At 71.7% G+C, this 112210-nt stretch carries 108 protein-coding genes (3 of these 108 running past the window's edge); 40 read left to right on the forward strand and 68 right to left on the reverse strand.

Annotation, left to right across the window (positions count from 1 at the left end; translation table 11 throughout):
* Together ACQP17_RS16590 and ACQP17_RS16595 are read right to left on the reverse strand one after the other, a co-directional pair.
* Window positions 1–20 carry the beginning of a hypothetical protein gene (locus tag ACQP17_RS16590; RefSeq protein WP_433856983.1) on the reverse strand. The gene continues 1435 nt to the left of window position 1, outside the view, so the window shows 20 of its 1455 coding nt (coding positions 1–20); it begins with the start codon at window positions 18–20; the stop codon falls past the left edge of the window.
* 97 nt (window positions 21–117) lie between these two features.
* Window positions 118–1464, reverse strand: coding sequence for an EsaB/YukD family protein (locus tag ACQP17_RS16595; protein WP_433856984.1), 1347 nt, complete (start codon window positions 1462–1464; stop codon window positions 118–120).
* A gap of 235 nt (window positions 1465–1699) precedes the next feature.
* On the opposite strand from ACQP17_RS16595, the gene ACQP17_RS16600 reads away from it, so the two are divergent.
* The 6 genes from ACQP17_RS16600 (at window position 1700) to rarD (ending at window position 9871) form a co-directional block, all read left to right on the forward strand.
* On the forward strand, window positions 1700–2950 hold the full coding sequence (locus ACQP17_RS16600; RefSeq protein WP_433856985.1) for a sensor histidine kinase: 1251 nt from the start codon (window positions 1700–1702) through the stop codon (window positions 2948–2950).
* 179 nt (window positions 2951–3129) lie between these two features.
* On the forward strand, window positions 3130–4443 hold the full coding sequence (locus tag ACQP17_RS16605; RefSeq protein ID WP_433856986.1) for a sensor histidine kinase: 1314 nt from the start codon (window positions 3130–3132) through the stop codon (window positions 4441–4443).
* A 169-nt stretch (window positions 4444–4612) separates the two neighbouring features.
* Window positions 4613–5272 (forward strand): response regulator transcription factor, encoded by a 660-nt coding sequence (locus tag ACQP17_RS16610; RefSeq protein ID WP_433859918.1) that lies wholly within the window; start codon window positions 4613–4615, stop codon window positions 5270–5272.
* Between the two features lie 295 nt (window positions 5273–5567).
* The gene (locus ACQP17_RS16615; RefSeq protein WP_433856987.1) at window positions 5568–7520 is read left to right on the forward strand and encodes a 2-oxoacid:acceptor oxidoreductase subunit alpha; all 1953 of its coding nucleotides are present in this window, start codon (window positions 5568–5570) and stop codon (window positions 7518–7520) included.
* Window positions 7513–8607: a 2-oxoacid:ferredoxin oxidoreductase subunit beta gene (locus ACQP17_RS16620; RefSeq protein WP_433856988.1), complete on the forward strand. Its 1095-nt coding sequence runs from the start codon at window positions 7513–7515 to the stop codon at window positions 8605–8607. Before ACQP17_RS16615 ends, ACQP17_RS16620 begins: the two co-directional genes overlap by 8 nt.
* Window positions 8608–8833: 226 nt before the next feature.
* Window positions 8834–9871 carry an EamA family transporter RarD gene (gene rarD, locus ACQP17_RS16625; protein ID WP_433856989.1) on the forward strand — a complete coding sequence of 346 codons (1038 nt, stop codon included), beginning with the start codon at window positions 8834–8836 and terminating at the stop codon, window positions 9869–9871.
* Here rarD and ACQP17_RS16630 read toward each other — a convergent pair.
* The 6 genes from ACQP17_RS16630 to ACQP17_RS16655 form a co-directional block, all read right to left on the reverse strand.
* Entirely contained in the window at window positions 9861–10736 is an 876-nt protein-coding gene (locus ACQP17_RS16630) for an ABC transporter permease (RefSeq protein WP_433856990.1), read from the reverse strand. The two genes, rarD and ACQP17_RS16630, sit on opposite strands and share 11 nt — an antisense overlap.
* Window positions 10723–11808 carry an ABC transporter ATP-binding protein gene (locus ACQP17_RS16635; RefSeq protein ID WP_433856991.1) on the reverse strand — a complete coding sequence of 362 codons (1086 nt, stop codon included), beginning with the start codon at window positions 11806–11808 and terminating at the stop codon, window positions 10723–10725. The genes ACQP17_RS16630 and ACQP17_RS16635 overlap by 14 nt, the downstream gene beginning before the upstream one ends.
* Before the next feature lie 97 nt (window positions 11809–11905).
* Window positions 11906–13165 carry a LolA family protein gene (locus tag ACQP17_RS16640; protein WP_433856992.1) on the reverse strand — a complete coding sequence of 420 codons (1260 nt, stop codon included), beginning with the start codon at window positions 13163–13165 and terminating at the stop codon, window positions 11906–11908.
* 260 nt (window positions 13166–13425) lie between these two features.
* A complete protein-coding gene (locus tag ACQP17_RS16645; RefSeq protein WP_364880281.1) occupies window positions 13426–14439 on the reverse strand; it encodes a polyprenyl synthetase family protein in 1014 nt (337 codons plus the stop codon).
* Window positions 14440–14788: 349 nt separating this feature from the next.
* Entirely contained in the window at window positions 14789–15991 is a 1203-nt protein-coding gene (locus ACQP17_RS16650) for an FAD-dependent oxidoreductase (RefSeq protein ID WP_433856993.1), read from the reverse strand.
* Entirely contained in the window at window positions 15988–17268 is a 1281-nt protein-coding gene (locus tag ACQP17_RS16655) for an ATP-grasp domain-containing protein (RefSeq protein ID WP_433856994.1), read from the reverse strand. The genes ACQP17_RS16650 and ACQP17_RS16655 overlap by 4 nt, the downstream gene beginning before the upstream one ends.
* 273 nt (window positions 17269–17541) lie before the next feature.
* Between ACQP17_RS16655 and fahA the strand changes: the two genes are divergently transcribed.
* The 3 genes from fahA (at window position 17542) to ACQP17_RS16670 (ending at window position 20055) form a co-directional block, all read left to right on the forward strand.
* The gene (gene fahA / locus ACQP17_RS16660; RefSeq protein WP_433856995.1) at window positions 17542–18744 is read left to right on the forward strand and encodes a fumarylacetoacetase; all 1203 of its coding nucleotides are present in this window, start codon (window positions 17542–17544) and stop codon (window positions 18742–18744) included.
* Complete coding sequence (locus ACQP17_RS16665; protein ID WP_433856996.1) at window positions 18741–19385, forward strand: GOLPH3/VPS74 family protein; 645 nt, start codon at window positions 18741–18743, stop codon at window positions 19383–19385. The genes fahA and ACQP17_RS16665 overlap by 4 nt, the downstream gene beginning before the upstream one ends.
* A 184-nt stretch (window positions 19386–19569) precedes the next feature.
* Complete coding sequence (locus ACQP17_RS16670) at window positions 19570–20055, forward strand: hypothetical protein (RefSeq protein WP_433856997.1); 486 nt, start codon at window positions 19570–19572, stop codon at window positions 20053–20055.
* Between the two features lie 87 nt (window positions 20056–20142).
* Here the strand turns inward: ACQP17_RS16670 and nuoN are convergent, their stop codons facing one another.
* Genes nuoN through ACQP17_RS16740 form a run of 14 tightly spaced genes read right to left on the reverse strand, consistent with a single transcriptional unit; the run spans window position 20143 to window position 36449 of the window.
* Complete coding sequence (gene nuoN / locus ACQP17_RS16675) at window positions 20143–21831, reverse strand: NADH-quinone oxidoreductase subunit NuoN (RefSeq protein WP_433856998.1); 1689 nt, start codon at window positions 21829–21831, stop codon at window positions 20143–20145.
* The gene (locus ACQP17_RS16680) at window positions 21828–23525 is read right to left on the reverse strand and encodes an NADH-quinone oxidoreductase subunit M (protein WP_433856999.1); all 1698 of its coding nucleotides are present in this window, start codon (window positions 23523–23525) and stop codon (window positions 21828–21830) included. The genes nuoN and ACQP17_RS16680 overlap by 4 nt, the downstream gene beginning before the upstream one ends.
* 3 nt (window positions 23526–23528) lie before the next feature.
* Window positions 23529–25412: an NADH-quinone oxidoreductase subunit L gene (nuoL, locus tag ACQP17_RS16685; protein ID WP_433857000.1), complete on the reverse strand. Its 1884-nt coding sequence runs from the start codon at window positions 25410–25412 to the stop codon at window positions 23529–23531.
* A gap of 13 nt (window positions 25413–25425) precedes the next feature.
* On the reverse strand, window positions 25426–25725 hold the full coding sequence (gene nuoK / locus ACQP17_RS16690; protein WP_018090964.1) for an NADH-quinone oxidoreductase subunit NuoK: 300 nt from the start codon (window positions 25723–25725) through the stop codon (window positions 25426–25428).
* The gene (locus ACQP17_RS16695; RefSeq protein WP_433857001.1) at window positions 25722–26594 is read right to left on the reverse strand and encodes an NADH-quinone oxidoreductase subunit J; all 873 of its coding nucleotides are present in this window, start codon (window positions 26592–26594) and stop codon (window positions 25722–25724) included. The genes nuoK and ACQP17_RS16695 overlap by 4 nt, the downstream gene beginning before the upstream one ends.
* Window positions 26591–27181, reverse strand: a complete 591-nt coding sequence (nuoI, locus tag ACQP17_RS16700; RefSeq protein ID WP_433857002.1) for an NADH-quinone oxidoreductase subunit NuoI — start codon at window positions 27179–27181, stop codon at window positions 26591–26593. The genes ACQP17_RS16695 and nuoI overlap by 4 nt, the downstream gene beginning before the upstream one ends.
* Window positions 27174–28559: an NADH-quinone oxidoreductase subunit NuoH gene (nuoH, locus tag ACQP17_RS16705; protein ID WP_433859919.1), complete on the reverse strand. Its 1386-nt coding sequence runs from the start codon at window positions 28557–28559 to the stop codon at window positions 27174–27176. The genes nuoI and nuoH overlap by 8 nt, the downstream gene beginning before the upstream one ends.
* Complete coding sequence (locus ACQP17_RS16710) at window positions 28559–31105, reverse strand: NADH-quinone oxidoreductase subunit G (protein ID WP_433857003.1); 2547 nt, start codon at window positions 31103–31105, stop codon at window positions 28559–28561. The genes nuoH and ACQP17_RS16710 overlap by 1 nt, the downstream gene beginning before the upstream one ends.
* Window positions 31102–32484, reverse strand: coding sequence for an NADH-quinone oxidoreductase subunit NuoF (nuoF, locus tag ACQP17_RS16715; RefSeq protein ID WP_433857004.1), 1383 nt, complete (start codon window positions 32482–32484; stop codon window positions 31102–31104). Before nuoF ends, ACQP17_RS16710 begins: the two co-directional genes overlap by 4 nt.
* Window positions 32484–33335 (reverse strand): NADH-quinone oxidoreductase subunit NuoE, encoded by an 852-nt coding sequence (gene nuoE / locus ACQP17_RS16720; RefSeq protein WP_433859920.1) that lies wholly within the window; start codon window positions 33333–33335, stop codon window positions 32484–32486. The genes nuoF and nuoE overlap by 1 nt, the downstream gene beginning before the upstream one ends.
* A gap of 35 nt (window positions 33336–33370) precedes the next feature.
* The gene (locus tag ACQP17_RS16725; protein WP_433857005.1) at window positions 33371–34747 is read right to left on the reverse strand and encodes an NADH-quinone oxidoreductase subunit D; all 1377 of its coding nucleotides are present in this window, start codon (window positions 34745–34747) and stop codon (window positions 33371–33373) included.
* The gene (locus tag ACQP17_RS16730; protein WP_433857006.1) at window positions 34747–35529 is read right to left on the reverse strand and encodes an NADH-quinone oxidoreductase subunit C; all 783 of its coding nucleotides are present in this window, start codon (window positions 35527–35529) and stop codon (window positions 34747–34749) included. Before ACQP17_RS16730 ends, ACQP17_RS16725 begins: the two co-directional genes overlap by 1 nt.
* Window positions 35526–36080, reverse strand: a complete 555-nt coding sequence (locus ACQP17_RS16735; protein WP_189102374.1) for a NuoB/complex I 20 kDa subunit family protein — start codon at window positions 36078–36080, stop codon at window positions 35526–35528. The genes ACQP17_RS16730 and ACQP17_RS16735 overlap by 4 nt, the downstream gene beginning before the upstream one ends.
* A gap of 9 nt (window positions 36081–36089) precedes the next feature.
* Window positions 36090–36449: an NADH-quinone oxidoreductase subunit A gene (locus tag ACQP17_RS16740; protein ID WP_018538824.1), complete on the reverse strand. Its 360-nt coding sequence runs from the start codon at window positions 36447–36449 to the stop codon at window positions 36090–36092.
* A gap of 724 nt (window positions 36450–37173) precedes the next feature.
* Between ACQP17_RS16740 and ACQP17_RS16745 the strand changes: the two genes are divergently transcribed.
* Entirely contained in the window at window positions 37174–37968 is a 795-nt protein-coding gene (locus ACQP17_RS16745) for a C40 family peptidase (RefSeq protein WP_433857007.1), read from the forward strand.
* A gap of 326 nt (window positions 37969–38294) precedes the next feature.
* Window positions 38295–39152, forward strand: a complete 858-nt coding sequence (locus ACQP17_RS16750) for an ATP nucleotide 3'-pyrophosphokinase (RefSeq protein WP_433857008.1) — start codon at window positions 38295–38297, stop codon at window positions 39150–39152.
* A gap of 137 nt (window positions 39153–39289) precedes the next feature.
* Here ACQP17_RS16750 and ACQP17_RS16755 read toward each other — a convergent pair whose 3' ends face one another.
* The 6 genes from ACQP17_RS16755 to ACQP17_RS16780 all read right to left on the reverse strand — a co-directional run bounded on the left by ACQP17_RS16755 (window position 39290) and on the right by ACQP17_RS16780 (window position 45079).
* Window positions 39290–39745 carry a carboxymuconolactone decarboxylase family protein gene (locus ACQP17_RS16755; RefSeq protein ID WP_433857009.1) on the reverse strand — a complete coding sequence of 152 codons (456 nt, stop codon included), beginning with the start codon at window positions 39743–39745 and terminating at the stop codon, window positions 39290–39292.
* Window positions 39746–39892: 147 nt separating this feature from the next.
* Complete coding sequence (locus ACQP17_RS16760) at window positions 39893–41257, reverse strand: geranylgeranyl reductase family protein (RefSeq protein ID WP_433857010.1); 1365 nt, start codon at window positions 41255–41257, stop codon at window positions 39893–39895.
* Window positions 41258–41410: 153 nt separating this feature from the next.
* On the reverse strand, window positions 41411–42112 hold the full coding sequence (locus ACQP17_RS16765) for a demethylmenaquinone methyltransferase (protein WP_433857011.1): 702 nt from the start codon (window positions 42110–42112) through the stop codon (window positions 41411–41413).
* 119 nt (window positions 42113–42231) lie between these two features.
* Window positions 42232–42783 (reverse strand): imidazolonepropionase-like domain-containing protein, encoded by a 552-nt coding sequence (locus ACQP17_RS16770; protein ID WP_433857012.1) that lies wholly within the window; start codon window positions 42781–42783, stop codon window positions 42232–42234.
* 7 nt (window positions 42784–42790) lie between these two features.
* Window positions 42791–43990 carry a cyclic dehypoxanthinyl futalosine synthase gene (gene mqnC, locus ACQP17_RS16775; protein ID WP_433857013.1) on the reverse strand — a complete coding sequence of 400 codons (1200 nt, stop codon included), beginning with the start codon at window positions 43988–43990 and terminating at the stop codon, window positions 42791–42793.
* A gap of 189 nt (window positions 43991–44179) precedes the next feature.
* Window positions 44180–45079 carry a menaquinone biosynthetic enzyme MqnA/MqnD family protein gene (locus ACQP17_RS16780; protein ID WP_433857014.1) on the reverse strand — a complete coding sequence of 300 codons (900 nt, stop codon included), beginning with the start codon at window positions 45077–45079 and terminating at the stop codon, window positions 44180–44182.
* A gap of 249 nt (window positions 45080–45328) precedes the next feature.
* On the opposite strand from ACQP17_RS16780, the gene ACQP17_RS16785 reads away from it, so the two are divergent.
* From ACQP17_RS16785 to ACQP17_RS16795, 3 genes are all read left to right on the forward strand, one after another.
* Entirely contained in the window at window positions 45329–45532 is a 204-nt protein-coding gene (locus ACQP17_RS16785) for a cold-shock protein (RefSeq protein WP_003984261.1), read from the forward strand.
* Between the two features lie 1212 nt (window positions 45533–46744).
* On the forward strand, window positions 46745–46882 hold the full coding sequence (locus ACQP17_RS16790) for a hypothetical protein (RefSeq protein ID WP_189102357.1): 138 nt from the start codon (window positions 46745–46747) through the stop codon (window positions 46880–46882).
* 16 nt (window positions 46883–46898) lie between these two features.
* The gene (locus ACQP17_RS16795) at window positions 46899–47210 is read left to right on the forward strand and encodes a hypothetical protein (RefSeq protein ID WP_364880320.1); all 312 of its coding nucleotides are present in this window, start codon (window positions 46899–46901) and stop codon (window positions 47208–47210) included.
* A gap of 128 nt (window positions 47211–47338) precedes the next feature.
* Here the strand turns inward: ACQP17_RS16795 and ACQP17_RS16800 are convergent, their stop codons facing one another.
* Both ACQP17_RS16800 and ACQP17_RS16805 read right to left on the reverse strand, forming a co-directional pair.
* Complete coding sequence (locus ACQP17_RS16800; protein WP_433857015.1) at window positions 47339–49288, reverse strand: AMP-dependent synthetase/ligase; 1950 nt, start codon at window positions 49286–49288, stop codon at window positions 47339–47341.
* A gap of 602 nt (window positions 49289–49890) precedes the next feature.
* A complete protein-coding gene (locus ACQP17_RS16805; protein WP_433857016.1) occupies window positions 49891–50595 on the reverse strand; it encodes a TetR/AcrR family transcriptional regulator in 705 nt (234 codons plus the stop codon).
* 148 nt (window positions 50596–50743) lie between these two features.
* Here ACQP17_RS16805 and ACQP17_RS16810 point away from each other — a divergent pair, with 148 nt between their 5' ends.
* Entirely contained in the window at window positions 50744–51622 is an 879-nt protein-coding gene (locus ACQP17_RS16810; protein WP_433857017.1) for an alpha/beta fold hydrolase, read from the forward strand.
* A gap of 127 nt (window positions 51623–51749) precedes the next feature.
* Here ACQP17_RS16810 and ACQP17_RS16815 read toward each other — a convergent pair whose 3' ends face one another.
* From ACQP17_RS16815 to ACQP17_RS16835, 5 genes are all read right to left on the reverse strand, one after another.
* On the reverse strand, window positions 51750–53111 hold the full coding sequence (locus ACQP17_RS16815; RefSeq protein ID WP_433857018.1) for a dicarboxylate/amino acid:cation symporter: 1362 nt from the start codon (window positions 53109–53111) through the stop codon (window positions 51750–51752).
* Between the two features lie 433 nt (window positions 53112–53544).
* Window positions 53545–53832 carry a DUF4229 domain-containing protein gene (locus tag ACQP17_RS16820; protein WP_433857019.1) on the reverse strand — a complete coding sequence of 96 codons (288 nt, stop codon included), beginning with the start codon at window positions 53830–53832 and terminating at the stop codon, window positions 53545–53547.
* A 96-nt stretch (window positions 53833–53928) separates the two neighbouring features.
* Window positions 53929–54453, reverse strand: a complete 525-nt coding sequence (locus tag ACQP17_RS16825) for an N-acetyltransferase family protein (protein ID WP_433857020.1) — start codon at window positions 54451–54453, stop codon at window positions 53929–53931.
* A 44-nt stretch (window positions 54454–54497) separates the two neighbouring features.
* The gene (mqnE, locus tag ACQP17_RS16830; RefSeq protein ID WP_433859921.1) at window positions 54498–55661 is read right to left on the reverse strand and encodes an aminofutalosine synthase MqnE; all 1164 of its coding nucleotides are present in this window, start codon (window positions 55659–55661) and stop codon (window positions 54498–54500) included.
* A 156-nt stretch (window positions 55662–55817) separates the two neighbouring features.
* Window positions 55818–56276: an Lrp/AsnC family transcriptional regulator gene (locus ACQP17_RS16835; RefSeq protein WP_364884458.1), complete on the reverse strand. Its 459-nt coding sequence runs from the start codon at window positions 56274–56276 to the stop codon at window positions 55818–55820.
* A 115-nt stretch (window positions 56277–56391) separates the two neighbouring features.
* Here ACQP17_RS16835 and ACQP17_RS16840 point away from each other — a divergent pair, with 115 nt between their 5' ends.
* On the forward strand, window positions 56392–56526 hold the full coding sequence (locus tag ACQP17_RS16840) for a hypothetical protein (RefSeq protein WP_268240334.1): 135 nt from the start codon (window positions 56392–56394) through the stop codon (window positions 56524–56526).
* Here ACQP17_RS16840 and ACQP17_RS16845 read toward each other — a convergent pair.
* The gene (locus ACQP17_RS16845) at window positions 56523–57248 is read right to left on the reverse strand and encodes a UbiX family flavin prenyltransferase (RefSeq protein WP_433857021.1); all 726 of its coding nucleotides are present in this window, start codon (window positions 57246–57248) and stop codon (window positions 56523–56525) included. The two genes, ACQP17_RS16840 and ACQP17_RS16845, sit on opposite strands and share 4 nt — an antisense overlap.
* Window positions 57249–57365: 117 nt before the next feature.
* Between ACQP17_RS16845 and ACQP17_RS16850 the strand changes: the two genes are divergently transcribed.
* Both ACQP17_RS16850 and ACQP17_RS16855 read left to right on the forward strand, forming a co-directional pair.
* Complete coding sequence (locus ACQP17_RS16850) at window positions 57366–57959, forward strand: rhomboid family intramembrane serine protease (RefSeq protein WP_433857022.1); 594 nt, start codon at window positions 57366–57368, stop codon at window positions 57957–57959.
* A 92-nt stretch (window positions 57960–58051) separates the two neighbouring features.
* Window positions 58052–58645, forward strand: coding sequence for a DUF4870 domain-containing protein (locus tag ACQP17_RS16855; RefSeq protein WP_433857023.1), 594 nt, complete (start codon window positions 58052–58054; stop codon window positions 58643–58645).
* A 152-nt stretch (window positions 58646–58797) separates the two neighbouring features.
* Here ACQP17_RS16855 and mqnP read toward each other — a convergent pair whose 3' ends face one another.
* Window positions 58798–59700, reverse strand: a complete 903-nt coding sequence (gene mqnP / locus ACQP17_RS16860; RefSeq protein ID WP_433857024.1) for a menaquinone biosynthesis prenyltransferase MqnP — start codon at window positions 59698–59700, stop codon at window positions 58798–58800.
* The gene (locus ACQP17_RS16865) at window positions 59697–61157 is read right to left on the reverse strand and encodes a menaquinone biosynthesis decarboxylase (protein ID WP_189102335.1); all 1461 of its coding nucleotides are present in this window, start codon (window positions 61155–61157) and stop codon (window positions 59697–59699) included. The genes mqnP and ACQP17_RS16865 overlap by 4 nt, the downstream gene beginning before the upstream one ends.
* An 89-nt stretch (window positions 61158–61246) precedes the next feature.
* Here ACQP17_RS16865 and ACQP17_RS16870 point away from each other — a divergent pair, with 89 nt between their 5' ends.
* The 5 genes from ACQP17_RS16870 (at window position 61247) to ACQP17_RS16890 (ending at window position 65719) form a co-directional block, all read left to right on the forward strand.
* Entirely contained in the window at window positions 61247–61669 is a 423-nt protein-coding gene (locus ACQP17_RS16870) for a PLD nuclease N-terminal domain-containing protein (protein ID WP_433857025.1), read from the forward strand.
* Window positions 61670–61697: 28 nt separating this feature from the next.
* Entirely contained in the window at window positions 61698–62198 is a 501-nt protein-coding gene (locus ACQP17_RS16875) for a nucleoside deaminase (RefSeq protein ID WP_433857026.1), read from the forward strand.
* 328 nt (window positions 62199–62526) lie between these two features.
* Window positions 62527–63690 (forward strand): DNA sulfur modification protein DndB, encoded by a 1164-nt coding sequence (locus ACQP17_RS16880; protein ID WP_433857027.1) that lies wholly within the window; start codon window positions 62527–62529, stop codon window positions 63688–63690.
* A 72-nt stretch (window positions 63691–63762) separates the two neighbouring features.
* Window positions 63763–63969 carry a hypothetical protein gene (locus tag ACQP17_RS16885; RefSeq protein ID WP_433857028.1) on the forward strand — a complete coding sequence of 69 codons (207 nt, stop codon included), beginning with the start codon at window positions 63763–63765 and terminating at the stop codon, window positions 63967–63969.
* Window positions 63970–64291: 322 nt separating this feature from the next.
* Window positions 64292–65719 carry an alkaline phosphatase family protein gene (locus ACQP17_RS16890; protein ID WP_433857029.1) on the forward strand — a complete coding sequence of 476 codons (1428 nt, stop codon included), beginning with the start codon at window positions 64292–64294 and terminating at the stop codon, window positions 65717–65719.
* 136 nt (window positions 65720–65855) lie between these two features.
* Here the strand turns inward: ACQP17_RS16890 and ccsB are convergent, their stop codons facing one another.
* The 7 genes from ccsB to hemL all read right to left on the reverse strand — a co-directional run bounded on the left by ccsB (window position 65856) and on the right by hemL (window position 73603).
* Window positions 65856–66947, reverse strand: a complete 1092-nt coding sequence (gene ccsB, locus ACQP17_RS16895; protein ID WP_433857030.1) for a c-type cytochrome biogenesis protein CcsB — start codon at window positions 66945–66947, stop codon at window positions 65856–65858.
* The gene (gene resB / locus ACQP17_RS16900) at window positions 66944–68728 is read right to left on the reverse strand and encodes a cytochrome c biogenesis protein ResB (protein ID WP_433857031.1); all 1785 of its coding nucleotides are present in this window, start codon (window positions 68726–68728) and stop codon (window positions 66944–66946) included. The genes ccsB and resB overlap by 4 nt, the downstream gene beginning before the upstream one ends.
* Before the next feature lie 3 nt (window positions 68729–68731).
* On the reverse strand, window positions 68732–69493 hold the full coding sequence (locus tag ACQP17_RS16905) for a cytochrome c biogenesis CcdA family protein (protein WP_433857032.1): 762 nt from the start codon (window positions 69491–69493) through the stop codon (window positions 68732–68734).
* Window positions 69494–69497: 4 nt separating this feature from the next.
* Entirely contained in the window at window positions 69498–70112 is a 615-nt protein-coding gene (locus ACQP17_RS16910; protein WP_364884428.1) for a TlpA family protein disulfide reductase, read from the reverse strand.
* Window positions 70113–70189: 77 nt separating this feature from the next.
* Entirely contained in the window at window positions 70190–71419 is a 1230-nt protein-coding gene (locus tag ACQP17_RS16915; protein ID WP_433857033.1) for a hypothetical protein, read from the reverse strand.
* Between the two features lie 144 nt (window positions 71420–71563).
* The gene (locus ACQP17_RS16920; protein ID WP_189102309.1) at window positions 71564–72244 is read right to left on the reverse strand and encodes a histidine phosphatase family protein; all 681 of its coding nucleotides are present in this window, start codon (window positions 72242–72244) and stop codon (window positions 71564–71566) included.
* A 51-nt stretch (window positions 72245–72295) separates the two neighbouring features.
* The gene (hemL, locus tag ACQP17_RS16925) at window positions 72296–73603 is read right to left on the reverse strand and encodes a glutamate-1-semialdehyde 2,1-aminomutase (protein WP_433857034.1); all 1308 of its coding nucleotides are present in this window, start codon (window positions 73601–73603) and stop codon (window positions 72296–72298) included.
* A 323-nt stretch (window positions 73604–73926) separates the two neighbouring features.
* Here hemL and ACQP17_RS16930 point away from each other — a divergent pair, with 323 nt between their 5' ends.
* Window positions 73927–74478 carry a hypothetical protein gene (locus ACQP17_RS16930; RefSeq protein ID WP_129249696.1) on the forward strand — a complete coding sequence of 184 codons (552 nt, stop codon included), beginning with the start codon at window positions 73927–73929 and terminating at the stop codon, window positions 74476–74478.
* Window positions 74479–74572: 94 nt separating this feature from the next.
* Here the strand turns inward: ACQP17_RS16930 and ACQP17_RS16935 are convergent, their stop codons facing one another.
* Both ACQP17_RS16935 and ACQP17_RS16940 read right to left on the reverse strand, forming a co-directional pair.
* The gene (locus ACQP17_RS16935) at window positions 74573–75397 is read right to left on the reverse strand and encodes an SDR family NAD(P)-dependent oxidoreductase (protein ID WP_433857035.1); all 825 of its coding nucleotides are present in this window, start codon (window positions 75395–75397) and stop codon (window positions 74573–74575) included.
* Complete coding sequence (locus ACQP17_RS16940) at window positions 75394–75900, reverse strand: cupin domain-containing protein (protein ID WP_433859922.1); 507 nt, start codon at window positions 75898–75900, stop codon at window positions 75394–75396. The genes ACQP17_RS16935 and ACQP17_RS16940 overlap by 4 nt, the downstream gene beginning before the upstream one ends.
* Before the next feature lie 82 nt (window positions 75901–75982).
* Between ACQP17_RS16940 and ACQP17_RS16945 the strand changes: the two genes are divergently transcribed.
* Window positions 75983–76420, forward strand: a complete 438-nt coding sequence (locus tag ACQP17_RS16945) for a MazG-like family protein (RefSeq protein WP_433857036.1) — start codon at window positions 75983–75985, stop codon at window positions 76418–76420.
* Window positions 76421–76425: 5 nt separating this feature from the next.
* Here ACQP17_RS16945 and ACQP17_RS16950 read toward each other — a convergent pair whose 3' ends face one another.
* Window positions 76426–77043: a TIGR03086 family metal-binding protein gene (locus ACQP17_RS16950; protein ID WP_433857037.1), complete on the reverse strand. Its 618-nt coding sequence runs from the start codon at window positions 77041–77043 to the stop codon at window positions 76426–76428.
* Between the two features lie 91 nt (window positions 77044–77134).
* On the opposite strand from ACQP17_RS16950, the gene ACQP17_RS16955 reads away from it, so the two are divergent.
* The gene (locus ACQP17_RS16955; RefSeq protein WP_433857038.1) at window positions 77135–77950 is read left to right on the forward strand and encodes an AraC family transcriptional regulator; all 816 of its coding nucleotides are present in this window, start codon (window positions 77135–77137) and stop codon (window positions 77948–77950) included.
* An 18-nt stretch (window positions 77951–77968) separates the two neighbouring features.
* On the opposite strand, the gene ACQP17_RS16960 is transcribed toward ACQP17_RS16955, so the two are convergent.
* Window positions 77969–78688, reverse strand: coding sequence for a TetR family transcriptional regulator (locus ACQP17_RS16960; protein ID WP_433857039.1), 720 nt, complete (start codon window positions 78686–78688; stop codon window positions 77969–77971).
* A 180-nt stretch (window positions 78689–78868) separates the two neighbouring features.
* Between ACQP17_RS16960 and ACQP17_RS16965 the strand changes: the two genes are divergently transcribed.
* The 3 genes from ACQP17_RS16965 (at window position 78869) to ACQP17_RS16975 (ending at window position 81888) form a co-directional block, all read left to right on the forward strand.
* Window positions 78869–80539, forward strand: coding sequence for an FAD-dependent monooxygenase (locus tag ACQP17_RS16965; protein WP_433859923.1), 1671 nt, complete (start codon window positions 78869–78871; stop codon window positions 80537–80539).
* A 175-nt stretch (window positions 80540–80714) separates the two neighbouring features.
* On the forward strand, window positions 80715–81050 hold the full coding sequence (locus ACQP17_RS16970) for a YnfA family protein (protein ID WP_433857040.1): 336 nt from the start codon (window positions 80715–80717) through the stop codon (window positions 81048–81050).
* A 79-nt stretch (window positions 81051–81129) separates the two neighbouring features.
* Complete coding sequence (locus ACQP17_RS16975; RefSeq protein WP_433857041.1) at window positions 81130–81888, forward strand: SDR family oxidoreductase; 759 nt, start codon at window positions 81130–81132, stop codon at window positions 81886–81888.
* Window positions 81889–82092: 204 nt separating this feature from the next.
* On the opposite strand, the gene ACQP17_RS16980 is transcribed toward ACQP17_RS16975, so the two are convergent.
* From ACQP17_RS16980 to ACQP17_RS16990, 3 genes are all read right to left on the reverse strand, one after another.
* A complete protein-coding gene (locus ACQP17_RS16980) occupies window positions 82093–82623 on the reverse strand; it encodes an RtcB family protein (RefSeq protein WP_433859924.1) in 531 nt (176 codons plus the stop codon).
* Window positions 82587–83666: a PQQ-binding-like beta-propeller repeat protein gene (locus tag ACQP17_RS16985; protein ID WP_433857042.1), complete on the reverse strand. Its 1080-nt coding sequence runs from the start codon at window positions 83664–83666 to the stop codon at window positions 82587–82589. Before ACQP17_RS16985 ends, ACQP17_RS16980 begins: the two co-directional genes overlap by 37 nt.
* Window positions 83667–83748: 82 nt before the next feature.
* A complete protein-coding gene (locus tag ACQP17_RS16990; RefSeq protein WP_433857043.1) occupies window positions 83749–85005 on the reverse strand; it encodes an RtcB family protein in 1257 nt (418 codons plus the stop codon).
* A gap of 161 nt (window positions 85006–85166) precedes the next feature.
* On the opposite strand from ACQP17_RS16990, the gene ACQP17_RS16995 reads away from it, so the two are divergent.
* The 3 genes from ACQP17_RS16995 to ACQP17_RS17005 all read left to right on the forward strand — a co-directional run bounded on the left by ACQP17_RS16995 (window position 85167) and on the right by ACQP17_RS17005 (window position 88608).
* The gene (locus tag ACQP17_RS16995) at window positions 85167–86057 is read left to right on the forward strand and encodes a hypothetical protein (protein ID WP_433857044.1); all 891 of its coding nucleotides are present in this window, start codon (window positions 85167–85169) and stop codon (window positions 86055–86057) included.
* 192 nt (window positions 86058–86249) lie between these two features.
* The gene (locus ACQP17_RS17000) at window positions 86250–86963 is read left to right on the forward strand and encodes a DUF3558 family protein (RefSeq protein WP_433857045.1); all 714 of its coding nucleotides are present in this window, start codon (window positions 86250–86252) and stop codon (window positions 86961–86963) included.
* A gap of 217 nt (window positions 86964–87180) precedes the next feature.
* Window positions 87181–88608, forward strand: coding sequence for a DUF2637 domain-containing protein (locus ACQP17_RS17005; protein WP_433857046.1), 1428 nt, complete (start codon window positions 87181–87183; stop codon window positions 88606–88608).
* 146 nt (window positions 88609–88754) lie between these two features.
* Here the strand turns inward: ACQP17_RS17005 and lysS are convergent, their stop codons facing one another.
* Window positions 88755–90536 carry a lysine--tRNA ligase gene (lysS, locus tag ACQP17_RS17010; protein WP_433857047.1) on the reverse strand — a complete coding sequence of 594 codons (1782 nt, stop codon included), beginning with the start codon at window positions 90534–90536 and terminating at the stop codon, window positions 88755–88757.
* A gap of 143 nt (window positions 90537–90679) precedes the next feature.
* On the opposite strand from lysS, the gene argS reads away from it, so the two are divergent.
* On the forward strand, window positions 90680–92443 hold the full coding sequence (argS, locus tag ACQP17_RS17015; protein ID WP_433857048.1) for an arginine--tRNA ligase: 1764 nt from the start codon (window positions 90680–90682) through the stop codon (window positions 92441–92443).
* Between the two features lie 98 nt (window positions 92444–92541).
* Window positions 92542–93504 (forward strand): class A beta-lactamase, encoded by a 963-nt coding sequence (gene bla, locus ACQP17_RS17020; RefSeq protein ID WP_433857049.1) that lies wholly within the window; start codon window positions 92542–92544, stop codon window positions 93502–93504.
* A 49-nt stretch (window positions 93505–93553) separates the two neighbouring features.
* On the opposite strand, the gene ACQP17_RS17025 is transcribed toward bla, so the two are convergent.
* The 4 genes from ACQP17_RS17025 to ACQP17_RS17040 all read right to left on the reverse strand — a co-directional run bounded on the left by ACQP17_RS17025 (window position 93554) and on the right by ACQP17_RS17040 (window position 96623).
* Window positions 93554–93736, reverse strand: coding sequence for a CsbD family protein (locus ACQP17_RS17025; RefSeq protein ID WP_433857050.1), 183 nt, complete (start codon window positions 93734–93736; stop codon window positions 93554–93556).
* Window positions 93737–93880: 144 nt separating this feature from the next.
* Window positions 93881–94870, reverse strand: a complete 990-nt coding sequence (hemB, locus tag ACQP17_RS17030) for a porphobilinogen synthase (RefSeq protein ID WP_433857051.1) — start codon at window positions 94868–94870, stop codon at window positions 93881–93883.
* A 99-nt stretch (window positions 94871–94969) separates the two neighbouring features.
* Window positions 94970–95887, reverse strand: a complete 918-nt coding sequence (locus ACQP17_RS17035; protein ID WP_433857052.1) for a helix-turn-helix domain-containing protein — start codon at window positions 95885–95887, stop codon at window positions 94970–94972.
* A gap of 268 nt (window positions 95888–96155) precedes the next feature.
* Window positions 96156–96623 carry an ATP-binding protein gene (locus tag ACQP17_RS17040; protein ID WP_433857053.1) on the reverse strand — a complete coding sequence of 156 codons (468 nt, stop codon included), beginning with the start codon at window positions 96621–96623 and terminating at the stop codon, window positions 96156–96158.
* Window positions 96624–96779: 156 nt separating this feature from the next.
* On the opposite strand from ACQP17_RS17040, the gene ACQP17_RS17045 reads away from it, so the two are divergent.
* Window positions 96780–97613 (forward strand): helix-turn-helix domain-containing protein, encoded by an 834-nt coding sequence (locus ACQP17_RS17045; RefSeq protein ID WP_433857054.1) that lies wholly within the window; start codon window positions 96780–96782, stop codon window positions 97611–97613.
* Window positions 97610–97816: a DUF397 domain-containing protein gene (locus ACQP17_RS17050; protein WP_433857055.1), complete on the forward strand. Its 207-nt coding sequence runs from the start codon at window positions 97610–97612 to the stop codon at window positions 97814–97816. Before ACQP17_RS17045 ends, ACQP17_RS17050 begins: the two co-directional genes overlap by 4 nt.
* A gap of 85 nt (window positions 97817–97901) precedes the next feature.
* Here the strand turns inward: ACQP17_RS17050 and ACQP17_RS17055 are convergent, their stop codons facing one another.
* The 4 genes from ACQP17_RS17055 to ACQP17_RS17070 are packed head-to-tail and all read right to left on the reverse strand — an operon-like array spanning window position 97902 to window position 102695.
* The gene (locus ACQP17_RS17055; RefSeq protein WP_433857056.1) at window positions 97902–99551 is read right to left on the reverse strand and encodes a uroporphyrinogen-III synthase; all 1650 of its coding nucleotides are present in this window, start codon (window positions 99549–99551) and stop codon (window positions 97902–97904) included.
* Window positions 99548–100564, reverse strand: coding sequence for a hydroxymethylbilane synthase (gene hemC, locus ACQP17_RS17060; RefSeq protein WP_433857057.1), 1017 nt, complete (start codon window positions 100562–100564; stop codon window positions 99548–99550). The genes ACQP17_RS17055 and hemC overlap by 4 nt, the downstream gene beginning before the upstream one ends.
* The gene (locus ACQP17_RS17065) at window positions 100561–101916 is read right to left on the reverse strand and encodes a glutamyl-tRNA reductase (protein ID WP_433857058.1); all 1356 of its coding nucleotides are present in this window, start codon (window positions 101914–101916) and stop codon (window positions 100561–100563) included. The genes hemC and ACQP17_RS17065 overlap by 4 nt, the downstream gene beginning before the upstream one ends.
* Entirely contained in the window at window positions 101913–102695 is a 783-nt protein-coding gene (locus ACQP17_RS17070) for a redox-sensing transcriptional repressor Rex (RefSeq protein ID WP_433857059.1), read from the reverse strand. The genes ACQP17_RS17065 and ACQP17_RS17070 overlap by 4 nt, the downstream gene beginning before the upstream one ends.
* 432 nt (window positions 102696–103127) lie before the next feature.
* Between ACQP17_RS17070 and ACQP17_RS17075 the strand changes: the two genes are divergently transcribed.
* The 4 genes from ACQP17_RS17075 to ACQP17_RS17090 all read left to right on the forward strand — a co-directional run bounded on the left by ACQP17_RS17075 (window position 103128) and on the right by ACQP17_RS17090 (window position 107199).
* A complete protein-coding gene (locus ACQP17_RS17075) occupies window positions 103128–103415 on the forward strand; it encodes a glutaredoxin family protein (RefSeq protein ID WP_189104315.1) in 288 nt (95 codons plus the stop codon).
* Between the two features lie 259 nt (window positions 103416–103674).
* The gene (locus ACQP17_RS17080) at window positions 103675–104601 is read left to right on the forward strand and encodes an HAD family hydrolase (RefSeq protein WP_189104326.1); all 927 of its coding nucleotides are present in this window, start codon (window positions 103675–103677) and stop codon (window positions 104599–104601) included.
* Window positions 104602–104931: 330 nt separating this feature from the next.
* Entirely contained in the window at window positions 104932–105717 is a 786-nt protein-coding gene (locus ACQP17_RS17085) for an ECF subfamily RNA polymerase sigma factor, BldN family (protein ID WP_189104316.1), read from the forward strand.
* A gap of 276 nt (window positions 105718–105993) precedes the next feature.
* A complete protein-coding gene (locus tag ACQP17_RS17090) occupies window positions 105994–107199 on the forward strand; it encodes a DUF5667 domain-containing protein (protein ID WP_364884357.1) in 1206 nt (401 codons plus the stop codon).
* 44 nt (window positions 107200–107243) lie between these two features.
* Here the strand turns inward: ACQP17_RS17090 and ACQP17_RS17095 are convergent, their stop codons facing one another.
* Window positions 107244–108236, reverse strand: a complete 993-nt coding sequence (locus ACQP17_RS17095; protein ID WP_433857060.1) for a lysophospholipid acyltransferase family protein — start codon at window positions 108234–108236, stop codon at window positions 107244–107246.
* A gap of 14 nt (window positions 108237–108250) precedes the next feature.
* On the reverse strand, window positions 108251–109300 hold the full coding sequence (locus ACQP17_RS17100; protein WP_189104319.1) for an NAD-dependent epimerase/dehydratase family protein: 1050 nt from the start codon (window positions 109298–109300) through the stop codon (window positions 108251–108253).
* Window positions 109301–109500: 200 nt separating this feature from the next.
* Window positions 109501–109599 (reverse strand): 30S ribosomal protein bS22, encoded by a 99-nt coding sequence (locus tag ACQP17_RS17105; protein ID WP_003948845.1) that lies wholly within the window; start codon window positions 109597–109599, stop codon window positions 109501–109503.
* A 119-nt stretch (window positions 109600–109718) separates the two neighbouring features.
* Window positions 109719–109928 carry a helix-turn-helix domain-containing protein gene (locus tag ACQP17_RS17110; protein ID WP_154073984.1) on the reverse strand — a complete coding sequence of 70 codons (210 nt, stop codon included), beginning with the start codon at window positions 109926–109928 and terminating at the stop codon, window positions 109719–109721.
* Window positions 109929–110057: 129 nt separating this feature from the next.
* Complete coding sequence (locus ACQP17_RS17115; protein WP_433857061.1) at window positions 110058–110873, reverse strand: phosphatase; 816 nt, start codon at window positions 110871–110873, stop codon at window positions 110058–110060.
* Between the two features lie 181 nt (window positions 110874–111054).
* On the reverse strand, window positions 111055–112210 hold the 3' portion of the coding sequence (locus ACQP17_RS17120; RefSeq protein ID WP_433857062.1) for an acetoin utilization protein AcuC. It continues 20 nt past the right edge of the window; only the last 1156 of its 1176 coding nucleotides appear in the window; the start codon falls outside the window, past its right edge; its stop codon occupies window positions 111055–111057.
* A protein-coding gene (locus tag ACQP17_RS17125; RefSeq protein WP_433857063.1) for an MFS transporter crosses the window boundary here: on the reverse strand, window positions 112199–112210 show its 3' end. 1230 nt of this gene lie beyond the right edge of the window; only the last 12 of its 1242 coding nucleotides appear in the window; its start codon lies beyond the right edge, outside the window — the gene reads right to left on this strand; its stop codon occupies window positions 112199–112201. Before ACQP17_RS17125 ends, ACQP17_RS17120 begins: the two co-directional genes overlap by 32 nt.

Genomic DNA, 112210 nt, shown 5'->3' on the forward strand with positions numbered 1-112210 from the left:
TCGTACTGCGCGTCGCTCATTGCCGGACCGTCCGCCGGTCCGTCCGCCGGTCCGCCCGCCGCCGGCCCGTCCGCCGCCACTGGTCCCTCCGCTGCCATGTCCGTCTCCGCCTCCGGCTCAGAACGCGTGCAGCAGCCCGCTGTAGACCCCGAACGCCCCGAGGGCCACCGGGATCAGCGCCACCACACCGACCGACTCGACGACGTCCATCAGCCGGCGCAGCCGGGCCCGGACGTGCTCCGGCGGCCGCGGCGCGAGCGCCGCGAGCGGCAGCACCGCCAGCACGCCCAACACGGCCAGCGCACCCGCCGGATCACCCGAAGCGGCCCCCCACCGCAGCACCAGGCACACCGCGACCGCGGTGCCGGCCCCCAGCAGCGCGAGGACCTCGACCGCCAGCGGATAGGCCCGCGCACGCGCCAGCGTGACCAGGCACAACAGGGCAGCGGCGGCGGCCGACCAGCCGTCCCCGGCCACCGCGGCGAGCACGCCCGCCGCGCCCGCGGAGACCGCCACGGCGACGGTGGCCGGCGCGAGACCGCGATGGGTCGCGCCCAGGGCGGTCGCCACCTGGTGCCGGCTCACCGGCGCACCGCCGGAGCGCAGGTCGTCGAGCCGGGTCAGCCCGGCCGCCCGCAGCGCCAGCCGGGGCAGATACCCCAGCACGAGCACCGAGAGCGCGCCCAGCACAACTCCCGTACGTGCCGCGCCGGTCAGCGCCAGCCCGGCCTCCCAGGCGCCCACCGCGCCGGCCACCGCCGCCGCGCCGACGAGCCCGCCGCGCCCCGGCCCCGTACGGACCCCGAGCAGCGCGAGCACGGCCGCGACGGTCAGTCCGACGGCCGCCAGCCGTTCCGCGCCGGGCGAGGAGGCCTGCCACGCGGCGAGCACGCCGAGCGCCCCGCCGAGCAGCAGGAGCGTGGTGTGCAGCGGGCGCCGGCCGGTGCCCGCGCGCAGCGCGCCGAGCGCCGCGGCCGACACCCCGGCGATCCCGAGCGGGAGCGCCGCGGCACCGGGCCCGTACCAACACGCCGCCGCCGTACCGGCGATGACGGCCAGCAGCACGCTCGCCGCGCCGGCCGTCCACGTCCGGCTCCGGGCGCCCCAGCGCCGGCCGTGCACCCGCAGTTCGCCGGCGGCCTCGTCCGTCGTGCCGGGCGCGGCCGCCGCGGGTGTCCCGGATTCCGGTACGAGCCGCAGCTCGGCGCCCTCGGAAAGCCTCGCCGAGGCGAGCGAGTCGTCCGGCGAGAGCACCGTCCCGTCCGCGGCCATCAGCCGCCGCGCCAGGGGTTCTTGGCCCGGCCGGTCGCCGAGCAGCCGCAGGATCTCGGGCAGCAGCACCCCGAGGGACTCCCGCGCGGGGAGCACGAGCTCGACCCGACGCCGCTCGCCCACCAGGGTCACCCGGCTGAGGGAGGTACCCGACACGGCCCCCGAACCCCTCCCCGTACTCACACTCACCATGCCGACGCGGTCCCTGTGTTGCTGTCAGTGGGGCTCACTCGGGGCGCACGCGCACCGCCCGTCATCCTGCCACGATACGGCCCGGCCGCCACCGCCCGTCCGGCCCGGAATGCGGCCGGCCGGCCCGCCCCGCGCGAGGGGCCGGCGACGAACCGGGACAGGGTGCGGAAAACCCCACCACCGACCACCCCTGTGCCCATGGCACCGGGCGACGCGGCCGGGCAGGCTGGGGCCCATGACGGAAAGATCCCGGTCCCGTACCGCCGCCGACGCCCCGCCACCGCCGCCCCGGGCACGGTTCGGTGGCCCGATGTGGCGGGAGGTCGCCTACCTCCTGGCCAACTTCCCGCTGGGGCTGGCGGCGTGGGTGGTGGTGCTGGTGTGGCTCACGCTGGGCATCGGGCTGTCCGTCACCGTGATCGGGCTGCCGCTGCTCGCGACGGGGCTGCTGGCGTGCCGGCGGTACGGGCGGCTGGAGCGCGCCCGGGCGGCGGCGCTGCTGGGGCTGCGGGTCGCGGAGCCGAGCCGGCTGCGGCCGCGGGAGCCGGGCTTCTTCCCGTGGCTGTGGACCTGTCTGAAGGATCCGGTCGCCTGGCGGCACGCGCTGTTCGCCTTCGTCCGGCTGCCGTGGGTCCTGCTCACCTTCACGGCCGTCCTCGTCCTGCTGGTCGTGGGGTGGCCGGTGCTGCCGTGGGCGGCACGCCGGCTGTCCGACGTGGACCGGGCGATGGTGCGCGGGCTGCTCTCGCCCTCCGGCGAGCTGGAGCGGCGGATCGCCGAGCTGGAGTCGGACCGGGTGACGGTCACCGACACCGCGGCCGCCGATCTGCGCCGCATCGAACGGGACCTGCACGACGGCGCGCAGGCCCGCCTGGTGGCCCTCGCGATGGGGCTCGGGCTGGCCAAGGAGAAGCTGGTGGAGGATCCGCGCGCGGCGGCTGCGATGGTGGACGAGGCGCACGGCGAGGTGAAGCTCGCCCTCCAGGAGCTGCGGGACCTGGCCCGCGGCATCCACCCGGCGATCCTCACCGACCGCGGCCTCGGGCCCGCGCTGACCTCGCTGGCCGCGCGCTGCACGGTGCCGGTGACCACCTCGGTGGACCTGACCGAGCGGCCCGCGCCCGCCATCGAGGGCATCGTCTACTTCACCGTCTCGGAGCTGCTGCAGAACGTCTCCAAGCACAGTGCGGCGCGGCGGGCGTCGGTCGAGGTGTGGCGGGTCGAGGGGGGCGGGCCCGCAGGGCTCCCGGACCGGGGCGGTGGCGGGCGGGGGGCGGGCGACCGGCTCTTGATCCTGGTGTCGGACGACGGGCGGGGCGGGGCCCGGCTGGACGGCGGCAGCGGGATGGCCGGGCTCGCCGGGCGGCTGGGGTCGGTGGACGGGCTGTTCGTGCTGGACTCGCCGGTGGGCGGACCCACCCGGGTGACGGCCGAGCTGCCGTGGCGGGCGCGGACGGATTCCGGTCCGGCGTCGACGGGCCGCTGAGGGCGCACGCCTCCCGGGGGTGGTGGGGAAAACCCCCGGCCAAGACTGCGAGGGCCCTCATGGTGCGGCGGGCGCCGGGCGCGGACCCTGGGTGGGACGCAATGAGCGGGCAGCGGCCACGAGCGGCGCCGCGACCGGCAGAACCGGCCGAACGAACGGCAGAAATGGACGACGCGACGATGGATTCCGCAGACGCACCGCAGCACCGCGGCTCCCGTGTGCCCGTGGGGCTGCGCGCCCCGTTCTCCGGGCGCACCTGGCGGGAGACCCTGTACCTCTTCCTCAACCTCCCGATGGCCATGGTGATGTTCACCTACACGGTGACGGTGGTCTCCCTGGGCGCCGGCCTGCTGGTGACGTTCGTCGGGATCCCGGTGCTGGCCGCCGGTCTCGCCGGCGCCCGCGGCCTCGGCGCCGTGGAGCGGGCCCGGGCCCGGGCCCTGCTGGGGATGGAGGTCGCCGATCCGGGTCCCGTCCGGGCCGCGAAGCCGGGGCTGATGGGGTGGGTCGGGGCGGTGCTGAGGAGCGGGGCGTCCTGGCGGCACGTCGTCTACGGACTGCTGCACTTCCCGTGGGGGATCTTCTCCTTCGTCTGCGCGCTGACCTTCTGGACCGTCGGGTGGGCGCTGCTGGCCTACCCGCTGCTGCGGTGGGTCTTCCCCGCGTACGTCGACCAGCCGGGCCTGCGGCTGTTCGACGACGGCCGCGGCCACGAATTCGTCGTGGACGGCCCGGTGGAGGTCGCCCTCACCGGCGGGATCGGGCTGCTGATGGTGCTGGCCGGGCCGTGGGTGATCCGCGGGCTGACCCAGGTGGACCGGGTCATGGTCCAAGGCCTGCTGGGGCCCTCCTCCCTCGCCACCCGGGTCGAGGAGCTGGAGTCGGACCGCGGGGTGGTGGTGGACACCGCGGCGGCCGACCTGCGCCGCATCGAGCGCGATCTGCACGACGGCGCCCAGGCCCGGCTGGTCGCGCTCGCCATGGACCTGGGCCTGGCCAGGGAGAAGCTCGACGAGGACCCGCAGGCCGCCGCGAAGATGGTGGACGAGGCCCACGGCGAGGTGAAGCTCGCCCTCCAGGAGCTGCGGGACCTGGCCCGCGGCATCCACCCGGCGATCCTCACCGACCGCGGGCTCGGGCCCGCGCTGTCGGCGCTGGCCGCGCGGTGCACGGTGCCGGTCACGGTGGGCGTCGAGGCCATGCGCCGCCCGGCCGCCGCGATCGAGGGCATCGCCTACTTCACCGCCTCCGAGCTGCTGCAGAACGTCTCCAAGCACTCCCGGGCGGGCAGCGCGACGCTGGACGTGTGGCGCACCGAGGACCGGCTGATGGTGCTGGTCGCGGACGACGGGCGGGGCGGCGCGCACACCGGCGCCGGCACCGGTCTGGCGGGCCTGGCCGAGCGCCTGGCCGCCGTCGACGGCCTGCTGATCGTGGACTCCCCGGACGGCGGCCCGACCCGCATCACCGCCGAACTGCCCTGGCGCGGCTGACCCCCGGCCGGCAGCGGGCTCCCGGGCCGGTACCCGGGGCCCGCCGCCGCTGCGCCCCCTTCCCGCTCTCCCGCCTTCCCCGCCGCGTCCCCGTCCGGATGCTGGGATGCTGGAGGCGGCAGAGCGGGATGCGCTGAGGGCAGGGGGAATCTGAACCGTGGAGGACACAGTGCGGGTGGTCATCGCCGAGGATTCGGTGCTGCTGCGGGAGGGCCTGACCCGGCTGCTCACCGACCGGGGGCACGAGGTCGTGGCGGGCGTGGCGGACGCCGAGGCGCTGATCGAGGTGATCGCCGAGCTGGCGGACGGGGGCGCGCTGCCGGACGTGGTGGTGGCGGACGTACGGATGCCGCCGACGCACACCGACGAGGGGGTGCGGGCCGCGATCCGGCTGCGCCGGGACCACCCCGGCCTGGGGGTGCTGGTGCTCTCGCAGTACGTCGAGGAGCAGTACGCCACCGAGCTGCTGGCCGGCTCCAGCCGGGGCATCGGCTACCTCCTCAAGGATCGGGTGGCCGAGGTGCGGGAGTTCGTCGACGCGGTGGTCCGGGTCGCCGGGGGCGGGACCGCGCTGGACCCGGAGGTGGTGGCGCAGCTGCTGGGCCGCAGCCGCAAGCAGGACGTGCTGGCGCATCTGACGCCGCGGGAGCGGGAGGTCCTGGGCCTGATGGCCGAGGGGCGGACGAACTCCGCGGTGGCCCGGGAGCTGGTGGTCAGCGCGGGCGCGGTCGAGAAGCACGTCAGCAACATCTTCCTGAAGCTGGGGCTGGCGCAGAGTGACGGGGATCACCGTCGGGTGCTCGCGGTACTCACCTACCTCAATTCCTGACGGTCTGACACCCTGTCAGAGAGGTGGCCCGAGGCGTTTTCCACCGGGATCCAGGACTTTGGTAGTAGAACCAATGGCGGAGTCCGGAGCGTCAAGGGCGGGGCGGTCACGGGTGCGGTGATTTCATGACAAAACACACCAGATCGGTGTCTCACATCGACGTCCAGCATGCGACCGCCCCAGGGAAGGCCACCCTTACCCACGTACGATGGCGAGGGGACAACCGGTCGGTACGACACGTCCCGAGCCCTGCCTCCGGCGGGGACGCCGCACCCCTCGAGGGAGGTCCGAAGCAGTGACCAGCCAGGTCAGTAGCCCAGCCGAGCAGACCGATGCAGCGCTTGTCGGGGAACAGCGCGCATCCGGCGCCGGCGGGGAAGGCAAGGAAGTCCGGCGTCTGGACCGGGTGATCATCCGGTTCGCGGGTGACTCCGGTGACGGTATGCAGCTCACCGGCGACCGGTTCACCTCCGAGACGGCGTCGTTCGGGAACGACCTCTCGACGCTGCCGAATTTCCCCGCCGAGATCCGGGCCCCCGCCGGGACCCTGCCGGGCGTCTCCAGCTTCCAGCTGCACTTCGCCGACCATGACATCCTCACGCCCGGTGACGCGCCGAACGTCCTGGTCGCGATGAATCCGGCGGCGCTGAAGGCGAATATCGGCGATGTGCCGCGGGGTGCGGACATCATCGTGAACACCGATGAATTCACCAAGCGCCCGATGGCGAAGGTCGGCTATGCGACCAGCCCGCTGGAAGACGGTTCGCTGGAGGCCTACAACGTCCATCCGGTACCGCTGACCACGCTGACCATCGAGGCGCTCAAGGAGTTCGGACTCTCCCGCAAGGAGGCCGAGCGCAGCAAGAACATGTTCGCGCTGGGGCTGCTGTCGTGGATGTATCACCGGCCGACCGAGGGGACCGAGAAGTTCCTGCGGGCGAAGTTCGCGAAGAAGCCGGATATCGCGGAGGCGAATGTCACCGCGTTCCGGGCCGGCTGGAATTTCGGTGAGACGACGGAGGATTTCGCCGTCTCCTACGAGGTCGCACCGGCGACCAAGGCCTTTCCCACCGGCACCTACCGCAATATCTCCGGCAATCTCGCACTGTCCTACGGGCTGATCGCGGCGGGCCGGCAGGCGGATCTGCCGCTGTATCTGGGCTCGTACCCCATCACCCCGGCCTCGGACATCCTGCACGAGCTGTCCAAGCACAAGAACTTCGGTGTGCGCACGTTCCAGGCGGAGGACGAGATCGCCGGGATCGGCGCGGCGCTGGGCGCGGCGTTCGGCGGTGCGCTGGCGGTGACGACCACCTCCGGCCCCGGTGTGGCGCTGAAGTCGGAGACGATCGGCCTGGCGGTCAGCCTGGAGCTGCCGCTGCTGGTCGTGGACATCCAGCGCGGCGGACCCTCGACGGGACTGCCCACCAAGACCGAGCAGGCCGATCTGCTGCAGGCGATGTACGGCCGCAACGGCGAGGCACCGGTGCCGATCGTGGCGCCCAGGACTCCCGCCGACTGCTTCGACGCGGCGCTGGACGCGGCCCGCATCGCGCTGACCTACCGCACGCCCGTCTTCCTGCTCTCCGACGGCTATCTGGCCAACGGCTCCGAGCCGTGGCGGATCCCCGACGTCGACGAACTCCCCGACCTGCGCGTGCAGTTCGCGTCCGGCCCCAACCACCAGCTGGCGGACGGCACCGAGGTCTTCTGGCCGTTCAAGCGCGACGAGCAGACGCTGGCCCGCCCCTGGGCGGTGCCGGGCACGCCGGGCCTGGAGCACCGCATCGGCGGCATCGAGAAGCAGGACGGCACCGGCAACATCTCCTACGACCCGGCCAACCACGACTTCATGGTGCGCACCCGCCAGGCGAAGGTCGACGGCGTCGAGGTCCCGGACCTGGCGGTCGACGACCCGGCCGACGAGGGCGGCAGCGGCGCGCGGACCCTGGTCCTGGGCTGGGGTTCGACCTACGGTCCGATCACCGCGGCGGTCCGCCGGGTCCGGGGCGCCGGGGAGCGCATCGCGCAGGCCCATCTGCGCCACCTCAACCCCTTCCCGCGGAATCTGGGCGAGGTCCTGGCACGTTACGACAAGGTGATCGTGCCGGAGATGAACCTCGGACAGCTCGCCACGCTGCTGCGCGCCCGATACCTCGTGGACGCGCACTCGCACACCCAGGTCAGCGGAATGCCGTTCAAGGCCGAGCAGCTTGCGGAGGTCTTTAAGGAGGCCATCAATGACTGAGGCGATCTCGGAGCGGCCCTCGCAGATCGAGGCGCTGTCCCTGGTGCCCAAGGCCGAGGCCAAGCAGTCCATGAAGGACTTCAAGTCCGATCAGGAAGTGCGCTGGTGCCCCGGCTGCGGTGACTACGCCGTCCTCGCCGCCGTGCAGGGCTTCATGCCCGAACTCGGCCTGGCGAAGGAGAACATCGTCTTCGTCTCCGGCATCGGCTGCTCCTCCCGCTTCCCGTACTACATGAACACCTACGGGATGCACTCCATCCACGGCCGCGCCCCGGCCATCGCCACCGGCCTGGCCTCCTCCCGGCGCGACCTGTCCGTCTGGGTCGTCACGGGCGACGGCGACGCGCTGTCCATCGGCGGCAACCACCTCATCCACGCCCTGCGGCGCAACGTCAACCTCAAGATCCTGCTGTTCAACAACCGGATCTACGGGCTGACCAAGGGTCAGTACAGCCCCACCTCCGAGGTCGGCAAGATCACCAAGTCGACGCCGATGGGCTCGCTGGACGCCCCGTTCAACCCCGTCTCGCTGGCCCTGGGCGCCGAGGCGTCCTTCGTGGCCCGCACCGTCGACTCCGACCGCAAGCACCTCACCTCGGTGCTGCGCGAGGCCGCCGCCCACCCGGGCACGGCGCTGGTGGAGATCTACCAGAACTGCAACATCTTCAACGACGGCGCCTTCGAGGTCCTCAAGGACAAGGAGCAGGCCCAGGAGGCCGTCATCCGCCTGGAGCACGGCCAGCCCATCCGCTTCGGCGCGCTGGCCCCCGACGGTTTCGGCTCCAAGGGCGTGGTCCGCGACCCCGCCACCGGCGACCTCAAGGTCATCGACGTCCGGGAGGAAGGCCTGGGCGGGGTGCTGGTGCACGACGCGCACAACCCCTCCCCCACCACGGCCTTCGCGCTCTCCCGGCTCGCCGACGCCGACACCCTCCACCACACCCCCATCGGTGTGCTGCGCAGCGTCGAGCGCCCGGTCTACGACACCCTGATGTCCGACCAGCTCGACGCCGCCATCGAGCAGCAGGGCAAGGGCGACCTGGGCGCCCTGCTGACCGGCAACGACACCTGGACGGTCGTCGGCTGACGGCCGGTCCACCAGGGGTTCCCGGGCCGAAGCGCCCGCCGGAACCGGCGACGGCACCCGCGGGGTGCCCGCACGGAACGTCTTCGGACGGTCCCCGCGGGCACCCCGTCGCCGTTCAGTTACCGCACTCCAGGGCCTGTCATGACCGTATATCGGAACACACATGACAGACGGGGCGGGCGGCGTTACCTTCGCAGAGTCGACGACGCGCCACCAGGAGGGTCCCTTGCCGACTCGGAGCGATCAGCGTGCCGGACTCGCCTACGGCGTCGCCGCCTACACCATGTGGGGCCTGCTGCCCCTCTACTGGCATCTCCTGGACGCCGCCGCGCCCTCCGAGATCCTGGCCCACCGCATGGCGTGGTCGCTGCCCGTCGCCCTCGTCATCCTGGCGGTGCTCCGCCGCTGGTCGTGGATCGGTCCGCTGCTGCGCCGGCCCCGGAAACTCGCGCTGATCCTGCTCAGCGCCGTGGTCATCTCGGCCAACTGGTTCCTCTACATCTGGTCGGTCAACTCCGGGCACGTCCTGGAGGCGTCGCTGGGCTACTTCATCAACCCGCTGGTCAGCATCGCTTTCGGGGTGCTCTTCCTGCGCGAGCGGCTGCGGCCGCTGCAGTGGACGGCGGTGGGCATCGGCACCGCGTCGGTGGTCGTGATGACCGTCGCCTACGGCAAGGTGCCCTGGATCGCGCTCGGGCTGGCCTTCTCGTTCGCGACGTACGGGCTGGTCAAGAAGGGCGTCAAGCTCGACGGCATCGAGGGCTTCAGCGCCGAGACGGCCATGCAGCTGCTGCCCGCCCTGGGCTTCCTGGTCTACCTGGGCCTGCACGGCCGGGCCGGTTTCCTCACCGGCGGGGTGGGCCAGGCGCTGCTGCTCGCGGGCTGCGGCATCGCCACCGCCGTGCCGCTGATCTGCTTCGGCGCCTCGGCCGTGCGGCTGCCGCTGACCATGATCGGGATGCTGCAGTACCTGGCCCCGACCTTTCAGTTCCTGCTGGGGCTCACCGTCTTCCACGAGGCGATGCCGCCGGAGCGCTGGGCCGGCTTCGCGCTGGTGTGGGTGGCCCTGACCGTGCTGACCTGGGACGCGCTGCGGACCGCACGGCGGGGGCGGGCGGCGCTGGCCGACGCCGCGGCCCGCTCGGGCGAGGCGGCCGCGGTCGGCGCGCTCCGGGCGGCGGACGCGGCCCGGGCGGCGTCCGCGGCGGAGACGGCCGCGGACCGCACCGCGGCGCCGGAGTCCTCCGACGGCCTCACGCGGTGATGTCCCGGCCGGCGAACCGCGCCCAGGCCGCCGAGCCGAACACCAGGGAGTACAGCGCCTGCAGACCGAGGTTCTTCTGTACGTCGTCCCAGTAGACGGGGTCGCGGAGCAGGTCCGCGAAGGACAGCCAGTAGTGGGGGAAGAGGTAGGGCTGGACGGCCTGCAACTGCGGGATGGTGTCCAGGATCTGCACGGTGATCAGCAGGCCGACCGTGGTCGCCATGGCCGCGATCCCGCTGCCGGTGAGCGTCGAGACGAACAGGCCGATGGCGGCCACCCCGACGAGCGACAGCGCCACCGCCCCGGCGACGGCCAGCGCCCGCAGCAGCCCCTCGCCGAAGGAGACGGACGTGCCCGACAGCAGGGTGACCTCCCCCAGCGGGAAGAGCAGCGCACCGGCCGCCAGCGCGGAGAGCGCCACGACCACGGTGGCCACCAGGCAGAACGTCAGGATCGTGGCGAACTTGACCAGCAGCAGGCGGGTGCGGCCGGCGGGCGCGACCAGGAGGTAGCGCAGCGTCCCGCCGTGTGCCTCGCCCGCGATCGCGTCGCCCGCGAGCACGCCGACGGCCATCGGCAGGAAGAACGGCAGGGTCACCGCCAGCGAGGTGAGCACCAGGAAGAGGCCGTTGTGGGTGACCTGGGAGAGGAAAGCCGGGCCGGCGTCGCCGCCCCCGCCGTCCCCCGCTTTGCCTCCGCCGGAGTCGAGCCGTACGGCGACGCCGACCAGGACCGGAACGCACGCGAGCACCGCCAGCAGCGCCAGGGTGCGCCAGCGACGGAAGGTCACGGCGATCTCGTTGCGCAGCAGGCCCGGCGACCACAGCGGCCGGGGCGTGCGCGGCGCCGCCTCAGCCCGCGACATCGAAGCCCTCCCCGGTCAGCTGGACGAAGATGTCCTCCAGGCAGGCGCGTTCGGTGCCGAAGCCGCGGACCCGCACCCCGGCACGCACCAGTGCGGCGTTGAGATCCGCAAGCTCCGGCGCCGCCCCGCCACCGCCCGCTTCCCGCGGCGGGTGCGGGGGCGGCAGTTCGCCCGTCACCCGGTCGCCGTCGGCGCGCAGGGCGGTCAGGCCGTGTGCGGTCAGCACCCGGATCGCGTCCGCCGGATCGGGGGTGGTCACCGTCAGCCGCCCCGGGCCCGCGTCGAGGACCGTGGCGGTGAGCTCGGCGACCGTGCCCTGGGTGAGCAGCCGGCCGCGGGTCATCACCGCGGCGTGGGTGCAGATCTGCTCGATCTCGTCGAGCAGATGGGAGGAGAGGAAGACGGTGGTGCCGTCCGCCGCCAGCTCACGGACCAGGGTGCGGATCTCCCGCATGCCCTGCGGGTCCAGGCCGTTGGTCGGCTCGTCGAGCACCAGCAGGTCCCGGGGTCGGAGCAGGGCGGCGGCCAGGCCGAGGCGCTGTTTCATGCCGAGGGAGTAGGCGCGGGCCTTCTTGCCGGCCGCGGCGGCCAGCCCCACCCGCTCCAGCGCCCGGCCGACCCGCTCGCCACGGGTGGCGGGGTCGGCGGCCGGATCGGCGGCGTCGAACCGCCGGAGGTTGTCCCGCCCGCTGAGGAAGCCGTAGAGCGCCGGCCCCTCGATGAGGGCGCCGACCCGGGGCAGCACCCGGCGGCCGGCCGACGGCATCGGTGCGCCCAGCACCCGCGCGCTGCCGGCCGTCGCCCCGATCAGGCCCATCAGCATGCGGATGGTGGTGGTCTTGCCGCAGCCGTTGGGGCCGAGGAAGCCGAAGACGCTGCCGCGCGGCACGACCAGATCGAGGCCGTCGACGGCGAGCCGGCCGCCGCGATAGGCCTTGGTCAGCCCCCGCGTCTCGATCGCCGGGTCCCCGGCCGGCGCACGCCCCGGACCGGTCCCTTCGGCCCGCGGACCGTCCGGCCGCGGACCATCCGGCCGTGGGGCGGGCGTCCGTGGGGCGGGTGGCGGTTGCATCGGCTGGCTCCCCCACCTCGTACGAATGGGTCCGCGGGCCACGCCGCGACGCCCCGGGAGGGACGGCGCGGCGGGCCCGCGAGGGCTGCGGGGCCCGTTACTTGGCGGCGTTGGCCGCGTCGATCAGGGCTTGCTTGTCGACGGCACCGACGTAGAGCGTGCCCTTGTCCGTGACCAGGGCGTTGACCAGGCGGGTGCTGAAGACCTTGCCGGAGCCGAACGAGCCGTGCACCGTGTCGCCGATGCTGTCCAGGAACGCCGCGGGACCGCCGGCTGCCTTGGACTTGTCCTTGTCCTTGCCGGAGGCCGGACCGGAGCCCTCACCCTTGACCGTGGCGATCGACGTCCAGCCCTTGCCGAGGACGTTCATCCCGCCCATCTCCTCGGTGACGGCCTTCATGTCCTTGGGAGCCACCCCGTCCTTGCCGTGCGGGCGGTGCGCCTTGGCGTCCGCCGCGCCGCCGTCGACGACCTTGGCACCCTTGGGCGGGGTGAAGGAGAACGTGCTCGCGGCGGGCTTGGCGAAGTCGACGCTGGTGAAACCGACGTCGACGGCGGCCGCGCCACCGCTCTTGGGGGTCAGGGTGAACTTCAGCGGCACACCCTTGTCGGCGTCCACCGCGACCCGGATCGAGCCGACCGTGGAGGCCGACTGCTTGGGCTTGATGAGCAGCTGGTAGGCGTCCCGCCCGGCGACCTTCGCGGTGCCGTCGACGGTGACCGAGGTCGTGTCGCCGGCCGCTTGGAGGGCCTGCTTCGCGAGGTCCTGCGGGGTGGCGTTCTTCAGACCCGGGGGAACTTCTTCGGGGGCGTGCCGCTTGCCGTGCGCGCCGGTCGCGGGCGCGGTGTGGTGGAAGGCGGTGTTGCTGTTGCTGTCGTACCCCCACACCTCGTCGCCGTTGTGGACGAGGCTGTACTCGGCGGCCTTGTCGATGATCGACACCCGCTGCTTCTCGGGGCCGTCGGAGGCCACGCGGAGGGTGTGCGTCCCGGACGCCAGCTCCATCAGCTTGCTCTGCGGCTCGGCGGATCCGCCGTCGCCGCCCTTCTGTCCGCCGAAGGCACCCGCTCCGCCCGCGCCGCCCGGCAGGGACGGCAGGCCGAGGTCGGTGCTGACCTTGACCGTGCCGGAGAGCTGCTGGACGTCCGACTTGGCCATTTTGGCTATCAGGTCCTGCGCCGAGATCTTCGGCAGGTCCGGGGAGCCCGAGCCGGCGAACGCCGGGACCAGCCCGATCGTGGCCGCCGCCACCGCCCCCACCGCGACCGGCACGGCATACCGCGCCGCCTTACGACGCCTGGCGGAGCCCTCCCCGTCCCAGCCGTCGGTGCCCTCTGTCGGTTCGTTGCGTGGCATCTGCCCTACCTCCGTCGTATGCGGCGGTTGTTGCGCTGTCCACTCGTCCACCCCTGGGCTCATTGTGGCCCGTCCGCCGCGCTCTGGTGGTTTCCATCTCACCAAATCGTCCGGCGCCACACGTCAGCCCGCGGGAGCAACTTGTCGTACTGCTGAGGTATGACACCGGGTCACCTCACGCGGGAACTCCGTACGCCGGGAGTCTGATCGCTCCCTAGGGGATGGCACAACGGGCCTCGGGGGCGGCCCCGGGAACGGGCTCAGCCCGCCCGGTGCACGACCGCGTCGCAGAGGCCTTCGAGGGCCGCCTTGGCCGTGCAGGCCGGCAGCGGCGCCAGCGAGGCGCGCGCCTCCTCGGCGTGGCGGACGGTGTCCCTCCGGGCCTCTTCGAGCGCCGGGTGGGCGCGCAGCCCGGCCAGCGCCTCGGCGTGCCGGGCGTCGTCGGTGAGGTCGCCGGCCAGCAGCTCGGCCAGCGCGCGGTCCTCGGCCGTGCCGGAGGCGCTCTCGGCCCGTGCCCGCAGGCGCAGTACGGGCAGCGTCGGGATGCCCTCGCGCAGGTCCGTGCCGGGCGTCTTGCCCGACTCGTGCGAGTCGCTGGCGATGTCCAGGACGTCGTCGGCCAACTGGAAGGCGGTGCCCAGCCGCTCGCCGTACTGGGTGAGGATGTTGACGGTCGACTCGTCGGCGCCCGACATCATCGCGCCGAACCGCCCCGCGACCGCGACCAGCGAGCCGGTCTTGCCCGCGAGGACGTCCAGGTAGTGGTCGATGGGGTCGCGGCCGTCGCGCGGTCCGGCGGTCTCCAGGATCTGGCCGGTCACCAGACGCTCGAACGCCTCGGCCTGGATGCGGACCGCGTCCGGTCCGAGGTCGGCGAGGATGTGCGAGGCGCGGGCGAACAGGAAGTCGCCGGTCAGCACCGCGACGGAGTTGCCCCAGCGGGCGTTGGCGCTGGCCACGCCGCGGCGCACGTCCGCCTCGTCCATCACGTCGTCGTGGTAGAGCGTCGCCAGGTGCGTGAGCTCCACCACCACCGCGGAGGGCACCACGCCGGGGCTGTAGGGGTCACCGAATTGCGCGGCCAGCATCACCAGCAGCGGCCGGAACCGCTTGCCGCCCGCGCGCACGAGATGCTGCGCGGATCCGGTGATGAACGGCACGTCGCTCTTGGTGGCCTCCAGCAGGCCCTCCTCGACAGCCGCCAACCCGGCCTGGACATCGGCCTCAAGAGCCTGGTCCCGCACGCTCAGCCCGAAGGGCCCGACGACGGTCACGAGGGGTACTCCTGTCTGCTGACGATCAAACTGAATGTCGATCTGTCGCTGTCTCCACCGTTGGCCAGCGTATCCGGTCGCAGTTCGATCACCGTGAGCGCCCGCCCCCCGAACCGCCCGGGAAGCACCGCACCCCCCTCGCAGGTGCGTGGGGCCCCGCCTGTTGACGTGCGCGCGGGGCGGGAGCGCGGGGGTCGGCGGGGCCCGCGCGCGGTCCCCGCCCGCCGCCGTCACCGCCGTGACGGGAGAGCCGAATACCGGCGGGCGGCCTGCCGTTTTCGGCCATCCCGGGACCGCTCCCGCCCCGTCGCCGTCGCGGGCCCCGGGCCGTCCGCCCGGGGCCCCCGGCTCACCCGTACGCCCGTGCCAGGGCCCGTGCCAGCCGCGGCGAGGCGAAGTCGGTGCCGCACACGAAGCGCATCACCGGCCCGAACGAGGCGGCCGCCGGCAGCCCCGTGAAATACAGCCCCGGCACCGACGAGCGGAAGCCGGCGTCCAGCAGCGGCCCGCCGGCCCGCGTCACGATCTCGGTGCGCAGCCCCTGGCCCAGGAAGTCCAGCGCCGCCAGGTCCATCCGGTAGCCGGTCGCGGCCAGCACATGATCGGCGGCCAGCTCCCCGCCCTGCCCGTCGGCGCCGCGCAGCGCCAGCACCGGACGGCCCTCGCGCACCGTGGCCCGCACGATCCGCCGCCCCTGCGTGACCTGCACCCGGCCGCTGAAGCGGTCCCGCAGCCACCACGCCCCCAGCGGGCCGAGCACCCGGCGCACCAGATAGCGCCGGGCGGGCACCGGCAGCCGGCGGAAGGCGCCCGCGTGGTACGACAGCGCGTGCAGCGACCAGGCGTTGCCGAACGGCGAGGACGGCCGCAGGCGGGGCTGCCGGTCCGGCGGCACCCCGAAGCCCACCGCGGCCGGGCCGCGCGCCACCACGCGCACCGACTCCGCCCCCGCCTCGGCCAGCAGCACCGCGCTCTCCAGCGCCGACTGCCCGGCGCCGATCACGGCCACCGACCGGCCGGCCAGCGCGGACAGGTCGTGGTGTTGCGAGCTGTGCGAGACCGGTCCGGTGGCGGACGGGCCGTCGGGGATCGCGGCGGCCAGCTCCGGCGGCAGGTGCGCCAGCCCGCTCAGCCCCGTGGCGACGACCACCGCCCGCGCCCCGACCTGCTCCCCGCTGTCCAGTTTCAGCTCGAAGCCGTCGGCCCGCCGGTCGGCCGAGACCACCCGGACCTGCTCCAGGTCGGGGACCAGCCGCCGCTGCACCCACTGCCCGTACCGCACGAAGGCCTCGACGGGGACCAGGTCCCAGTCCGAAGCGAACGGCCCCTCCCCCGTCGCCGCGCAGAAGTCCGCGAGGCCGTGGCCGGGCTGCGGGGCGTCGATGCCGGACGCCGCGGGCGTCGACTTGAGCAGCATGCCCGCGGGCATCTGCTCCCGCCAGCTCACCATCGGCTGCCCGAAGACCCGCACCGGCAGGCCGCGCGCCCGTAAGTGCGCGGCCGTCGACAGGCCGTACGGCCCGGCCCCGATCACCGCTACCGGAGTGCTCAATTCGGTCCCTCCCCTTGCTCGATCGGTGCCTGGGCACCCGCCCGGCGGCCCGCCCGCCGCAGCTGCATCAGATGTCTGGCGCCCGGCCCGGCGGAGCGCGCGAGCATCGTCAGGAACGGCAGCGGGTCATCGCCGGCGAACCACGCGAGCTCGGTACCGGCGGCCGGCGCCGGGGCGTGCGGGGGGCGGCGGCCGCCGCGCCGGTACGCCCAGCGCGCGGGCAGATCGACGTTCTCGACGACGAAGCGGTGCCCGGGGCGCTGGGCGCCCTCGGGGACGGGGCGCCCGGTGAGCGCCAGATGCTGGGCGCGGACCACGTCCACCCCCGCCGTGTTCTCGAAGAGCCGGAACTGCGCGCCCATCCGCGGGTTGAAGTCCAGCAGCTTGTACCGGCCGTCGCGGCGGTCCAGGCGCCAGTCCAGGTCGGCGATGCCGGCGAAGCCGATACGGCGGATGAACCGGGCGCTCATCCGGGCGAGTTCGGGGTTGTCGGCGACATGGGCGCAGGCCGTCATGCCGGCATGCGGCGGCCAGGAGCGCACCTTGACGCCGGTGAACAGCGCCAGCGGCGCGCCGTCGGCGGCGAAGCAGCCGTGCACGACCCAGTCCTCGGCGTGCTCTTGCGGCAGGTACTCCTGGAGGATCACTCCGGGGCGCGGGCCCCAGTCCCGCGCCAGGTCCAGCAGCTGCCGCGGCCCGGCGATCCGGGTCGTGCCCGTGACGGCGGGCCGCGCGCGGCGGACGAACGCCTCGCGGTTCTTGGCCACCACCGGGAAGCGCGCCCGCCCCGCGTACGCCTCGATGTCCGCGTACGAGCCGGGGAAGACGGCGGCCGGCGAGGGCACCCCGTGGGTGGTGCACAGCTCGTGCAGCCCCTGCTTGCTGGCCAGCCGCCGCGGCAGCCCGGGGGCCGGGCGGGCGAAGAGGAACGACCCGGCGAGCGCCTCGGCGTGTTCGGCCGTCAGCACCGCCGCCTCTTCGTCGGTGGGTATCAGCAGCGCCGGCCGGCCGATCCGCCGCCCGATCCGCAGCAGCCCCGCCACCAGGCGCTCCGGCTCCTCGCGCCCGGTGGTGGGCCACACGAAGCGGCCGCGGAGGTAGCGGGAGGCGGCTGCGGGCGTCCAGCGGTCCTCCGTGACGGCGTACATGGGCACCCCGAGCCGCCCCAGCGTGCGGATCGCCCCCACACCGCCGTGGTGCAGGGGGTAGGAGCCGATCTTCACGATCAGCCCCGGAACGCTCCGGTCGACCGCGAGCCGTGCGCCACTGCGAACCACGTGTCCCCCCAACGGCACGGTCCCTCCCCGGCCCGCGCCAGGAAAGGAAGCTAGGCCCGAATTGCGCAGTGCAGCAAGGCTTTTCCGGACATTGCCGAGGCGCGGGGCGCGACGAACGGCGCGATGAGCCCCGCTCTTCCTACGCATCTGCGCCGTCGCGCCCCAACCGCCCCGGCGGCGGGTGCCCGGCCGTACTCTGATCAACGGGCCCCACGGCCCGCGGGCCACCGGGCCCGGCCGCCCACCGGCGACGACGCACGCGAGGAGCTGTCCATGCCCGAGCAGAGCCCGTTCGACCTGGCGGAAGGCGATCCCTTCGGCCCGCACAACCTCCCCTACGGCGTCTTCAGCACCGCCGACGCCCCCGACCGGCGCCGGATCGGCGTCCGCTACGGCGACCGGGTGCTGGACCTGAGCGCGCTGCCGAGCGCCCTGCCCGCCGCCATCCGCCCGCACGCCGAACTCCTCGCGGCGCCGACCCTCAACCCGCTGCTCGCGGCAGGCCGGCCCGTCTGGCAGCAGATCCGCGCGGCCGTCCGCAGTGCGGTGACCGACCCCGCGCACCGCGGCGAAGTGGCGCCGCTGTTCCACCCGTTGGACGAGGTCACCCTGCACCTCCCCTTCGAGGTCGCCGACTACGTCGACTTCTACTCCAGCGAGCACCACGCCACCAACGTCGGCCGGATCTTCCGCCCTGACAGCGCGGCGCTGCCCCCCAACTGGAAGCATCTGCCGATCGGCTACCACGGCCGGGCGGGCACCGTCGTCGCCACCGGCACCCCGGTCGTCCGGCCGCAGGGCCAGCGCAAGGCCCCCGAGGACGAGCTGCCGTCCTTCGGCCCGTCCCTCCGGCTCGACATCGAGGCCGAGGTCGGCTTCGTCGTCGGCACGCCCTCCACGCTCCACGAGCCCGTGGGCCTCGGCTCCTTCCGGGAGCACGTCTTCGGCGTCTGCCTGGTCAACGACTGGTCCGCCCGCGACATCCAGGCCTGGGAGTACGTGCCGCTCGGCCCGTTCCTCGGCAAGTCCTTCGCCACCTCCGTCTCCGCCTGGATCACCCCGCTCGACGCCCTGGACGAGGCCCGTACGCCGCCGCCCGCCCGGGACTTCCCGCTGCTGCCCTACCTCGACGACACGGCGGCCGAGCCGGGCGGCCTCGACCTGCGGATCGAGGTGCGGATCAACGGCGAGACCGTCTCCCGGCCGCCCTTCTCGGCCATGTACTGGACGGCGGCCCAGCAGCTCGCCCACATGACGGTCAACGGCGCCTCGCTGCGCACCGGCGACCTGTTCGCCTCCGGCACGGTCTCCGGGCCCGACCCCGACCAGCTCGGCTGCCTGCTCGAACTCACCCGCGGCAAGGGCCCCTGGCTCCAGGACGGCGACGAGGTCACCCTCACCGCCTGGGCGCCCGGCCCCGACGGGTCCCGGATCGGGCTGGGCGAGGTCACCGGCCGCATCCTGCCCGCGGGATGACCGCGGCGCCGCTCACCGTCGCCGAGGAGCTGCTGCTGCTCGCCCACGACCCGGCGCGCGGCCGGCCCCTGGCCAACGCCCGGTATCTGCGGTGGGGGCCGGCCGGCGCGGCGCTGGCCGAGCTGGCGGAGGCGGGGCGGATCGCCGGGGAACGCGGCAACCGGATCACGGTGGTCAATCCGCTGCCGCCGGGCGATCCGGTGCCGGACGGCGCGCCGGCGGCCCTGCCGGTGCCCGCCAAGCAGCGCCGGGGCGTGGCGGCAGAGCGCTGGGTGCAGCGCTCCGGCCGGCCGGTCCAGGAGCTGTGCCTGCGGCGGCTGGTGGAGCGCGGCGCACTGCGCAGGGAGCCCCGGCGGGCGCCGGGGCTCTTCCGGTACGAGCGGTTCCCGGCCGGGGCGGTCGACCTCCTCGGCCCGGCCCGGGAACGCTTCGTGGCCGCGGCGGCCGCGGGGTTCCCGGACCGCCGCGGCCGGCTGCTCGGCGCGCTGGTCTCGGCGGCCGGCCTGGACCGCACGGTCCTGCCCGGCCGCGACCACCGCACCGCACGCCGGGCGATGAAGCACTTCGCGCAGGAGATCTGGACGGCGCAGGCGGTCGGGCGCGCGGTCCGGGCGGACAAGTCGGCAGCGGACGGGAGCTGACGTCCCGGGGCCGCCCTCTTCCGGGTGCCGCCCCCTCTCCCGTTTCTCCCCTTCCGTCCACCTCCACGTCACAGCCCCACACCAACTCCGTACCGGCGCCGCCGCAATCGTGCGCACGGCTCGAAGGGCCGCCGGGGCCGCTGTTAGCCTCACGTCACCCTGACCCACGACCTAGGAGACGTACGTGCGCAAGGCAGCGCAGATCGCCGGGGCGGCCGCCATCGCCGCGATGCTGCTCAGCGGCTGCGGAAGCAGCGGCGACACCGGCAGCGACAGCAAGCCGAGCAAGGCGCCGCAGGATGCGCCGTCGACTCCGGGAAGCGGCGGCAAGTCCGCGGGCGCCGGCGCGGTCGAGGGGGCCTGGAAGTCCGGTTCGGCCGCCAAGCCGCTGGTCCTCGTGATCAGCCAGGGCACCGTCGCCTTCAGCAACGGGCACCAGGCCGCCTGCCTGGGCAAGGTCCAGGAGATGGGCGGGATGGCCATGGCCGCCCTCAAGTGCACCGACGGGGACACCACCCGCACCATGGGCACCCTCAAGCCCGGCACGGACGGCAAGACCCTGACCGTCGACTGGAAGAACGGCCCCACCGAGAAGTACACCAAGTCCGGCGACGGCAGCGTGAAGATCCCGGACATGCCGCAGCTGCCGAGCCAGATGCCCAAGAGCTGACCTGCGCGCCGCACGGCGACGGCCGCCGCCCGGAGCCCCCCGAGGGTTCCGGACGGCGGCCGTCGCCGTGCCGCCGGGCCACTGTGCTCAGCGCACGAAGACCGAGGCCTGGCCGGCCAGATCGAGGAAATACTGCGGCGCCAGGCCGAGCACCAGGGTGGCGGTCACCCCGATGGCGATCGCGGTGGTCGTCAGCGGGCTGGGCACCGCGACGGTCGGGCCGTCCGCCTTCGGCTCGTTGAAGAACATCAGCACGATGACGCGGATGTAGAAGAACGCGGCGATGGCGGAGGAGAGCACACCGACCACCACCAGCCAGCCCGCGCCACTCTGCGCCGCCGCCTTGAAGACCGCGAACTTCCCGGCGAACCCGGAGGTCAGCGGGATGCCGGCGAAGGCCAGCAGGAACACCGCGAAGACCGCGGCCACCAGCGGCGAACGCCGCCCGAGCCCGGCCCACTTGGACAGCGCGGTGGCCTCGCCGCCGGCGTCCCGCACCAGCGTGACCACGGCGAAGGCGCCGAGCGTCACGAAGGAGTAGGCGCCGAGGTAGAAGAGCACCGAGGAGACGCCGTCCTCGCTGGTGGCGACGACACCGGCGAGGAGGAAGCCGGCATGCGCGATGGAGGAGTACGCCAGCAGCCGCTTGATGTCGGTCTGGGTGATGGCGACGATCGCCCCGCCCAGCATCGTGAGGATCGCGACGCCCCACATCACCGGCCGCCAGTCCCAGCGCAGGCCCGGCAGGACGACGTACAGCAGGCGCAGCAGCGCGCCGAAGGCGGCGACCTTGGTGGCGGCCGCCATGAACCCGGTGACCGGGGTCGGGGAGCCCTGGTAGACGTCCGGGGTCCACATGTGGAACGGGACCGCGCCGACCTTGAACAGCAGCCCCATCAGCACCAGTGCCGCGCCGATCAGCAGCAGGGCGTCATTGCCCATCGTGCCGGCCAGCGCCGGATCGATCTGCTTGGCGCCGTCCGAGACCACCTCGGCGATCCCGGCGTAGGTCACCGTGCCCGCGTAGCCGTAGAGCAGGGCCACGCCGAACAGCAGGAAGGCCGAGGAGAAGGCGCCGAGGAGGAAGTACTTCACCGCGGCCTCCTGGGACAGCAGCCGCTGGCGGCGGGCCAGCGCACACAGGAGGTACAGCGGGAGGGAGAAGACCTCCAGCGCGATGAACAGCGTCAGCAGGTCGTTGGCCGCCGGGAAGATCAGCATGCCGCCGACCGCGAAGAGCAGGATCGGGAAGACCTCGGTGGTGGTGAACCCGGCCTTGACCGCGGCCTGTTCGGCCGCGCTCCCGGGGACGGCCGCGGGCTCGGCGGCGAAGGAGTCCACCCGCCCCCGGGCCCCCGCCTTCGTCCGGGCGGCTGCGCCCTCGCCGTGCGCCGCGGGTTCGAGCCGGCGCTCGGCGAAGGTGAAGACGGCGATCAGGGACACCAGCAGGATCGTGCCCTGGAGGAACAGCGCGGGACCGTCGACGGCGACGGCGCCCATCGCGGCGATGTGCGCCTTGGACGAGCCGAAGCCGCCGGCCGCCAGGCCGATCACCGCGGCGAACGCGGCGGCCAGCGCCACCAGCGACAGCAGCAGCTGGGAGTAGTAGCGGTTGCGGCGCGGGACCAGCGCCTCGATCAGGATGCCGATCACCGCCGCGCCGAGGACGATCAGCGTCGGCGACAGCTCGGTGTACTCGATGTGCGGTGCCGGGATCTTGCCCGGCGCGCCGGCCGCCACCGTCCACAGGCTGTGGACACTTGCCACGGAACTCACTTCGCGGCCTCCACGTCTTGATCACGCACGGCGTGGCCGTGCCGGCCTCCGCCGGGCACGGCGTCCACCTGCACAGTGGGCTTGGGATCCTTCTTGTCCACGACGGACAGGGTGTGGTCGACCGCCGGATTGACCAGGTCGGTCAGCGGCTTGGGGTACACCCCGAGGAAGAGCAGCAGCGCGATCAGCGGCGCCACCACGACCAGCTCCCGCACCCGGAGGTCGGGCAGGCCGCTCACCTGGGGCTTCACCGGCCCGGTCATCGTCCGCTGGTAGAGGACGAGGACGTACAGCGCGGCGAGCACGATGCCGAGGGTGGCGATGATGCCGATCACCGGATAGCGGCTGAACGTGCCGACCAGGACCAGGAATTCGCTGACGAACGGTGCCAGGCCGGGCAGCGAGAGGGTGGCCAGACCGCCGATGAGGAAGGTGCCGGCGAGGATCGGGGCGACCTTCTGGACGCCGCCGTAGTCCGCGATGAGCCGGGAGCCGCGGCGGCTGATCAGGAAGCCGGCCACCAGCATCAGCGCGGCGGTCGAGATGCCGTGGTTGACCATGTAGAGCGTCGCGCCGCCCTGGCCCTGGGAGGTCATTGCGAAGATGCCCAGGATGATGAAGCCGAAGTGCGAGATCGAGGCGTAGGCGATCAGACGCTTGATGTCCCGCTGGGCGACCGCCAGCAGCGCGCCGTAGAGCACGCTGATCAGCGCGAGCACCAGGATCACGGGCGTCGCCCAGCTGCTGGCCTCGGGGAAGAGCTGGAGGCAGAAGCGGAGCATCGCGAAGGTGCCGACCTTGTCGACCACCGCGGTGATGAGCACCGCGACCGGCGAGGTGGACTCGCCCATGGCGCCGGGCAGCCAGGTGTGCAGCGGCCACAGCGGCGCCTTCACCGCGAAGGCGAAGAAGAAGCCGAGGAAGAGCAGCCGCTCGGTGCCGGTGCCGATGTGCAGCCGGCCGGCCGCCCGGGCCTCGACGATCTGCTGGAGCGAGAAGGTGCCGCTGCCGAGCTGGTCGGCGGTGACGGCGTAGAGCCCGATCACCGCGGCCAGCATGATCAGCCCGCCGGCGAGGTTGTAGAGGAGGAACTTCACCGCGGCGTACGAGCGCCGGCGCGCGGCCCCGTCCTCGTCGTCGCCGCCGGCCCGGTCCCCGAAGCCGCCGATGAGGAAGTACATCGGGATCAGCATGGCTTCGAAGAAGAGGTAGAAGACGAAGACGTCGGTGGCCTCGAAGGAGATCACCACCATCGCCTCGACGGCCAGGATCAGCGCGAAGAAGCCCTGGGTGGGCCTCCAGTGATAGTTGGGCGTGGCCTCTTCATTGGGGCCTCCCCTGCTCGAACGGAGCTGAGAGCTTGGGGAAGGGTCGGCGTCATGCCAGCCGGCCAGGATGATGAAGGGGATCAGCAGGGTGGTCAGGGCGATCAGGGCGACCGCGATGCCGTCCACGCCGAGTGCGTAGCGGACGCCGAAGTCGCTGATCCAGGCGTGCGATTCGGTGAACTGATAGGGGCTCTTGGAGCCGGGGTCGAAGCGGAACGCGACCACCAGCGCCAGCGCGAAGGTGACCACCGAGACCAGCAGCGCGAGCCACTTGGCCGCGGTGCGCCTGGCGGCGGGCAGCGCGGCGGTGGCGAGCGCACCGGCCGCCGGCACCGCGGCCACCACCGTCAGCAGGGGAAACGACATGGCTCAGACACCCCTCATCAGCAGGGTCGCGGCGACGAGAACGGCGGCGCCGCCCAGCATCTGGACCGCGTAGGAACGCACGAACCCGGTCTGCAACTGCCGCAGCAGCCCGGAGAGCCCGCCCATCGCGGCCGCCGTGCCGTTGACCGCGCCGTCCACCACGGAGCGGTCGAGCCGGACGAGGGTGCCGGTGAGTTCCTCGCCACCGCGGACGAACACGACGTGGTTGAAGTCGTCCTGGAGCAGATCGCGGCGGGCGGCCCGGGTGAGCAGCGAACCGCGCGGGGCGAGCGCCGGGACGGGCTTGCGGCCGTACATCCCCCAGGCGATGCCGACCCCGATGACCAGCACCACCATGGTGGCGGCGGTGACGGTGGTGGCGCTGACCGGGGAGTGGCCGTGGGCGAACGAGGTGACCGGCTCCAGCCACTTCACGAACGCCTCGTTGATGCTGAACAGCCCGCCGGCGAAGACCGAGCCGAAGGCGAGCACGATCATCGGGAGCGTCATGACCTTGGGCGACTCGTGCGGATGCACCTCGGCCGGGTCCCAGCGCTTCTCCCCGAAGAAGGTCATCAGCATCACCCGGGTCATGTAGAAGGCGGTGATCGCGGCGCCGAGGAGGGCCGCGCCGCCGAGGATCCAGCCCTCGGTGCCGCCCCGGGCGAACGCCGCCTCGATGATCTTGTCCTTGGAGAAGAAGCCGGACAGCCCGGGGAAGCCGATGATCGCCAGATAGCCGAGGCCGAAGGTGACGAAGGTGACCGGCATGTATTTCCGCAGACCGCCGTAACGGCGCATGTCCACCTCGTCGTTCATCCCGTGCATCACGGAACCGGCGCCGAGGAAGAGGCCCGCCTTGAAGAAGCCGTGGGTGACCAGATGCATGATCGCGAAGGCGTAGCCGATCGGGCCGAGCCCGGCGGCCAGGATCATGTACCCGATCTGCGACATCGTCGAGCCGGCCAGCGCCTTCTTGATGTCGTCCTTGGCACAACCGACGATCGCACCGAAGAGGAGGGTGACCGCGCCCACCACGACGACCGCCAGCTGGGCGGTCGGCGCGGCGTTGAAGATCGCCCCGGAGCGGGTGATCAGATACACGCCGGCGGTGACCATCGTGGCGGCGTGGATCAGGGCCGAGACCGGGGTCGGGCCCTCCATCGCGTCACCGAGCCAGGACTGCAGCGGCACCTGTGCCGACTTGCCGCAGGCCGCCAGCAGCAACAGCAGCCCCAGGGCGGTCAGCGTGCCCTGGCCGGTGCGGCCGGTGGCGGCGAACACCGGGCCGAAGGCGAAGGTCCCGAACGTCGTGAACATCAGCATGATCGCGATGGACAGGCCCATGTCGCCGACGCGGTTGACCAGGAACGCCTTCTTGGCGGCGGTGGCCGCGCTGGGCTTGTGCTGCCAGAAGCCGATGAGGAGGTACGAGGCGAGGCCGACGCCCTCCCAGCCGGCGTACAGCAGGAGGTAGTTGTCGGCGAGGACGAGCAGCAGCATCGCCGCGAGGAAGAGATTGAGGTAGCCGAAGAAGCGGCGGCGCCGCTCGTCGTGCTCCATGTAGCCGATCGAGTAGATGTGGATCAGCGATCCGACACCCGTGATCAGCAGGACGAAGGTCATCGACAGCTGGTCGAGCTGGAAGGCGATGTCGGCGCGGAAGCCGCCGACCGGGATCCAGCTGAACAGCTGCTGATGCAGGGCACGGTCCCCGGCCCCCTTGCCGAGCATGTCGGCGAAGAGCACCACCCCGAGGGCGAACGACGCCACCGAGAACAGCGTGCCGATCAGATGGCCGGCGCGGTCGAGTCGTGTGCCGCCGCACAGCAGCAGGGCCGCACCGACCAGCGGTGCCGCGACAAGCAGCGCGATCAAGTTCTCCACTTTGTGCGACCCCTTACAGCTTCATCAGGCTGGCGTCGTCGACCGAGGCCGTATGACGGGTGCGGAAGATCGACACGATGATGGCCAGGCCGACCACGACCTCGGCCGCCGCGACGACCATGGTGAAGAAGGCGATGATCTGGCCGTCCAGATTCCCGTGCATCCGCGAGAAGGTGACGAAGGCGAGGTTGCAGGCGTTGAGCATCAGCTCGATGCACATGAACACCACGATGGCGTTCCGCCTGATCAGCACCCCGGCCGCGCCGATGGTGAACAACAGGGCGGCGAGATAGAGGTAGTAGACCGGATTCATTTCTTGGCCCCCTCCTTGTGCTCCCTCGGCGCCGGCCCGCCGGGCGGCGGCTCCGCGGCCTCGTTCCCGGGGCTCCGGCCCAGCCAGTCCTCGGAGCGCCGCTCCAGCGCCCTCAGCTCGGCGAGCGATTCACCGGAGACGTCGCGGACCTGGCCCCGCTCGCGCAGCGTCGGGCTGACACTCAGCTCGGAGGTGGTGCCGTCCGGCAGCAGGCCCGGGATGTCCACGGCGTTGTGCCGGGCGTAGACACCGGGGGCGGGCAGCGGCGGCACCTGCTTGCCCTCGCGCACCCGCGCCTCGGACTGCTCGCGCTGGGTCCTGGCGCGCTCCGTGCGCTCCCGGTGGGTGAGCACCATCGCGCCGACGGCCGCCGTGATCAGCAGTGCGCCGGTGATTTCGAAGGCGAAGACGTACTTGGTGAAGATGAGCGCCGCCAGGCCCTGCACATTGCCGCCGGCGTTGGCCTCGCCCAGGCCGTTGAACTCCTTGAGCGAGGCATTGCCGATGCCGGCGATCAGCAGGATGCCGAAGCCGATGCCCAGGCCGGCGGCGAGCCACCGCTGGCCCTTGAGCGTCTCCTTGAGGGAGTCCGCGGCCGTGACACCGACGAGCATGACGACGAACAGGAACAGCATCATGATCGCGCCGGTGTAGACGACGATCTGCACGACACCGAGGAAGTACGCGCCGTTGGCGAGGTAGAAGACCGCCAGGACGATCATGGTCCCGGCGAGCGAGAGGGCGCTGTGCACCGCCCGCCTCATCAGGATCGTGCACAGCGCGCCGGCGACGGCGACGGTGCCCAGGATCCAGAACTGCACGGCCTCGCCCGTGGAGGTCACGGAGGCCGCGGCGGCCAGTGCGGTCATGCCGTCGCCCCCTTACCGTCGGACTCCGGCTCCGGCTTCTCGCCCTTGGAGTGCGCGACCTGACGGACCGCGCCCGGGGCGGCCTCGGTCACCAGGCCCTTGTAGTAGTCCTTCTCCGTCATGCCGGGGAAGATCGCATGCGGGGTGTCGACCATCGTGTCCTCCAGGCCCGCGAGCAGCTCCTCCTTGGTGTAGATGAGGGAGGCGCGGGACCGGTCGGCGAGTTCGTACTCGTTGGTCATGGTCAGGGCGCGGGTCGGGCAGGCCTCGACGCACAGGCCGCACAGGATGCAGCGCAGATAGTTGATCTGGTAGACGCGGCCGTAGCGCTCGCCCGGGGAGTAGCGCTCCTCGTCGGTGTTGTCCGCGCCCTCGACATAGATCGCGTCCGCCGGGCAGGCCCAGGCGCACAGCTCGCAGCCGATGCACTTCTCCAGCCCGTCCGGATGGCGGTTGAGCTGGTGGCGGCCGTGGAAGCGCGGCGCCGTCGGCTTCTTCTCCTCCGGGTACTGCTCGGTCAGCCGCTTCTTGAACATGGCCTTAAAGGTCACGCCGAAGCCGGCCACGGGGTTCTGGAACTCAGGCACCGTCGCCCCCCTTTCCGTCGTGTGCATTTCCGTCACTGACAGTGTCCACCCCGCCACTGACAATCAACTCCCGCTCGCCGCGCGGCCGTCGGCGGGGCACCGGTGGCAGCTCCTGGCCCGGCAGTGGCGGCACCGGGAACCCGCCGGCCATCGGGTCGAAGGCCTCGTCGCCGTCGGCCTCCTCCGCCGCCTCACCGCGCCGGAAGAAGTCGACGAGCAGGGAGATCAGCAGCAGTGCGACGGCGCCGCCGGCGACGTACAGCACGATCTGCGAGAAGTTGTAGCCCTCGTTCTTCAGCGCCCGGACCGTGGCGACCAGCATCAGCCAGACCAGCGAGACCGGGATGAGGACCTTCCAGCCCAGCTTCATGAACTGGTCGTAGCGCACCCGGGGAAGGGTGCCGCGCAGCCAGATGAAGAAGAACAGCAGCAGCTGCACCTTGAGGGTGAACCAGAGCAGCGGCCACCAGCCGTGGTTGGCGCCCTCCCAGAAGGTGGAGACGGGCCAGGGCGCCCGCCAGCCGCCTAGGAAGAGGGTGATCGCGACCGCCGAGACGGTGACCATGTTGACGTACTCGGCGAGCATGAACATCGCGAACTTGATCGACGAGTACTCGGTGTTGAAGCCGCCGACGAGGTCGCCCTCGGACTCCGGCATGTCGAACGGCGCGCGGTTGGTCTCGCCCACCATCGCGACGATGTAGATGATGAAGGACACCGGCAGCAGCAGGACGTACCAGCGGTTGTGCTGGGACTCCACGATGGTCGACGTCGACATCGACCCGGAATAGAGGAACACCGCCGCGAACGACATCCCCATCGCGATCTCGTACGAGATCATCTGCGCGCACGAGCGCAGCCCGCCCAGCAGCGGATAGGTCGAGCCGGAGGACCAGCCGGCCAGCACGATGCCGTAGATGCCGACCGAGGCCGTGGCCAGGATGTAGAGGATGCCGATCGGCAGGTCGGTCAGCTGCATCGGGGTGCGGACCCCGAAGATCGAGATCTCGTTGCCCGCCGGGCCGAAGGGGATCACCGCGATCGCCATGAAGGCCGGGATGGCCGCCACGACCGGCGCGAGGACGTAGACCACCTTGTCGGCCCGCTTGACGACCAGGTCCTCCTTCAGCATCAGCTTGATGCCGTCGGCGAGGGACTGGAGCATGCCCCAGGGGCCGTGCCGGTTGGGGCCGATGCGCAGCTGCATCCAGGCGACGACCTTGCGCTCCCACACGATCGAGAACAGCACCGTCAGCATCAGGAAGGCGAAGCAGAAGACCGCCTTGATGACGACGAGCCACCACGGATCGTGGCCGAACATCGACAGGTCCTCGCGGGCCAGCGCGCTGCCGGCGGCGAGTTGATCGAGCTGCTGCATCATGCGTCCACCTCCTCGGCCGGCACCGGCAGACCCGGGGCGGCGGAGATCTTCACCAGGTCACCGGGGAGCGCCCCGATATCGGCGGCGACGCCACCGCCCGTGGAATTCAGCGGCAGCCACACCACCCGGTCGGGCATCGGCGTGACCTGGAGCGGCAAGTGCACCGCACCGGCCGGCCCGGTCACCGCCAGCAGGTCGCCGTCCTTGACCCCGGTCTCCTGCGCGGTGGTCGGCGACAGCCGGGCGAGCGCGGCATGGCGGGTACCGGCCAGCGCCTCGTCGCCCTCCTGGAGCACGCCCCGGTCCAGCAGGAGCCGGTGGCCGGCGAGAACGGCCTCGCCGCCGTCCGGCCGGGGCAGCGCCCGCGCGCTCTGCGCCGGCTCCCCGGCGTACGGGCCGTCCCAGCCGCCCAGGCGGTCCAGTTCGCGCCGCACGGAGCGCAGGTCCGGCAGCCCCAGATGGACGTCCATGGCGTCGGCGAGCATGTCCAGCACCCGGGCGTCGGGCTGCGACTGCCGCCGGGTCATCTGGTCCGGCTTGAGCGCCGCCTCGAACAGCCGCGCCCGGCCCTCCCAGTTGAGGAAGGTGCCGGCCTTCTCCACGACGGCCGCCACCGGCAGGACCACATCCGCCCGGTCGGTGACCTGCGAGGGCCGCAGCTCCAGGCTGACCAGGAAGCCGACCTCGTCCAGGGCGGTCAGCGCACGCGCCGGGTCCGGCAGGTCGGCGACCTCGACGCCGCCGACCAGCAGCGCGCCCAACTCCCCGGTCGCCGCGGCCTCGATGATCTGTGCGGTGTCCCGGCCGTGCCGGTGCGGCAGCGCGGCCACGCCCCAGGCGGCGGCGACCTCGTCACGGGCCCGCGGGTCGGTGGCCGGCCGGCCGCCGGGCAGCAGACCGGGCAGCGCACCGGCCTCGACGGCGCCGCGTTCACCGGCCCGCCGCGGGATCCACACCAGGTGGGCGCCGGTGGCGGTGGCGGCGCCGACGGCCGCGGTCAGCGCGCCGGGCACCGAGGCCAGCCGCTCGCCGACGACGATCACCGCGCCGTCCGCGCGCAGCGCCTCGGCCGCGGCCCGCCCCTCGCCCTCCAGTCCGGCCCCGCCCGTAAGTCCCTCCCGGGAGAGCGCGGTCAGCCATTCGGTCTCGGTGCCGGGCGCGGCCGGCAACAGCGTGCCGCCGGCCTTGATCAGGCCGCGGGAGGCATAGCTCGCCAGCCCGAAGGTGCGCTGTCCGCTCCTGCGGTGGGCCTTGCGCAGCCGCAGGAAGACACCGGGGGCCTCCTCCTCGGCCTCGATGCCGGCCAGCAGGACGGCCGGCGCCTGCTCCAGCGTGGTGTAGGTGACGCCCGGCCCGCCGCCCGGCCCACGGCGCCCGTCGTCCAGGTCGCGGCCGCGTCCGGCGACCCGGGAGGCCAGGAAGTCCGCCTCCTCGGCGCTGTGCGCCCGGGCCCGGAAGTCGACGTCGTGGGTGTCCAGCGCGACCCGGGCGAACTTGGCGTAGGCGTAGGCGTCCTCGACGGTCAGCCGGCCGCCGGTCAGCACGCCGGTGCGGCCCCGGGCCGCCGACAGCCCGCGGGCCGCCGCCGCCAGGGCGGCCGGCCAGCTCGCCGGCTCCAGTTCACCGGACTCCCGGTTGCGCACCAGGGGGTGCTCCAGCCGGTCGCGCTGCTGGGCGTAGCGGAAGGCGAACCGCCCCTTGTCGCAGATCCACTCCTCGTTGACCTCGGGGTCGTTGGCCGCCAGCCGCCGCAGGACCTTGCCGCGCCGGTGGTCCGTGCGTGTCGCGCAACCGCCCGCGCAGTGTTCGCACACCGACGGCGAGGAGACCAGGTCGAAGGGGCGGGAACGGAAGCGGTACGCGGCGGAGGTGAGCGCGCCCACCGGGCAGATCTGGATGGTGTTGCCGGAGAAGTACGACTGGAAGGGGTCGCCCTCCCCCGTACCGACCTGCTGGAGCGCGCCGCGCTCGACCAGCTCGATCATCGGGTCGCCGGCGATCTGGTTGCTGAAGCGGGTGCAGCGCGCGCACAGCACGCACCGCTCACGGTCCAGCAGCACCTGCGTGGAGATCGGCACCGGCTTGGCGAAGGTGCGCTTCTTGCCCTCGAAGCGCGACTCCGGGTCGCCGACCTGCATCGCCTGGTTCTGCAGCGGGCACTCGCCGCCCTTGTCGCAGACCGGGCAGTCCAGCGGGTGGTTGATCAGCAGCAGCTCCATCACGCCGCGCTGGGCCTTCTCCGCCACCGGCGAGGTCAGCTGCGAGCGGACGACCATGCCGTCGGTGCAGGTGATGGTGCAGGAGGCCATCGGCTTGCGCTGGCCCTCGACCTCGACGATGCACTGCCGGCAGGCGCCCGCCGGGTCCAGCAGCGGGTGATCGCAAAAGCGCGGGATCTCGATGCCGAGGAGTTCGGCGGCGCGGATGACCAGCGTCCCCTTGGGGACGGAGATCTGGATGCCGTCGATCGTCAGGGTGACGAGGTCCTCCGGCGGGATCGCCGCCTCGCCGCCCCCCGAGGGAGCACTTGTGGTGACGGTCATGCATTCACCCCCAGGTGAGCGTCGTTGTCGCCCCAGAGGGTCGACTTGGCGGGGTCGAAGGGGCAGCCCCGGCCGGTGATGTGCTGCTCGTACTCCTCGCGGAAGTACTTCAGCGAGGAGAAGATCGGCGAGGCGGCGCCGTCGCCGAGCGCGCAGAAGGACTTGCCGTTGATGTTGTCGGCGATGTCGTCGATCTTGTCGAGGTCGCCCATCGCGCCCTTGCCGGCCTCGATGTCGCGGAGCAACTGCACCAGCCAGTAGGTGCCTTCGCGGCAGGGCGTGCACTTGCCGCAGGACTCGTGCGCGTAGAACTCGGTCCAGCGGGTGACCGCGCGGACCACGCAGGTGGTCTCGTCGAAGCACTGGAGCGCCTTGGTGCCGAGCATCGAGCCGGCCGCGCCGACGCCCTCGTAGTCGAGCGGGACGTCGAGGTGCTCCTCGGTGAACATCGGGGTCGAGGAGCCGCCCGGTGTCCAGAACTTCAGCCGGTGGCCGCGGCGCATCCCGCCGCTCATGTCCAGCAGCTGGCGCAGCGTGATGCCCAGCGGGGCCTCGTACTGGCCGGGGCGGGCGACGTGGCCGCTGAGCGAGTAGAGCGTGAAGCCCGGGGACTTCTCGGTGCCCATCGAGCGGAACCAGTCCTTGCCCCGCAGCAGGATCGCGGGAACCGAGGCGATGGACTCGACGTTGTTCACGACAGTGGGGCAGGCGTAGAGGCCCGCCACCGCCGGGAAGGGAGGACGCAGCCGGGGCTGTCCGCGACGGCCCTCCAGGGAGTCCAGCAGCGCGGTTTCCTCACCGCAGATGTACGCGCCGGCGCCCGCGTGCACGATCACGTCCAGGTCGAGTCCCGAGCCGAGGATGTTCTTCCCGAGGAAGCCCGCCGCATAGGCCTCGCGCACGGCCTCGTGCAGCCGGCGCAGCACGGGCACGACCTCACCGCGCAGATAGATGAAGGCATGGTTCGAGCGGATCGCGTGGCAGGCGATCACGATGCCCTCGATCAGGGAGTGCGGGTTGGCGAAGAGGAGCGGGATGTCCTTGCAGGTCCCGGGCTCCGACTCGTCGGCGTTGACCACGAGGTAGTGCGGTTTGCCGTCGCCCTGCGGGATGAACTGCCACTTCATCCCGGTGGGGAAGCCGGCGCCGCCGCGGCCGCGCAGCCCGGAGTCCTTGACGTAGGCGATCACGTCGTCCGGGGCCATCGCGAGGGCCCTGCGCAGGCCGTCGTAGCCCTGGTGGCGGCGGTAGGTCTCCAGCGTCCAGGATTCGGGCTGGTCCCAGAAGGCGGACAGGACCGGGGCCAGGAGCTTTTCGGGGCTTGCCTCACCGCCGGCCTCGGGCCGGGAGGCGCCCCCGTGCTCGGCTGCCACTGTCATCACTCCCCCTCCTCTGCTGCGGGCCCCGCCGGATGGTGTTCGTCGGAGGCCGAGGTCTCGTGCGGTGCGTCGTGCGAACTGGGGTGGCCCGGGGGTGCCTGGCCGTCGCCGTGGCCCGCGGCGGGCGCCTCGTCGGCGCCGGTCCGCGCGGTGCGGGGCGCGATGACGGTGTCGCCGCCGTGGCCCGGGGCGACCTCGCCCTTGGCCAGGCGCAGCCCGATCAGGGAGGCGGGCCCGGCGCCGCCGGTGGCCCGGACGGCTCCGGGCCGCTCGTCGGGGAATCCCGCGAGCATCCGGGAGGTCTGCCGGAAGGTGCACAGCGGGGCGCCGCGGGTGGGCTCGACGCTCCGGCCGGCCCGCAGGTCGTCGACGAGCCGCCGGGCGGACTGCGGCGTCTGGTTGTCGAAGAACTCCCAGTTGACCATCACGACCGGGGCGAAGTCGCAGGCCGCGTTGCACTCGATGTGTTCGAGGGTGACCGTGCCGTCCTCGGTGGTCTCGCCGTTGCCGACGCCGAGATGCTCCTTGAGGTCCTCGAAGATGGCGTCGCCGCCCATCACCGCGCACAGGGTGTTGGTGCAGACCCCGACCTGGTAATCGCCGCTCGCCCTGCGGCGGTACATGGAGTAGAAGGTCGAGACCGCGGTGACCTCGGCGGTGGTGAGGTCGAGCAGCTCGGCGCAGAAGCGGATGCCGGTGCGGGTGACGTGCCCCTCCTCGGCCTGGACGAGGTGCAGCAGCGGCAGCAGCGCCGAGCGCGCGCCGGGGTAGCGGGCGATCACCTCCTTGGCGTCCGCCTCCAGCCGGGCCCGGACGTCCGCCGGGTAGTCGGGAGCGGGAAGCGCGGGCATTCCCAGCTGCACGTCGTGGTTCGCCTCGGTGGGGTTCACCGGTCGACGCCTCCCATCACGGGGTCGATGGACGCGACGGCGACGATGACGTCGGCGACCTGGCCGCCCTCGCACATCGCCGCCATGGCCTGGAGATTGGTGAAGGACGGGTCGCGGAAGTGCACCCGGTAGGGGCGGGTGCCGCCGTCGCTGACCGCGTGCACGCCCAGCTCGCCCTTGGGCGATTCGACGGCCGCGTAGGTCTGCCCCGGCGGGACCCGGAAGCCCTCGGTCACCAGCTTGAAGTGGTGGATCAGGGCCTCCATCGAGGTGCCCATGATCTTCTTGATGTGGTCGAGGGAGTTGCCCAGGCCGTCCGGGCCGAGGGCCAGCTGGGCGGGCCAGGCGATCTTCTTGTCCGCGACCATCACCGGGCCGGGCGCCAGCCGGTCCAGGCACTGCTCGACGATCCGCAGCGACTGGCGCATCTCCTCCAGCCGGATCAGGAACCGGCCGTAGGAGTCGCAGGTGTCGGCGGTCGGCACCTCGAAGTCGTAGTCCTCGTAGCCGCAGTACGGCTGCGTCTTGCGCAGGTCGTGCGGCAGTCCGGCCGAACGGACGATGGGCCCGGTGGCGCCGGTGGCCATGCAGCCGGCCAGGTCGAGATAGCCGATGCCCTCCATCCGGCCCTTGAAGACGGGATTGCCGGTGGCGAGCTTGTCGTACTCGCCGATGTTCTTCCGCATCTTCTTGACGAACTCGCGTACCTGGTCGACCGCCCCGGGCGGCAGGTCCTGGGCGAGGCCACCGGGCCGGATGTACGCGTGGTTCATCCGCAGGCCGGTGATCAGCTCGTAGATGTCGAGGATGAGCTCACGGTCGCGGAACCCGTAGATCATGATCGTGGTGGCGCCCAGCTCCATCCCGCCGGTGGCGATCGCCACGAGGTGGGAGGACATCCGGTTGAGCTCCATCAGCATGACGCGGATGACCGTGGCCCGGTCGGGGATGTCGGCGGTGATGCCGAGCAGCTTCTCCACGGCCAGGCAGTAGGCCGTCTCGTTGAAGAAGGGGGTGAGGTAATCCATCCTCGTGACGAAGGTGGTGCCCTGCGTCCAGGTCCGGAATTCGAGGTTCTTCTCGATGCCGGTGTGCAGATAGCCGATGCCGCAGCGGGCCTCGGTGACGGTCTCGCCGTCGATCTCCAGGATCAGCCGGAGCACGCCGTGGGTGGAGGGGTGCTGCGGCCCCATGTTGACGATGATCCGCTCGTCGTCGGACTTCACGGCGGCGGCCGCGATCTCGTCCCAGTCCCCACCGGAGACGTTGTAGACGGTCCCCTCGGTGGTCTCCCGGGCGGGCGACGGCTCGGTGTCGAAGTCGCTCGCCGTGCGGTGGCCGTTCGAGGAGTGCGAGTGGGGTGCAGTAGTCATCAGCTGTACGACCTCCGCTGGTCGGGAGCCGGGATCTGGGCGCCCTTGTACTCGACGGGAATGCCGCCGAGCGGGTAGTCCTTGCGCTGCGGAAAGCCCTGCCAGTCGTCCGGCATCATGATCCGGGTCAGCGCCGGGTGGCCGTCGAAGACGATGCCGAAGAAGTCGTAGGTCTCGCGCTCGTGCCAGTCGTTGGTCGGATAGACGTCCACCAGCGAGGGCACGTGCGGGTCAGCGTCCGGCACACCGACCTCCAGCCGGATCAGCCGGTTGTGGGTGATCGAGCGCAGGTGGTAGACGGCGTGCAGCTCGCGGCCCCGGTCGCCGGGGAAGTGCACCCCGCTCACGCCCGTGCACAGCTCGAAGCGCAGCGCCGGGTCGTCGCGCAGGATCCGGGCGACCGCCGGCAGCGCGCCGCGCTCGATGTGGAAGGTCAGCTCCGCGCGGTCGACGACGGTCTTCTCGATGACGTTCCCGGGGACCAGGCCCTGCTCGTCGAGGGCGCCCTCCAGTTCGTCGGCGATCTCGTCGAACTCCCCGAAACCTTCGGTGCCCGCCGGACCGCCGTAGGGCCGGCTGCTCTCGCCGGGCAGCCGCACGGTCCGTACGAGCCCGCCGTAGCCGGAGGTGTCGCCGCCGTTGTCGGCGCCGAACATGCCGCGGCGGGTGCCGATCACCTCGCCGGTGTCCTCGCGCTGCGCGGGCACGGCTTCTTCCTGGCCGTCCCGGCCGTTCTCGCCGTCCGGCGCGCCGGAACCCCCGGGGTTCTTCTGCTCACTCACCGCAGCAGCCCCTTCATCTCGATCAGCGGGAGCGCCTTGAGCGCGGCTTCCTCCGCCTCCCGGGCGGCCTGCTCCTGGTTGACCCCGAGCTTGGTGTTCTGGATCTTCTGGTGCAGCTTGAGAATGGCGTCCATCAGCATCTCGGGACGCGGCGGGCAGCCCGGCAGATAGATGTCGACGGGCACGATGTGGTCGACGCCCTGGACGATCGCGTAGTTGTTGAACATGCCGCCCGAAGAGGCACAAACCCCCATGGAGATCACCCACTTCGGGTCCGGCATCTGGTCGTAGACCTGCCGCAGCACGGGCGCCATCTTCTGGCTCACCCGGCCGGCCACGATCATCAGGTCCGCCTGCCGCGGCGAGCCGCGGAAGACCTCCATGCCGAAGCGGGCCAGGTCATAGCGCCCGGCGCCGGTCGTCATCATCTCGATGGCGCAGCAGGCCAGCCCGAAGGTCGCGGGGAAGACCGAGGATTTGCGCACCCAGCCCGCGGCCTGCTCGACAGTGGTCAGCAAAAAGCCGCTGGGCAGCTTCTCTTCCAGTCCCATGTGTGCCCCCTAGTCCCATTCCAGGCCGCCACGACGCCAGACGTAGGCGTAGGCGACGAAGACGGTGAGCGCGAAGAGGAGCATCTCGACGAGCCCGAAAAGCCCCAGGGCGTCGAAGCTGACGGCCCAGGGATAGAGGAAGACGATCTCGATGTCGAAGACGATGAAGAGCATCGCCGTCAGGTAGTACTTGATCGGGAAGCGGCCACCACCGGACGGATGTGGCGTCGGCTCGATTCCGCATTCGTACGCCTCGAGCTTGGCCCGGTTGTAACGCCTGGGCCCGACGAGGGTGGCCATCACGACGGAGAAGATCGCAAAGCCTGCCCCGAGGGCTCCCAGTACGAGGATGGGCGCGTAAGCGTTCACCGTCCTCGCTCCCTTCAGTCGACGATGACTGGATGGCGGTCCGCTCGGGCCCTTGATCGCCCCGTGGAGATCGTGCACATGTGAGGCAGTTCACAAGCCCGAGCCGCCTGCATCTTATGCCCGTCGGTCTGTGATCTGCGACACGGGGATGACCAACGCCTTTGTGATCTCCACCACCCGGCGAAGGATCATGAAGTCGGATGAGCGGTGATCTTCATACGTGAAGCGCGCGAGTGATCACGAGAGGTGACATTCACCCGGGTTACCGCTGGTCAGTGCGGGGTTGCCAATATCAAGTGAAGCGCGCTAGGGGCAAATTGGCGCTGGGCGCGGTCAACTGCTAGTGGAGTCCGGCCCGTAGACGTGACCCGCTCGTGACCCCGCCGTGATCGCCTCCGCGTGCTTTCGTTCACGAGCGGCGGCCGGCGTCAGATCACGGGAACATAACGGACACTCAAGAGTGACCTATCCCACGCTATTTCACGCACTAAGTCCTTGACGTCCGGGAAGCCTTGGCGTGGCGGATGGGGAAGTGATAGGCGCCCCCCGCACCCGCATCGAGCAGCAAATGCCATGCGTAGGAACATGATCGCGAAATTCGGACATCCCGTCGCGGGTGTGACGGGCAGGCAAAACGTCCCTTTTGTTCGCCGCGTACACGACAAGTGTGCCGCACTGCACCTTTGTTGGCAGCAACCTGCGGCTCCTGATACCCGTTATTGCCATGTCCCCGAACGCACTCATACCCAGCCACCGGAAGCCCCGTCGCCCTTCCGCGTCCTCGCGGGCGCTGCGTGCCGGAGTGACCGGTGGCTTCCTCACCCTCGCGGTGACCGGCGCCACGGTGCCGGCCAACGCCGCGGAGAAGCCCGTCTCCGAAACCCAGGAGATGCCGACGATCACGACGGCGCTGGCCACCAGCGCCGCGAAGAGCGCCGACACCGCCCAGCAGGTCGCGTTCAACTACGAGCGTCAGGCACTCCAGGACAGCGCCCTCTCCAAGGCCGCCAAGTCCGCGGAGCAGGCAAAGGCCGAGGCCGTGAAGAAGGCCAAGGCCGCGGCCAAGAAGAAGGCCGAGGAGGCCCGCAAGGCCAAGGAGGCCACGCAGGTCCGTGCGTCGCGCTCCTCGGAGCGGACCACCCTGTCCGCCCCGACCAACGCCACCGGCTCGTCCGCCACGCTCGTCGCCTTCCTCAAGGCGCAGCTCGGCAAGGCGTACGTGCTGGGCTCCAGCGGCCCGTCCTCGTACGACTGCTCCGGCCTGACCCAGGCCGCGTTCAGCCAGATCGGCGTCGACCTGCCGCGGGTCTCGCAGGACCAGTCCACCGCCGGCACCCAGGTCGGCCTGGACAACCTCCAGGTCGGCGACATCCTGTACTGGGGCAGCGCGGGCAGCGCCTACCACGTCGGCGTCTACGTCGGTGGCGGCAAGTTCATCGGCGCCCAGAACCCGAGCACCGGCATCGTCGAGCGCCCGCTCGACTACGACCAGCCGACCGGCGCGGTGCGCGTCCTGTAGGACCGCCGCGCCCCTGGTGCCGCACAAGGGCCGTCTCTCCTGCCGCTCGGGAGGGACGGTCCTTCGGCATGCCGTCCGCCGCCCCGTGCGGCGCTCCATGCGCCGTCCCCGGCCTTTCTCCGGCCTTCCCGGACTCGCCGGCCCTCCGCGCCCGCCGGACGGCCGTTTCACGCCGTACGGCGCCGTGAACCGGCCGGGTACCCCCCAACGGCCGTGCGAAGAGCGACCGATGGGCGGTGTGAAACGTTGCACCTCTCGCCATATGCCGCAGATGTCCTCCTCGGGACGTCGTGCGGGATCCCCAGCGAGAGGACACGCGCGCTCCGATGAACATCCCCCGCACCGCCCGCCGGACCGTCTCCCGGGCCGCGACGGCGGCCGCCCTGGCCACCGCCCTCGGCCTGGGCGCCGTCCCCGCCGCGACCGCGGCCGCCCCGGCCGCCGCCCCGCACGCCGCAGGAGCCCCGGCCACCGGCCCGCACGGCGGCTGGCACCAGGACGGACTGCGGCTGAAGGCCGCCGACAACCGGAAGGTGGACGCCTTCGTGGCCCGCGCCCGGCGGGCCGAGCGCTCCATCAGCCCCCAGGTCCGCGCCGTCGCCCGGATCAGCCACGCCGAACTCGTCGGCTTCGACCAGCGGCTGAAGTCGCCGGACTCGCTCAAGCGCAAGGTCGCCACCTGGATGCGCGAGACGCCGGGGCAGTCGGTCGACACCTCGCTCGCGCTGATCAACGACGCGGTCCGCTACACCCTCCAGTGGCCGGCCGGCCACTACAGCCAGGGCGTGAACACCGCGGCCGCCCTGCTCTCGGCCTGGGGCAACGACTCCACCCGCTGGGCCAACACCTGGCACCGGGCCGCCGGCTACAAGGCGATCAACTCCGCCTGGCGCGCACCCCGCTCCGGTCAGCTCTTCGAGGTCCAGTTCCACACGCCCGAGAGCAAGGCGGCCCAGTTGCAGACGCACAAGCTGTACGAGGAGGAGCGGCTGCCGGGCACCCCGCCCGCGCGGGTGCGGGAGCTCCAGGAGCAGCAGAACGCGATCTTCGCGGCGGTGCCGGTGCCGGCGGGTGCCGAGCGGCTGACCGCCCCGGCCCACCGGGTGGCCGACCCGTCCCGCCACCGGCCGGCCCCGGACCCGGCCCGCCGCCTCCCGGCGCCGGCGCACCTCCCCGTCGGCTGACCGGACCGGTCTGCTCCGCTCCGGCGTCACCGGTGTCCGCCCCCGGTGACGCCGGAACGCCGATGACGCCGGGACGCGGATTGCCGATGACGCCGGGGCCGGCCGGGGCACCGGTCGCCGCGGCCGGCCCCGGCGGGTCACCAGCCCGCGCCCGCCGGCTGCCTGATGCTCGCGTTGAGCCGGTTGAAGAGGTTGGTGACCCCGATCGTCAGGAGGTTCGCCGCCAGCTGCCGCTCGTCGTGGTGGTCGGCTGCGGCGTCCCAGACGGTGTCCGGCACCGGGTCGGCGCTGTCGGCGAGCCGGGTGGCCGCCTCGGTGAGCGCCAGGGCGGCGCGCTCGGCGGCCGAGAAGTACGGCGCCTCCCGCCAGGCCGCCACCGCGAACAGGCGCTCGTCGCTCGCCCCGTTCTTCCGGGCGCTCTTGACGCCCCCGTCGACGCAGAAGCTGCAGCCGTTGATCTGGCTGGCGCGCAGGTGCACCAGCTCCAGCGTCGTCTCCGGCACCCCGCCCTGACGCGTCGCCTTCGCCACGTCGAGCAGCGGCTGCGCGGCCTCGGGGAGGACCGTCGCGGGGTTCTTCATCCGTGCGTTCATCAGGGGTCTCCTTCGGGATGTCCGTCGTTGCCGCACTGACGGATCCCGGCCGGAGAAGGCGACGGCGGCGGCCCGGAAGAGTCTTCCGGGCCGCCGCCGCTGGTCAGGGGGCCGCCGCCGGGTCTTCGCCCGCGGCCGGCCCGGGGGTCACGCCTTCGGTGCGACCTTGCTCAGACCGTTGATGATGCGGTCCATCGCGTCACCGCCCGTGGGGTCGGTGAGGTTGGCGAGCATCTTGAGGGTGAAGCGCATCAGCAGCGGGTGGGTCAGACCGCGCTGGGTCGCGACCTTCATGACCTTGGGGTTGCCGATGAGCTTCACGAAGGCGCGGCCCAGGGAGTAGTAGCCGCCGTAGGTGTCCTTGAGGATCTTCGGGTAGCGCTGCAGGGCCAGCTCGCGCTGCGCGTACGTGGCGCGGGCGTGCGCCTGCGTGATCACCTCGGCGGCGATCGCGCCGGACTCCATGGCGTAGGCGATGCCCTCGCCGTTGAACGGGTTGACCAGCCCGCCGGCGTCACCGACCAGCAGCAGGCCCTTGGTGTAGTGCGGCTGGCGGTTGAAGGCCATCGGGAGCGCGGCGCCGCGGATCGGGCCGGTCATGTTCTCCGGCGTGTAGCCCCAGTCGGCGGGCATCGAGGCGCACCACGCCTTGAGGATCTCGCGCCAGTCCAGCTCCTTGAAGGCGGAGCTGGAGTTGAGGATGCCGAGGCCGACGTTGCTGGTCCCGTCGCCCATGCCGAAGATCCAGCCGTAGCCGGGCAGCAGCCGGTCCTGGGCGCCGCGGCGGTCCCACAGCTCCAGCCAGGACTCCAGGTAGTCGTCGTCGTGCCGGGGCGAGGTGAAGTACGTCCGCACGGCCACGCCCATGGGGCGGTCCTCGCGCCGGTGCAGCCCCATGGCCAGCGAGAGCCGGGTGGAGTTGCCGTCGGCGGCGACGACCAGCGGGGCGTGGAAGGTGACCGGGGTCTTCTCCTCGCCGAGCTTGGCGTGCACGCCGGTGAGGTGGCCGGTCAGCTCGTGGACGATCGGCGCCCCCACGTTGCAGCGCTCGTACAGCCGCGCACCGGCCTTCTGCGCCTGCCGGGCCAGCTGCTCGTCGAAGTCGTCGCGCTTGCGGACCAGTCCGTAGTCCGGGTACGAGGCCAGCTCCGGCCAGTCGAGCTGGAGGCGGGAGCCGCCGCCGATGATCCGCAGGCCCTTGTTGCGCAGCCAGCCCGCTTCCTCGGAGATGTCGATCCCCATCGCGACCAGCTGCTTGGTGGCGCGCGGGGTCAGCCCGTCGCCGCAGACCTTCTCGCGCGGGAACGCGGTCTTCTCCAGCAGGAGCACATCCAGACCGGATTTGGCGAGGTGATAGGCGGTGGCCGAGCCGGCGGGCCCGGCACCGACGACGATCACGTCCGCGCTGTGCTCCGAGCGGGCCTGGGTCACGGAATCGGTCACGGACGCGGACTCGGTCACGGTGCTGTCTCCCGGAAGTCGATATCTGGATTTCTGGGTGCCGCCCGGCACCGGCAGGTGCAGTCTATGGGGGCACCGGTAGGCGGAGCCTGAAGGGTTGGGCGGCGGCCGCCGGGCACGCTCCGCCCGTGCGCCGCCGGCATCCCGGCCGCTCCGGGGGCCGACGGGCAACCGCCGCCGGCGGCCCCGCCGTTCACCCCTCGGTCAGTCCGTGGCGGGCTTTGCCGCCCGGTGCAGTGCCACCACACCGCCGGTCAGATTGCGCCAGGCCACCCCGGTCCAGCCCACGCCCTGGAGGCGGGCGGCGAGTTCGGGCTGGTTCGGCCAGGTACGGATGGACTCGGCGAGGTAGACGTAGGCGTCCGGGTTGCTGCTGACCGCGCGGGCGACCGGCGGCAGCGCGCGCATCAGGTACTCGGTGTAGACGGTCCGGAACGGTGCCCACGTCGGCTCGCTGAACTCGCAGATCACCAGGCGTCCGCCGGGCTTGGTGACGCGGTACAGCTCCGCCAGCGCGGCATCGGTGTCCTGGATGTTGCGCAGCCCGAAGGAGATGGTGACGGCGTCGAACACCCCGTCCGCGAACGGCAGCCGGGTGCCGTCACCGGCCGTGAACGGCAGCCACGGGTGGCGCTTCTTGCCCTCACCCAGCATGCCGACGGAGAAGTCGCAGGGCACGACGTACGCACCGGCCCCGGCGAACGGCAGCGAGGAGGTGCCCGTGCCCGCCGCGAGGTCGAGCACCCGCTCGGCGGGGCGTGCGGCCACCGCGCGCTCCACCTCCTTGCGCCACAGCCGCGCCTGCCCCAGGGAGAGGACATCGTTGGTGAGGTCGTACCGTGCCGCCACGTCGTCGAACATCGCGGCGACTTCGTGCGGCTGCTTGTCCAGGGATGCTCGGGTCACCCGGCCATTGTCCACCGTGCCCGGTCCCCGGCCCGCACCGGGCACGCCCGGGCGCCGCGACCGGGCCGGGCGGCGGGGCCGGGCGGCGGGCGACGGGGCCGGGCGGCGGGATGCCTGCTTCAGCGGCGGCGGTACACGAGACGGCCGGCCAGCACCGTGGCCAGGCAGCTGCCGTCCGCGGCGAAGACGGCGAAATCGGCAGCCCCGCCGACGGTCAGCGTGCGCCCGCGGCCGGCGGGCAGCTCCGCGAGCCCGGACCGCCGGACGGCGGTGCGGACCGCGGGCCGGGTGAACGGCCCGGTCAGCGCCGTCGTGCCGAGGGACAGCAGTCGCTGGAGGCCGCGGCGGGCGCCGGCGCCCCAGCGTGCCGCGGTCATGTCGAGCGCGGCGAGCGCCTCGCCGCCGACCGGCTCCTCCCCCAGCTCCCCGGCCTCGCGGGGGTCGGGGTGGTAGACGGTCTCCAGCAGCGCGGCGGCGTCCGGTTCGGTCCGGCCGGGGGTCAGCACGCCGTCCCACTCCCGCACCCGCGCCTGGTCGCCGTGGGCCGCCAGCAGCTCCTCGTACGGCCCGATGGCGGCGATCCGGCCGCCGTCGACGAGCACCGCGTGGCCGGCGGCCGGCGCCCCGTCGGGGGTGCGCCGGACACCGCGCACGCGGTGAAGTGTCAGCACCGCGGGCTCAGTTGGCCTCGACGAGCTTCAGCTCCGGATGGGCCGTGCCGCCCTCGAGCGCCGTCGAGGACAGATGCGAGACGGCCTTGTCGTCGACCGGGTCGTTCGCCGGGTCGTCGTGCACCACCAGGTGCTCGTAGGTCGTGGCGCGCTGGGCCGGGACCCGGCCCGCCTTGCGGATCAGGTCGATGATCTCCATGCGGTTGGAGCGGTGCTTGGCACCGGCGGAGGAGACGACGTTCTCCTCCAGCATGATCGAGCCGAGGTCGTCCGCGCCGTAGTGCAGCGAGAGCTGGCCGGCTTCCTTGCCGGTGGTCAGCCACGAGCCCTGGATGTGCGCGACGTTGTCGAGGAAGATCCGGGCGATGGCGATCATGCGCAGGTACTCGAAGAGGGTGGCCTGCGTCTGGCCCTTCAGCTTGTTGTTCTCGGGCTGGTAGGTGTACGGGATGAAGGCGCGGAAGCCGCCCGTACGGTCCTGGACGTCGCGGATCATCCGGATGTGCTCGATGCGCTCGGCGTTGGTCTCGCCGGTGCCCATCAGCATCGTGGACGTCGACTCCACGCCCAGGTTGTGCGCCGCCTCCATGATCTCCAGCCAGCGCTCGCCGGACTCCTTCAGCGGCGCGATGGCCTTGCGCGGGCGGGCCGGCAGCAGCTCGGCGCCGGCGCCCGCGAAGGAGTCGAGCCCCGCGGCGTGGATCCGCTGGATCGCCTCCTCGACGGACACCTGGGAGATCCGTGCCATGTGCTCGACCTCGGAGGCGCCGAGCGAGTGGATGACCAGCTCGGGGTACGCCTTCTTGATCGCGGAGAAGTGCTCCTCGTAGTACTCGACGCCGTAGTCGGGGTGGTGGCCGCCCTGGAACATGATCTGGGTGCCGCCGAGTTCGACGGTCTCCGCGCAGCGGCGCAGGATGTCGTCGAGATCGCGGGTCCAGCCCTTGTCGGTGTCCTTCGGCGCGGCGTAGAAGGCGCAGAACTTGCACGCCGTCACACACACATTGGTGTAGTTGATGTTGCGCTCGACGATGTACGTCGCGATGTGCTCGGTGCCCGCGTAGCGACGGCGGCGGGCGGCGTCGGCGGCCTTGCCCAGCGCGTGCAGCGGGGCGGAGCGGTACAGGTCGAGCGCTTCCTGCGGCGTGATCCGGCCGCCCTGCGCGGCGCGGTCGAGCACGGACTGGAGGTCGGCGTTCTCGGTCACCGGGGCGTCCCTTTCACAGGCGGGCATCACGAACTGAACCAGCCTACGTCAGGGGTCCGACACCCTCACCGCCGGTCAGCTCCCGCCCGGCACCCGTGCCTGGTCAGCGCCGTGACGGCCCGGCGGCCGGCCTGTTCCGGCCGCCCGTCCGCCTCCTCCGGAGGCCGCCGGCGCGGCCCGCCCGGCCGGCTACCCGGCCGCCGACGGGAGCAGTTCCACCTTCACATCGGCAGGGAACCCGGTCGTCGGCCCGACGCGCCGGGCGAACTCCGTGACCCCCCGCAGCTGCTCGGGCCCGAAACGGAAGTCGAGCGTGGTGAAGTAGCGCTCCAGGACGGGCTCGTCGAAGGTCTCCCAGCGGGCCGCCTGCTCGGCGACCTTGCCGACCTCCTCCAGCGACACGTCGCGCGAGGCCAGGAACGCCTCGTGCACCTTCTGCACCACCTCCGGCTCGCGTGCCAGGTACGCACGCCGGGTCGCCCAGACGGCGAAGACGAACGGCAGCCCCGTCCAGTCCTTCCACATCTGGCCCAGGTCGTGGACCTCCAGGCCCAGCCGCGGCCCGTCGTGCAGATTGGCGCGCAGCGCGGCGTCACCGATCAGCACCGCCGCGTCCGCCTCCTGCATCATCACGCCGAGGTCGGGCGGGCAGGTGTAGTAGTCGGGCCGCACGCCGATCTTCTCGGCCAGCAGCAGCTGGGCCAGCCGTACGGACGTCCGCGAGGTCGAGCCGAGGGCGACCCGGGCACCGTCCAGCTGCTCCAGCGGCTTCTGCGAAACGATCACGCAGGACATCACCGGGCCGTCGCACCCGACGGCGAGGTCGGGGAAGGCGACGAGGTCGTCGGCGGCCCGCAGGTACTCCACGAGGGTGATCGGGGCGATGTCGAGGTCACCGCGGACCAGCTGCTCGCTGAGCTTCTCCGGCGTGTCCTTGGTGAGGTCCAGATCGAGCAGGGTGCCCGTACGGGCGAGGCCCCAGTAAAGGGGCAGGCAGTTGAGGAACTGGATGTGGCCCACTCGCGGCCGGCTGCGACGGCGGCCGGCGTCGGCTCCCGCGGGTGCGTCTCCGAAGGTTGAATTGTCCACATGCGGAGGCTAGACCCGTGCCACACGGGCCGGCGCGGCGGGTCGGCATATGGACGTTAGTGCGGTCGGTTAAACGTGATCTTTGGCTCTTCCGCCTCGCGAGCGCACCATGCTAAGCTCAGCGCAAGTTGCAGTTTGGTTTCCCTTGCAGTACAGAGCCTGCGGAGCATGTGACCCCGCAGGCTCTTGTAGTTTCAGACTTCTTTGCAGGTTCTGGAGCAGGGCAACCCTTTGGCCCAAGGAGGGCTTATGGCTACCGGAACCGTCAAGTGGTTCAACGCTGAAAAGGGCTTCGGCTTCATCGCCCAGGACGGCGGCGGCCCGGATGTCTTCGTCCACTACTCGGCGATCAACGCCTCTGGCTTCCGCTCCCTGGAGGAGAACCAGCAGGTGAACTTCGACGTCACGCAGGGCCCGAAGGGTCCGCAGGCGGAGAACGTCACGCCGGTCTAAGTTGCCCGGCCCGGAATTTTTCCAGGTCGTTTCCAGCAGTACCCAAGGAGCCCCGCTCCGCCATTTCGGTGGCGAGCGGGGCTCCTGCCTTTCGCCTGCCGGCGCGGGGTGAATGGCCATTGCATGAATTCTCCTCGTCCGGCACATGACATATCCGTCTCGGGGCGCGGCACCGCGGAATTCCCCCGGCGTCGAGGACGGCGACCGCCGCCGCGTAGACCGCCCTCCGGCCGACGACCGGGAGCCCGCGGAGTGCCGGCCGCCACCCCGCTGTGCAGGCATGTTCCGCCGGCGAGCCCCGCCCGGCCCGGCCCGCGGCCCTGCCGATTCCCGCCGGGATTCCCGCCCCGTACGAGGAACCGTTGAGGCCGCCCCCTCCGCCCCTCCCGCTCCGGCCGTCACCCTCGTTTGGTCACAAAGAAACCGGATCTCGCCAGATACCGGCGCCCCCCGGACAAACACCCGTGCTCCCGGGCACTCACCCAGTGGAAAGCCCCGAGAACCCGAGAAAGCGCCGCGCGCAACAACCGTGAACGACAAGGGTTCCGCCGAGGTGGCGAGCGCGGTGACGACGACGGCGGAAGGTGCGCGACGGGGCGCCCATTCCGGGGAGACGGTGGCGCATTCGTGCCAGTTGTCGAGCATGCCGGAATCCTTGGCCCTCCGCGACGAATCCAGGGAGGCCCGGTTCCGCCGCGGAGACAAGGCGGGGAAAAGGGCGGGAATGGCAACGCATTCGGCGCGCCGGCGGTGGGCCGTAAGGGGACTGCGCCCGCCGACTTCCGGCGCAAGTCCGCTCCGCGCACCACAACGGGCGCGCGGAGCGGCGGACCATGGCCGGGTAAGTCAATACTCCCGAGCCGGGCACGTCATCGGGCTCCGCACTCAGCGGAATTCAGGCATCCGCTCTCCCCGCACAACGGCCGGAATTCTGCGCAACGCCACGTCGAGCACCCAGCCAATGGCGACACGGAACGCACCGATCCGCCGCGCGGGGAAGCGAGCCCCGCCCCCTGCCGCATCGGCCCGCCTCGCCCTCCACGGCCGGTCGGCGCACCGCGCTCTCCGGGCCCCCGACACCCCCGCCGGGCGGGCCCGCCGGCCGGCATATATCGGCGTAAGTCCGCCCCGGCACACAGAAGTTGCTGCCGATGACGAAGTGATCACGGAAAGTGGTCACATCGGAACATGGCGCGGCATACCGTGGGCAGAATGAGCGAGCAGTTGCCCCCACAGAAGACCTGTCCCGACTGTGGCGGCAGAGGCACCGTGGACTGGGAGACGCCTGCCGGCGACCAGGTCACGACGCAGTGCTCCGGTTGCGGCGGCACCGGCACCGTCCTGGCTTAGGGGAGGCGGAGGCGACATGACGACCTTGGGAAGGAACGGCAAGCCGGTCGGCCTGGACGCGCAGTACGTCGGCCGGCTGCCGTGCTCGACCTGCGGGATACGTTCGATGAAGCTGCCCGGCCAACAGGGCGGACTGTGCATTCCGTGCTACGCCGAGGAGTGCGCCGCCGCGGGGCGACGGGCGGCGACGGCCGGGGCGTGGGTGGCGGCGAGCTTCGTCGGAGACCCCTGCCTGGCCTGCGGCTCGCGCTCCGTCGACGCCAACGGCTGGGCCTTCTGGTGCAATTCCTGCGACATGCAGACGGCGGTCGCACTGCCGCCCCGGTGAGCCGGGCCGCCGCGGACGCGACCCGTCAAGAGCGGCGACATCGCACGTCAGACCCCGTGCCACCTCCCCCACAGAGGTGACACGGGGTTCCAGTCTGACGCGTCGGGAGCGAGGCCTCCAGAGCGGGGTCACCCGCTTTCGTAAAGGCTGGCTATGTCTTTGGCGAAATCGCGCGAGACGACGCCGCGGCGGAGTTTCAGCGACGGGGTGAGATGCCCGCTCTCCGGGGTGAAATCCACCGGGAGGACGGCGAAGCGGCGGATCGATTCGGCGCGGGAGACCAGCGCGTTGGCGTCGTCCACCGCGCGCTGCAGGTCGTCGAGCAGGCGCTCGTCACGCAGCAGCTGCTCCTGCGGCACGCTCTGCTTCCGGTGCATCTGGCGCCAGTGGGCGAGGCCGTCCGGATCCAGGGTGAGCAGGGCGGTGACGTAGGGGCGGCGGTCGCCGACGACCATGCACTGGCCGACGAGCGGATGGGAGCGGAGGCGGTCCTCCAGCGGCGCGGGGGCGACGTTCTTGCCGCCCGTGGTCACGATGATCTCCTTCTTGCGGCCGGTGAGGGTGAGGTAGCCGTCGGCGTCCAGGGATCCGAGGTCACCCGTGGCGAACCAGCCATGGTCGGTGACGGGGCGCGCCGCGCCGAGGGCGGCGTCCCAGTAGCCGGAGAAGACGTGTCCGCCGTGGATCAGGATCTCGCCGTCGTCGGCGATCCGCACCGCGCTGCCGGGCAGCGGCCAGCCGACCGTGCCCATGCGGGGCCGGAGCGGGGGCGTGAGGGTGGTGGCGGCCGTGGTCTCCGTCAGGCCGTAGCCCTCGAAGATCTCGATGCCGGCGCCGGTGTAGAAGGCGGCGAGGCGGTGGCCGAGGGGGGAGCCGCCGCAGAGGACGTGGCGGACCCTGCCGCCGAGGGCGGCCCGGATGCGGCGGTAGACGAGCGGGTCGTAGAGCTTGCGGGCGGATTTGAGCGCGACACCGGGGCCGGGGCCCGTCCCGTGTTCGCGGGCCTCGACCGCCTCCCCGTAGGAGCGGGCGACGCGAACCGCCCGGTCGAAGGCGGCAGCCTTGCCCGCCTTCTCCGCGGCGGCCCGGCCGCTGTTGAAGACCTTCTCCAGGACGTACGGGATGGCCAGCAGGAACGTCGGCCGGAAGCCGGCGAGGTCGGCGAGCAGGTCTTCGGTCCGCATGCTGGGGGCGTGGCCGAGGCGGACGCGGGCGCGCAGGCAGCCGACGGCCACCATGCGCCCGAAGACGTGGGAGAGCGGGAGGAAGAGGAGGGTGCCGGCGGGCTCCTCGCCGTCCGAGGTGAAGACCGGGTGCAGCTGCCCGACGGCGTTGTCGACCTCGGCGAAGAAGTTGGCGTGGGTGAGGGCGCAACCCTTGGGGCGACCGGTGGTGCCGGAGGTGTAGATGAGGGTGGCGAGGGCGTACGGGCCGGTGGCGGCGCGGCACTGGTCGACCGCCTCGTCCGGCAGCTCCCGGCCCGCGGCGACGAGTTGGGCGACGGCCCCGGTGTTGAACTGCCACAGGTGGTCCAGCGCGGGCAGTTCGCCGCGCAGTCCGCTGATCAGGCGGGCCTCCTCGACGTTCTCCACGACGCAGGCCCGGGCGCCGGAGTCCGCCAGGATCCACTGCGCCTGGTGGGCGGAGGAGGTGGGATAGAGCGGGACGGTGACCAGGCCGGCCGCCCAGGCGGCGAAGTCGACGAGGGTCCACTCGTAGGTCGTACGGGCCATGATCGCGAGCCGGTCGCCGGGGCGCAGACCGTGCGCGAGCAGGCCCTTGGCGACGGCGCGGACCTCGACGGCGAACTCCGCCGCGGTGATGTCACGCCAGGTGCCGCTGGGCTGTTTGCGGGCGAGCACGACGTCGGCGGGGGCCTCGGCGGCGTTGGTGAAGGGGAGGTCCCCGAGCGAGCCACTACGGACGGGCGGGGCCAGCGGCGGGACGTAGACCTCCCGGACCGCGTCGTCGACCAGGGTCTTGTGGGGCTCCGTCACGGTGCGGGCGGGGGCGTCGGCCGGGTCGGCGGGGGTTCCTTCGGCGGATGGGCCGGTGGCTGCACTGTCCTGGTGGAACACGAGCGGCTCCTCGTTTCGCCTGTGGAGTGCGGGAAGGGTGGGACGCGGCACTGCCCGTAGTGGGGGGCCGCAAGGAGAGCGCGGGCTCCTGGAGGCCGGGCCCGGAATGCCTAAGCGCGGCCCGGCACGGGTCCGTAGGCCACGCCCGGTAACCCCCGGAGCGCGGCAGCCGTCATCGCAACGGCAGCCACCACAGCGACAACCGGCCCCCGGGCCCCACCCGTCCTCGGCATCGACCTACCCGACGCCATCGGACCGTCGGCCACCCACAGCCCGAACACCCCACCACATCAGGGCGGTTGAGCCCGCCCGGCCACGGCGGACACGGCCGCCTGCGGACGGCTCGCCCCCGGCGCGGGCATCCGTGGCACTCATCTGCGACCCAGCTCCTGACCCAGCGGTAACCTTACGTAGAGGTCAACTTATGTGAGCGGCGGGAGCCGGCCAATGGCCGCGCGACACCTTCACCAATTCACCCCACGGACCCCGGTTCCGGGTCACGCGCCGCACACCCGGACCCCGCACACGGACCGGCCACCGCCCGCGGCCACTCCCGCCGCCCCGGTGCGCGGCGCACACCGGCCGCCGCGCACCGCGCCGCGTCACCCCCCGACGCCGGACCGGCTCCCCTGGCCGGCGAGTCCGCCCGGCGCCCACCGCTCCCCGCCCATCATCCGGCCGAGGCCCGCCCAGACGACGTTCATCATCGTGGCCGCACTGTCCTTCGCCGAAGGATGCGCCCGCTCCCCCGAAGTCCCGTCGTCCGACAGGCAGTTGACCCACTCGGCGAGCGACTCGGCCGCGCCGACCAGAGCATGGGCGAGCCCGGCCACCTCGCGGTCGGCCAGCTCACCGACGCAGCCTTTCTCCTTTGCGGCTGCACCCAGCAACTCCGTGACGAATACGACGATCTCCCCCCGCACGGCGGCGACTTCGCGGGCGAACGGCTCGCCGTGCGTACGGGCCTGCTGATGCAGCACGGCCCAGCCCTCCCGGTGCTCGGCGGTGTACGCGAAGAATCCCCGCAGGCCGTTCCACAGCTTGCGATCGGCGCTCTCCCCCGGCTCGACGGCCGCCCGCACCGCCGCCACCAGCGACTCCGACTCCCGCCGGATCACCGCGCTGAACAGGTCGTCCTTCGAATTCAGGTACAAATAGACCAGCGGCTTGGACACCCCGGCCAGCTCGGCGATCTCGTCCATCGAGGCCGCCCGATATCCACGCCGTGCGAACGTCAGCACCGCGGCGTCCAGCATCTGCTGCTCCCGGACCGCGCGCGGCACCCTCTTGCTCTTCACAGCTCCCACCCTGAATACCCCTCCATCCCGCCCCTTTACTGCAAAGTAAGTTTACGATCTCCGCCGCCCGCCCTCCGCGCCCTTGACGCGTTCCCGCCTATCACGAGACGATACGTCTCGTTACGTCGACTGCGACCACCGCCCGGAGGAGAGCCCCGTGCAGCAATTCATCGATGCCGCCCCCGGCATCCGCTTGTGGACCGAACAGCGCGGGCCCGCCGAAGCGCCCCCGCTGCTGCTGGTCATGGGTGCCCAGGCGACAGGCGTCGGCTGGCCGGAGCCCCTGGTCGACGCGCTCGCCGCACACCACCGGGTCATCCGCTACGACCACCGCGACACCGGCCGCTCCACGTGGCCCTTCGAGGAACGGCCCTACCGCATCGCGGATCTGGCCACGGATGTGCGCGCCGTCCTCGACGGTCTGGGCATCGGCCGGGCACATCTCGTCGGCATGTCATTGGGCGGCATGCTGGCCCAGATGGTGCTGGCGGACCACCCCGACCGATGCCTCAGCGCCACTCTCATCGGTACCAGCGCCCTCAGCACCACCCCCTACACCCGCCCGGACGGCAGCACGGTCCCGGCCGGGGAGCTGCCGGGCATCGCGCCCGAGGTCCTGGAGCTGTGGTCCCGCCCCGTCGGGGAGCACGGGGAGGCGGCCGAGGTGGCTCGCCGGCTCACACACTGGCGGGTACTCGCCGGTGACCAACTCCCCTTCGACGCGGACTGGTTCCGCGCACTGGAGCGGCGCGTCATCGCCCACACCGGACACCACCGCACGTCGACCGCGCACGGCCGCGCCGCCGTGGACGGCATGCTCCGCACGGAGCGTCTCGCCGCGAACGAGGTGCCGACCCTGGTCATCTGCGCCCCCGCCGAACCGGTCTTCCCCCCGCCGCACCCCCAGCACCTCGCCCAGTGCGTCCGCGGCGCCCGGCTCGTCGAGATCCCGGGCATGGGCCACGCCCTGCCACCCGCCGTCCACGCGCCCCTGGCCGCGGCGATCCTGGCCCACACGGGAGCGACGGCGGGCTGAGGGCACCGCGGGCACCGGCCCGACCACGACGGTGCCCCGGCCGACAGGGCCGGGGCACCGCACGCTCTCCTCGGGCCGGCCGCCGAAAGCGGCGCCGGCCCACGGCCCGCAGGCCCGGTCCGTGGCGCTAGGCGGCGGCCACCGGGTCCGCGAGCGGCGCCGTCTGCTCCGTGCGCACGGCGTCGGCCGCGGGCGGGGTGATGCTCGTCGCCCCCCGGTACGCGTCGTGGTCGAGGATCTTCTCCCGGGCGGAGACCAGGATCGGGATGACGGACTGGCCGGCGACGTTGGTGGCCGTGCGCATCATGTCCAGGATCGGGTCGATGGCCATCAGCAGGCCGACGCCTTCCAGGGGCAGGCCCAGGGTGGAGAGGGTCAGCGTCAGCATGACCGTCGCGCCGGTCAGGCCGGCGGTGGCGGCGGAGCCGATGACGGAGACGAAGGCGATCAGGAGGTAGTCGCCGAGGCCCAGGTGGACGTCGAAGATCTGGGCGATGAAGATCGCGGCGATCGCCGGGTAGATCGAGGCGCAGCCGTCCATCTTGGTCGTCGAGCCGAACGGCACCGCGAAGGAGGCGTACTCGCGCGGCACCCCGAGGCGCTCGGTGACCTGCTGGGTGACCGGCATGGTGCCAACCGAGGAGCGGGAGACGAAGGCCAGCTGGATGGCCGGCCAGGCGCCGCGGAAGAACTGCAGCGGGTTGACCTTGGCGACGGTCGACAGCAGCAGCGGGTAGACGCCGAACATCACCAGCGCGCAGCCGACGTAGATGTCGACGGTGAAGGTCGCGTACTTGCCGATGAGGTTCCAGCCGTAGGTCGCGATGGCGTTGCCGATGAGGCCGACGGTGCCGAGCGGGGCGAGGCGGATGACCCACCACAGGGCCTTCTGCAGCAGTTCGAGGACCGAGCGGCTGATCGTGAGGACCGGCTCGGCCTTCTCGCCGAGCTGGAGGGCCGCGATCCCGGCGACGGCCGCCATGAAGACGATCTGCAGGACGTTCAGCTCGGTGAACGGCGTGATGATGTCGGTGGGGACGATGCCGGTCAGGAAGTCGATCCAGGAGCCCGCGTGGTCGGGGAGCTTGCCGTCCTTGGGGGTCAGGCCGGTGCCCGCGCCGGGGTGCGTGAGCAGGCCGATCGCCAGGCCGATCGCGACCGCGATCAGCGAGGTGACCATGAACCACAGCAGGGTGCGGGTGGCCAGCCGGGCGGCGTTGTTGACCTGGCGCAGGTTGGTGATCGACACCAGGATCGCGAAGAAGACCAGCGGCGCCACGGCCAGCTTCAGCAGCTGGACGAAGAGGTCGCCGACGTGCTGCAGCGTGGCGGTGAGCCAGCCGACGTCACCGTTCTTGGCGATCCCGCCGAGCACGACGCCCAGGACGAGGCCGGCCAGGATCTGGGCCCAGAACGGGACCTTGGGTATGCGGGACTTGGGGGTCTGGGGCGCCGGTGAGGACGCGGCGGTCTCGGCAGACGTGGACAACGGACACACTCCGGGGACAGGTCAGGCATGGGAAGGCGGCGCGGGGCGCCAGGGGTCGAGCGGCCGCGGAGCGGTTCGAGAGAGCTCGAAGCAGGGGGCCTCCCGCCCGGAGGGCGAGGGGGATCTCCGGCCGCCGGAGGAAACGGTCAGCGGCGGCAACAGGCCGCGGACAGACAGCGGCAGAGATCGACATGCAGGCGCGCCACGAGCGGAATGCTCCTGGGGGACGGGGGCGCGGCTGCGGTCTTCATGTCACGCACATTAACACTTGAACTTTGAGGAACTCAAAGAAAATCTTTTAGTTCTGATGGGCCCGGGGCGCCGGACAACCCGTCAGAAACGCGACAGGCGCCCGGCCATGGAGCAAAGCCCATGGCGGCGGGCGCCTGTCGTGGTGGTGCGGTTGTGAGGTGTCTTACACGAGGGACCGGGCTTACGCCCCGTCCTCCTGGCCGGCGTGGGCCGCGAGCCGCTCGCGCTGGCGGTCGACCTTGGCGACGATCTGCTCGGACATCGCCTCGCGCTGCTTGCGCAGCAGCACGAAGCTGAGCGGCGCGGAGATCACGATGGCGAGCAGCAGCAGCCAGACGGTGTTGGACGCGCCGACGGCCAGCGGGATGACGTGGACGTAGGCCAGCCCCCACACCACGGCGAAGGAGGCGACGAAGAGGCCGATGCGAAGAGCGGTGTAGCGGAGCGTGGCGAACTGGTGGCTACTCACGGATGGGACCTTCTCCTCAACGGCAACCTAAAGGGTCTGCATCCAGTCAAGCACAGCGCTTCGGGCGATCTTCGTGCCCCCCGCCGGTCCCGCGGCTCAGGCCAGCTCCTGCCACATGGTGATGTCGTCCCGGACGTCCCCCTCGGCGACCTGGATCGCGCCGGGGACCCGGCCGACCTCCTTGTAGCCGCAGGACGCGTAGAAGCGGCTGAGGCCGGTGCCGCCGCGGCAGGTGAGCCGGATACCGCGGATCCCGTCGAGCGAGCGGGCGGCGTCGGCGACCGCGGCCATCAGCTCCCGGCCGACCCCCTGGCCCTGGACGGAGGGGTGCACCATGACGGTGTAGGCCCACAGCCAGTGGCGCATCAGCCGGTGGGTGTTGAGGGTGAGGAACGCCGCGGCCAGGACCCGGCCGTCCGGATCGCGGCCGACCAGCAGCCGCGTGTGGCCCTCGGCCATCGACGCCAGATGCCTCAGCAGCTCGGGGCGCACGTCGTCCACGGTCACCGGCGGGACGAAGCCGACGGCGCCGTCGGCGTTGGACACCTCGGTCCACAGCGCGCATATCCCGTCGCGGAGGGCGGGGGTGACGGAAGGGTCCAGGTCGAAGCGGACGTTCATGACCCGGACCCTAACTCCCGCCACTGACAGCGGCCGCCGCCCGTTCAGAGGCGCATCGGCTGGGGCGACTCCCGCCGCTCGGGGTCCGGTCCCGGGTACTCGCGGATGGCCTCGTAGCGGGTGTTGCGCTCGACGGGGCGGAAGCCGGCGTCGCGGATCAGGTCGAGCAGGTCGTCACGGGTCAGCTTGTTGGGCGTGCCGTAGTTGTCCGCGTCGTGCGTGATCTTGTACTCGACGACCGAGCCGTCCATGTCGTCGGCGCCGTGCTGCAGCGCGAGCTGGGTGGTCTGCAGGCCGTGCATGACCCAGAAGCACTTGACGTGCGGGACGTTGTCGAACAGCAGACGGGAGACCGCGAAGGTCTTCAGGGCCTCGGCGCCGGTCGCCATCGTCGTGCGGGCCTGGAGCTTGTTGCGGACCTTGCCGTCCTGCATGTCCACGAAGTCGTGCTGGTAGCGCAGCGGGATGAAGACCTGGAAGCCGCCGGTCTCGTCCTGCAGCTCCCGCAGTCGCAGCACGTGGTCGACGCGGTGGCGGGGCTCCTCGATGTGCCCGTAGAGCATCGTCGAGGGGGTCTTCAGGCCCTTCTCGTGGGCCAGGCGGTGGATGCGCGACCAGTCCTCCCAGTGGGTGCGGTGGTCGACGATGTGCTGCCGCACCTCCCAGTCGAAGATCTCCGCGCCACCGCCGGTCAGCGACTCCAGACCGGCGTCGATCAGCTCGTCGAGGATCTCCGAGGCGCTCAGCCCCGAGATGGTCTCGAAGTGGTGGATCTCGGTGGCGGTGAAGGCCTTCAGGGAGACGTCCGGAAGGGCTTCCTTGAGGGCCTTGAGGGAGCGCGGGTAGTAGCGCCACGGCAGGGTCGGGTGCAGACCGTTGACGATGTGCAGCTCGGTGAGGTTCTCGCCCTCCATCGCCTTGGCGAGGCGGACGGCCTCCTCGATCCGCATCGTGTAGGCGTCCTTCTCCCCCGGCTTGCGCTGGAAGGAGCAGTAGGCGCACGAGGCGGTGCACACGTTCGTCATGTTGAGGTGACGGTTGACGTTGAAGTGCACGACGTCGCCGTTCTTACGCGTGCGCACCTCGTGGGCCAGCCCGCCGAGCCAGGCCAGGTCGTCGCACTCGTACAGGGCGATACCGTCCTCGCGGGTCAGCCGCTCCCCGGCGTGGACCTTCGCCTCCAGCTCACGCTTGAGGCCCACATCCATCGACGCCGCCATCCGGTCGCCTCCAGTCTCTGCCGTATCGGTGCCGTTTCGGTGCCGGAAACGGGCTTCGTCGAGCGTACTCCCCCGTAACAGAGGCGGACGGGGGCCCCTTGGCGCGCCCGTCCGCTCCCGGTGTGCCGTCCGGCGGCCGGTGGGCTACTCGTCCTCTTCGGGCAGCTCGCCGACGCGGTTCTCCCACTTGGTGGAGAGCACGATCGTGGTGCGGGTACGGGAGACGCCCTTGGTGCCGGACAGCCGCCGGATGGTGCGCTCCAGGCCGTCCACATCGCCCACCCGCACCTTGAGCATGTACGAGTCGTCGCCCGCGATGAACCAGCAGTCCTCGATCTCGGCGAGGTCGCGCAGCCGGTGCGCGACGTCCTCGTGGTCGGTCGCGTCCGACAGCGAGATGCCCACGAGCGCGGTGACGCCGAGGCCGAGCGAGGCGGCGTCGACCGTCGCGCGGTAGCCGGTGATCACGCCGGCCGCCTCCAGGCGGTTGATCCGGTCCGTGACGCTGGGCCCGGAGAGGCCGACGAGCCGGCCCAGCTCCGCGTACGAGGCCCGGCCGTTCTCGCGAAGTGCCTGGATGAGCTGCCTGTCCACCGCGTCCATGCCCTCAAGCCTTCCAATCTTTACGCATTTTCGGATTCTGCATGTAGAATCTAAGGCATACAGGGCCTAGACCCTGTGAATCTTTCGGTCTCTGACGTTCTCAGGAGTTGTCACCGTGTACTCGATCGAGATGGCCTACGCCCGCATGCGCGAGCTGCAGGACCAGGCCAATCGTTCACGTGCCCACCGGTCCGCCGCACCTCGGGCCAAGCGCCGCTTCGGCCGCGCCGCCGCAGCCGAGCAGCGCTAGGGAGCGTCCGGGGCGTCCCCTTCCACGGAGCCGCCCCGCAGCTCCCCCTCCCACCGCCGGTACAGCCGGTGCGGCACATCCGCCGCGTCGAGCACCCGGCCCGCGACGAAGTCCACCAGATCCTGGATGTGCGTCGCTCCCGCGTAGAACGCCGGTGAGGCGGGCAGCACCACGGCGCCCGCCTCGTCCAGCGTCACCAGATGCTTCAGCGTCGGACCGTTCAGCGGCGTCTCGCGCACCGCGACCACCAGCCGCCGCCGCTCCTTGAGCGTCACGCTCGCCACCCGCTGCAGCAGATCCTTCGACAGTCCGAGCGCGACCCCGGCCACGCACGCGGTGCTGGCCGGGACGATCAGCATCCCCTTGACCGGGTACGACCCCGACGAGGGCCCGGCGGCCAGATCCCCGGCCGGCCAGAACCGCACCCGCGCCAGGTCCGCCTCGGTCACCGGGAACGTCGACGGCTTGCCGTCCGCCCCGCGCGCCAGCCATTCCCGCAGGTCGGCGCGCCAGTGGGCGTCCCGGAAGGCGATCCCGGTCTCGTCCAGCAGGGTCAGCCGCGACGCCCGGCTGACGATCAGATCCACCGCCTCCCCGGCGGCGAGCAGCCCGCGCAGGACGGACGCCGCGTACGGCGTCCCGGACGCGCCGGAGATCCCCACGACCCACGGACGGCGTCGGCCGGGGTCCTGCTTGCTGGTGTCGTTGCGCGGCGGCTCCACGCCATCGAGCCTATCCGGCGGAACCGTGGACCCCGTCACGGCCGTTCTTACCTGTGCGCCCCTGGCGCGGTCCCGCCGAGGGCCGCCCCGCCCGGGGTCGGGAAGGGACGGCCGGAGATGAGATCACGCGCGAAGCCCGCGCTCTGCCTGATGCTGGGCTGGGTCGCCCTGCTGTGGGTGCTGGAAGGGGTCGACACCGTCAGCGGGGGCGCCCTGGACTCCTTCGGGATCCAGCCGCGCGAGCCCGCCGAACTGGTCGATGTGGTGCCCGCCGCCTTTGTGCACTTCGGCTTCGCCCATCTCGTGGCGAACACCGTGCCGCTGCTGCTGCTCGGCTTCGTCGCCGCGCTGCGCAGCGGGGTGCGGCGCTTCCTCGCCGTCGTCCTGCTGATCGCCCTCACCAGCGGGCTGGGCGTCTGGTTCACGGCCGCGCCGGGCAGCAACACCGCGGGCGTCTCCGGCGTCATCTTCGGCCTCTTCGGCTATCTCCTGGTGCGCGGCTTCATCGAGCGCTCCCTGCTGGACATCGGCATCGGCCTGGTCATCGGCGCGCTGTACGGCTCGATCCTGTGGGGCGCGCTGCCGACGGACAGCCAGATCAGCTGGCAGGGGCATCTGTTCGGGCTGATCGGCGGGGTGCTGGCGGCCTTCGTCTTCCGCGAGCGCGCCCGGTCCGGTGCTGCGGGGCCCGTTGTCGGACCCGTCACGTAGCCTCGGAATCGAACGGGAGCCGCGGGCGGGGACGAGACCCCACTTCGTGCGGTCTCCGCACGCAGCAGGCACTGCACACGGGGGAGCAGACCATGTCCGACTACCAGCAGCAGCCGGGGTACGGGCCGTACGGCGGCGGACCGCAGCAGCCGTACGGCGCGCCCCAGCAGGGCTGGCCCGGCGGCGCGCCCGGCGCCTACGGCTACCCCGGCCCGCAGCAGCCCGGCCACGGCGGCCGGCCGTCGCCGGGCTCGGCGAACTCCGCGATGTGGGCCCATCTCGGCACCCTGCTGGTGATCGCCGGCGGCTCGGTGATGTGCTGCGGTCTGGGGGCGCTCCTCGGCTGGATCTTCCCGCTGTCGGTCCGCAACAACGCGCGCCACAGACAGGATCCGTACGTCCGCCACCACGCCACCCAGGCGCTGAACTTCGGCATCACCCAGGCCGTCATGGCGGCCATCGGCGTGGTGCTGTACTTCGGCAGCGCCCTCGTCTTCGCCGCGGCCGCCTCGGAATCCCAGCGCCAGAGCTCCGGTCTGGCCGTCCCCCTGCTGACCGTCGCCGCCATCATGGGCGTCTACGGCATATCCGGCCTGGTCTGCGCGATCATGGCCACGGTCAAGGCCACCCGCGGCGAACTGTGGACCTACCCGCGGCTGATCGCCTGGCCGCTCAGCAAGGGCTGAGCGGCGGATCCGGCGGGGCCGCCGGTGGCCCGCGCGTCAGGGCCGACGGCCGCGGGCCGGCCCGTCCGCCGCGGGCCGAACCGGCTTCCGTGCACGGACCGTCCGCCGCCCGGACCGCTCCCCGTCCCCGGATCGCGCTGCGTGCTCCGTCCTCAGACCGTCAGCCCGCGCACCAGCAGATCCAGCAGCGCACAGACGAAGAGCGCGATCCCGATGAACCCGTTGACCTGGAAGAACGCCCGGTTGAGCCGGCTGAGGTCGTGCGGCTTGACGATCGTGTGCTCGTAGAGGAAGGCCGCCGCCACGATCACCAGCCCCAGCCAGAAGAACACGCCGGCGCCGGTCGCCAGCTCGTACCAGACGAACAGCCCGGTCGTGACGAGATGACAGCCGCGCGCCCCGCGGATCGCGGCCGGGATGCCGAAGCGGGCCGGGACCGAGAGCACCCCGACCTCACGGTCCGTCTCCACGTCCTGGCAGGCGTAGATCAGGTCGAAGCCGCCGATCCAGATGCCGACCGCGAGGCCGAGGATCACCGCGTCCCAGGACCAGCTCCCGGTGATGGCCAGCCAGGCGCCGATCGGACCCATCGCCTGGGCGAGGCCGAGGATCGCCTGCGGGAAGTTCGTGAACCGCTTGCCGTACGGATACACCACCATCGGCACCACCGCGATCGGCGCGAGCACCAGGCACAGGGTGTTGAGCAGTGCCGCCGCGCCCAGGAAGACGACGAGCGCGATCAGCGCGCCCGTCCACGCCGACTTCACCGACACCGCGCCGGTGACCAGCTCCCGGTGCGCGGTGCGCGGATTGCGGGCGTCGATCTCACGGTCGATGATCCGGTTCGCCGCCATCGCGAAGGTCCGCAGACCGACCATGGCGACGGTGACGAGCAGCAGCCGGCCCCACTGGAGGTGCCGGTCCGCCTCGTACATCGCGGTCAGCGCGGCGATATAGGCGAAGGGCAGCGCGAAGACCGAGTGCTCGATCATCACCAGGCGCAGGAACGCCTTGGTCCGGCCCGGCTGCGGGACCGCCGCGGATGCGCTGCTCACGAGAGTCCGTACTCCTTCCAGCGGCGGTCGACCAGCGCCGCCGTCCGCGGGTCCGACTCGACCATCTCCGGCCAGCCCCCGTCGCGCGTGTAGCCCTCCTCGGGCCACTTCCGCGTCGCGTCGATACCCGCCTTGCCGCCCCAGAACTGCTGGTAGGAGGCGTGGTCGAGATGGTCGACGGGACCTTCGACGACGGTGAGGTCGCGGGCGTAGTCGGTGTTGCCCAGCGCCCGCCAGGACACCTCGTGGAGGTTGTGCACATCGCAGTCCGCGTCCACGACCACGATCAGCTTGGTCAGCGACATCATGTGCGCACCCCAGATGGCGTGCATCACCTTCTGGGCGTGCTTGGGGTACTTCTTGTCGATCGAGACGATCGCGCAGTTGTGGAAGCCGCCGGACTCCGGCAGGTGGTAGTCCACGATGTCCGGGACGATGATCTTGAGCAGTGGCAGGAAGAACCGCTCCGTCGCCCGCCCCAGCGGGCCGTCCTCCGTCGGCGGGCGCCCCACCACGATCGACTGGAGCAGCGGCCGCTTCCGCATCGTCACGCAGTCGATGGTCAGCGCCGGGAAGGGCTCCTGCGGCGTGTAGAAGCCGGTGTGGTCGCCGAACGGGCCCTCGGGCAGCATCTCGCCGGGCTCCAGCCAGCCCTCGATGACGACCTCGGCGTGCGCCGGCACCTGGAGCGGCACGGTCTTGCAGTCGACCATCTCGATCCGCTTGCCCTGGAGGAAGCCGGCGAAGAGGTACTCGTCGATGTCACCGGGCAGCGGCGCGGTCGAGGCGTACGTCACGGCCGGCGGGCAGCCGAAGGCGATGGCGACCGGCAGCTTCTCCCCGCGCTTGGCGGCGACCTGGTAGTGGTTGCGGCTGTCCTTGTGGATCTGCCAGTGCATCCCGATGGTGCGCTTGTCGTGGCGCTGGAGGCGGTAGAGGCCGAGGTTGCGCACCCCGCTCTCCGGGTGCTTGGTGTGCGTCAGCCCCAGGTTGAAGAAGGAGCCGCCGTCCTCGGGCCAGGTGAACAGCGCCGGCAGCCGGTCCAGATCCACCTCGTCGCCCTGGAGCACGACCTCCTGGACGGGCGCGCTCTCGCCCTTCACCTTCTTCGGCGGCACGTGCGTCATGCCGGCGAGCTTGCCGAACGCCTCGCGCACCCCGACGAAGCCCTGCGGCAGTTCGGGCTTGAGCAGCCCGCCGATCTTGCCGCTGATGTCCTCGTACGCCTTCAGGCCCAGCGCCTTCAGCAGCCGGCGGTCGGTGCCGTAGACGTTCATCGCGAGCGGCATCGCGGAGCCCTTGACGTTCTCGAAGAGCAGCGCCGGGCCACCGGACTTCTGCACCCGGTCCACGATCTCGCCGACTTCCAGATACGGATCGACCTCGGCCTTGATGCGCTTGAGGTCGCCCTCCCGCTCCAGTGCGCGCAGGAACGAGCGAAGATCGTCGTAAGCCATGCCGTCCAGTATCGGGTACGCACTACCCTGGACGGGTCACCGGGCCCCGCCGAGGGCCCGCCGCCGCGCGCAGGGGGCTCCGTTCCGCAATGCTCAGGTATCTGCCCTTCCTCCTGGTGCCAGCGCTGTGGATCTACGCGTTCATCGACTGCCTGAACACCCCCGAATCCCAGGTGCGCGGCCTGCCCAAGGTCGTCTGGGTGCTGATCGTCCTGCTCTTCGGCGAGGTGCTGGTCGGGCCGGTCGCCTGGCTGGTGGCCGGCAAGCGGCGCCGGCCGGCCCGGGCCGACGGCTCGACTCCCCTGCCCTGGCACCGCGACCGCGGCACCACGTGGGTCGCCCCGGACGACAACCCCGAGTTCCTCCGCTCCCTCAAGGACGAGCACCCGCGGGAGGAGAACCGCCGGGACGAGACCCGGCTCAAGGACTGGGAGGCCGACCTGCGCCGCCGCGAGGAGGAGCTCCGCCGCAGGAACGGCGGTACGGCGGACGGCCCCGGAGAGGTCTCCTGAGCCCACCGCCCCGGCGTACGGTGTGGCCATGGACCGTACGCAGGACTGGGACCCGGACCGCGACGCACTCCGGCCGCACGGCCACCCCTCCGCCCGCGCCATGCTGGCCACGGCCCTCGCCGAGGCCCGCGCCGGCCTCGCCGAGGGCGGCATCCCGATCGGCGCGGCCCTCTACGGCCCCGACGGCACCCTCCTCGGCCGCGGCCACAACCGCCGCGTCCAGGACAACGACCCCTCCCTGCACGCCGAAACCGCCGCCTTCCGCGCCGCCGGCCGCCAACCCGGCTACCGCGGCACCACGATGGTCACCACCCTCTCCCCCTGCTGGTACTGCAGCGGCCTGATCCGCCAGTTCCACATCCCCCGCGTCATCATCGGCGAGGCCCACACCTTCCCCGGCGCCCACGACTGGCTCACCCGGAACGGCACCGAGATCGTCCTCCTCGACGACCCCGAATGCAGAGAACTGATGCGGGAGTTCACCGAGGCACGGCCGGAGCTGTGGCGGGAGGACATCGGGGGCGGGTGAGGGGCCACCGGGCGCCCGGCCGTGCGACGCAGCGGATCCACACCCGCATTCCGGCGGCCAGGCCTGTCCGGCACAGAGCCACAGCTACGCCGAACCCCCGCCTCGCTACGCCGAAGATCCTGACCACTACGCCAAACTTCGACACAGAGACGCCTCATCGGACTCACGCTACGCATGAATATGGCCACCCAAATATGCGAGATGAGCATCCGCGCACAATACTTGTCAGTCAGTCACATAAACCGACCGGCGTGCATAGATTCCCTTCCCAGACCTGACGATCCGTCGCCCCGGAAAGAGGGCGCTGTCGGGTTTCCGGGAGGAACACATGCCCAAGGTCCACATTCCCGTGATCGGGTACGAGCAGGGCGGCCGCCAGATGCTGGTGACCTCCATGAGCCCTGTTGATCTGGTCCGTATGGTCTCCAAGCCCGAGGCCTGGGACCCGGTCAAGACCACCGCCCACGGCAATCGGCCGCGCGATACCGCGCACCTCAAGGGCATCGTCGCGTACCTGGAAGAGGAGGAGCATTTCGTCCTCGGCGCGGCCGTCCTGTATCTGACGGAGAAGGAGGCCACCTTCACCCCGGCCGAGATCCCGGGCCTCACCCGGGAGACGGACGCCGCTCGTGTCGGCAGCCTGTCGGTGGACATCGGCGCGAAGTTCGACATCGGCGACGGCCAGCACCGCATCGGCGCATACGAGAACATCGTTTCCACCCGCGACGAGGACGACCCCGTCCTCCAGCGGCTGCGCAATTCGGGGCAGCCGGTGATCGTCGTCATCGAGGACGACCACCGTCGCCGGGCACAGGACTTCGCCGACCTCCAGCGCAATGTCAAGGCCCCCACGCAATCGATGGGCCAGTCGATGGACCGGCGTCAGCCCATCAATCGAGAGCTCGGGGAGCTCTTCGACGTGGTGCCGCTGTTCGACGACCGGATCGAATATTTCAAGGACAACCCCGGCAAGCTGTCGGCCAAGTTGTTCAGCTTCAAGACGGTGCGGTACGTGTCGGGCCTTCTCCTCGTCGGCAATGCCTACCGCAGCCCGTCCAGCATGGACAAGGCGGTCAACGCGCTCTTCGAGGGGGAACAGGCCGAAGCCTCGCGCGCCAAGCTGAAGGAATTCTGGACGGCACTGGGCGAGCTGGTCCGGTTCGCCGACGTGGTCGACGGCACGATCAAGGCGCCGGAGCTGCGCCAGGCGACGTACCTCACCTCCGCCGGCGTGCTCTATGCCCTCGCGTACGCCACGTACTCGGCCCAGCGCTCGGGCATCCCCCTCACCGAAGCGGTGCAGGCACTCGACACGGTGAGCTTCGACCGGCCTACCAAGTCCGAGGGGCTGACCGGCGAGGACACGATCTTCGCGGGGAGCCTCATCGACCCCGACACGGGGAAGCTTCAGGCCGGCCGTACCGCGTGGGAGACGGCCGCGAAGACGCTGCTGGAGGTCATCCGCGAGAAGGCCGGCGAGGCCACCGCATAGCCGGCGCCGGCCGCCGGGGGCACCGGCCACCGCGTCTCCACCCGTGGAGGGATCCTTCCGATCGTCGGCGGGATGCCGGCCTGCGGTTTCGGCGTCTGGATGCGCTACCTGGTGGTTGCCGTCCCCTGGCTGCTGCGCCGGGTACGGGTCGAGGACGGCCTGATGCGCGGCCGGTTCGGCCCTTCCTACGAGGCCTCCGGCGCGCGTCTCCCGGCCCTGACCCCGTGGACGCGTCCGCCCCTGGCCGGCCCCGGGGGTGCCGACGGCGAGCGGCGGTAGCGGCCGCTGATGCCGTTCCGGGAGTGCCCAAAGGGCCCTCCCGGCGCCGCCCGACGGGCGTGCCTACCCGGCACCCGGGGGAACTCCGGGGCTTGGCCGCGTGTCCTGGTGCGGCGTGGCAAACACGTAGAGCGGGGCACGCGGGGTCCGTTGTGCGCTGCTTCGTGTGGCGTACGGGGCGTAGCGGCGGTCGGCCAACTGGCAACCGTTCACGGCCAATTGCTGCATCGTTCAGCAACCTCCCCCTGCCCGGGAAACTCAGCCGCAGCCACAGTCAAGTCGGCCCACTGAGGGCTCACGCGACTCAGGGAGAGTGGCACATATGCCTGACATGACCCGACGCAGACTCCTCGGCTCCGCGGCCGGCGCGGTCGGCGGCGCCGCCGCGCTGGCGCTGCTTCCGCCCAGCGTCCAAAAGGCCGTCGCCGCCGGACCCGCTCGTCACGGCTCACTGCACGACATCGAGCACGTCGTCATGCTCATGCAGGAGAACCGCTCGTTCGACCACTACTTCGGCACCCTGCGCGGGGTACGCGGCTTCGCCGACCCGGACGCGCTGACGCTGCCCGACGGCCGGTCCGTCTTCCACCAGCCGGACACCGTGAACCCGGACGGCTATCTGCTGCCGTTCCGCCTCAACACGCACACCTCCAGCGCCCAGGCCATCCCCTCCACCAGCCACGCCTGGTCCGTGCAGCACGACGCGTGGAACGGCGGCAAGATGGACCGCTGGCTGCCCGCGCACCGCAAGGCCGACGGGGTCAACGGTCCGTATGTGATGGGCTATCACACCCGCGAGGACATCCCCTTCCAGTTCGCCCTCGCCGAGGCCTTCACCCTCTGCGACAACTACTTCTGCTCGGTCTTCGGCCCCACCTGGCCCAACCGGCTGTACTGGATGACCGGCACCCTCGACCCGGGCGGCACCCGCGGCGGCCCGGTGCTCAACAACACCGCGCCCAAGCCGTACCGCTGGACGACCTACGCCGAACGGCTGGAGGCGGCCGGCATCAGCTGGAAGGTCTACCAGGAGGAGGACGACTACGGCTGCAACCTCCTGGAGCAGTTCCAGACGTTCCGGGACTCCCAGCCGGGCCAGCCGCTCTACGAGCGCGGGATGCGCCCGCAGCCGGCCGGCACCTTCGAGGACGACGCCCGGGCCGACCGGCTCCCGGCCGTCTCCTGGCTGATCCCCACCAGCCACCAGTCCGAGCACCCGGACTACCTGCCGGCCGCCGGCGCCGACTACGTCGCCCAGAAGATCGAGGCGATCGCGTCCAACCCGAAGGTGTGGGCCAAGACGGTCTTCATCCTCAATTACGACGAGAACGACGGGCTCTTCGACCATGTGCCGCCGCCGGTGCCGCCCGCGGGGACGAAGGACGAGTTCGTCCAGGGCCTGCCGATCGGCGGGGGCTTCCGGGTGCCGTGCATGATCATCTCGCCGTGGACGGTGGGCGGCTGGGCGGCCGGCGAGGCCTTCGACCACACCTCGGTGCTGCAGTTCCTGGAGCGCTGGACGGGTGTGGCCGAGCCCAACATCAGCGACTGGCGGCGGTCCGCGTTCGGCGATCTGACCTCGGCGTTCGGCTTCCGCGAGGCGGCCCGCCGGCCGCCGCGGCTGCCGGACGACACCGCCGAGCAGCTGGCCGAGGCGCAGTGGGACGTGGCGCATCTGCCGAAGCCGACGCTGCCGGGCGCCGGGCAGCGGCCGCCGCGCCAGGAACGGGGCCGGCGCAGGCGCCGCTAGGGATCCCGCACGGCCTGCGGCGCCCCGCCCCGGGCCGTGCGCCCCGCCCCGTGAAACGGCGGTGCCGTACGGAGCGGGGGCTCGTCAGGAGCCCCGCCTCCGTACGGCACGGGGGTGCGGGCCGAAGCCCCGCGGATCAGACGCCGGCGTACGAGTGCAGACCCGTCACGAAGATGTTCACGCCGTAGTAGTTGAACAGGTAGCAGGCGAACGCGATCAGGCCCAGCCAGGCGGCCTTGCGGCCCTTCCAGCCGGCCGTGGAGCGGGCGTGCAGATAGCAGGCGTAGCCGACCCAGGTGATGAAGGCCCAGACCTCCTTGGGGTCCCAGCCCCAGTAGCGGCCCCAGGCGGCCTCGGCCCAGATGGCGCCCGCGATGATGGTGAACGTCCACAGCGGGAAGACCGTGGCGTTGACGCGGTAGGCGAACTTGTCGAGCGAGGCGGCCGAGGGCAGCCGCTCCAGCACCGAGGTGGCGAAGGCACCGGGCTGCTTGCCCGCCGGGTCGGCGAGCTTGGCCTCGTAGCGGTCGCGGAAGAGGAACAGCAGCGTGGCGACGGCACCGAGGTAGAGCACCGCGCCGGACAGGATCGCGCAGCTGACGTGGATCCACAGCCAGTACGAGTGCAGCGCGGGCACCAGCTGGTCGCTGGCGGTGTAGAGCACCGAGACGGCCAGCCCCAGGTCGAGCAGCACGGTGGTGACCAGCGGCAGCCCGATCCAGCGGACGTTCTTGCGGAGCGTGAGCAGCAGCAGGTAGATGCCCACCGCGACCGCGGCGAAGGTGGTGGAGAACTCGTACATGTTGCCCCAGGGGGCACGCTGTACGGACAGGGCGCGGGTGATGACGCCGCCCACGTGCAGGCCCCAGGCCAGCACGGTCAGCGAGACGGCGATCCGCCCGTAGAGGTCGCCCTTCTCCGTGCCGCCCGCGGCGCCCGGGCCGTCGGGGACGTCGCGGCTGCCGGCGGCGGACTTGGTGATGACCTTGGGGCGCTCCAGCACGGCGGTGCCGCCGCCCTGCTGCGCCGCCTTGACGGAGACCGTCGCCGCGGGCGCCTGGGTCCGGGTGGTCAGCGCGGCGGCGGTGCGGGCGACCTTGCTGCGGCTGCCGAACACCCACTCGCTCAGGTGGGCGATGAAGGCGAGCGTATAGACCGCCATTGCCGAATAGACCAGCAGGTTGCTGTTGTGCGCCAGCGTCTCGTTGGCGGCGGCAGCGATGTTCACGCGCGCGCTCCTTCGGAGGGTTCAGCAGGACCGTCAGAGTCAGTGGGCTCCGCGGGGTCTTCGGAGCCGGAGGCGGCCCCGGGGGCCGGCTCGGGCTGCGGGTCGGATTCCGGGCCGGCCACGGCGTCCGGAACGAGCGGGGCGTCGGGCTCCAGCGCCCCCGCGAGATCGCCGAGTTCCTCCGGCAGCCGGGGGGACTCGCTGCGGCCGAGGCCGGCCATCTCGACGACGGTCACCCCGTCCGGACCCGCTTCTGCCCGGATCCACACCCGGCGCCGCTGGATGAACAGCGAGCCGGCCAGGCCCAGCAGGGCGGCGACCGCGCCGGTCAGCGCGAGGCCGTTGCCGGGCTGGTGGGTGATCTTGAAGCTGGCCCAGTTCTTGATGCCGGTGAACTGGATGCTGCCGTCGCCGTCCGGCAGCTTCATGGTCTCCCCGGGCAGCATCATCTTGGCGAGCGGGGCGCCCTTGACCTTGTACTGCTTCAGGTACTTCTTCTGCAGCTGGTAGACGTTCTGCGGCAGCCCCGAGTCGACGCCCAGGTCACCGTGGTAGGCGGTCAGCGTCAGCACCGGGTAGTCCAGCGCGGGGAACTGGGAGAACATCGAGCCGGAGCCCTTGCCGCCGAACGTCGGCACGAAGAAGCCCTGGAAGCCCAGCTGATTGCGCTTGCCGTCCTTGGTCTGCGCGCCCGGGACCTTCACCACACCGGTCGAGGTGAGGTTCTTGGGGTCCTGCGGGAGGAAGGGCACCGCGCCCTTGTAGACGACCTTGCCGCGGCCGTCCTTGACGGTCACCTCCGGCGCGTAGCCGTGCGAGAGCAGGAAGACCTTCGAGCCCGCGATGTCGAGCGGGGTGTTCACCTCGACCGCCTTGCGGTGCTCCTTGCCGTCCGCGCCGGTGTAGTACGTCACATGGGCGCGGAAGGTACGCGGGGTGCCCTTCTGGGGGCCGCTGCGCTCGTAGGTCGCCTCGAACTTGTTCAGCGTGAAGCCGAAGGGCTCCATGGTGTCGGTGTCGAAGAAGGCACCGGACTTGAAGTCGTCGAACTGGGTGAGGCTGTTGGCGAAGCCGTCGCCCTCGGTGACGAGCTTGCCGCCCTCGGACTTCCACAGGCTGCCGACGGCGAACGCCACCAGCATCACGATCAGCGCGACGTGGAAGATCAGGTTGCCGGCCTCGCGCAGATAGCCCTTCTCGGCGGCGACAGCGGTGCCGGTCCGGTGGGTGCGAAACCGCCGCTTCTTCATCAGCCGCCGGGCCGCGCCGAGGACCTCCTCGGGCGCCGCGTCGGTGCGCCAGGTGGTGTACGCGGGCAGCCGGGTCAGCCGGCGCGGGGCGGCCGGCGGGCGGCCGCGGAGCTGGCCGACGAACTGCCAGCTGCGCGGCACGATGCAGCCGATCAGCGAGATGAACAGCAGCAGGTAGATCGCCGAGAACCACACCGAGCTGTAGACGTGGAACATCCCGAGCTTGTCGTAGATGCCGCCGAGCGTGGAGTGGTCCGCCTTGAACTGGTCGACCTTGACCGGGTCGATGCTGGTCTGCGGGATCAGCGATCCGGGGATCGCGCCGATCGACAGCAGGAAGAGCAGCAGCAGCGCCACCCGCATCGAGGTCAGCTGCCGCCAGAACCACCGCGCCCAGCCGATCGGACCGAGCGAGGGGAAGGTGACGTCCTCCTGGGGCGCGGTGGAGAGCTGGGATCCGGCGGTGCCGAGATCGCCGGCCGCTCCGGCCCCGGAGTCCGGCTCGCGGGGGGTGTCGGTCTTGGTGGACATCAATCAGATCCCAACGGTGGAGCTTTGTGCCCAGCTCTGCAGGTCGGACATCAGGCTGTCCCAGATGCCGGTGACGAGGAGGAGGCCGAGCGCGATCATCATGCCGCCGCCGATCCGCATCACCCACTGGTAGTGCCGCTTGACCCAGCCGAACGCCCCGAGCACCCGGCGGAATGCCAGTGCGACGGCGATGAACGGCAGGCCCAGGCCAAGGCAGTACGCCACGGTGAGCAGGGCACCGCGCGCGGCGCTGGCATCGTAGAACGTCAGGGTGCTGACGGCGGCGAAGGTCGGTCCCAGGCAGGGCGTCCAGCCCACGCCGAAGAGCACCCCGAGCACCGGCGCGCCTGCCAGGCCCATGGCGGGCTTCATGTGGAAGCGCAGCTCGCGCTGTCCGAAGCGCCGCAGCACGCCGGCGAACGCCAGCCCGAGCAGGATCATCAGCACGCCCAGGACGCGCGAGATGATGTCGCGGTACTCCAGCAGGGTCTTGCCGGCGAAGCCGAAGAGCGCGCCGCCGGAGACGAAGACGGCGGTGAAGCCGAGCACGAAGAGCGCGGCGCCGGCCAGCATCCGGCCGCGCCGGGCCTCGCCGAGGTCGGTGCCGGTGACGCCGGTCACATACGACATGTAGCCCGGCACCAGCGGCAGGACGCAGGGCGAGAAGAAGGAGACGAGCCCGGCGAGGAGCGCGAGGGGGACGGCGGCGAGGAGCGTGCCGTTGAGGACGGTCTGGTTCTCCGCTGCGGCGGCGAGCGCGATCACGTGATCACTTCTCGGCAATCAGCGGGGCGATCATCTTGCGCAGCTCGTTCTCGGCGAGCGGGCCGATCGACCGGGCGGCGATCCGGCCCTGCCGGTCGATGGCGATCGTGGAGGGGATCGACTGGGGGTTGAGGCTGCCCTTGGGGAAGCGGAGCATCAGCCGGCCGGTCGGGTCGAACAGGCTCGGGTAGGGCACCTTGTGCTCGTCCTCGAAGCTGGTGGCCTGCGACTTCTCGGAGTCGCGGGTGTTGATCCCGACGAACTGGACGCCCTTGCCCTTGGTCTCGTTCGCGACCTTGGCGAAGTTCGGCGCCTCGGCGATGCAGGGGCCGCACCACGAGCCCCAGACATTGACGATGACGACCTTGCCCTTGTAGGCGGCCACGTCCAGCTTCTTGCCGGTGGTGGTCTCACCGGAGAGGTCCGGCGCCGCCTGCCGCTCGTCCTTCTTGACGGTGTCGATGCCGTTCTTGCCCTGGACGAAGCGGGTCTGCGCCGAGCCCCCGGAGGCGCCGTCCCCGCAGGCGCTCAGCGTGAGCGAGGCGGCCGCGGCCCCTGCGGCGAGCAGGGTCAGGCGGCGTCGGCTCGTGAGGCGGCGTGGGACGCGGCAGGCACTCATGTGAAAAGTTTCGCATGGGCCCATTCCGGATCTTCCGCGCCCCCCTCCGACGGCCGGTCGTGACCCGCCGGCGCTTGTCAGGCGGCTGACAAATACGACTTCCAGCCGCCGGTCGGCTGCTGACCGACGGGCAGCTGCTGGAGCTTGCGCAGCACCTCGGGATCCTGGACGTCGATCCAGTCGGTGAACTGCCGGAACGACACCAGCCGGACATCCTTGTTCTGCTCATTGGAAATCTGCTTGAGCGCTTCCTCGACGGCATCCATATAGATGCCGCCATTCCACTGCTCGAAGTGATTTCCGATGAAGAACGGCGCGCGATTGGTCTCGTACGCCCGGCGGAAGCCGGAAATGTAGGCGTCCGTGGCCTGCTGCCGCCAGCCGGGGTAGTTCACCGGCGGAGCCTTGGTCGTATTCTTCGACTGATTGGCGAGGATGTTGTAGTCCATCGAGAGCACCTCGAAAGAGTGCCCCGGGAAGGGGATCTGCTGGAGCGGGAAGTCCCAGATGCCCATCTTCTTCTTCGGCCACATCTGGATACCGCCGGGTGAGCTGGCGTCGTAGCGCCAGCCGAGCTTCTTGGCGGTGGGCAGCAGATTCTCCTGGCCCAGCAGACAGGGGGTGCGGCTGCCGACCAGTTCCTTGCGGTAGTCGAACGGCAGTGCCTCGGCGTCGGTGAAGCCGGTGTTCGTGCGCCACTTCGTGACGAAGTCCATCGCCTGGTCGATCTCGGACTGCCACTGCTGGGGCGTCCAGTGCTTGACCGAGGTCGAGGACTCGCCGCAGAAGTGCCCGTTGAAGTGGGTGCCGATCTCGTGGCCGTCCAGCCAGGCCTCCCGCACGTACTTCAGCGTCTCCTTGATGTGGTCGTCGCTGAGGTAGCCGATGGCGGAGGCGCCGCGCCGGTTGTTCGGCGGGTCGTAGAGGTGCTTCTTGGATTCGGGCAGCAGATACAGTCCGGAGAGGAAGAACGTCATCGCCGCGCCGTGGTCCTTGGCGAGCTTGAGGAAACGGGGGAAGAGGCCGTTGCCGACCTCTCCGGCCCCGTCCCAGGAAAAGATCACGAACTGCGGCGGGGTCTGACCGGGCGCCAGCCGTTCGGGGGCCTTGGGCTGATGGGGCTGCGCGCCGGAATTCGCGGTCGAACCGTCACCGATGGGCTTGGACCGGGCCTGGACCGAATCCTTGACCCGCTGCTTGTCCGCCCCCGCGTTATCCGAGCCCGACGTCGAGCAGCCGGCGACGCCCAGCGCCGCAGCTGCTCCCACTCCCATCCCCAACAGGTTTCGCCGACTGATCGCGCGCATACCCTCGACCCCATCCGTGCTCGCCGAACTCGTTATCCATATAAACGGACAACCGAGAAGAGGGCATGTTGAGGGTGGGGGTTCCGGCTAATCGCTCACATTTTCACTTTGCCTGGCTTTGACGTTCCGCCAGGTGATGCACCGTCAGGCCCCGAAAGCCTTGGCCTTTCCCTTGACGGGTTTGGCGCCCGCCAGGAGGTGGGACGGAACCAGGTCACGCGCCGGCTCGCCGTACCCCACCGAGATGATCTTGTCACCGTGGAAGGTGAACGACGTCAGCGAGGCCAGCGTGCACTGCCGCTTCCGCGGGTCGTGCCACAGCCGGCGCCGCTCGGCGAAGCTGCGCACGATCCAGATCGGCAGCTGGTGGCTGACCGCCACCGCCTCGTGCCCGCGCGCCGCGTCCCGCGCCGCACCCAGCGCCGCCATCATCCGCACGACCTGCTCGATGTACGGCTCGCCCCAGGACGGGCGGAACGGATTCGTCAGGTACTTCCAGTTCCCCGGCTTCTTCAGCGCGCCGTCGCCGACCCCGAAGGTCTTGCCCTCGAAGACGTTGCCGGCCTCGATGAGCCGCTCGTCGGTGGCCAGCTCCAGTCCGTGCGCTCCGGCGATCGGCTCCGCGGTCTCCTGCGCGCGCTCCAGCGGGGAGGCGACGACATGCGTGATGTCGCGCCCCGCCAGGTGCTCGGCGACCCGGTCGGCCATCTTCCGCCCCAGGTCGGAGAGGTGGTAGCCGGGCCGGCGCCCGTAGAGGACGCCGTCGGGGTTGTGCACCTCGCCGTGCCGCATCAGATGCACGACGGTGATGTCTTCGCTGCTCATGTCACCCATTCATTCAGTCGTCGGCCGGCGGCGCCGGAACCGTGCCTGGAGTCAGGCGGTCGCTTCGGCCGCGGCCCGCGCGGCGGCCGGAAGGGCGGCGGCGATCCGCTCGACGGCCGCCGTGTCGTGCGCGGTCGACACGAACCACGACTCGAAGGCGGACGGCGGGAGGTAGACGCCCTGCGCCAGCATCGAGTGGAAGAAGGCGGTGAAGCGGAACGCGTCCTGCGCCTTGGCCGTGTCGTAGTCGGTGACCTCGGCGTCCGTGAAGAACACCGAGAACATGTTGCCCGCGGCCTGGAGCCGGTGCGCCACGCCCTCCTTCGCCAGCGCCGCGGTGACCAGCGCGCGCAGCTCCGCCGAGACCGCGTCGACCTTCGCGTACGCGGCGTCGTCCAGCAGCCGCAGCTGCGCGACACCCGCGGCGGTGGCGATCGGGTTCCCGGACAGGGTGCCCGCCTGGTAGACGGGGCCGGCCGGGGCGAGGTGCGCCATGACATCGGCGCGGCCGCCGAAGGCCGCGGCCGGGAAGCCGCCGCCCATGACCTTGCCGAAGGTCATCAGATCCGGACGTACCCCATCAATTCCATACCAACCGGCCTTGCTGACGCGGAAGCCGGTCATCACCTCGTCGGAGAGGTAGAGGGCACCGTTGCCGGCGCACAGGTCCTTCAGGCCCTGGTTGAACCCGGGCAGCGGCGGCACCACGCCCATGTTGCCCGGCGACGCCTCCGTGATCACACAGGCGATCTCACCCGGGTGCGCGGCGAACGCGGCCCGCACCGCCTCCAGGTCGTTGTACGGCAGCACGATCGTGTCGCCGGCCTGGGCACCCGTCACCCCCGGCGTGTCGGGCAGACCGAAGGTCGCCACGCCCGAACCCGCGGCGGCCAGCAGCGCGTCGACATGCCCGTGGTAGCAGCCCGCGAACTTGATCACCTTCGGCCGGCCGGTGAAGCCGCGCGCCAGCCGGATCGCCGACATCGTCGCCTCGGTGCCGCTGGAGACCAGCCGCACCTGCTCGACCGGCTCGATGCGGGCCACGATCTCCTCCGCCAGCTCGACCTCGCCGGCGCCGGGCGTGCCGAAGGACGTACCGCGGGCGACCGCGTCCTGCACCGCGGCGATCACCTCGGGGCGCGAGTGCCCGAGGATCATCGGGCCCCACGAGCACACGAGGTCGACGTATTCCCGGCCGTCGGCGTCCGTGAGGTACGGACCGCTGCCGGACACCATGAACCGGGGCGTTCCCCCCACGGCGCGGAACGCACGGACCGGTGAATTGACGCCGCCCGGCGTCACGGCGGACGCCCGGTCGAACAGCGACTGCGAAACTGGGGCTTCATACGGAAAAGACACGGTGATCCTGACCTGCATAAACGGGGGGAGGGCGGCGTGCGGACGCGGCCCGGCTGGCATCGGGACGGGATTCCCCGCGCGGTACGTGTGCACGAGCCGCCCGGTTCAGTCCCGGTCCTTTTTTGATTCCTCTCGCTTTCGACCGGGCGTCAGCCCCCACTCGTCTGCGAAACTGGGGCCGACGTACGAGTAAGTCACGCAAGCAATGGTCTCAGAGGCGCACGGGGGCGTGCGGCCGGGCGTTTCACGCGCCGGTGACGGGGGAGGTCTCTGAGACGATGATCGGGTTGCGCGGCTGGGGCTGCGAGTGGTCGGGTGGAGATATGCATCGCGGTGGCGAACTGGGCGAGGGAACCAATGACCGGGGTCCCGAGCGCGCCCAGCGCGGCCGTCACCGGCGTGAGGAAACCACGGGCGGGGACATCAGGGGCGGCCGCATGGGGGTGACGTACAAGTACTTCGGCGCGCCCAACGGCGCGACCGCGGCCCGCGTCCCGATCTCCATGCGCCCCGAGGAACTCGGCGGTGACGAACTCGGCATGGGCGGCATGTTCTCCAAGATCAAGCCGGAGACCATGGCCGCCATGGTGCTCACAGGTATAGAGGGCATACCGCTGCACAAGGTTCCGCCGCTGGAGCTCGTCGTCCTGCACCCCGACTACGCCGTGGTCAAGCTCCCCATGACCGTGGTGGACCCGCTGCGCGGGGTGGGCGAGGAGTCGGTCGGCGCGGCCGCCTTCATCTGGTCCACCGTCCCCGACCGCGGCGGCCCGCGCGACGCCTTCGCCGTCTACCAGCTGCTGCACGAGTGGCAGGACTTCAGCCACCGGCTGCACGAGGCGGGACATCAGGCGTACTGCCTGGTGTGGCCGTAACGGTTCAGCGCCCGGGCGGGCGGCCCGTGCACCGCGGTGCACGGGCCGCCCGCCGATCGGGCCGCTTTCGCCCTTCCCCCTGACCCCTCCCCGTTCACCAGGTGGGCCGGGCCGAGACACCCCCGTCGACGACCAGATCCTGTCCGGTGATCCAGGACGCCATCGGTGAGGCCAGGAAGACACAGGCGTCGCCCACGTCCCGGGGCCGCCCCAACCGCCCGGCGGGTGCCGCCTCTTGCCAGCGGCCCACCCCCTCGGGCCAGTCCGCCGCCAGCCCGGGGCGGTCGATCAGGCCGGGCGAGACGCTGTTGACGCGGATCCCGTGGGGCCCGTATTCGAGCGCCGCCGACCGCGCGTGCATCACCACCGCCGCTTTGGACGCGCAGTAGTGGGCGTGCCGCGGCGCCGGACGGTCCGCCTCGATCGAGGCGATGTGGGTGATCGAGCCCCCCGCCGGTCCGGACGTCTCCCGGCCGGCCCGCATCACGTCCACCGCGGCCTGGGTGCAGGCGAAGACGCTGTGCACCGTGGGATCCGCCACCGCCCGCCAGTCGGCGAGCGACATCCCCGCCAGCTCCTGCGTCGGCTGCACCCCCGCGTTGTTCACCAGCGCGGTCAGCCGCCCGCGCCAGCCCGCCGCCTCGGTGACCAGGCGGTGGCACTCCTCCTCGGCGGCCAGATCGGCACGCAGCGCCAGCGCGCTCCCGCCGTCCGCCTCGATCCGCTCGACCAGCGCCCGCGCCGCCTCGGCGCCCGTGCGGTAGTGCGCCACGACGGCGGCGCCCGCGGCGGCGAACCGCAGCGCGATCCCGCGCCCCAGGCCCCCGGAGGCGCCGGTGACCAGGGCGACCTGGCCGCGCAGATCGGGCAGCCCGGGATCGCGGTCGGCGCCGTCCCGCCGCGGAGCCTCGCGGGTCACGGCCGGCTCAGCGCGGTGATCCGCGCCGCCTCCCGGGGAAAGCGCGCGGCCAGTGCGGCGGCGTCCCCGTGCTCGTAGTCCGCGAAGGTGAATCCGGGCGCCATCGTGCAGCCGAAGAGCGTCCAGGAGCCGCCGTCGGCGACCTCGGCGGCCATCCAGGTGCCGGCCGGCACCGTGAACTGGACGTGCTGCCCGCCCAGGACGTCCGGCCCGAGCACGACCGTACGGGCCCCGCCGCCTTCCGCCAGCAGGAAGAGGGTGAGCGGATCGCCCCGGTAGAAGTGCCAGATCTCGTCGGCGGGCAGCCGGTGCAGCGCGGAGAAGTCGCCCGGCTCGGCGGTCAGCAGCATCACGATGGCCGAGCCCTCGGGCCGTCCGTCGGGGCGCTCGGGCCCCGCCCAGGTACGCCGGAAGAGCCCGCCCTCGCGGGGCAGCGGCGCCAGCCCGTAGAACTCGATCAGCGCCTCGGGCAGGGGATCACGGGACGTGTGCCGGTCGTCCATCTGCGCAGTCGCCTCCCACTCGTCGCCGACCACGGCCTGATCCTAGGGCGGGCGGCGGCCCGCCGCGGGGCACAATCGGGCCATGTCCGCCACCTCGCCCGACAGCCCGTCAGCAGCCGCCCCCGGTACGGCATCCGGTGGGGCGGCCCCCCTGGACCCCGCGGTTCCCCTGGACACCACGGCCGTCTGGGACGCGGTCGACGAGATCGTCCGCTGGCTCGACCGGGAGAGCGGTCTGCCGCCGGAACAGGAGCGGCTGCTGCGGCTGCTGAAGCTGTCGGAGGAGGCCGGTGAGGTCGCCCAGGCCGTCATCGGGGCCACCGGCCAGAACCCGCGCAAGGGCCGCAGTCACACCTGGGACGAGGTGCACGGCGAGCTGTGCGACGTGATCGTCACGGCGATGGTGGCCCTGCGGACCCTGACGCCCGGCGCCCGCGGGGTGTTCGACGGACATCTGCGGCGGATCGCGGCCCGGGTGCCGTCACCCGCGGACGGTCACCGCGACACACCGGCCCGCTGAGCCCCTCAGCCCGCCGTCCACAACGGATCGCGGCCCGTCTCGGCCAGGAGGTGCTCCAGGTCACCGGCGCCGGGCGGGACGGGGAGCGGCGCGGCGAAGACGTTCATCGTCCGTGCCGTGGGGCCCATCCGGTCGACCAGGGCCCGCAGTTCGGCCACACAGCCGGCGGGCGGGGCGTGCGGCTGCCCGGTCGCCCGTGCCACGTCCCAGGCGTGCACCGTGAGGTCCAGCAGCGCCATCGCGCCGACGGTGCGCGCCGGCAGGTTCATCGCGCCGGTCGTCCCCTCCTCCGCGCCGGGCGCCGCCCAGGCCTCGACCAGCCGCGTCGTCTCGTCCGCGAACCGGTCGGGCCACCGTGCCCCGAACTCGCCGAGCCGGTCGGGCGGGCTGCCGAACGTGACGTCCTCCTTGGCGGCCAGCGCCTGAAAGGTGACGACCACCTGGAAGAGGTGGTTGAGCAGCGCCCGTACGTCGTACTCGGCACAGGGCGTCGGCCGCTTCAGCTGGTCCTCGCCGACACCGCGCAGGACGGGCAGCGCCGCCTCGCCCGCCGCGGCGAGCAGCGCACTGATCGGGAGACCGTCCACGTCATTCGTGCCATGTGCGTCTTTCATTCCGTTCATGCCGAGGACGCTACGGGCCACGGGAGGCGGCGGCTTGAAAAAACGCGACAGGTCCCCCGCCCCCGCCACGGCCCGTCCTAGGATCCAGGGCATGGCCGCTCCACGGCGCGACACCCGGGGCATCGTCGACGCCCCCGGGCTCTTCACGCGGGTGCAGTTCCGCCGCCGCACCCCCGCCGCACCGCTGCGCCCTTACGTCGAGCACTACTGGCTGATCGACTGGGACCTCTCCGAGCCGTATGCCACCCATGTCGTTCCGCATCCGTGCGTGAACCTCGTCTTCCAGCGGTACGCCGACCGCCCGGGCTTCGGGGAGGTCGCGGGGGTGGGGCGGGCGCTGTTCGCCCAGCAGCTGACGGGGCGCGGGCGGGTGTGCGGGGTGCAGTTCCGGCCCGGCGGGTTCCGCCCGTTCGCCCCGGAGCGGCCGGCGACCGACTGGACGGACCGCCGGCTGCCGCTGGCGACGGTCTTCGGGTACTCCGACGCCGACGCCCCCGCGGCCGCCGTACTGGACCCGGACGACGAGGACGCCCGGGTGGCCGCGCTCGACGCCGTGCTGACCCCGCTGCTGCGGGCCGGGCCACCGGTCCTCGCCCAGGCCGGGCTCGCCATGCGGCTGGCCGACCGGATCCGCACCGACCGGACGATCCGCCGGGTCGCGGACTTCGCACGGTCCGAGGGCATGTCCCTGCGGGCGCTGCAACGGCTGTTCGCCGGGTACGTCGGGGTCAGCCCCAAGTGGGTGGTGCTGCGCTACCGGGTGCACGAGGCCCTGGAGCGCGCCGCGTCCGACGCGGAGGTCGACTGGGCCGCGCTCGCCGCCGAGCTGGGTTACAGCGATCAGGCCCATCTGATCCGCGAGGTCACCGCCACCGTCGGGGTCCCGCCGACCGCCTACCCGCGCTGAGTCCGCCGGCCGCTCTCGTCAGGGGTGTTCGGCGGTCAGATACCGCTGGACGGTGGGCGCCATCCAGGCCACGAGCTCGTCGCGGCTGAGGTCCACCGTCGGCTGGAGATGCAGGACATAGCGGCACAGCGCCATGCCGAGGATCTGTGAGGCGATCAGCCCGGCGCGGGCCTGCGCCTCCTCGGGGACCGGGCAGACCGCGGCGAGGACCGGGTTGATCTGCTCGGCGAACACGCCGCGCATCCGCTCCGCGCCCGCCTCGTTGGTGACGCCGACACGCATCATCCCGGTCAGCGTCTCGTCGTGCTCCCAGCGCTCCAGGAAGTGGCGGACGAGCCGGGCGCCGGCCTCCTCGCGCGGGACATGGGTGAGGTCGGGGGCGTGCACCTCGATGGTGGAGGCTGCGGCGAAGAGGCCCGCCTTGTTGCCGTAGTAGCGCATGACCATCGACGGGTCGATGCCCGCGTCGCCCGCGATGGCGCGGATGGTGGCGCGCTCGTAGCCGTCCGCGGCGAAGCGGTCCCGGGCGGCGGCCAGGATCGCGGCCCGGGTGGCGTCCGAGCGGCGGGGGCGGGCGGTCCGCTCCGCTCCGGCTGCCGGGGCGGCGGGGTCGCCGGGGTCGCCGGTCCGGCCGGACGCGGAGGCGCCGGACGCGGAGGCGCCGGACGTGCCCGGCAGGGCGGCTGCCAGCGCGTCTTCGGGCGCGGATCCGGCGGCGGAGGGAGCGTGATCGGCCATGTCCACAACTGTAGGCCAACGGCTGTTGACATGCCAGGCCGAGCCGCCCTAAGCTTGCCAACAAGCGTTGACCAACATGCGTTGGCAGGCCGACAGGGTCGGCAGGTCGCCAGGGTTGGTCACGGTTGCACGGTCGGCAGAGTTGCCACAGGGCACAGGAGGGCGGAAGCCATGGACACCATGGATGCCAGGAACCCCGAGACCAGCGACAGCGGCCCCCGGAATGCACCGGCGGAAGCGACCCGCGGCACGACGCGCGACGCCTCCCACGACACGGACGTCCTCGTGGTGGGCGCAGGCCCGACCGGCCTGCTGCTCGCCGGAGACCTCGCCGAGGCGGGACTGCGGGTCACGCTGCTGGAGCGCCGCCCCGGAAAGATCAGCAACCTCACCCGCGCCCTGGTGGTCCACGCCCGCACCCTGGAGCAGCTGGACGCCCGCGGCCTCGCCGACGAGCTGGTCGCCGGCGGGTATCCGCTCTCCTCCCTCCTCCTCTTCGGCGGCGCCACCATCGACGCGTCCCGGCTCCACTCCCGCTTCCCCTTCGTCCTGGTCACCCCGCAGTTCGAGGTCGAGCGGCTGCTGGAGCGGCGGGCCCGCCGGGCCGGTGTGACCTTCCGCCCCGATTCCGAGGTGCTCGGTCTCGACCAGGACGCCGGGGGCGTGACGGTGCGCTTCCGCACCCCCGAGGGCCTCGGGAGCCTCCGCGCCGCCTACACGGTCGGCACCGACGGCGTCCGCAGCACCATCCGCGAGGCCATCGGCCAGCCCTTCCCCGGTAAGTCCGTCATCCGCTCCCTGCTGCTCGCCGATGTCCGGCTGACCCGGGAGCCCTCGTCACCCTTCAACGTCGGTGCCGGAGGGGAGGCGTTCGCCCTGCTCAGCTCCTTCGGTGACGGCTGGTATCGCGTCATCGGCTGGAGCCCCGAGCACCAGGCCGACGACGACGTACCCGTCAGCCTCGACGAGATCCGCGACATCACCCGGCGTGCCCTGGGCAGCGACTACGGCATGCACGAGGCCCGCTGGATCTCCCGCTTCCACAGCGACGAGCGTCAGGCCCCCCAGTACCGCGTCGGCCGGGTCTTCCTCGCCGGCGACGCCGCCCATGTGCACTCCCCCGCCGGCGGCCAGGGCATGAACACCGGCCTTCAGGACGCCGCGAACCTCAGCTGGAAGCTGGCCGCGGTACTCCGGGGACACGCCCCCGAGAGCCTGCTCGACAGCTATCAGGCCGAGCGCCACCCGGTGGGCAAGGCGGTCCTGCGCAGCAGCGGCGCCCTGGTCCGGCTCGCCCTGATGCAGTCCTTCCCCGGCCGCGTGGCCCGTGCGACCGCCACCCGGCTCCTGCGCCGTCTGGGGCCGCTGGCCAACCGCGCCATCCTCGCCATCTCGGGCCTCGGCATCGCCTACCCCGCCGGGCCCGGCGCCCATCGGCTGGCCGGCGAGCGCGCCCCCGACATCCGGCTGGCCGACGGCAGCCGCCTCTACGAGGTGCTCCGCCAGGGCAGGTTCGTCCTGATCACCCCCGCCGACGAGCCCGGCGGTGCGCGCCCGGCCGACGAGCCAGGCGACGGCCGCCGCACCGACGACCGCGCCACCGCGGGCACCCACCCCACCGACAACCGCCCCGTGACCGTCCACTGGCGCAGCGCCCGCCGCACGGCCGTCCTGGTCCGTCCCGACGGCTATATCGCCTGGGCCACCGACGCCACCGCCCCCGCCGAGCGCGCCCGCGCCCTGCGCACCGCCGTACGGCACTGGACCGGTGCCGAGTCCGGGGACGACGGCCCCATATCCGGCGCGCTCACCCCGTCAGGACATGCCGCGGACATGCCCACGGGTCACTGAGACAGCGCCACCGGTGGTGGACGGCCCCGGCCCGACCGCGGCCTCCGTCCCGGCCACGGAGCCCCCGTTCCGACCAGGCCCCCGCACCGACCACTGAGCCCCCGTTCCGAGCACTGCACGCACCGCACCCGTGCTCATCGCGTCGGAACGGGCAGGGCGTCCGTAGGCTTTCCTCATGGTGATCGCCCGTTCCATCGCCCTCTTCGTCGTCGCCGCCCTCTTCGAGATCGGCGGCGCCTGGCTGGTGTGGCAGGGCGTCCGCGAACACAAGGGCTGGGTCTGGATCGGCGCCGGGGTGGTCGCGCTGGGGCTCTACGGCTTCGTCGCTACCCTCCAGCCGGACGCCAACTTCGGGCGGATCCTGGCCGCGTACGGCGGCATCTTCGTCGCCGGCTCGCTGGCCTGGGGCGCGGTCGCCGACGGCTACCGCCCCGACCGCTGGGACATCCTGGGCGCGGCGATCTGTCTGGCCGGAATGGCCGTGCTCATGTACGCGCCCCGGGGCCGGTGAACACCCCCGCCTATCCTGGCCGGACACCCCCCGCGCCCATGAGGAGCGGGGACCCACCCCATCGCCCGAGGAGAGTCGCATGACCGCCGAGGCCCGTACCGCCGTCGTCACCGGAGCGAGCAGCGGCATCGGCGCGGCCACCGCCCGAGCGCTGGCCGCGGCCGGCTATCACGTGGTGCTCACCGCCCGCCGCAAGGAGCGCATCGAGGCGCTCGCCGCCGAGTTGCCGCACGCCGAGGCCTACCCGCTCGACGTCACCGACCGCGACGCCGTCGACACCTTCGCGGCCTGGCTCGACCGCTTCCCCTCCCTCGACGTCCTGGTCAACAACGCCGGCGGTGCCTACGGCGCGGAGCCGGTCGCCAGCGGCGACCCCGCCGACTGGCGCGCCATGTACGAGGTCAACGTGCTGGGCGTGCTCCACATGACCCAGGCGCTGCTGCCCCAGCTCACCGCCTCCGGCGACGGCACCGTCGTCGTGCTGTCCTCCACCGCGGGCCTGGGCACCTACGAGGGCGGCGGCGGTTATGTCGCGGCCAAGCACGGCGCGCACGTCATCGCCGAGACCCTCCGCCTGGAGCTGTGCGGGGAGCCGGTGCGCGTCATCGAGGTCGCCCCGGGCATGGTCCGGACCGACGAGTTCGCCACCACCCGCTTCCGCGGCGACACCGCCAAGGCCGCCAAGGTCTACGAGGGCGTCGACCAGCCGCTCAGCGCGGAGGACGTCGCCGACACCGTCGCCTGGGCCATCACCCGCCCCGCCCACGTCAACATCGACCTGCTGGTGGTCCGCCCCCGCGCCCAGGCCTCCAACTCCAAGGTCCACCGCACCACCTGAGCCACGGCGCCGGCCCGGCAGCCCACCCCGCACCACCTGAGCCCCGGGCCGCGCCCGGCACCACGGCCGCCGGCCCACCGCGGCCCACCGGCTCGCCACCGCGAAACCGTGCCGCGCCTCCCGCGCCGCTCCCCCGGCGCCGCGCCGCGAAAGCCCCGGACCACGTCGGGTCCGGGGCTTGCCGATCGCAGGTGGTGCCGGGGCTCACCCCTTCACGCACACCACCTGCTTGAGCTGGGCCACGACCTCCACGAGGTCCCGCTGCTGCTCCATGACCTTCTCGATCGGCTTGTAGGCGCCGGGGATCTCATCGATCACCCCGGAGTCCTTACGGCACTCCACGCCCCGCGTCTGCTCCATCAGGTCCTGCGCGGAGAAGCGCTTCCTCGCGGCGTTCCGGCTCATCCTGCGGCCCGCGCCGTGCGAGGCGGACTGGAAGCTCGCGGGGTTCCCCAGGCCCTTGACGATGTACGAGCCGGTCCCCATCGAGCCCGGGATGATGCCGTACTCGCCGCTGCCGGCCCGGATCGCGCCCTTGCGGGTCACCAGCAGATCCATGTCGTCGTAGCACTCCTCGGCGACATAGTTGTGGTGGCTACAACTGACCTGTACCTTCAGGAAAGTTTGCGGCGGGACACTCGGCCGCCACATTGCAGACGCTGCTGCTCTCCCCGCACGTGTCGCCCCAAAGTCGTACCTCAGAGCAGCCCAGGCGATCCACCCGAGCGAACCCAGCGATGGTGTGGCCCATCGTCATGCAAGGGCCCCCGCGACGTGTCGTCGGCCGCGATCCTGAGCGCGAGCAGGGTGCCACGTGTGGCCACGATCAATGCGTCGGGGCTGTTGTCCGGGCCGGTAGAACACAGCTCGGCAATATGTCGGCTCACAGCCGAGCGCTTGATGATTCGCCCGGTGGAGTCGATGTGGAACAGGGCGCCTTGGTCGCCACCGATCAGGAACCCGGCCCCAGCAGGGATCACGCCCTCGGCCGGTCGCTGCCGGAGGTCGATCCGCCACCGAAGTGCTCCCTCGGCGAGGTCGGCCACTGCGTATCCCGTGGGCTCCCGCAGCCACAGCAGTCCGCCGGCGCACTGGACCGCAGTAGGCGCCAGAGCTCTGTCATGGCACCGGAGGGTGCGGATGGTTCCACCCCCGATGCGGATCTCGACGACGGTGCTCTGCCCGCAGCGGGCCAGGACACGGTCAGCGCCCGCCCAGGAGAAGAGCATCCCCGCATCAGCGGCGGTCAACGGCTCCGGAAGCTCCCACCGGGCCCGTTCCCAGCCGTCACGCATCCGGATCAGACGCACGCTCGCCCCGCGCCCCTCCCCCATCAGAACGGCATCGCCGACGACCAGGGGGCGGACGGTGTCGTGGCGTTCACCTGTGCTCCATAGGAGGCGGCCAGTGGACAGGTCGAAAGCGTGCAGCGGTGTGTAGCCGCGCCAGCCGCCTACGATCACGGTGTCGTCGCCGACCACGATGTGCCCGGCGAGTCGAGGGAGATCGGCCTTCCAGAGCACGGCCCCGGTGCGGAGATCCCAGCAGGTGAGGACGTCGGTGTTCTGCGCGATGCCGAGGCAGTGGTCACCGGCCGCCACGACCGAACGCGGCCAGAGACCGAACGGGACGTCCCATCGGAGCGTGCCGTCCCGCCAGTCCAAGCAGACCAGACGGCTCTGCCGCTCATGGGCGACGACGCAGTCCCCCGCCACGGCCACCGTGCACGGGTGGAGACGCTGGTGCAGCGTCCGCTCCCACAGGACTTCCTCAGACATCTCCGCACTCAATCAAACGCCCCACCGCAAGAGCCAGCCGATTCCGGCGGCCGGACGTGGCCGTCGAAACCGCCAGCTCCGCTCAGCCCTTCACGCAGACGACCTGCTTGAGCTTGGCGACAACCTGGACCAGGTCCCGCTGCTGCTCGATCACCTTGCCGATCAGCTTGTACGCGCCGGGAATCTCGTCCACCACGCCAGAGTCCTTACGGCACTCCACGCCCGCCGTCTGCTGCTCCAAGTCCTGCGTCGAGAACCGCTTCTTCGCAGCGTTCCGGCTCATCTTGCGGCCGGCACCGTGCGAGGCGGAGTTGAAGGACTTCTCGTTGCCCAGGCCACGGACGATGTAGGACTCCGTCCCCATCGAGCCGGGGATGATTCCCCACTCACCTCCACGGGCGCTGATGGCTCCCTTGCGGGTAACCAGCAGGTCCATGCCGTCGTACCGCTCTTCGCTGACGTAGTTGTGGTGGCAGCTGATCACACCAGGGCGGTACTCCACCGTCCTCATCTGACCTTGACTATCTTCCTGCTGGCAGGAGATCACCGGCTCGAAGACCGGCTTGGCCCTCTTGAACTCCTTGCGGACCACGTCCTGGAAGAGCGCCATCATCACGGCCCGGTTGTGCTTCGCGTACTCCTGCGCCCAGAACAGGTCGTTGCGGTACGCCGCCATCTGCGGGGTGTCCGCGACGAAGACGGCGAGGTCGCGGTCGACCAGGCCCTGGTTGTGCGGCAGCTTCTGCGCCTGGCCCATGTGGAACTCGGCCAGCTCCTTGCCGATGTTCCGGGAGCCGGAGTGCAGCATCAGCCACACCGCGCCGGTCTCGTCGAGGCAGAACTCGATGAAGTGGTTGCCGCTGCCGAGCGACCCCATCTGCTTGGTCGCCCGCTCCTGCCGGAACCTGACCGCCTCGGCCACGCCGCCGAACCGCGCCCAGAAGTCGTCCCACCCCGCGGTGGGGAAGCCGTGCAGCCGCCCGGGGTCGACCGGGTCGCCGTGCATCCCCCGGCCCACCGGGATGGCCTGCTCGATCTTCGAGCGGAGCCGGGACAGATCGCCGGGCAGGTCGTTGGCGGTGAGCGAGGTCTTGACCGCGCTCATCCCGCAGCCGATGTCGACGCCGACCGCCGCCGGGCAGACCGCGCCGCGCATGGCGATCACCGAGCCGACCGTGGCGCCCTTGCCGTAGTGCACGTCCGGCATCACGGCCAGGCCCTTGATCCACGGCAGGGTGGCGACGTTGTGCAGCTGCCGCATGGCTACGTCCTCGACCCCGTCCGGGTCCGTCCACATCCGGATCGGAACCTGGGCACCAGGCACCTCGACATAGGACATAACTTCCCCATTCCCCCGAATTTATGAAAAACGCAAAAGCCGGACAAGTTATCCGATCTTGGACGGCAAACCGGCGTAGGCGGCAAGACGTGCGATAGACATTGTGTCCATCGGCCGCCGACCGGCGGCAACCAGATTTCCCAGGGAAGGAGCCGCGAGCGATGCCACGCAAGTCGTTCGTACCCGGTGCCGCGGTGGTGGCGGCCGCGGCGCTGGCCGTCGGCCTCGCCGGCTGCAGCGGCGGCTCCGGCCAGGACGGCAGCGGCGCCGACGCGAAGGGCGGCAGCGCCGCCAGTTCGAATCCGGCCGCCGAACCGGGCCGCTACCAGACCCTCCCCGAGGCCTGCGGGCTGCCCTCGCGCAGCGCCATCCGCGGCATGCTGCCCGGCGACGACAAGTCCCTGTCGTCCGCGGAGGCCGACAAGCTCTACCGCGGCCAGGCCGACATCACCTACGACACCGACCGCCGCGTCGGCTGCCGCTGGACCCGCGAGACCACCGCCGGCACCCGCCACATCGGCCTCGACATCCAGCGCGTGGTGTCCTACGACGGCGCCGTCAGCGATGACGACAAGGCGCAGGAGATCTACGACTCCAAGGCGCAGGCCGCACAGATACCGTCCGGCGCCGGCTCCCCGTCGCCCGCCTCACCGTCCCCGTCCACCCCGAAGGGTGCGGACAAGGGCGCGGACAAGGCCAAGGGCAAGGACAAGGGCACCGGGCCCGTCACGAACAGCGCACCGGACGCGAAGGACAAGGACGCGTCGGGCAGCCCCTCGCAGTCCTCCGACCCGAGCGCGCAGCCGAGCGGCTCGACCGCCCCCCGCGCCCTGGACGACCTCGCGGACGACGCCTTCCTCAATGACAAATTGGTCACAGCGGACTCCGGAGTGCACCGCGACGTCACTGTGGTCTTTCGCACGTCGAATGTGATCGTGACGCTCACGTACGACCAGTGGTCGACGGACAAGACGATGTTGCCGGACAGCCAGGAACTGCAGGACAAGGCCCGTTCGCTGGCCGGCGAGCTCTCCGACAGCCTCAGCGAATAGTCCGGATCGCACACCTTGACCGACTCGCCACACAAGGCGAAGAAGCGCCCGTTTTGGGCTGCGCACTCATCGACAGGAATCGGTCACCCACCCCGTCGCGCCGCGTACCGTGCGTCTAGCCCTGCCCGTAGACGGGACGGGGCGGGCCTGATGGCCGGCCATGCCGACCCGACGACGAACAGCGAAGGAACCATGCACCGTTCAGCCAAGCGACTCGCCAGCCTTCTCACCTGCGCAGCAGTTCCGGTGCTGCTCGTCGCCGGCTGCTCCGGCTCGGACAGCGACAGCTCCGGTGACGCCTCCGCCTCCGCCCCCTCCAGCAGCGCCAAGTCCTCCGCGCCGACCGTCGCCCCCGCGAAGTTCAAGAAGCTGCCCAACCCGTGCCAGACGTTCTCCAAGGACACCATCAAGAAGATGCTGCCCAAGGTGAAGGACGCCTCCGGGAACCAGGGCGACTCCTCGGACAACACCGCCCACGGCACCTGCTCGTGGACCAGCTCCGACGAGAACGGTGTCGACGGCACCCAGTTCCGCTGGCTGGACATCGGCCTCCAGCGCTACGACTCCGACCCCGGCGTCGGCTCCGGCGAGCAGCGCGCCACGGACTTCTACACCAAGCAGGTCAGTGACGCCAAGGACGCCAAGGGCGCCAAGAAGCTGTCGGCCATCAAGACCTCCGGCACCGGCGACGAGGCGACCGCGATCACCTACGACGTGAAGAAGGAGGGCAACGACTTCAAGAACACGACCATCGTCGCCCGCACCTCCAACATCGTCGTCACGATCAACTACAACGGTGCCGGCCTGGCCGGCGCGGACGCCCCCAAGAGTGCCGACCTGCTCAAGCAGGCCCAGGCCGCCGCCAAGGAAGCCGTCGCCTCCGCCACCAAGGCCAACGGCAGCTGATCCACCGGAAGGGCCCGCACCGTCCCCCGGTGCGGGGCCCTTCCGCCCACGCGTGGGCTCTCCCGCCCGGCCCCGCCCGGCCGCCCGGCCCGCCCGGTGAGGACCGCCACCCCGTGTGAGCACCCCTTCACCGGCCCCCGCCCCTACCGGCACACGCCCCTTCGCACGCATGTGCCAGGCTGTCGCTCGCAACTGATCGACTGGGAGGGGTCCTCGGGTGGCCGCGCCGCTGAAGCTGACACGCACACACCGGATACTCATCGGAGTAGTCATCGCCGGCGCGGTCGTGATCGCCGGCATCGGCTTCGCCGGCTCCTACACGGCCGTGCGGGAACTCGCCCTGAAGAAGGGCTTCGGCACCTTCGCCTACTTCTTCCCGCTCGGCATCGACGCGGGCATCTGCGTCCTGCTCGCCCTGGATCTGCTGCTGACCTGGATCCGCATGCCCTTCCCGCTGCTGCGGCAGACGGCATGGCTGCTGACGGTGGCGACGGTGGCCTTCAACGCCGCGGCGGCGTCCGACCCCCTGGGCATGGGCATGCACGCCGTCATCCCGGTGCTGTTCGTCGTCACCGTCGAGGCCGCCCGGCACGCCGTCGGGCGGATGGCCGACATCACGGCGGACAAGCACATGGAGGGCGTCCGCCTCACCCGCTGGCTGCTGTCGCCCCTCCCGACCTTCCTGTTGTGGCGGCGGATGAAGCTGTGGGAGCTGCGCTCCTACGACGCGGTGATCAAGCTGGAGCAGGAGCGGCTGGTGTACCAGGCCCGCCTGCGTTCCCGGTTCGGGCGGGGCTGGCGCCGCAAGGCCCCCGTGGAATCCCTCATGCCGCTGCGGTTGGCGCGGTACGGGGTGCCGCTGGCGCAGACCGCTCCCGAGGGGCTGGCCGCGGCGGGCATCGACCCTCAGCTGCTGCCGGCGACGGCAGCGCGGCCCACGCAGTCCGCCCCGGACCCGGCGCCCCGGAGCATGCCGGGCCGCGAGTTGCCGGCCCAGGGCCAGCCACCCCGTACCGCGCCGAGCCAGGCAGCACCGTCCCAGGCCGTGCACGCCCAGGAACTGCCCCAGGGAATGCCGAACCAGGGCACCCCGCCCCAGGGAATGCCGAACCAAGCCGCGCCGAACCAGGGCACGCCGCCGGACCAAGCCGCGCCGAACCAGGGCACGCCGAGCCAGTGGTTCGCGGCGCCGCAGCAGGGGACGTACCAGGGTGATTACGACCCGGCGTTCGTCCCGGAGCAGGAGCACCAGCCCTCCCCCGACGAGCAGCGGCAGCTGCCGACGCACGAGCGGGACCAGCCGGCGGCGCCGGCCCCCGAGGCCTCCGTCCCGGTACCGAACGGCGCTGGGGGAACCCGCCCCCTCGGCAAGGGCACCCCGCAGCCGGACGCCCCATCAGCCCCATCAACCCCGCAGGTCCAGCCGGAGCCGGCCCCGCAACCCGCCGCCACCCCGGCCGACGAGGACCTCTACCAGGTGTTCCGGCACTCGATAGAGGGCGAGGGCATGCCGACACCGGGCGCGTTCGCGGCCAACGTGGAGGCGCAGTTCGGGGTCCGTCTGCAATCGCGCGAACTGAACCGCTACATGGACCAGTTCAGCGACCGCCTCAACGCGGAGCTGATGGAGGAGCACATCGCGTAACCCCCCGCGCACGGCTTCGGCCAGGGAAAAGGGGGCGGCCCCGGGATGTCTCCTCCCGGGGCCGCCCCCTTTCCTCACCGCTGAGCCATATCCCCTCCCGGGGCCCACGACTCAGCGGCAACGACGCACCGGCCCACCGGCCGTCCTCATTCCCCCAGCAGCTTGCGCACCCGGTCGGCGCCGACCGCCAGCAGCAGCGTGGGCAGCCGCGGACCGGTGTCCCGGCCGACCAGGAGGTTGTAGAGGAGGGCGAAGAAGCTGCGCTGGGCGACCTTCAGTTCCGGGGTCGGCTTGGCGTCCGGCTCCAGGCCCGCCTGCACCTTCGGCACGCCGTAGACCAGCGTGGTCAGCCCGTCCAGCGACCAGTGCGTGGCGAGGCCGTCCAGCAGCAGCCGCAGCGAGCCGCGGGCCTGCTCGTCGAGGGTGGCGAGCAGCTCCTCGTCGGGCTCGTCGCGCACGATGGTCCGCTGCTCGGCCGGGACCTGGGTGTTGATCCAGTACTCGGCCCGGTCGAGCCGCGGGCGGGTCTCGTCGAGGTCCGTGACGGGGTTGGCCGGGTCCAGCTCGCCGAGGATCCGCAGCGTCTGCTCGTCGTGGCCCGCGGTGATGTCCGCGACCGAGGCGAGCGTGCGGTACGGCAGCGGGCGCGGAGTGCGCGGCAGCTCACCGGCGGCGGTCCGGGCCGCGCGGGAGTGCGCGGCGGCGTCGGCCGGCAGTGCGGTGCCGTCCGCGACCTTGGACTCCAGCTTGTCCCACTCGTCGTAGAGCCGCTGGATCTCCTGGTCGAAGGCGATCTTGAAGGACTGGTTGGGCCGGCGGCGCGCGTACAGCCAGCGCAGCAGCGGCGCCTCCATGATCTTCAGCGCGTCACCCGGCGTCGGCACCCCGCCGCGCGACGAGGACATCTTGGCCATGCCGCTGATGCCGACGAAGGCGTACATGGGACCGATCGGCTGCTCGCCGCCGAAGATCTGCCGGACGATCTGGCCGCCGACGACGAAGGACGAGCCGGGCGAGGAGTGGTCGACGCCGGACGGCTCGAAGAGCACGCCCTCGTAGGCCCACCGCATCGGCCAGTCGACCTTCCAGACCAGCTTGCCGCGGTCGAACTCGCTGAGCCGGACCGTCTCGGCGAAACCGCACTCCGTGCAGGTGTAGGCGAGTTCGGTGGTCTCGTCGTCGTACGAGGTGACCGTGGTCAGGTCCTTCTCGCACCGCTCGCAGTAGGGCTTGTACGGGAAGTAGCCGGCCGAGCCGCCGCTGCCGTCGTCCTCGCCGGCCGCGCCCGAGCCCTCGGCGGCCTCCAGCTCGGCCTCGTCGACGGGCTTCTGCGACTTCTTGGCGGGCGCCTTCTTCGTGCGGTACTGGTCGAGGATCGCGTCGATGTCCGCGCGGTGCTTCATCGCGTGCAGGATCTGCTCGCGGTAGGCACCGGAGGTGTACTGCTCGGTCTGGCTGATGCCGTCGAACTCCACGCCCATCTCGGCGAGCGCCTCGGCCATGGCGGCCTTGAAGTGCTCCGCCCAGCTCGGGTACGGCGAACCGGCCGGGGCCGGCACCGCGGTCAGCGGCTTGCCGATGTGCTGGGCCCAGGACTCGTCGACGCCCGGGACGCCGTTGGGGACCTTGCGGTAGCGGTCGTAGTCGTCCCAGGAGATGAGGTGGCGGACCTCGTAGCCGCGGCGGCGGATCTCGTCGGCGACGAGGTGCGGGGTCATGACCTCGCGGAGGTTGCCGAGGTGGATCGGGCCGGACGGGCTCAGGCCCGAGGCGCAGACGATCACCGGCGCGGAGGCCCCGGCGGCCGTTTTGCCCGGGGCGCGGCGCTCCGCCTCGGCAATGACCTCGTCGGCGAACCTGGAGACCCAGTCGGTCTCGGTGCTCTGCTGAGCCACGATCGGCCCTTCCTCTTCCTGGTGTATCCCCATTGCGCCGTCCTGCGCGCGGACGCACAAAAGCCTGACGGTGCCCATTGTCCCAGACGGAAAATCAGTGGTAGTGCCGTGGGATACTCGTTGGCAAACCCTTTCCACTCCGACGACACCTCCCTTCCGGAAGAGAGCACCTCTCCATGGCCTCGGTCACCTCCCTCGCAGCTTCGGTCCATCAGCGCGTCGCGGACGCCCTCTCGGCAGCCCTGCCGGAGGCCGGCGCCGCCGACCCGTTGCTGCGACGAAGCGACCGGGCCGACTACCAGGCCAACGGCATGCTGGCGCTGGCGAAGAAGCTCCAGGGCAATCCGCGGGAGCTGGCGGCCAAGGTCGTCGCGGAGATCGGCGAGAACCCCCTCTTCAAGGAGGTCGAGGTCTCCGGCCCCGGCTTCCTCAACATCACGGTCACCGACCGGTCGATCACCGAGACGCTGGCCGCGCGCGCCGCCGACGACCGGCTGGGCGTCCCGCTGAAGGAGCGGCCCGGCGTCACGGTCATCGACTACGCCCAGCCGAACGTCGCCAAGGAGATGCACGTCGGGCACCTGCGCTCGGCGGTCATCGGCGACGCCCTGCGCCACATGCTGGACTTCACCGGTGAGCGGACGATCGGCCGGCACCACATCGGCGACTGGGGCACCCAGTTCGGCATGCTCATCCAGTACCTGATCGAGAACCCCGGCGAGCTGGCCCCGGCGGCCGACGTCGACGGCGAGCAGGCGATGAGCAACCTCAACCGCGTCTACAAGGCCTCGCGCGCAGTCTTCGACTCCGACGAGCAGTTCAAGGAGCGGGCCCGCAAGCGGGTCGTGGCGCTCCAGAGCGGCGACAAGGAGACCCTCGACCTGTGGCAGCGGTTCGTGGACGAGTCGAAGGTCTACTTCTCCTCGGTCTTCGAGAAGCTGGACATGGAGATCCGCGACGACGAGATCGTCGGTGAGTCCGCGTACAACGACATGATGGCCGAGACGGCGCGGCTGCTGGAGGAGTCGGGCGTCGCGGTCCGCTCCGAGGGCGCGCTGGTCGTCTTCTTCGACGAGATCCGCGGCAAGGACGACCAGCCGGTGCCGCTGATCGTGCAGAAGGCGGACGGCGGCTTCGGCTACGCGGCCTCCGACCTCTCCGCGATCCGCAACCGCGTCCTGGACCTGAAGGCGACGACGCTGCTGTACGTCGTCGACGTCCGCCAGTCGCTGCACTTCAAGATGGTCTTCGAGGCGGCCCGCCGGGCGGGCTGGCTGACCGACGGCGTCACCGCGCACAACATGGGCTACGGCACGGTCCTCGGTGCGGACGGCAAGCCGTTCAAGACCCGTGCGGGCGAGACCGTGCGCCTGGAGGACCTCCTCGACGAGGCGGCCGAGCGGGCGACGACGGTGGTGCGCGAGAAGGGCGCGGCGGTCGGTCTGACCGAGCAGGAGATCACCGAGAACGGCGCACAGGTCGGCATCGGCGCGGTGAAGTACGCGGACCTGTCGACGTCGGCCAGCCGCGACTACAAGTTCGACCTGGACCAGATGGTGTCGCTCAACGGCGACACCTCGGTGTACCTCCAGTACGCCTACGCCCGTATCCGGTCGATCTTCCGCAAGGCCGGTGACGCGGCCCCCGCGGCGCACCCGGAGCTTCCGCTCGCCCCGGCCGAGCGGGCGCTGGGCCTGCACCTCGACCAGTTCGGCGAGGTGCTCGCCGAGGCCGCCGCGTCGTACGAGCCGCACAAGCTCGCCGCGTACCTCTACGGCCTCGCCTCGCTCTTCACGACCTTCTACGACCAGTGCCCGGTCCTGAAGGCCGAGGGCGGCCCGGACCAGCTCGCGAACCGGCTGTTCCTCTGCGACCTGACCGCCCGCACCCTCCACCAGGGCATGGCCCTGCTCGGAATCCGTACTCCCGAGCGCCTCTGAGCCCGTCTTCGCCTAGGGTCTGGCCGGAACGGCCCCGTACAACGCAGCTGTTGTACGGGGCCGTTCCGTTTTTTTCTCCATGGAGGGGCAGGACAGCGATGTACGAGAACAGCGGGACCGGCACCGTGCCGACGCGGCGGGCCTTGCTCGGAACGGGGGCCGGACTGCTGGCGGCCGGCCTGCTGGCGGGGTCGGCCGGGCCCGCCACCGCGCAGGAACCGGCGGCTACCGCCCCGAAGGACCCGGCCGCCGCGAAGGCCCCGTCGACCGGTGACGCCCAGGCGGCCCTGCGCCGCCTGGAGCGGACACATCACGCGCGCATCGGCGCCTACGCGCACAACACCCGCACCGGCGCCACCGTCGCCTACCGCGCCGACACCCGCGCCCCCATGTGCTCGGTCTTCAAGGCCCTCGCCGTAGGGGCGGTGCTGCGCGATCTCGACCACCACGGGGAGACCCTCGCCCGCCGCATCCACTACACCCGCGCCGATGTCATCGCCAACTCCCCCGTCACCGAGGCCCATCTCGCCACCGGCATGACGATCGCCGGGCTGTGCGCCGCCGCCGTCCAGCGCAGCGACAACACGGCGGCCAACCTCCTGCTGCGGGAGCTCGGCGGCCCCACCGCCGTCACCGGCTTCGCCCGCTCCCTCGGCGACCACCACACCCGCCTCGACCGCTGGGAGCCGGACCTCAACTCGGCCGAGCCGTGGCGCAGGACGGACACCACCACGCCCGCCGCCATCGGCCGCACCTTCGCCCGGCTGCTGGTGGGCGACGGGCTCACGCCCGTGGACCGGGCCCGGCTGACGGCCTGGATGAAGGCCAACGAGACCAACACGGACCGCTTCCGCGCTGCGCTGCCCCGTGACTGGGCCATCGCCGACAAGACCGGCACCGGCTCGTACGGCACCGCCAACGACGCGGGCGTGGCCTGGACCCCGGACGGCACCCCGATCGTGCTGGCCGTGCTGACCGGCAGCGCCGAGCGGTCGGCGCCCGGCAACGACCGGCTGGTCGCGGACGTGACGAGGGTCCTCGCGCGGGCCGTGACGCACTGAGGTCCCGGGCCGTGCCCCGCTGAGACGGCGGTCCGGGCAGGTGTGACGGTCAGGGCATGTGCTTGCGCGCCGCGTCCTTGGTCTTCTCGCTCGCGTCCAGCCCGTGTCCGGCGGTCTTCTCGGCCTTGCCCTCGGCCTGGAGCTTGCGGTTGTGCGTGGCCCGGCCGACGACTTCCTTCACGGCGCCGATGACCTGGGCGCCCTTGGCCTGCATCTTGCGCTTGGCGGTCATGGTTACCCGCTCCTCGGTCGGTCGGGGATCTTCCTTGACAATCGAACGCGTGCCCGGCTGACGGCGGTCAAAACATGCCGGCAACGACAAAGCTCCCGCCCCGGACCCGGGGCGGGAGCTGCGGCGGGCGGTGCGCCGGGCGTCTCACAGGCCCTGCGCGACCTCCGTCGCCCAGTACGTCAGGATCATGTCCGCACCGGCCCGCTTGATGCCGGTCAGCGCCTCCAGGATCGCCTTGTCGCGGTCGATCCAGCCCTTCTCGGCGGCCGCCTCGATCATCGCGTACTCACCGGAGATCTGGTACGCGGCGACGGGCACGTCCACCGAGTCCGCGATCTTCGCGAGGACGTCGAGGTACGGCATCGCCGGCTTGACCATCACCATGTCGGCACCCTCGTCGAGGTCGAGCGCCAGCTCGCGCAGCGACTCCCGGAAGTTCGCCGGGTCCTGCTGGTAGGTCTTCCGGTCGCCCTGGAGCGAGGAGCCGACGGCCTCCCGGAACGGCCCGTAGAACGCGGAGGAGTACTTCGCGGTGTAGGCGAGGATCGACACGTCCTCGTGCCCGGTCTGGTCCAGGGCGTCCCTGACCACACCGATCTGGCCGTCCATCATCCCGCTGGGACCCACGGTGTGGACGCCCGCGTCGGCCTGCACCTGCGCCATCTCGGCGTAGCGCTCCAGCGTCGCGTCGTTGTCGACCCGCCCGTCCGCGTCCAGCACGCCGCAGTGGCCGTGATCGGTGTACTCGTCCAGGCACAGGTCCGACATGATCACGAGGTCGTCGCCGACCTCGGCCCGCACGTCCCGGATCGCCAGCTGCAGGATGCCGTCCGGATCCGTGCCCGCCGTGCCGAGGGCGTCCTTCTTGTCGTCCTCGGGCACCCCGAACAGCATGATCCCGGCGACCCCCGCCTCGACGGCCTCGACAGCGGCCTTGCGCAGCGTGTCCCGCGTGTGCTGGACGACGCCCGGCATCGCGGAGATCGGCACCGGCGCGCTGATCCCCTCGCGCACGAACGCGGGCAGGATCAGATCGGCCGGGTGCAGCCGGTGCTCCGCGACCATCCGCCGCATGGCGGGGGTGGTCCGCAGGCGCCGCGGCCGCGCCCCTGGGAAGCTTCCGTACTTCGTCATACCGCCCACGCTACGCCCGCCGTACGCCTGCCTTTGCCGACGTACCGTCGGACTTTTGCGACGTACCGTCGGAGCGGAAGACTCCGCGGACCGCCCCGCTCAGGCCGCCACGGCGGGACCCTCGACGGGCTCACCGGACGCCGGCCCGGGGCGGCATTCCCGGCACCGCCCGGGCTCCGGCGCCCGGAACGCGCGCTCACAGCCGTCGCAGGTCTGGAACGGCTCCGGAGGGGGCGGGCAGGGGGCGTCCGGGATGGTCTCGCGTCCCGGGGGCAGCGGCGGCGGAAGCATCTCCCGGAGACGGTGTGCGAGCAGCCCCGCCGGGTTCTTCAGCTCGGCCGGGAGCGCGGCGGTCAGCGTGCGGTGCACGGCCGCGGCCGTGGCGCCGTTCTCGAACCAGGCGGCCACGGCGGAGGCCAGGCGCCGCACGTCCCGCCCGGACAGGGTGAGCCGGTCATCGGTCCGGCGCAGCGACGCGAGCAGGGCGCGGGCGGTGACCTGGTGCGCGTCCGGGGCCGCCTCGGGGACGAGTTCCGGGGCGATTTCCGGGGCGATTTCCGGGACAGGTTCGGGGGTGGAGTCAGGGACGGGCTCGGGCACCGGCCGCGCGGGCGACGGCTGTGGCGCTCGCGCCGCACGGGCCTCCTCCGGGACGCCGGGCGCGTGATGCGCGTACGTACGGGTGAGCACCCGGCCGTCGGCGGTCCGCTCCCGCACCCGCTCGACGTAGCCGTACGCCTCCAACTCCCGCAGGGCGAAGGCGATCCGGTCCCGCCCCTCGGGGAAGCGGGCGGCGAGGCTGCGGATGTCGACGGCCGCGCCCTCGGGCAGCGACAGGATGTGGGTGCCCACCCCGATCGCCGTCAGGGACAGGTCGCGGTGCTGGGCGAGGTGGTTGCCGATGATCGTGTACCGGTCCGGCTGGTACAGCCGGATGTGGGTCACCCCGTAGTGGGCGGCACTTCGCCGAACACGGGGATACGGGCGCGCTGCGCGGTTAGGCTTCTCTTCAGCCATCGGGAAGGTGCTTCTTCCTCTGGTGGTCAGGCCCTCGCATTGGGATTGCAGTCCCGGCGGGGGCCGTCGCATGTCTGCGGTGGTGGTCAGGCCCGAGCCTGCCCACCCAAGTCGCCCACGCGCCAGCCGAGTTGAGCCGGTTCACCCCCATGGGTGACATACGCGGGGTTTGGTGGGTGGGGAAGGTTCTTTCCCAGGGGTTCTCTGTCTTTGACCGCCCGCCGCACCGCCACCCGGCCCACCGGATCCCGCCTTTCCGGGCTCCGGTTCAGCGCTCGGCATCCGGCCCGAGATCCAGCTCCGCCCACACGGTCTTGCACGGCACCGGCCCTTCCTGGACGCCCCAGCGGTCCGCCGACTCCGCGACGAGCAGCAGCCCGTGCCCGGACTCGGACAGGGTGCCGCCGGAGTCCGGCGCACGGACGGGCAGCCGGTCACCGCGCGTATCGGTCACCTCGATACGGAGCGTGGCGGGCGGCACGACGGCGAGGGTGAGCCGGAAACTCCGCCCGGCGACGCGCCCGTGCTGCACCGCGTTCGCCGCCAGCTCCGCGACGAGCAGCCGGGTGGGGTCGAAGGGCAGCCCCCACGAGGCCAGTTGCTCCACGGCGAGGATGCGGGCCAGCCGGGCACCCCGGGGCGTGGCGGAGAGCGGAACGGAGTACCGGAGGGACGGGGCGGGGTCCGCCCCGAGGCCGGTAACGGAACTGCTGGTTCGAGTGATTCGCTGATTCACGTCACACAGCGTGGTCGTGCGTATCTAGCCTGAGAAGGACCGGAAGCCGGACAGGGCGCAATTGTCCGGGGCGATACGACTCTTGTCCGGGCCACGCACCGTAGCGGTCACGGGCGACGGACGTTGAACATGGTCACAAGGCGGAGGGGGTCGGACATGAGCGAATGGGATACGGGCCCGGAGGACGAGGAAGCCGGGGCCGTGATGAAAGTCGTCGGGCGGCAGCTCAAGCTGTGGCGCGAGGCGGCCGGGCTCACCCAGGCCGAATTCGGGAAAGCGATCGGGTACAGCGAGGAGTCGGTGTCCGCGGTGGAGCGCGGACGCCGGGTTCCCCAGCCGGAGTACCTGGACCTGGCGGACGAGGTACTGGGAGCGGGTGGCCGACTCGCCGCACTGAAGGAGGACGTGGCACTCGTCCGCTACCCGAAGAAGGTCCGGGACCTGACGAAGCTGGAAGCGGCGTCGGTTGAGCTGTGCTGCTACGAGAGCTCCGTCTTCAACGGCCTGCTGCAGATCGAGGAGTACGCACGCGCACTCATCGGCAACCGCCGCCCGTTCTTCACGCCACGCGAAATCGAGGAGCGGGTCGCGGGCCGCATGGCCCGCCAGAATATCCTGGACAGTTCGGCGACTCCGCCCATCTTCAGCTTTATTCAGTGCGAGTCGACGCTGCGCCGCCCCATCGGGGGCAAGCCGGTGATGCGCAGGCAGCTCGAACGGTTGCTGGAGGTCGGCCAGTTCCGGAACGTGGACCTCCAAGTGCTCCCACTGGGACGGGAAGTGAACCCAGGTCTCAGCGGTTCGTTCAGCCTGCGTCGGCTGAAGGGGGGCGATACGGTCGCACACGCCGAGGTCCAGCATCTCAGCCGAGTGATCTCCGAACCACCACAGGTACAGATGCTCGACATGCGTTATGGCAGCATCCGGGTGCAAGCTCTCACACCACGTGAGTCACTGGCCTTTATCGAGAAAGTGCGGGAAGAGACATGACCCTCAAGCCTTGCTCCGGGACCGAGCGCGAACCGCACTGGGCGAAGAGCAGCTACAGCAGCGACGAGGGGGGCGAGTGCGTCGAGGTCGCCACCACCCCCGGCACCGTCCTCATCCGCGACTCCAAGAACCCCGACGGCCCCCGCCTCACCCTCGCTCCCACCACTTGGGCCGCGTTCCTCCCGTACGCCGCCGAGCACTGACGGATCAGGACGGCGGACACGCAGAAGGGCGCCCCCACAAGGGAGGCGCCCTTCAAGCCGTACCCACGGCCGTACCGACGGCCGCTCAGCTACGGGCCCGCCGACGCGACCCGGGCCGCCGCTCGCTCGGCCGGGTGACCGGGTCACCGGCCTCCAGCGCGGCATCGCGGCGCGCCGCGCCGAAGTCCGCGAGGGCCTCGGCCAGCTTGTGCACCGACGGCTCGGGCGACATGACGTCCACCCGCAGGCCGTGCTCCTCGGCGGTCTTGGCGGTGGCCGGGCCGATACAGGCGATCACCGTCACGTTGTGCGGCTTGCCCGCGATCCCGACGAGGTTGCGCACCGTCGACGAGGACGTGAAGAGCACCGCGTCGAAACCGCCGCCCTTGATCGCCTCACGGGTCTCGGCCGGCGGCGGCGAGGCGCGCACCGTCCGGTAGGCGGTGACGTCGTCGACCTCCCAGCCCAGCTCGATCAGGCCCGCCACCAGGGTCTCGGTGGCGATGTCGGCACGCGGCAGGAAGACGCGGTCGATCGGGTCGAAGACCGGGTCGTAGGGCGGCCAGTCCTCCAGCAGCCCGGCGGCCGACTGCTCACCGCTCGGCACCAGGTCGGGCTTCACACCGAAGGCGACCAGCGCCTTGGCGGTCTGCTCGCCGACCGCGGCGACCTTGATCCCGGCGAAGGCCCGGGCGTCCAGGCCGTACTCCTCGAACTTCTCCCGGACCGCCTTGACGGCGTTGACCGAGGTGAAGGCGATCCACTCGTAGCGGCCGGTCACCAGGCCCTTGACCGCGCGCTCCATCTGCTGCGGGGTACGCGGCGGCTCGACGGCGATGGTGGGGACCTCGTGCGACACCGCGCCGTACGAGACGAGCTGGTCGGAGAGCGAAGCGGCCTGCTCCTTGGTCCGCGGCACGAGTACCCGCCAGCCGAACAGCGGCTTGGACTCGAACCACGACAGCGGCTCACGCCGGGCCGCGGCACTGCGCTCACCGACCACGGCTATGACCGGCTGGCCGCCGTCCGCCGACGGCAGCACCTTCGCGGCCTTCAGCACCTGCGCGACCGACCCGAGGGTGGCCGTCCAGGTGCGCTGACGGGTGGTGGTGCCGGCGACCGTGACGGTCAGCGGGGTGTCCGGCTTGCGGCCGGCGGACACCAGCTCACCGGCGGCCGCGGCCACCGAATCGAGGCTGGTGGAGACCACGGCCGTGGCATCGCTGGCCCCGACCTCGGTCCAGCAGCGCTCGTCGGCCGTGCGGGCGTCGATGAACCGCACGTCGGTGCCGTGGGCGTCGCGCAGCGGCACCCCGGCGTACGCGGGCACGCCGACGGCCGCGGCGATACCGGGCACCACCTCGAAGACGATGCCCTCGGCGGCGCAGGCCAGCATCTCCTCGGCGACATACCCGTCGAGGCCGGGGTCCCCTGTGACGGCGCGCACGACCCGCTTGCCCGCGCGGGCCGCCGTCATGACAAGATTGGCGGTGTCGCGAAGGGCCGGTACGTCCGCAGGGATTGACGCCTCGTCAGCCGGCGTCTGCAGTGGTGTGTCGACCTGTGCGCGTGCATGCACACGCACCACGTCCAGCACCTGCGGGTCGGCGATCAGCACGTCCGCGGAGGCCAGCGCCTCCACGGCCCGCAGCGTCAGCAGGCCCGGGTCTCCCGGCCCGGCACCCAGGAAGGTGACCTGACCGGAGGCGAAATGGTTTGGGGCGGTGGGGTTCAAAGTGCTCGCTCCCCCATAAGACCGGCCGCACCCTTAGCGAGCATCTCGGCGGCGAGTTCCCGGCCCAGCTTCAGCGGGACCGACTCGACGTCGGGAGTGGCGGGTACGTGCCCGGTGGTGGACAGTTGCACCAGCGTGCTGCCGTCGGTCGTGCCGACGACACCGCGCAGATGCAATTCGGTGACAGCCTGCTCGTCAGCCGTGGGGCCTCCCCTGCTCGAACGGAGTCGAGCGCTCGGGGAGAGGTCGGCCAGTGCTCCGACGGGTGCGGAACAGCCGGCCTCCAGGGCGGCGAGCAGGGAGCGCTCGGCGGTCACGGCGGCCCGGGTGCCCGGGTCGTCGAGCTCGGCGAGCTGGGCGGCGAGGTCTGCGTTGACCGCAGCGCACTCGATCGCCAGTGCCCCCTGGCCGGGGGCGGGCAAAACCACGTCGGGCGACAGCAGCTGCGTCGCCTCGTCGATGCGGCCGATGCGGGTGAGTCCGGCGGCGGCGAGTACCACCGCGTCCAGCTCGCCCTTCTCGACGAAGCCGATGCGGGTGTCGATGTTCCCGCGTATCGGCACGGCCTCCACGCTCCGGCCCAGCGACCGGGCCCAGGCGTTGAGCTGCGCCATCCGCCGAGGGGAGCCGGTCCCCACGCGGGCACCGTCGGGCAGCTGCTCGAAGGTGAGCCCGTCCCTGGCGATCAGCGCGTCGCGGGGGTCCTCCCGCACGGGTATGGCCGCCAGGGTCAGGTCGTCGGGCTGCGTGGTGGGCAGGTCCTTGAGGGAGTGGACGGCGAAGTCGATCTCCCCGGCGAGCAGCGCGTCGCGCAGCGCGGAGACGAACACGCCGGTGCCGCCGATCTGCGCGAGGTGCTCGCGGGAGGTGTCGCCGTAGGTGGTGATCTCCACCAGCTCGACCGGCCGGCCGGTCACCTTCCGGACCGCCTCGGCGACCTGCCCGGACTGGGCCATGGCGAGCTTGCTGCGCCGGGTGCCCAGCCTCAGCGCTCGTGTGGTGCTGTCGTTCATGCCCGCTCCCGTGCATCGCGCGTGTCGGCCCTGCTGACGGCGGCGACCGTCTCGGGGTCGAGGTCGAACAGTTCCCGCAGTGCGTCCGCGTACCCGGCGCCGCCGGGCTCGCTGGCGAGCTGCTTGACCCGCACGGTGGGCGCGTGCAGCAGCTTGTCGACGACCCGGCGCACGGTCTGGGTGATCTCGGCGCGCTGCTTGTCGTCCAGGTCGGGAAGTCGGCCGTCGAGCCGGGCGATCTCGCCGCTGACGACATCCGCGGCCATGGTGCGCAGGGCGACCACGGTGGGGGTGATGTGCGCGGCCCGCTGGGCCGCGCCGAACGCGGCGACCTCGTCGGAGACGATGCCGCGCACCTTGTCCACGTCGGCCGCCATCGGCGCGTCCGCGGACGCGTCGGCCAGCGACTCGATGTCGACGAGGTGCGCGCCCTCGATCCGGTGCACCGCGGCGTCTATGTCCCGCGGCATCGCGAGGTCGAGCAGCGCCAGCGGCGCCGGGTTGTCCTGGCGCGCGGCCGCGACCATCTCACCGGCCAGCACCAGACCGGTCGCGCCGGTACAGGACACCACGATGTCGGCGGCGGCCAGCTCCTGCGGGACGGTGGTCATGGCCACCGCGCGGGCGGCGAGCCCGCTCGCGGCGCCGGGGCCGCCCGGCTCGGTGAGGATCCGGACCAGCCGCTCGGCCCGCTCGACGGTGCGGTTGGCCACCGCCAGCTCGCCGACACCGGCCCGCACCAGGGTGGTGGCGGCCAGCGACGACATCGAGCCGGCGCCGATGACCAGCGCCCGCTTGCCCCGCGCCCAGCTCTCCACGTCCCCGCCGCCCGCGAGCTGCTCCAGCCCGAAGGTGACCAGCGACTGGCCGGCCTTGTCGATACCGGTCTCGCTGTGCGCGCGCTTGCCGACCCGCAGGGCCTGCTGGAACAGGTCGTTCAGCAGCCGGCCGGCGGTGTGCAGCTCCTGCGCGACGGCCAGCGCGTCCTTGATCTGCCCGAGGATCTGGCCCTCGCCGACGACCATCGAGTCCAGGCCGCAGGCCACCGAGAAGAGGTGGTGGACGGCGCGGTCCTCGTAGTGGACGTACAGATAAGGGGTCAACTCCTCCAGACCGGCGGCGCCGTGCCGCGCCAGGAGGGTGGACAGCTCGGCGACACCGGCGTGGAACTTGTCCACGTCGGCGTACAGCTCGATGCGGTTGCAGGTGGACAGCACCGCGGCCTCGGTGACCGGCTCGGCCGACACCGCGTCCTGCAGTAGCTTGCCGCGCGCCTCCGGGGCGAGGGCGGCCCGCTCCAGCACGCTCACCGGCGCGCTGCGATGGCTCAGCCCGACGACCAGCAGACTCATGCCGGCATCACGGCGGGAACGTCCCCGTCAGGTCCCTTGCGATCGCCGGTGACGGCAGCGGCAGCGGCACGGGTGGCCGGGGCCGGGGCCGGGGCGCCACCGTCGGGCCCGCCGTCCTCACCCGCCTTGCGCTGCTCGTGGAAGGCGAGGATCTGCAGCTCTATGGACAGGTCGACCTTGCGGACGTCCACCCCGTCGGGGACGGTCAGCACGGTCGGCGCGAAGTTGAGGATGGAGGTGACACCGGCGGCGACCAGGCGGTCACAGACCTGCTGGGCGGCCCCCGCGGGCGTCGCGATGACACCGATCGAGACACCGTTGCTCTCGATGATGTGCTCCAGCTCGTCCGTGTGCTGGACTCCGATGCCCGCGACGGGCTTGCCGGCCATCGCCGGGTCGGCGTCTATCAGCGCGGCGACCCGGAACCCGCGCGAGGCGAAGCCCCCGTAGTTGGCGAGCGCGGCGCCGAGGTTACCGATGCCGACGATCACAACCGGCCAGTCCTGGGTCAGCCCCAGCTCACGCGAGATCTGGTAGACGAGGTACTCGACGTCGTAGCCGACGCCGCGGGTCCCGTACGAGCCGAGGTAGGAGAAGTCCTTGCGCAGCTTGGCGGAATTGACCCCCGCCGCGGCCGCGAGTTCCTCGGAGGAGACCGTGGGTACCGAGCGCTCGGAGAGCGCCGTCAGGGCGCGCAGATACAGCGGGAGACGGGCGACGGTGGCCTCGGGAATGCCTCGGCTTCGGGTCGCCGGTCGGTGAGTTCGGCCAGTTGCCACGGTGCTCCTGCGGGTAGAGCGGGGCTGCGGACGACCGTCTGGAACCCGACCGCCCTGTCTTCTGCAGGCTATGTCTTTGTGAACGCGTGCACAAAGATGGTGTCCGGTTTGTCCGGCCAAAGTGATGGGGGTCACGCGGCTTTTACGGGCCTTCGCGGAACCAACTCCCGAGGCCCGCCGTTGGCTCGCGCCACCCGTCTGACCAGGCAGCACCGACGGGAGCACGCGCCCTCACTCCTTACCGCCATACCCCCGGAAACCTACAAATCGCCCATCGATGGTAAGCCACCCCGACCGGCCCGGACCGGCCCCGGACACGCCGCGAGCGGCAGGCCCCGGGCGGTCTGCCGGCTCGCCGCGGACGGCCCCGGCGGGCCGGCACACCCCCGGACCCGGGCCCCGCCCCCGGCCCGCCCCGGGCACAATGACCCCATGGCCCCCTCGTTCAACGTGTTCAGCCGCAGCTCCCGCAAGAACCCCGCCGACCGGATGGTCACCCTCGTCGGCAAGCCGGGCTGCCACCTCTGCGACGACGCCCAGGCCGTGATCGAGAAGGTCTGCGCCGAGACCGGCGCGTCCTGGGAGCGCAAGGACATCACCGAGGACCCCGAACTGCACCGCAAGTACTGGGAGCAGATTCCGGTCGTCCTCGTCGACGGCGCCCAGCACGACTTCTGGCGGGTCGACCCCAAGCGCCTGCGCACCGCACTGGGCGCCTGAGCCCCCGCCGCGGACGGCCGCCCGGACCCGCCGCGGTCCGCCCCCGGACCCCCGCCACGACCCGCCGCGGGATGGCCGTAACGCACCCGTCCCCCGCCGCCGGCCTTCCGGACACGCGCCCGTAACCGGCTGCACCGAACAAACTGGCTACGCTGTCGCCATGGCTCTCCCGTCTCCCGACCACCGCCCCGGCAGGAGTCCCCACGGGACGCCCCTCGTCCCGTCCGCGCGCCGCCCCCGGTGGACGCCCTCCGGGGCGCTGCCGTCCCTGGGGTGGTTCACCCGCCGCCGGCGCCCCGCCACGGCGCGCAGCGTGCTGGCCGGCGAGGCCGCGGCCGAGGCCGCCCGCAAGTCCACCCAGGACGCGCCGCCCGTCGAGGAGACCCCGGCCGAGCCCGAGTTCCCGGTCGTCGGGGACACGGCCGCCGCCGCCTTCTTCGACCTCGACAACACCGTCATGCAGGGCGCCGCGCTGTTCCACTTCGGCCGCGGCCTCTACAAGCGGCACTTCTTCCACAAGCGCGACCTCGCCCGCTTCGCCTGGCAGCAGATCTACTTCCGCCTGGCCGGCTCGGAGAACCCCGAGCACATGGCCGACGTCCGCAACAGCGCCCTGTCCATCGTCCAGGGCCACCGCGTCGCCGAACTGATGTCGATCGGCGAGGAGATCTACGACGAGTACATGGCCGAGCGGGTCTGGCCGGGCACCCGCGCCCTGGCCCAGGCACACCTCGACGCGGGCCAGAAGGTCTGGCTGGTGACCGCGGCCCCCGTGGAGACCGCGACGATCATCGCCCGCCGCCTCGGCCTGACCGGCGCGCTGGGCACCGTCGCCGAGTCCGTCGGCGGGGTCTACACGGGCAAGCTGGTCGGCGAGCCGCTGCACGGCCCCGCCAAGGCCGAGGCGGTCCGCGCGCTGGCCGCGGCCGAGGGCCTGGACCTCTCGCACTGCGCCGCCTACAGCGACTCCGCCAACGACATCCCGATGCTGTCGCTGGTGGGACACCCCTACGCGATCAACCCCGACAGCCGCCTGCGCAAGCACGCCCGCGAGCAGGGCTGGCGGCTGCGCGACTACCGGACCGGCCGGAAAGCCGCCAAGATCGGCATCCCGGCGGCGGCCGGCGTGGGCGCCCTCGCGGGCGGCGCCGCGGCCGCCGTCGCGCTCCAGCGACGACGCCGCTGACCAGGGATGATCACGGAGCGACACGGCGGGCCATCCCCTGTCCCTACCCCCGCCGCCGTCCGCTCAGTCACATTGCTGCCGGTCAGCCACAACACGCCCTCCAACCAGGCAGATTGCGTTCCCTTCCGATCAATAGTTGCTCAGTAATCGATACTTGATCTGCCACCAACCCGGCACGGACCGTAAGTAATCGATGATTTGAGCAACTGGGTGTAGCGCTGCCTGTACGAAGCGTTATTCTCCTCAGACGCAATCCGGAACCCACACGTCCCTACGACGAGTGAACGGTCCCGCACTGCACGTGATGGAAGCTCTGCCTCTGGGAGTCCCGTGTACCCACACGTCGGGGTTGACGCCTCGGGCCTGGCTACGCTGCGCACGACACTCGTCGACCACCTGCGCAGTTTCGTCCCCACCGCGTACGCCGTCCCCGCATTCGCCTCAGCCGTCCCCGCCGCCGGCCCCTGCTACGCCCTGGCCGACGGGAGTGCTGCGGTCGGCAAGGCCGCCGGCAGATCCCGCCGCGCCGGCACCGGCACGACCACCGCCCGCCGCCCCGCCGACAGCGACAGCCGTCGCATGATGGACCTGGTCGAGCGGGCCCAGGCCGGCGAGGCCGAGGCCTTCGGCCGCCTCTACGACCAGTACGCCGACACGGTCTACCGCTACATCTACTACCGCGTCGGAGGCCGTGCCACGGCCGAGGACCTCACAAGCGAGACCTTTCTGCGCGCCCTGCGCCGCATCGGCACGTTCACCTGGCAGGGCCGCGATTTCGGCGCCTGGCTGGTGACCATCGCGCGCAATCTGGTCGCCGACCACTTCAAGTCCTCCCGCTTCCGCCTGGAAGTCACCACCGGAGAGATGCTCGACGCCAACGAGGTCGAGCGCAGCCCCGAGGACTCCGTCCTCGAATCCCTCTCCAACGCCGCCCTGTTGGAGGCGGTACGCAAGCTCAACCCCCAGCAGCAGGAGTGCGTCACGCTGCGCTTCCTGCAGGGCCTCTCGGTCGCCGAGACCGCCCGTGTCATGGGCAAGAACGAGGGCGCGATCAAGACCCTCCAGTACCGCGCCGTCCGCACCCTGGCGCGACTGCTCCCCGAAGACGCCCGCTGACCGACCCCTATCCGCACAAATCGACGCCCCGTCCCACGCCGTGCGCCGCTCACACCTGGTGATCTTTCATAACCGGTCGGTCAGATCATCGTGAGTGCGTAACCCGAGTGCCGCGCCGCTCGTTGTGCGGAATGCAGGCTCCATGCGGTCACGCCATGCCCGCCGCCTCTCACTCGATCGAGTGGCCGCGGACTGCTGCGTGCAACCGTCCGGTCCGTCTGGACAGTCAAAGCCAGTCCGGGGAGTCGAGCGGGATGACGAGAGGAGGTGCCGCCCGTGATCGCGAATGTCTCGGTGCACCGGCGGGCCAACGCCTTCGCCCAGACCCTGGAGGAGCAGGTCCTCGAGGGCACGGCGGCCGAGGACCAGGTCGACAATCCGGCGCAAGCGCCGGGCGAAGCACGGCTGTTGGCGGTCGCCGACGGCCTCGGGAGACTCCCGAGGCCGGAGATGGCTGCCGAGGTCAAGACTGTCCAGCGCGCCCAGCTCATCGCCGCGATGGAGGCCGCCTTCGCCGAAGGCGCTCCGTCCGACGGTGCCCGGGTGCCCGAGCAGCGCGAACACAAGGGCGCGCACCGCGCCACGAAATCGGTCGGCCGGCTGCGCCCGCGCTCCCGCCTCTCCAAGGGGCTGGCAGCGGGCGGACTGACGGTCGGCGTCGCCGCAGGGGCCTTCACCGGCGTCGCCGCGGCCAGCTCCGACGCCCTCCCCGGCGACTCCCTCTACGGCCTCAAGCGCGGCATGGAGGACCTCAAGCTCGGCATGGCCGACGACGACTCCGACCGCGGCCGGCTCTATCTCGACCAGGCCTCCACCCGCATCATGGAGGTCCGCCGCCTGATGGAGCGCGCCCGGCTCGCCGACCTCGACCACGAGTCGCTCGGCGAGATCCGCAAGGCGCTCGCCGGCATCACCCATGACGCGGGCGAGGGCCACCGCCTGCTCCACCAGGCCTACGAACGCGACGGCTCGCTCGGCCCCATCCAGGCGCTGAACTCCTTCACCACGTCGCACCGCGGCACCTGGTCACAGCTGCGCGACAAGCTCCCCGTGCAGCTGATGGACGTCCGCGACAAGGTCAGCTCGGTCTTCGACGCCATAGACCATGAGGTCGGTCCGCTGCGCTCGCTGCTGCCGCCCACCCCGGCCGGCAAGCACCACCACCGCAACACGCCCGGCTCCGCGGGCACCGGATCCGGCTCCGCCGGCCACCCGGCGCCCTCCGGCAGCAAGTCCGCCTCCGGCCGGCACTCCGGTGGCGCGCACGCCCCCCGCCCGTCGGCCACCCCGTCCCAGGACGACGGCCTGCTCGGTGGCAATACGGGCGGCCTGCTCGACCCGCCGTCCAAGAGCGGCAGCCCGTCCCCGCACCGTGGCCACCACGGCAAGGAGCCCGGCGGCCAGCCCGACGTCACCCTCCCGCCGCTGATCCCGGGACTGCTTCCCGGTCTGGGCATCGACGGCGAGGATCTCCCGAAGTAGCGCCCGCCCCGCGCCGCACGCTCGGTGTTCTTCTGGTCCTTCCCTCAGAAGAACACCGAGCGTCGCTGCACCAGCAGCTTGTAGAGCGTGTGCTGAATCGTTTCCCGCACCTGATCGGTGAGGTTGAACATCAGCATCGGATCGTCCGCCGCCTCCTGCGGATAGCCGGCCGTCGGGATCGGCTCGCCGAACTGGATCGTCCACTTCGTCGGCAGCGGCAGCGCCCCGAGCGGCCCCAGCCAGGGGAACGTCGGCGTGACGGGGAAATACGGCAGCCCGAAGACCCGCGCCAGCGTCTTGGCGTTCCCGATCATCGGGTAGATCTCCTCCGCCCCCACGATCGAGCACGGCACGATCGGCACCCCGGCCTTCAGCGCCGTCGAGACGAACCCGCCCCGGCCGAAGCGCTGGAGCTTGTAGCGGTCCGAGAAGGGCTTGCCGATGCCCTTGAAGCCCTCCGGCATCACCCCGACGATCTCGCCGCGCTCCAGCAGCCGCTGGGCATCCTCCGCACAGGCCAGGGTGTGCCCGGCCTTGCGCGCCAGCTCGTTTATCACCGGCAGGACGAACACCAAATCGGCCGCCAGCAGCCGCAGATGGCGCTGTGCCGGGTGATTGTCGTGCACCGCGACCTGGAGCATCAGACCGTCGAGCGGCAGCGTCCCGGAGTGGTTGGAGACGATCAGCGCGCCGCCCTCGGACGGGATGTTCTCCACGCCCTTCACCTCGACCCGGAAGTACTTCTCGTACACGGGCCGCAGCAGCGACATCAGGACCTGGTCGGTCAGCTCCTCGTCGTACCCGAAGTCGTCGACCTCGTAGTCGCCGGTGATCCGCCGGCGCAGGAAGGCCAGGCCGCCCGCGATCCGCTCGTCCAGGGACCGCGGCCGCGACGGCGGGGCCGCCGCCGGCGGGTGCTCGGTCCGTGCTTCCGGTACGGGCGCCAGCGCCGCACCGCGTTCCGTGCGCCCGGCCCGCCTGGCCTTCCTGCGCGCCCGGGGCTCCTCGCCGAAGGGAATGACCTTGGCGTCCGCCATCGTGGGTGAACTCCTCACTGGCTCTGGCCGCCGCGTGCGGGGAGCACGCCGGCGAGCCGGTCGACGGTGCGGGCGAGGGACGCGGGCGGCAACAGCCCGGGTCCGCGACTGCGGGCGAATTCCGCGAAGGTCTCCGCCGTCGTGTACTTCGGACGGAATCCCAGTGTCTCGCGCATCTGCGTCGTCTCGACGACCCTGCCGTGCGTGAGCAGCCGGATCTGCTCCGGTGAGAAGTCCGTGATGCCGACGGACCGCAGCGCCGTACCGGCCCAGGTCACCGTCGGCAGGAGCAGCGGGACGGTGGGCCGCCCCAGCCGCCGGGCGGTCTGCGACAGTAGCAGCACCCCGTCCCCGGCGATGTTGAACGTGCCGCTGTTGAGCGTGCCGCGGCGCGGCGCGGCGGCGGCGATCCGCAGGACCGCGATGGCGTCGTCCTCGTGGACGAACTGCAGCCGCGGGTCGTAGCCGAGGACGGTGGGCCACACGGGCAGCGAGAAATACTCGGCGAGCGGGGAATCCGCGCACGGCCCGAGGATATTGGCGAAGCGCAGCACACACACCGCCACGTCGGGCCGGCGCCGGGCGAAGCCGCGGACATACCCCTCGACCTCGACGATGTCCTTGGCGAAGCCACCGCTGGGCAGCGACTTCGGCGTGGTGGTCTCGGTGAAGACGGCGGGGTCCCGGGGCGCGGAGCCGTAGACGCTGGTGCTGGACTTGATGACCAGCCGCTGCACCTTCGGGGCCTTCTGGCAGGCGCCGAGGAGCTGCATCGTCCCGATGACGTTGGTTTCCTTCACCGAGGCGCGGCCGCCGCGCTTGCCCAACGGTGTGCCGTTGATGTCCATATGGATGACGGTGTCGACACCCGTCTCGGCCAGCACCCGCGCAATGGCCGGATGCCGGATATCGGCCTTGAGGAATTCCGCGCCGCCCAGATGGTGTTCCGGCGCCACCGCGTCGACCCCGATCACCCGGTCGACATCCGGATCGCGCTGGATACGGCGTACGAACCGCCCGCCCAGCTGCCGTGCGACTCCCGTGACGAGCACGACCCTGCCCAAGATCAGGACTTCCTTCCCGCCGCGACTTCCGCCTAGCCGAGCTGTGCCGACCACGCTATCGGGTCGGTGTTGCGCGGTGATGACCACAGGATGCCCGCGGGCACATTTCCGCCCGACCACCGTCCATACGGCCCACAACGCACCGCAGCCCCCCATCGCACCAAGGCGATGGGGGGCTGCGAATTCGCGATCAGCGTCGCTTACTTCTTGTTGCGACGCTGAACACGGGTGCGCTTGAGCAGCTTGCGGTGCTTCTTCTTCGCCATCCGCTTGCGCCGCTTCTTGATAACAGAGCCCACGACTACCCTCGCTCACTTCGATTACTCGGTGCGGGGCGTCCGAGCCCACACTACCTACATCGCGCCAGCCTACCCGGCGCCGGGCGAACGGCGTAATCCGAGGGTCGGCAAAGGTCCCGTCAGGCTGATTCCACCCCCACAAAGGACTCCCGGAGGTAGTCGTGCACCGCCTGCTCCGGAACCCGGAAAGACCTCCCCACGCGAATCGCGGGCAGATGACCGCTGTGCACCAAGCGGTACACGGTCATCTTGGACACCCTCATCACCGTGGCGACCTCCGCCACGGTCAGGAACACAACCTCGTTCAGAGGCCTCTGCTCTGCAGCCATGCCACACCTGCACCTTCCGCATAAGACGGGTCACCGGCTTCCCCTCCGGTGACTCTTCGTCGCCATGCGCTCACTCCCCAGATTAGGGGCGGGTGATGCGAGTGGGGAAGAGGAGCAGCGAACAGCCGCCTATCGGGACAGACGCGCCCGATTAAGGACATAACGCGCCAGCGGTCGATAGGACGCCGCACACACCGCGTCGTCGAGCGGCACCACCTCGGACACCCTCCCCTCGGCCTCGCCGACGAACAGCGCGGGGTCGTCCGTATCGGCCAGCCCGATCGCCTCGATACCCAGCTGACCTGCCCCGCAGACCCAACCGTGGTCCCCGATCACCAGCGCCGGCAGCGGCCCGGAAGCGTCCGCCGCGGCCGCCAGAACGGTCCGCACGGGCAGCGGCGAATGGGTGTGCACGCCCCCCACCGCGGGCGCGCCCCGCACGCCTGCTTCTCGCATCAGCGCGACTCCCCGTACGTAGTCGAGTGTGCAGGTACGTACGCCGAACCGGGTCGCTATGTCGACACGGGCGCCATACGCCGAGGTGAGAACCGGGCAGCCCGCCGACGAGAGAGCGTCTGCGAGAGCGGCGTAGAACCCCAGCAGCCGGTCCGGATGACCGGTGCCGAGCAGCACCGGGAGCCGCCGGCCCGCCGCCTCCGCCACCCTGTCGGCGAACCGGTCCAGGGCGGCGATCGTCCGGTCGGGATCGACCACATCAGGGCCGGAAGTATGCGCGGGATCGACCGAAACCCCGCACTTCTGCCCCATCAGTCGCAGGACTTCACCCAGCGACCACTCCCGCACAGGATCCAGACCCAGCAGCACCCGGGGGTCGCGTGCCGCGAAGAGCCGGTAGCGCGCCAGGCTCTTCTCCCGCAGGGTCGCGATCGTCCCCGCGAGCCGCGCCTCGATCAGGTGCGCCCGCAGCGCACCGGTAGCCAACACAGGACCCATACTGTCCGGTTGGTCGGCATACGGGTGCCCCGACCGACGGGTAGTCACACATCCGTGGGGCCCGCAGCGGATACGGCCCCACGGCCGCGGCCGCCGGCCCCCGGAGACGGCGGCCCGCCGCATCCCGGGGCACGGCATGACAGCACGTCAGGGGCGTGCTCCCGGCCCCGGGCTACGGCAGCAGCCCGTGCGAGGGGAACACCGCACGGCGGGTGGCCAGCACCGCCTGGTCCAGCCGGTCGGCCGGGTCGTAGCCGTCGTCGACGAAGTCCCGCCACCGCGGCGTACGCCCGTCCGTCATCCGGTGCGGCGCCAACTGCCGCGTCCTGCGGAACACTTCGTGCCGCCAGGACTCCGGCACCATCGAGGCCGGATCGATCGGCCGGTCCGCCGCGATCGCCGCCAGATGCGTCCAGCTGCGCGGCACCACGTCCACCACGGCGTAGCCGCCCCCGCCGAGCGCGACCCACCGGCCGTCCGCGTACTGGTGCGCCAGGTCGTGACAGGCCTCGGCCACCGCCCGCTGGGCGTCCAGGCTCACCGCGAGGTGCGCCAGCGGATCCTCGAAGTGGGTGTCCGCGCCGTGCTGGGACACGATCACCTGCGGCCGGAAGGCCCCCAGCAGCTCCGGCACCACCGCGTGGAAGGCCCGCAGCCAGCCCTCGTCCCCGGTCCCGGCCGGCAGCGCCACATTCGCCGCGGTGCCCTCCGCGCCCTCCCCGCCGGTCTCCTCCGGCCAGCCGGTCTGCGGGAAGAGCGTCCGCGGATGCTCGTGCAGCGAGATCGTCAGGACTCGCGGGTCCTCCCAGAACGCCGCCTGCACCCCGTCGCCGTGGTGCACGTCCACATCGACGTACGCGACCCGTTCGGCGCCCAGCTCCAGCAGCCGGGCCACCGCCAGCGACGCGTCGTTGTAGATGCAGAACCCGGCCGCCCCGCCCGGCATCGCGTGGTGCAGCCCGCCGGCGAAGTTCACCGCGTGCGCCGCGTCTCCCCGCCAGACGGCCTCCGCCGCGCCCACCGACTGCCCGGCGATCAGCGCGGACGCCTCGTGCATCCCCGCGAACGCCGGATCGTCCGCCGTCCCGAGCCCGTACGAGAGATCCGCGGCCGCCGGGTCCGCCGAGGCCCTGCGCACCGCACCGATGTAGTCCTCACGGTGCACCAGCCGCAGGGTCGAATCCCCCGCCGGCTTGGCCGCGACCACCTCCAGCGGCCCGCGGTCGAGCTCGAACGCCTCCACCAAACGCATGGTCAGCGCGAGCCGGACCGGGTCCATCGGATGCCCGGACCCGAAGTCGTAGCCCGTTACTGCCTCATCCCACATC

It is taken from the genome of Streptomyces kronopolitis (genome assembly GCF_050953795.1).
GTDB lineage: Bacteria > Actinomycetota > Actinomycetes > Streptomycetales > Streptomycetaceae > Streptomyces > Streptomyces kronopolitis_A.

What these genes read in the sequence shown, in the direction of transcription:
- bla (WP_433857049.1), top strand. Translation starts at nt 92,542, where the DNA reads ATGTACGAGAACAGCGGGACCGGCACCGTGCCGACGCGGCGGGCCTTG.
- ACQP17_RS16635 (WP_433856991.1), bottom strand. Translation starts at nt 11,808, where the DNA reads ATGCAACCGCCACCCGCCCCACGGACGCCCGCCCCACGGCCGGATGGT.
- ACQP17_RS16850 (WP_433857022.1), top strand. Translation starts at nt 57,366, where the DNA reads ATGAGATCACGCGCGAAGCCCGCGCTCTGCCTGATGCTGGGCTGGGTC.
- ACQP17_RS16915 (WP_433857033.1), bottom strand. Translation starts at nt 71,419, where the DNA reads ATGCGCGCGATCAGTCGGCGAAACCTGTTGGGGATGGGAGTGGGAGCA.
- ACQP17_RS16745 (WP_433857007.1), top strand. Translation starts at nt 37,174, where the DNA reads ATGTCCCCGAACGCACTCATACCCAGCCACCGGAAGCCCCGTCGCCCT.
- ACQP17_RS16960 (WP_433857039.1), bottom strand. Translation starts at nt 78,688, where the DNA reads ATGGCCGATCACGCTCCCTCCGCCGCCGGATCCGCGCCCGAAGACGCG.
- hemB (WP_433857051.1), bottom strand. Translation starts at nt 94,870, where the DNA reads ATGACGAAGTACGGAAGCTTCCCAGGGGCGCGGCCGCGGCGCCTGCGG.
- ACQP17_RS17045 (WP_433857054.1), top strand. Translation starts at nt 96,780, where the DNA reads ATGAGCGAATGGGATACGGGCCCGGAGGACGAGGAAGCCGGGGCCGTG.
- ACQP17_RS16795 (WP_364880320.1), top strand. Translation starts at nt 46,899, where the DNA reads ATGACGACCTTGGGAAGGAACGGCAAGCCGGTCGGCCTGGACGCGCAG.
- ACQP17_RS16605 (WP_433856986.1), top strand. Translation starts at nt 3,130, where the DNA reads ATGGATTCCGCAGACGCACCGCAGCACCGCGGCTCCCGTGTGCCCGTG.
- lysS (WP_433857047.1), bottom strand. Translation starts at nt 90,536, where the DNA reads ATGGGGATACACCAGGAAGAGGAAGGGCCGATCGTGGCTCAGCAGAGC.
- ACQP17_RS16870 (WP_433857025.1), top strand. Translation starts at nt 61,247, where the DNA reads ATGCTCAGGTATCTGCCCTTCCTCCTGGTGCCAGCGCTGTGGATCTAC.
- nuoH (WP_433859919.1), bottom strand. Translation starts at nt 28,559, where the DNA reads ATGCAGCAGCTCGATCAACTCGCCGCCGGCAGCGCGCTGGCCCGCGAG.
- ACQP17_RS16665 (WP_433856996.1), top strand. Translation starts at nt 18,741, where the DNA reads ATGACCGCGGCGCCGCTCACCGTCGCCGAGGAGCTGCTGCTGCTCGCC.
- ACQP17_RS17075 (WP_189104315.1), top strand. Translation starts at nt 103,128, where the DNA reads ATGGCCCCCTCGTTCAACGTGTTCAGCCGCAGCTCCCGCAAGAACCCC.
- ACQP17_RS16985 (WP_433857042.1), bottom strand. Translation starts at nt 83,666, where the DNA reads ATGTCTGAGGAAGTCCTGTGGGAGCGGACGCTGCACCAGCGTCTCCAC.
- ACQP17_RS16955 (WP_433857038.1), top strand. Translation starts at nt 77,135, where the DNA reads ATGGCCGCTCCACGGCGCGACACCCGGGGCATCGTCGACGCCCCCGGG.
- ACQP17_RS16950 (WP_433857037.1), bottom strand. Translation starts at nt 77,043, where the DNA reads ATGAACGGAATGAAAGACGCACATGGCACGAATGACGTGGACGGTCTC.
- ACQP17_RS16920 (WP_189102309.1), bottom strand. Translation starts at nt 72,244, where the DNA reads ATGAGCAGCGAAGACATCACCGTCGTGCATCTGATGCGGCACGGCGAG.
- ACQP17_RS16855 (WP_433857023.1), top strand. Translation starts at nt 58,052, where the DNA reads ATGTCCGACTACCAGCAGCAGCCGGGGTACGGGCCGTACGGCGGCGGA.
- ACQP17_RS16640 (WP_433856992.1), bottom strand. Translation starts at nt 13,165, where the DNA reads ATGCCACGCAACGAACCGACAGAGGGCACCGACGGCTGGGACGGGGAG.
- ACQP17_RS16735 (WP_189102374.1), bottom strand. Translation starts at nt 36,080, where the DNA reads ATGGGACTGGAAGAGAAGCTGCCCAGCGGCTTTTTGCTGACCACTGTC.
- ACQP17_RS16965 (WP_433859923.1), top strand. Translation starts at nt 78,869, where the DNA reads ATGGATGCCAGGAACCCCGAGACCAGCGACAGCGGCCCCCGGAATGCA.
- ACQP17_RS16620 (WP_433856988.1), top strand. Translation starts at nt 7,513, where the DNA reads ATGACTGAGGCGATCTCGGAGCGGCCCTCGCAGATCGAGGCGCTGTCC.
- fahA (WP_433856995.1), top strand. Translation starts at nt 17,542, where the DNA reads ATGCCCGAGCAGAGCCCGTTCGACCTGGCGGAAGGCGATCCCTTCGGC.
- ACQP17_RS17025 (WP_433857050.1), bottom strand. Translation starts at nt 93,736, where the DNA reads ATGACCGCCAAGCGCAAGATGCAGGCCAAGGGCGCCCAGGTCATCGGC.
- ACQP17_RS16695 (WP_433857001.1), bottom strand. Translation starts at nt 26,594, where the DNA reads ATGACCGCACTGGCCGCCGCGGCCTCCGTGACCTCCACGGGCGAGGCC.
- ACQP17_RS16680 (WP_433856999.1), bottom strand. Translation starts at nt 23,525, where the DNA reads ATGTCGTTTCCCCTGCTGACGGTGGTGGCCGCGGTGCCGGCGGCCGGT.
- ACQP17_RS17065 (WP_433857058.1), bottom strand. Translation starts at nt 101,916, where the DNA reads ATGAGTCTGCTGGTCGTCGGGCTGAGCCATCGCAGCGCGCCGGTGAGC.
- ACQP17_RS17000 (WP_433857045.1), top strand. Translation starts at nt 86,250, where the DNA reads ATGCACCGTTCAGCCAAGCGACTCGCCAGCCTTCTCACCTGCGCAGCA.
- ACQP17_RS16790 (WP_189102357.1), top strand. Translation starts at nt 46,745, where the DNA reads ATGAGCGAGCAGTTGCCCCCACAGAAGACCTGTCCCGACTGTGGCGGC.
- ACQP17_RS17035 (WP_433857052.1), bottom strand. Translation starts at nt 95,887, where the DNA reads ATGGCTGAAGAGAAGCCTAACCGCGCAGCGCGCCCGTATCCCCGTGTT.
- ACQP17_RS16630 (WP_433856990.1), bottom strand. Translation starts at nt 10,736, where the DNA reads ATGTCGCGGGCTGAGGCGGCGCCGCGCACGCCCCGGCCGCTGTGGTCG.
- ACQP17_RS16930 (WP_129249696.1), top strand. Translation starts at nt 73,927, where the DNA reads ATGCATCGCGGTGGCGAACTGGGCGAGGGAACCAATGACCGGGGTCCC.
- ACQP17_RS17110 (WP_154073984.1), bottom strand. Translation starts at nt 109,928, where the DNA reads ATGGCTGCAGAGCAGAGGCCTCTGAACGAGGTTGTGTTCCTGACCGTG.
- mqnE (WP_433859921.1), bottom strand. Translation starts at nt 55,661, where the DNA reads ATGGATGTGGGCCTCAAGCGTGAGCTGGAGGCGAAGGTCCACGCCGGG.
- ACQP17_RS16990 (WP_433857043.1), bottom strand. Translation starts at nt 85,005, where the DNA reads ATGTCCTATGTCGAGGTGCCTGGTGCCCAGGTTCCGATCCGGATGTGG.
- ACQP17_RS16835 (WP_364884458.1), bottom strand. Translation starts at nt 56,276, where the DNA reads ATGGACGCGGTGGACAGGCAGCTCATCCAGGCACTTCGCGAGAACGGC.
- ACQP17_RS17095 (WP_433857060.1), bottom strand. Translation starts at nt 108,236, where the DNA reads ATGGCGGACGCCAAGGTCATTCCCTTCGGCGAGGAGCCCCGGGCGCGC.
- ACQP17_RS16750 (WP_433857008.1), top strand. Translation starts at nt 38,295, where the DNA reads ATGAACATCCCCCGCACCGCCCGCCGGACCGTCTCCCGGGCCGCGACG.
- nuoE (WP_433859920.1), bottom strand. Translation starts at nt 33,335, where the DNA reads ATGCCCGCGCTTCCCGCTCCCGACTACCCGGCGGACGTCCGGGCCCGG.
- nuoF (WP_433857004.1), bottom strand. Translation starts at nt 32,484, where the DNA reads ATGACAGTGGCAGCCGAGCACGGGGGCGCCTCCCGGCCCGAGGCCGGC.
- ACQP17_RS16890 (WP_433857029.1), top strand. Translation starts at nt 64,292, where the DNA reads ATGCCTGACATGACCCGACGCAGACTCCTCGGCTCCGCGGCCGGCGCG.
- hemC (WP_433857057.1), bottom strand. Translation starts at nt 100,564, where the DNA reads ATGAACGACAGCACCACACGAGCGCTGAGGCTGGGCACCCGGCGCAGC.
- ACQP17_RS16970 (WP_433857040.1), top strand. Translation starts at nt 80,715, where the DNA reads ATGGTGATCGCCCGTTCCATCGCCCTCTTCGTCGTCGCCGCCCTCTTC.
- ACQP17_RS16940 (WP_433859922.1), bottom strand. Translation starts at nt 75,900, where the DNA reads ATGGACGACCGGCACACGTCCCGTGATCCCCTGCCCGAGGCGCTGATC.
- ACQP17_RS16595 (WP_433856984.1), bottom strand. Translation starts at nt 1,464, where the DNA reads ATGGTGAGTGTGAGTACGGGGAGGGGTTCGGGGGCCGTGTCGGGTACC.
- ACQP17_RS16710 (WP_433857003.1), bottom strand. Translation starts at nt 31,105, where the DNA reads ATGACCGTCACCACAAGTGCTCCCTCGGGGGGCGGCGAGGCGGCGATC.
- ACQP17_RS16910 (WP_364884428.1), bottom strand. Translation starts at nt 70,112, where the DNA reads ATGAGTGCCTGCCGCGTCCCACGCCGCCTCACGAGCCGACGCCGCCTG.
- resB (WP_433857031.1), bottom strand. Translation starts at nt 68,728, where the DNA reads ATGTCCACCAAGACCGACACCCCCCGCGAGCCGGACTCCGGGGCCGGA.
- ACQP17_RS16875 (WP_433857026.1), top strand. Translation starts at nt 61,698, where the DNA reads ATGGACCGTACGCAGGACTGGGACCCGGACCGCGACGCACTCCGGCCG.
- ACQP17_RS16880 (WP_433857027.1), top strand. Translation starts at nt 62,527, where the DNA reads ATGCCCAAGGTCCACATTCCCGTGATCGGGTACGAGCAGGGCGGCCGC.
- ACQP17_RS16975 (WP_433857041.1), top strand. Translation starts at nt 81,130, where the DNA reads ATGACCGCCGAGGCCCGTACCGCCGTCGTCACCGGAGCGAGCAGCGGC.
- ACQP17_RS16995 (WP_433857044.1), top strand. Translation starts at nt 85,167, where the DNA reads ATGCCACGCAAGTCGTTCGTACCCGGTGCCGCGGTGGTGGCGGCCGCG.
- ACQP17_RS16785 (WP_003984261.1), top strand. Translation starts at nt 45,329, where the DNA reads ATGGCTACCGGAACCGTCAAGTGGTTCAACGCTGAAAAGGGCTTCGGC.
- ACQP17_RS16600 (WP_433856985.1), top strand. Translation starts at nt 1,700, where the DNA reads ATGACGGAAAGATCCCGGTCCCGTACCGCCGCCGACGCCCCGCCACCG.
- ACQP17_RS16755 (WP_433857009.1), bottom strand. Translation starts at nt 39,745, where the DNA reads ATGAACGCACGGATGAAGAACCCCGCGACGGTCCTCCCCGAGGCCGCG.
- ACQP17_RS17050 (WP_433857055.1), top strand. Translation starts at nt 97,610, where the DNA reads ATGACCCTCAAGCCTTGCTCCGGGACCGAGCGCGAACCGCACTGGGCG.
- ACQP17_RS16865 (WP_189102335.1), bottom strand. Translation starts at nt 61,157, where the DNA reads ATGGCTTACGACGATCTTCGCTCGTTCCTGCGCGCACTGGAGCGGGAG.
- argS (WP_433857048.1), top strand. Translation starts at nt 90,680, where the DNA reads ATGGCCTCGGTCACCTCCCTCGCAGCTTCGGTCCATCAGCGCGTCGCG.
- ACQP17_RS16945 (WP_433857036.1), top strand. Translation starts at nt 75,983, where the DNA reads ATGTCCGCCACCTCGCCCGACAGCCCGTCAGCAGCCGCCCCCGGTACG.
- ACQP17_RS16885 (WP_433857028.1), top strand. Translation starts at nt 63,763, where the DNA reads ATGCCGGCCTGCGGTTTCGGCGTCTGGATGCGCTACCTGGTGGTTGCC.
- nuoK (WP_018090964.1), bottom strand. Translation starts at nt 25,725, where the DNA reads ATGAATCCGGTCTACTACCTCTATCTCGCCGCCCTGTTGTTCACCATC.
- ACQP17_RS16725 (WP_433857005.1), bottom strand. Translation starts at nt 34,747, where the DNA reads ATGACTACTGCACCCCACTCGCACTCCTCGAACGGCCACCGCACGGCG.
- ACQP17_RS16825 (WP_433857020.1), bottom strand. Translation starts at nt 54,453, where the DNA reads ATGAACGTCCGCTTCGACCTGGACCCTTCCGTCACCCCCGCCCTCCGC.